Raw genomic sequence first — 115343 nt, forward strand, 5'->3', positions numbered from 1 at the left:
GACACACTCGCCGTCTACGGACGCCTGGTCTCCTTCGGCAACGCCGGCGGAGCCGAGCCCTGGCACGTCGGACAACCCGAGCTCTACGCACAGGGCCGCACCGTCGCCGGCTTCTCCATCCTCGCCCTCGCCCAGTCCGCCCCCCAGGCCCTGCGCTCACTCACCGAACGCGCCTTCCGCACCGTCACCGACGGCACCGTCACCCTCCCCGTCACCGCCGAGTTCCCCCTGACCGACGCCGCCGAAGCCCACCGCCTCATGGGCAGCCGCACGTCCACCGGCAAACTGCTGCTGCGGATCGCCGACTGAACCCGACGACTCCGGAAACAGTCCGGCCCAGGATGCAGTGCAGGACGCCGATGCAGGCGCGTCGGGAGCGCGCTGGGCGCAATGGAACAGGCCTCCGAACCCGTCCGTCGCGCCGTGCGCTTCTGAGGCGAGAGCCGTAGGTCGCGGTCCGGAGCCGCATGGCCTGACCTGCCAGGCAAGGACAGCCACAGCCGGCCGTGGACCCAGTGGTCGGCAGACGACAAGCGCGAGGGCCGGGCGGCTGAAGCCGTCGCGTTGTCCCGCAGCCGAGACGACAGGAATTCGGAGAAAGAGATGCACCACAGCAGCGTGGCCCGGCGCTATGCAGGGGCCGTGGGGAAAATACCCGCTCCTGGGCTTGTGCTGGGTGGCGTCTGTGGAATCCAGTTCGGCGCGGCCTTCGCACCCCAGGTGTACCCGCAGGTGGGTGCTGCGGGCGTCGTGTTCCTCCGGTTGCTGATCGCGGGAGTGCTTCTCTGTCTGCTGTGGCGGCCGCGGCGGCGGGCGTTGAACTCGGTGAAGGGTGCCTGGGCGACGGTGATCGGCGCCGGGGCCCTGTTGGCGGGGCACCACCTCGCTTTCTACGAGGCGGTGAAGCACATCCCGCTGGGGGCCGTGGCCACGATCGAATTCCTCGGACCGTTCGCCATCGCCCTCGCCGGATCACGACGGGCGGTCGACCTGCTGCCGGCCTGTCTGGCGGCCGGCGGTGTCCTCCTGCTCGGTGGCGGCGGCGTCCCCCTGGCCCCGGGCGGCCTCGCCCTGGCCGCGGTGGCGGCGTGCTGCTGGGCCGGCTACATCCTCGTCTCCTCCCGGATGGCGCGGCACCTCAGCGGCGGCGAGGGCCTGGCGCTCGCGGTGCTGTGGGCCGCACTGCTGAGCGCCCCGTACGGCGTCGCCCACGCTGGGGGCGCACTCCTGGACCCCCACGTGCTGTGGGTGGCCGCAGTGGTGGCGGTCGCGTCCAGCGTGCTGCCGTACTCGCTGAACCTGGAGGCACTGCGCCGGATTCCCCCTCGTGTGTTCGGCGTGCTGACGAGCCTGGAGCCCGCCGCCGGCGCGCTGTTCGGCCTCCTCATCCTCGGGCAGCGGCTTGCCTGGCCGCAGTGGCTCGGCATCGCCTCGGTCGCCTTCGCCTCCGTCGCTGCCACGTTCCTGGGAGCTGGGGAGCGACGGAGCTCGCGAGTGAGCACGCAGGGCAAGCCGTCGCGGGGTGGGCATCCTTCCCGGACCGAAAGCGACAACTTCGCAGTGCGGGTCGAGTGACCCGGCGGGCGGCGCCGGGCTTCCGTGCCGGGACGGCGGTGACCATGGCGGCCGGTGAGTCGTGGGCGGCGATGGTTCCCACGGCCGCGGTCGCCGCGTACACCGTCGCCACGCGGAGCACCCGGTGAGCAGCCTGGCTGTCGGGAGGTTCGGCGGCGCTGCTGCTGTACGGTGCGAGCGCGCTCTGGCCGAGTCCGCAGTGGTCGTGTACCGCCTGGTGGCAGCGGGGCAAGTTCGGTGTGCTGACGGCGGTGGGAATCGGGCTGGTCCGACCTGGTGACGCCCTCCCGACGCAGTCCGCCTGAGCGGCTTCCCGGAAGCTGCTCAGGCGGTCGGTGTCAGGGGCGGTGCGCAGCCGCGGCCGGCGTCAGGCGGTCAGCAGGGGCATCGCCTCGAAGACGTGGTTCTGCCACAGGCGGCGCGAGGTCTCCTGCGGGTACGCCGTGACCGACGGCGTCGTGTCGAAGATCCTGGTCAGGCGCTGCTGGGAGTCGTAGGCGGGCCAGCCCGGGTCGCCCGAGGCGGCGAAGGACGTCCAGGCCGTACGGATCTGGGACGTCAGCTCGCGGGCCTCAGTGATGTTCTCGGGGCCGATGGCGACCGGGCCCAGGTGGGCGTCGTAGGTGCCGAACAGCAGGGGGCCGTCCAGGCCGTGGCAGGCGCGCAGCAGTCCGCCCTGGCCCGGGGACTGCCAGGCCAGCTCGTACAGGTACGCCTTCCCGCCGCCGGCGACCTGCGCCTCGGCCAGGTGCAGCGCCGGCATGCGGAAGAGCCAGTCGGTCTGCACGAGCTCGAACAGGTCCTCGGCGGACGCGTCCGAAAACGCCTCGCGGTAGGCCCGCTCGCCTTCCTCGCCCGGACCGAAGTGGCGCAGCGCCTCCGTCGCCTGCTCCTCGGTGACCTTGCCGAACAGGTTGCCGAAGAGGAAGAACGTGCGCCATTCGTCGCGGTTGTGACCGATGATCAGCTCCACGTCGCGTCCCGCGCCGCCCGCCAGCCCCTGCCAGGGCGTGACCGGCAGCACTTCGCCGTCGACGACGGGCGAGAAGAGCGACAGGGTGTGCGCGAACGAGCCCCAGCGGTCCTCGTGCTGCCGCATCTTCTCCTGCAGCGCGTGCCCGACCGCCGGGAGCTGTCGCGGGTCCACGCCGGAAAGATCCCTGGCTGTCGGGCGCAGGCCCGCCTCGGCGGCGATCGCGGTCGCGACGTCCCGGGCCAGGGCGTCGGAGAAGAACGTGCCCGGCAGGCTCTGTCCGACGGCCCGCCGGAAGAGCCCCGCCGCGCTCGGCATGACCATCAGCGAGGCGATGGACCCGGCGCCGGCCGAGTCGCCGAGGACGGTCACCTGGTCGGGGTCGCCGCCGAACTCCGTGATGTTCTCGCGCACCCATTGCAGGGCGGCGACCTGGTCGAGCAGGCCCCGGTTGGCGGGTGCGCCCTCGATGCGGGCGAAGCCCTCGATGCCGAGGCGGTAGTTGAGCGACACGAACACCACGTCGCCGTGGCGGGCGATGTGCCGGGCGTCGTAGCCGGGGCTGCCGGAGAACCCGTGCTTGTAGGCGCCGCCGTGGATCCACACCATCACCGGGCGACGGGCGGCCGGGTCCGGTGCGGGCGTCCAGACGTTGACCGTCAGCCAGTCGTCGCCCGTGCCCATGAGGAAGTCCCCGCCGCTTCGGCCGCCCATGTTCGCGTCCTGCGGGGCCGGCGGACCGAACTCGTAGGCCTCCCGCACGCCGTCCCAGCCGCGCACGGGCCGTGGCGCCTGGAAGCGGGCCTCGCCGAGCGGGGGCTCGGCGTACGGAATGCCCCGGAAGACGGCCAGGCCGTCCTCCGTACGACCGCGCACCACACCGGCGGTGGTACGGACCTCGGGCTCAGGGGATTCGACTGCGGACATGGATGCTCCTTCGGCAACTTCAGTAAATCGATTGATTTAACAGTTGCCCATCTTTTGACATCTGTCTAGCCTCGTCGGCATGCAGGACCGACAAGCCCGCCGAGTGCTCCGCTCCCGCGCCGCCCTCATGGCCGCCGCCGTCCGCCTGGTCTCCGAGCGCGGCACCACCGCCATCCCCGTCATCGACTTCTCCGAGGCCGCGGACGTCAGCCGGCAGCTGGTGTACATCCAGTTCGGAGACCGTGACGCGCTCCTCGTGGCGGCCGCGACCGACCTCGTCGAACGGGAGCTCATCCCTGAGGTCGGGGACGACAGCGCACCGCATCGCGCGCGCCTGCTGGCGATGGCCCGGCACTTCGTCCGGCACCGGCCCTTCTACCGCGCGATGCTCACCGGATCCTGCGCCTTCCCGATGACCCGGGCGCTGAACAGGCTGTTCGGCTCGCTCATCACCATGACGGGCCTGCGCGAGACGTTCGGCGACCTGGACGAGGCCACGGCCGAGGACCTGAAGGCGCTGATCACGGGCGGGACAGGCGCGATCGTCAACGACTGGCTGATCGACGCGGACGACCCCCTCGACCCCGAAGAACTGGCGGACCGCCTGCTGCGCCTCTCGACGGTGCTCGTCAGCAGCCGTCCCGCCCTCGCTCCCGCCCCCGGAGGCAGCCCCCGATGAACCTGAGCAGCCACCTCGTCCAGCGCATGCTGCGCCTACCCCCACCCCTCACCAGGGACCTGACCATCGAACGCGATTTGCGCGTCCCGATGCGCGACGGCGCCGTCCTGCTGGCCGACCGCTGGACTCCGAAGGCAGGCGGCGACGGCCTGCCGACCGCGCTCATCCGAGTCCCCTACGGCAGGGCGGGCCTGATCGGCGGGCAGATGGCCCGGCCGCTGGCCGAACGAGGCTTCCAGGTGCTCGTCCAGAGCACGCGCGGCACCTTCGGCTCCGACGGCCCCTTCGACCCGCTGCGCCGCGAACGGGAGGACGGTCTCGACACCATCGACTGGGTGATCAAGCAGCCCTGGTTCGGCGAGTCGATGATCCTGCACGGTCCCAGCTACCTCGGCTTCGTCCAGTGGGCGGTCGCCGACGCCGTACCGCCCCAGGTCAAGGCCATGATCCCGGTGGCCTCCGAATCGGCCCTCACCCTGGACTTCCTCCGCAGTGACGCGTTCTCCCTGGAGACCCCGTTCGTCTGGGCCGTCCAGGTCGCCGGCCAGGAACGCCGGTTCGCGATGCCCCGCCAGATACTGGGGGCGAAGAAGGCCCAACGCGCCCTGCACACGCTGCCGTTGAACCAGGCCGACACCGCCGCCATGGGCCACCGCTACGACTACGTCCAGAACATCCTCGACCACGACGCCGACGCGCCGTTCTGGCAGGGCCTCGACCACCGCCACCGGGTCGCCGGCATCCAGGTGCCGGTGAGCAGTGTCGGCGGCTGGTACGACATCTTCCTGCCCGGCCAACTCCGCGACCACCGCGTCCTCCAGGACGCCGGACGCTCCCCTCTCCGCCTCACCGTCGGCCCCTGGACCCACACCTCCATGGGCATGGGACAGGTGGCCTTCGCCGAGGCCCTAGACTTCGGCCTCCCCCTGGCCCAGGGCGAGGAGCCGGCCGAGCGCGCCCCGGTACGCCTGTTCGTCATGGGCGAGGAGAAGTGGCGCGACTTCCCGTCCTGGCCGCCACCGGGGTACGAGCCCCAGCGCTTCCACCTCCAGCCGGGCGGCGCGCTCTCCACCGAGCCGCCCGCCGACTCACCCCCCGACGGCTACCGCTACGACCCTGCCGACCCCACCCCCGCCGTCGGCGGCGTCCGCATGGCCTTCGGCATCAAGTCCGGCCGCGTCGACAACGCCGAGCTGGAGGCCCGCCCCGACGTCCTCACCTACACAACTCCCGTACTGGACAAGGACGTAGAGGTCATCGGAGACGTCAGCGCAGAGATCTTCTTCCGCTCCGGCCTGCCCTACGCCGACGTCTTCGTCCGCCTCTGCGACGTCGACGCCGACGGCCGCTCCACCAACGTCTGCGACGGCCTGACCAGCCTCACCGACGCCGACGAGACCTCCAAGGCGGACGTGAGGCTGTGGCCGACCGCGTACCGCTTCAAGCGCGGCCACCGCATCCGGGTCCAGATATCCAGCGGCGCCTTCCCCCGCTACAACCGCAACCCCGGCACCGGCGAACCCCGCGCTACTGCCACCACCCTCCGCGCCGCCGACCAGCACGTCTTCCACGACCCCGAACACCCCTCCGCCATCATCCTGCCGACGCGGTAAGCCCGCGAACCAGGATCTGGCGGCTGTGGGGCAGAGCCTGAGCCTCACGGCACAGCCTCACGCATCGCGGCTGCGGGCCGCTCGGTCTTCTCTGACTCGACGTCGCTGAAGACCAGGCAACACCAGCCTTCGCCAGGGCTGCCCGTCGGCCCCGCAGAAACCCACCGAACGGGCCGCCGGTCACGCCTCTCGCGTGACGGGCGCCTGCCACAGGGCGACGACGGCGTCGATCAGGCCGTTCGCGGCATCCCGCCAACTGGCGCGGAAAGTCGGCTCGTTGTCCGCAAGGGCGCGCTCACGTTCGGCGGTCATCTGGGTGATGAGGTGACGCGTCATGGCGCTGCGCTCGGCGTGCACCTCGGCCGGCAGGTCGGGCAGACAGCGATCCAGGCCGTCCTGCAGCTTCTGCATCGACGGTGAGGCGGCCGCGAACTCCTCGGTCGTGACCGCCCGCAGAGCCGGGTCGGCCGTGACCTGGGCGATGAACCGACCGTACCAACTGGGGGCACCCAGTGCCTCCACATGCTCGATGACGGGACGCACCGCGCAGGCCACCCAGTCCCGCAGGTCGGTGGAGTCACCGATGGCGGCCAGCATGCGCAGACGGCCGGCCTCTATCCCCTCGGCATGCCGGCGGGCGATGGCGCGCACCAGGTCGATCTTGGTGCCGAAGTGATAGCTGACCGCGGCATTGTTGCCCTGCCCGGCGGCCTCGCTGATCTGACGGTTGGCGACCGCATGCACCCCGTGTTCGGCGAACAGCCGCTCCGCCGCACTCAGGAGCGCCTCACGCGTCGCACTGACCTGCTCGTCCCGCCTCGTCCTGCCGGCCATCATCCATCACCACTTCGGGACATCACACCATCCGCGAGGGCCCGTCCCCCAGGCCGTCGCAGATCCTCGACCGGGTCGGCGAGGTCGAACGACGAAAGCGTACGCAATGTCACGGCCGGCACATGCCACCCTCCTCCACGACCTCTCCACACGGCGTTCCTGCTGGATTCAGTCAGCCCGACTTGAACCCGGCCAACCCTGGGAGTAGTTTTTAAATCAACCCGTTGATTTAATTCTACCCGGGGCTACCACCCACCTGCCTGCTCAGACGGAGACCAGCCATGCCCGAAACCCCCACCCGGCCCGCAGACACCACGGCGTCCTCACCCCCGAACCCGAACGTGATCGTCGCTGTGCTGGCCTTCGCCGGGATCGTGGTCTCGCTGATGCAGACCCTGGTCATCCCGATCGTGCCGAAACTGCCCGAACTGCTGAACGCCCCGGCCTCGGACACCGCCTGGGCCGTCACCGCCACCCTGCTCGCCGCCGCCGTCGCCACCCCCATCGCCGGACGCCTCGGCGACATGTACGGCAAGCGCCGCATGCTCCTGACCAGCCTCGCCATGCTGACGATCGGCTCGGCCATCGTCGCTCTCAGCGACTCCCTCAACCCGGTGATCATCGGCCGTGTCCTGCAGGGCCTGTCCGCCGGCGTCATCCCGCTCGGGCTCAGCATCATGCGCGACGAGCTGCCCGCCGACCGGCTCGCCGCATCCACCGCGCTGATGAGCGCCTCCCTCGGCATCGGCGCCGCGCTCGGCCTGCCCATCGCCGCCTTCGTCGCGGACAACTTCGACTGGCACACCCTGTTCTGGGCCTCCACCGTCATGGGCGCCGTCGCGCTCGTCACCGTGCTGACGCTGGTACCGGAGTCGAAGGTGCGCACCGGCGGACGCTTCGACCTGATCGGCGGCCTCGCCCTGGCGGGCGGCCTGGTCTGCCTGCTGCTGGCCATCTCCAAGGGCGGCGACTGGGGCTGGGGCAGCGGCGCCACCCTCGGCCTCTTCGCCGCAGCCGTCGTCATCTTCCTCGCCTGGGGCCTGCTCGAACTGCGCACCACCCAGCCGCTGGTCGACCTGCGCACCACCGCACGCCCCCAGGTCCTCTTCACGAATCTCGCCGGCCTGGCCTTCGGCTTCTCCCTCTTCGCGATGCAGCTGATCGTCCCGCAGATCCTCCAGCTGCCCGAACAGACCGGCTACGGCCTGGGCGAGGACCTGCTCACCGTCGGTCTGGTCCTCGCACCCCAGGGCCTGATCGTCATGTTCGCGGCCCCCCTGTCGTCGAAGATCTCCGAGGCCAAGGGACCCAAGCTCACCCTCATGATCGGCGCTCTCATCGTCGCCGCCGGCTACGCCCTGAACATCGTGATGATGAGCGAGATCTGGCAGCTGATCCTCGTCTCCTGCGTCATCGGCGCCGGCATCGGCTTCGCCTACGGCGCCCTGCCCATGCTCATCATGGGCGCGGTCCCGGTCTCCGAAACCGCCGCCGCCAACGCCTTCAACACCCTGATGCGCTCCATCGGCACCTCCATCGCCAGCGCCGCCTCCGGCGTCATCCTCGCCCAGATGACCACCGACTTCGCCGGCCACGCCCTGCCCTCCGAGAACTCGTTCAAGGTGATCATGGCCATCGGCTGCGGCGCCGCCCTCGTCGCCCTGCTCCTGGCCTCCTTCCTCCCCCGGCATCGCGCGGGCGCCACGGAGCACGGGATCCCCGCCGCAGTGGCCGCCCCCACCCAGAAGGCGTAAGCGTCCCGCGTCCCTCGCAGCTACGGCGGCACGGTCGGTCGGCGGCGTCGCCGAACTCCGCCCGCGTGTACCGACCGCCTGACCCACCGCACCACCTTCCCGGGCCGGACACTCTCCGCTCCCGGGAAGCCCACAAGAACCGGAGCAGAAGATGACAGTCGAAGAGCGCGTGGCGAACTCGCCGTACCCGTCGGGCGGTTTGCTCGAGGGCAAGGTGGCCGTGATCACCGGCGCCGGTGTGGCCGAGGGGATCGGCGCCACCTGCGCGGCGGTGTTCGTGAAGGAGGGCGCGCAGGTCCTCACGGCCGACATCAGCGGCGGACAGGTGGAAACGGCCGTCGCGCTCGGCCCCTCGGTGAGCCCGTTCCGGGCCGACGTGACGCGCGAGGAGGACGTCGAGGCGATGTTCGCGCACGCCCTGGAGGTGTTCGGGCGCGTGGACATCCTGGTGAACGTGGCCGGCAACCCGGGTGGGCGCCGCGGTGCGGAGGTCACGGTCGAGGAGTTCGAGTCCCTGACCTCGGTCCACCTGCTCGGCACGGTCCTCACCAACAAACACGCCGTACGGACGATGCTGCCCACCGGCGGCGGCGCCATCGTCAACTTCTCCTCCGCAGCCGCCTTCAACGTGGACGGAAGGATCTCACCGGCCTACTCCGCGGCGAAGGCCGGCGTCAACGCTGTCACCAAGGCCGTCGCGGTCCAGTACGGCGCCCAGGGCATCCGGGCCAACGCGGTCGCCCCGGGCTTCACCCTCAGCAGGAAGAACCACGCGGTGCCGCCCGAGATCATGGCGGACCTGGAGAGCCGGGCGGCTCTCGGCCGGGCCGGGCAGCCGGAGGAGCAGGCGCACGTCGCCGCGTTCCTGGCCTCGGACCGGGCCTCGTTCGTGACCGGCGTGATCGTTCCCGTCGACGGTGGCTGGTCCGTCAAGCTCGCCTGAGGACGTAGCCGGACGCGCGTGGCAACACTGCCGCCTGCCGGTCATCCGTCGGCAGGCGGCAGTGTTCTCGCAGCGGGCGACCATCGGGCCGTCCTGCACATGGTGCTTCGGTCGGTGTTGGTCGGGTGTTCAAGGTTGCGTGCGGTGATCCTGTAGGCGTTTGGTATGGCGAAGGGCAGCCGTGCTTGCTGCTCCACCGTCGTCGCATGATCAGATGGCGGCAGCATCGCGTGCCGGTGACGGACTGCGTCAGGCATGGAGGTGCGGAATCGAAGGGGCCGCCATCCGTGGCTTTCCGTGACGGCGACCGTGTAGTCGCCTCGAGCCGGCAGCTCGCTCAAGCGCATCAAGAACTGCGTCGCCAGGGCTGCTGCTTCGTGCGGGCGGCTGAGGCTTGCCGAGTGTCCGCGCCGGAGCTGACGTGCCGCTGGGTCTCCTGAGGGCCGTGCCAGTCCAGGCACATAACGGTGGCATCGTCTTCGAGCCAGCCGTCGGCGGCGTCCCGGACTGCGGACGTCAGCGCCAGCGCGGTCTCCCGCGGGTGCAGGTCCCTGGTGCGCTCCAGCAGGGCGGGCAGGTCGACCTTCTCCCCATGACGTTCGAGCATGCCGTCGGTGAACATGAGCAGACGGTCACCGGGGCGCAGATCGAGGTCCTGAACGCGGTAGTGGTGGGGCGCGAACACGGACAGCCCGAAGGGATGGTCCACCTCGCAGGTGATCACCTCCACAGCCCCCTCGCGCATGCGCAGTGGCCAGGGGTGACCGGCGTTGACGAGCTGGGCCTGCCCGGTGTGGAGATTGATGCGCAGCAGCTGCCCAGTGGCGTGACCCTGGCCGTGGTCGGCCAGCGCCTGGTCGGCCCGGTGGGCCTGCTCGGGCAGGCCGGCTCCTGCGCGGCGGGCGCCGCGCAGGGCGCTCACGAGGACCGTGGCGGCCAGGGCGGAGTCGATGTCGTGGCCCATGGGGTCGGTCACCGACACATGCAGGGTGTCGCTGTCCAGGGTGTAGTCGAACGTGTCGCCGCTGAGGTCTTCGGAGGGCTCCAGGTTCCCGCACAGGGTGAACTGGGCAGCCTCGCACGACAGTGACGGGGGCAGGAGCTGGTACTGGATTTCTGCCGCCAAGGTGGGGGGCCTGGAGCGTTTGCCCCAGGTGTAGAGGTCGGTGAAGCGCCCGTTGGCGATCACTATGTAGGCCAGCGCGTGGGCGGCTTCCCCGACCGCATCAAGGACGTCCTCGCCGGGGTCGGCAGGCAGGAGCAGTTCCAGCAGCCCGATCGCATCCCCCCGGTTGGTGACCGGCATGATCACCCGCTGTCCCTGGCCGGTCGCCTCCTGATACAGCCGCTGGGTACGGATCACCTCCTCGTAGGCGCTGCCGAACATGGGGATCCGCTCCGCCTCCCGCCCACCCTCCGCAGGGGCGGTGGACAGCCGCGCTACCGCTCTCCCTGTCAGGTCCACGATGAGGAAAGAGACCTTCGTGGCCTGGAAACGCCGCCGCAGGTCCTCCGCGACCACGTCGACGGCGTCCACCGGCGCCGCCGTCTCCGCTGCCGTCAGCAACCGGGGAAGTCCACTCTGCACACCACTCACGACCGCAATCCCTTCCACCACCCCCGCCTACCAGCTTGAGAATTGCCGCGCTGAGCGTCAATACATGAAAAGTCACGGTAAGCGAAGACAGTCATGTCATGGGTTCGCGGAAATGAGCAAGCCCCGACGCCCGCCTGCGCGCGCGGCCGTCACGACTGCTCTCGTCGCGAAACTCGACGAGGGTCTGGCCGCGTCCGCCCCGCTGCTGAGCCAAGCCGCGGGGCCTGTCCACCGATCTCGCCGCCGGCCACGTCCACGACCCGATCGCCGGCATAGCGCTGTGCGGCGTCGATGGCCTCCTCGACGCTGTCGACGAACGTGAACGGCGCCGTGCCGGCATGCTCCCAGTTCGCCCGCGGTTCGTGTGCGAGGGCGCCCGCGGCCGGCAAACTGCGCACGGGCGCTCCCACCGCAGGCTCTGCGGACACGAGATCGGCACCAGCTCGAAGCACGCCACCCGCTCAGCTTGAACACGCAGGCGCCCGGCGTCCCGGTTATTCGACCTCGACCCAGTCGAGGGTGCGTTCCACGGCCTTCTTCCAGCCCGCGTAGCCCTTCTCCCGCTGCTCGTCGCTCCACTGTGGCTGCCACCGCTTCGACTCGTGCCAGTGCAGGCGGAGCTCGTCGGTGCTCTCCCAGAAACCGGTGGCGAGCCCCGCCGCATAGGCGGCGCCGAGCGCGGTGGTCTCGGCGACGACCGGGCGGCTGACCGGTACGCCGAGGATGTCGGCCTGCATCTGCATGCACAGGTCGTTGGCGGTGACGCCGCCGTCGACCCGCAGCACGTCGAGTGCCACCCCGGAGTCCTGTTCCATCGCCTCGGCCACATCGCGGCTCTGGTAACAGATGGCCTCCAGGGTCGCCCTGGCGAGGTGTGCGTTGGTGTGGAACCTGGCGAGACCGACGATCGCCCCCCGGGCGTCGGAGCGCCAGTAGGGCGCGAACAGGCCGGAGAAGGCCGGAACGAAGTAGATGCCGCCGCTGTCCTCCACCTGCCCGGCCAGTGCCTCGACCTCGGCGGAGGAGGAGATGATCCGCATCTGGTCGCGGAGCCACTGCACGGCGGACCCGGTGACCGCCATGGACCCCTCCAGCGCGTACACCGCCGGCGCGTCCCCGAACTGGTACGCCAGCGTGGTCAGCAGACCACTCCTGGACCGGACGATCTCCGTGCCGGTGTTGAGGACCAGGAAGTTGCCGGTGCCGTAGGTGTTCTTCGCCTCGCCCGGGCGGAAGCAGACCTGGCCGACGGTGGCCGCCTGCTGGTCCCCGAGGACGCCGGTGATGGGTACGGCGGTGCGCAGCGGACGGGTGGTGCGGGTGGTCCCGAACGCCTCCGGGTGGGAGGACGGGTTGATGGCCGGGAGCATGGCGCGCGGGATGCCGAAGATGTCGAGCAGTTCGTCGTCCCAGTCGAGGGTCTCGAGGTTCATCAGCATGGTGCGGCTGGCGTTGGTGACGTCCGTGGCGTGGATGCCGCCGTTCGGACCGCCGGTGAGGTTCCACAGGACCCAGGCGTCCGTGTTCCCGAAGAGTGCCCGCCCGCTCTCCGCGGCCTCCCGGACACCGTCGACGTTCTCCAGGATCCACTTGATCTTGCCGCCGGAGAAGTACGTCGCCGGTGGCAGCCCCGTCCTGCGCCGGATGAGGTCGCCGTGCTCCCGCTCCAGCGCCGCGGCGATCGAGTCGGTGCGGGTGTCCTGCCAGACGATCGCGTTGTAGTACGGCTGGCCGGTGCTGGGATCCCAGATGACGGTGGTCTCCCGCTGGTTGGTGATCCCGATGGCCGCCAGGTCGTCGGCGGACAGGTCGCCCAGGCGGAGAGCGTTCTGCATCGTGGAGTTCGTACGTTCCCAGATCTCCACGGGGTCGTGCTCGACCCAGCCGGAGCGCGGGAAGATCTGCTGGTGTTCGAGCTGGTGGCGTGCGACCTCGTTGCCGTCGTGGTCGAAGATCATGAAGCGAGTGCTGGTGGTGCCTTGGTCCACCGCACCGACGAACTCGGGCATGGCTGTCCCTTTCACTTCTCCGGCGCGGGCACCCGGCCGGGCTCCTGCTCGGTGACCGGCAGGTAGCGGCCGATCAGCAGGCGGTAGAGCAACGCGCCGACCAGGCCACCGACAAGGGGACCGACGATCGGTACCCAGAAGTAGAGGTCGCCGTACTGATCACGCCAAGCGCCTCCGTAGCCCGTCAGGAACGCTGCCAGGCGGGGCCCGAGGTCACGGGCTGGATTGATCGCGTAGCCGGCGTCGGTTCCCCAGGCCATGCCGATGGCGACGACGATCAGGCCGATGATGAACGGGGCCAGGTTCGCGCCCGGCGGCGTGTTCAGCAGGTCGGTCACCGCGAAGATCAGCAGCACCAGAATGGCAGTACCGATGATCTGGTCACGGAAGGCACCCAGCTGGCTGATCGGAAGGCCGCCGTTGCCCGGCAGGGTGGAGAAGACGATCTCCGTCTTGTCGGTGTGGCCGGGGTCGGCTGCTGCCAGTACCTCGCTGTAGTTCCAGCGCACCAGCAGGGCGGCGACGAAGGCGCCCGCCGTCTGGGCCAGCGCATACGGCAGGACCTTGGCCCACGGGAAGCCCTTGAAGGCCGCGAGCGCAAGGGTGACCGCGGGGTTGAGGTGGGCGCCGCTGACGCGCGCTGCCACGTAGACGCCGAAGACGACGCCGAGGCCCCAGGCCCATGCGATGCTGTCGTGGTCGCCCAATGCGCCGTCGGTCAACGCGCCACCGGCGACGACCTGCGCGACGACACCGCATCCGAAGAGAATGAGGATCATGGTTCCGGCGAACTCGGCTGAGAGTTCGCCGACGAGACGTGCCTTGGATGTAGGTTCCGGCATGTTCAGAGCGTCCGCGGCGCGGGCGCGATCGGCATCCGCAGGGGGGCCGATCGGGTGAACCGCCTCCGGGAGGCCGTTCCGCCCGGAGGCGGAACGGCCGGTCAGGCTTCGGCGGCGTCCTCGGTACGGCCCTCGGTGAACTCCCACCAGGCAAGGGGCAGCCAGTCCCCGTCGACGAAACCGTCCACTGCCGCCCCCCGGCCGCTGATCGACACGGTGGTTCCGGGCGGATAAGTGGTGCCGGACAGGCCGGACACAGGGACGAGCAGGGTCCCGAGGCGTCGTATCACTGTGCGCTTTCTTTCGCTTCCACAGAGGCAGATATGTGTCGACAGTAGCCAACTTGTCCTATGGCACACAACGGGCGGAGCATGAGATAGAGCACAAAAACACGAGGACGCGAAAGAAGCACGACCGGGCGGAGGTGCGTAGGCATGAAGGCCGTCGTCTACAAGGGACCGTTCGAAGTCGCGGTCGAGCAGGTGGAAAACCCTGGACTCCAGCACCCGAACGACGTGATCGTCCGCGTGACGTCCACGGCGATCTGCGGCTCCGACCTGCACATGTATGAGGGCCGCACCGCGGCCGAGCCGGGCATCGTGTTCGGCCACGAGAACCTCGGAATCATCGAGGAGACCGGGGACGGAGTCTCGACGCTCAAGCGGGGCGACCGGGTGGTCATGCCCTTCAACGTAGCCTGCGGGTTCTGCAAGAACTGCACGGCCGGCTTCACGGGGTTCTGCGTGACCGTGAACCCCGGGTTCGCGGGCGGTGCGTACGGCTACGTCGCGATGGGACCGTTCATCGGAGGACAGGCCGAGTACGTACGGGTGCCGTACGCCGACTTCAACTGTCTGAAGCTCCCGGAAGGCGATGCCAACGAGAGCGACTTCGTCCTGCTCGCCGACATCTTCCCGACGGGCTACCACGGCAACGAGCTGGCCGACGTCCGTCCTGGCGAGAGCGTCGCCGTCTACGGTGGCGGGCCGGTCGGCCTGATGGCCGCCTACTCCGCCCTGCTGCGCGGCGCCAAGAAGGTGTTCGTCGTCGACCGGGTGGCCGAGCGGCTGCAGAAGGCCGAGGAGATCGGCGCGATCCCGGTCAACTTCGCCGAAGGCAATCCGGTGGAGCAGATCAAGGACCAGACGGAGGGAGAAGGCACCGACAAGGGCATCGACGCGGTCGGCTACCAGGCCCAGGCACGGGGCGAGGACCGCGAGGAGCCGGCGACCGTCCTGAACTCGCTCGTCGAGACGGTGCGGCCGACCGGAGCGCTGGGCATTCCGGGCCTGTACGTTCCGTCCGACCCCGGCGGGCCGGACGAGCAGGCCAAACAGGGCAAGCTGGTGGTGGCCATCGGCAGGCTCTTCGAAAAGGGACTGCGCCTGGGCACCGGTCAGTGCAACGTGAAGCGCTACAACCGGCAGCTGCGCGACATGATCATCGAGGGTCGCGCACGGCCCAGCTTCGTCGTCTCGCACGAGCTGTCGCTCGACGAGGCGCCGCAGGCGTACGAGAAGTTCGACAAGCGCGTCGAGGGCTACACCAAGGTGGTCCTGCACCCGAACCGGTGACCTGACGCGCCACGTCTCATGGCAAGTGGGCGATGTCTGGCCCGTCACTTCCCCCGTGGTGACGGGCCAGAACCGCGTTCAGCGGGCGAGGGCGACGGTGATGGGCTGGTCGGGGCAGGCAGCGAGGCGCTGGGCGAGCGTGGCCTGCTCGGCTGAGTCGATGGTGAGGCGATAGCGGGTTCTGCCGGCGACCCAGTCGGTGACGTAGCCGAATGTTGGCTTCCTCCCTGAGGAGGCCGGCGTCCGAGTTCCGGCCTGGGGTCGTTCAGTTCCGGCAGCGGCGCCTCGGAGCAGCGCGGCCGATCCGCGAAAACCACTTGAGGCGTCCTGCATGCGCTGGCACGGTGGCCCCTTGTGCCTGCATCAGATGCACCAGAGGGTCGAGATCCTCAACCACCTGAAAGGGACGCCTTACCGGCATCCCCTGCGGGCCTCGCGTCCGGGCGGCCGCTCCGCTCCGCTGCCTTCCGGTGGTTTCTGGGTGGCCAGTCGATCTCCATGGCGGGCAGTGCCATGTCGCCTGTCGCCCTGGCCTTTGGCGTCCTGGAGGTCACGGATAGCGCGGCCTGGCTGTCCGCGGTTACCACTGCGGCCTTGGTCCCGATGGTCGCGACACTCCTTCTCGGCGGCGGTATCGCCGATCGCTACCGACGCGACACCGTGCTGTGCCTCACCAGCCTGGGCGCCGGCCTCACCCAGGTCGGCGTCGCGTTCCTCCTCCTGACCCACCAGCAGCCGGCGTTCCTGCTGCCGCTGTCCGCCCTCAACGGCATCAGTCAGGGACTGACCAAGCCCGCGCTGCGCGGTATCGTCCCGAATCTGGCGGCGGCAGCAGGCCAGCTCCCTGCTGGCGTCCGTCAGGAACGCCACTCGGATCCTTGGCCCGACCGCCGCAGGGCTGCTGACCGCGTCCGTCGGAGGCGGCTGGGCGATTGCTGCGGACGCCGTGTCCTTCCTCCTGGCGGCCGCGTGCTTCGCCCGTATGTCGCTGCCCGACCTGCCGCCGCGTACCGAGGACGGCTCGACGATGCTCGTCGAACTGCGGGAGGGCTGGAGCTACTTCAGCTCCAAGCCGTGGATCTGGGCGGTGACGTCGGCCTTTGCTGTCTTCAACGCCCTGAACATGGGTGCCGGCGCTGTCCCTGATGTCACTGGCCGCCGTCCCGTTGATCCTGCTCGGCGTCGGCGCGAACACCTTCTGGCTTGCCGCGGCGGCCTTTGCAGCGGGTGTGGCATCCGAGTTCTTCACCGTCGTGTGGGAAACCGTTTGTAGCACCCGCGTCCCGGAGCGGCTGCTCTCCCGAGTCGGCGCCCAAGACGAATTCTGGTCTTCCGTCCCCGTCCCCATCGGCCAACTGTCCGCGCCCTTCCTGACCGCGGCGTTCGGGACAGCGGCGGTCGCCGTCACCGGCGGCGGGGTAGCAGCGGTGGCGATGCTGGTGCCGTTACTGGTGCCCTCGCTTCGGCGGATCGAGATCAACCGGAACGGCGATTGAACCCCCATCGGCGGAAGGGCGGCAGCTCAGCGTGCGGGCCGAGTCCTCGAAAGGGGCGCTCAACGAAGTAGCCGGACACACTGAGCGCCGCCCATGTGAGAACGGGCGACGCCAGGTTCTCCGGCCTCGCCGGCCAGCGCGGCCCTGGCCGGACGAGCCCCAGGGGGCTTCCCTGTGCACGGGTGGTGACGGCCCCCGCCGGCTCCTGTGGTGTGATCAGACCGTGTACGAGCGAGCCCCGGTCCCGGCAAGCCTGCCGCCCTCCACGATGAGGTACTCCTGACGGATCGGGCGGTCGTCGAACCAGCACTCCAGGATTTCCCGGACGCCTGCCGCGTACCTGGCCTGCGCGGAGAGCGTCGAACCGGACACGTGCGGTGTCATGCCCTCGTGCGGCATGCTGCGCCAGGGGTGGTCCTCTTCCGGCGGCTCGGGGTACCAGACGTCACCGGCGTAGCCCGCCAGATGGCCTCGTTCCAGAGCGCGTACCACGGCGTCCCGGTCGACGATCAGCGCGCGGGCTGTGTTGACGAGGTACGACCCGCGTTTCATGGTCGCGAGCATCTCGTCGTCGAAGAGGTTCACCGTCTTGGCGTGAAGCGGCGCGTGGATGGAGAGCACGTCGACGGCGGCCGCCAGGGAGCGGGCATCCTCATGCCAGGTCAGCCCCAGCTCCCGCTCGAGATCCGGTGGCAGCCTGTGCACGTCGTTGTAGTGCAGCTTCACGTCGAACGGCTGCAGTCGGCGGAGCACTGCCAGGCCGATCCGTCCGGCGCCGAAGACGCCGACGTCCATGCCTTCCAGGTCGTAGTTCCGCGAGACGCTGTCGGCCACGTGCCAGCCTCGTCGGGCGGTGACCCACTCGTGGGCAGGCAGATAGTTGTGGGCGAGAGCGAGGATCTGCATGACCGCGTGCTCAGCCACGCTGATGCTGTTGCTGTAGGTGACCTCGGCGACGGTGATGTCGTGCTCGATGGCGCTCGGAAGGTCCACGTGGTCCGAACCGATCCCGGCTGTGATCGACAGCTTCAGGCGCGGTGCGCGCCGGATCCGATCAGGGGTGAGATAGGCGGGCCAGAACGGTTGGGAGATCACCACGTCGGCGTCGGGGAGCTCGCGGTCCAGCACGGATTCGGGCCCCTCCTTGTCGGAGGTGACGACCAGGGTGTGGCCCCGTTCCTCCAGGAAAGTACGCAGACCGAGTTCGCCGGAGACGCAGCCGACCAGCTCACCCGGCTTGAAGCCGATGCTCCGGGGGGTGGGCGCCGTCTGCCCTCCGGGGTAGCCGCTGATGACCGGGATCTCATCCCGGGCATACCTGGGCGGATAGCCGTCAACGGGGTCTGGATAGAGCACCGTGAGGATCTTTGCCATGGCCGTACTCCCACGAAAGCCGACGCACAGGCGTGGCCCGGTAACCGCACATTTGCTCCGGCCGGCCTTTCTGTCAGGTGCCGAGTGCCCGTGCCCGCCGCACAACAAACGGGCACACACACGCTGGTCACCGCGCTGATCGCCCGGCCAGGTCCACGCGCGGATGCGGTCCAGGCGCACGGTGTGCCGGGAGGCGTCCTGCAGCTGGTGGAGCAAAGTTCCTCCTCGGGGGATGAGTCATTCGACCGTCGCGCCTCCGGCCAGGCGGACCTCCTCACTGTCGAGGGCGGCCTGCAGGCGGCGCAGGACGTGTCGTCGATCTGGCGCTCGTCGCGGAGCCGGACGACGGTGGCGCGTTTGTTGGCGATGAGGGCCAGGCGCAGCGCGAGGTAGTCCTGGTGCTGGAGCACAGCAGGGTCGTCGTGGGCACCCGCTCTCCGGGCCCGGACGGACGCCAGGTGCGCCTCGTACTCCTGCCGCAGCCACTCGACGATCTTCGGATCGCTCCGCAGGTCGGCGGCGAGCTGGGGCATCGCCTTGATCGCCTCTTCAATGGCGGCGGTCTCGGCCAGGTCGTGCTCCTCGTCGACCGACGTGTCGGGCGGCAGCTTTGCCCAGCGCACCGCCACCGGCAGCAGCAGTCCTTGCACCACCAGCGTCACGAGGATGACGCCGGAGGTGACGAAGACGATGAAGCTGCGGTCGGGGAACGGCTCGCCTGAGTCGAGCGTCTGCGGCACCGAGAGCACCATCGCGAGCGAGACCGCGCCCCGGAACCCGGCCAGCCCGCTGACCACACGGGTCCGGTGACCGACCCGGAGCATGCGTTGCTGGGGACGGCGGTCGAGTGCGCGGACCAGGTAGGTGGAGGCGTACAGGAACGCGAAGCGCACAGCGACGAGCGCCACGCAGATGACACCGACCGCGATCAACGCGTCCCGGAGATCGGCGTGGTTGAGGTGGCGGACGGCGTACTGCAGTTCCACCCCCACCAGGACGAACAGCGCCCCATTGATGATGAAGGTGGCCAGCGGCCAGAACGCCAGTGCCTGCGTGCGGTGTTCGGCCGGGATGATGCGCGGGGCGACCTGGGACATGATCAGGCCGCTGACGACCACCGCGAGGACGCCGGAGGCCTCGACCAGTTCGGCGAGCAGATACGCGGTGAAGGGCGCCAGGATCATGACCAGGTTGCCCAGCAGGGGATCGGTCAGGCGGCGCCGCAGGTTCATGTTGACCCACGCGACCGCCACCCCGACCAGGGCCCCGCCGCCGTAGGCGAGCAGGAACAGCCCGCCGACGTGCGGGATGCTCAGGTGTTCCTCGCCGACCGTGATGCCGACGGCGAGACCGTAGACGACCAGGGCCGTGCCGTCGTTGACCAAACTCTCCGCACGCAGGATGGTGACCTGGCGGCGCGGCAGTGCGCGGGCGAGGACGCCGACCGCCGTCGCGTCCGTGGGCGCCATGGCCGCGCCGAGCACCCACGCCGGTCCCCACGGCAGGCCGAGGGCATGCCCGGCAGCCGCGACGGCCCAGGCCGTGAGGATGACCAGCACGGTGCTCAGCTGCAGGATGCCGCGCAGGTTGGTGCGGATCTCCCGCAGGGAGGTGGTCAGGCTCTCCCAGTACAGCAGCACCGGAAGGAAGAGCAACAGCACGACCTCCGGGGGCAGTTGGGCCTCCCGCACCGCCGGGACGAACCCCAGGAGCACACCCGTCACGAGCAGGACGATGGGCGGTGCGATGCCGAGGCGCTGTCCCACGGCGTTGCCCACCAGCACGGCCACGCCCAGGACCACGACGAGTTCGAGACCGAGCAAGGTGCTTCTCCTGGAGGGGTGAAAGAGCTGCTGTTTCAGTGCGGTACGAGCTTCAGGGTCGTGTCCCGCGAGGCCACCATGGGATTGACGTAACTCGCGCCGTACCGGCCGTACTTGGTGCGGTAGGCGGCGTCGATCCGGTCGTTGACGCCGGCGTCGGTGACCTCGACGAGGGTGACGTCCTTGTCGACGCCGCCCGAGCGGACACGGCCCTCGTGGCTGGCCCGGGCCGCGCGGTACCAGGCGCCGGCGCTGCCGCGGAAGGAGCGGACGTAGAGGTCGTCGCCGTCGCGGACGACCCAGATCGGCACGGGTGTGCGCGGCGTTCCGTCGCTGCGCGAGGGGGCCATCTGAAGTTCCTCGGCGTGCTCGATCCGGGTCAGCTCGTCGTTCGTCCAGGTCGTCATGGGCTTGCCTCCTTACGACTGCGGAGCGGGGTGTGCCCTCGTGGACGTGAGCGCGGCTGGGGCAACTCACGCTCACGAGGCGACCGGGTCAGGGCATCAGGAGGGTCTTGATGGCGCGGCGTTCGTCCATCGCCTTGTACCCCTCGGCGACCTGGTCCAGGGGCAGGGTGAGGTCGAAGACCTTGCCCGGGTTGATGTGGCCCGACAGCACGCGGTCGATCAGGTCGGGCAGGTAGCGGCGTACGGGAGCCGGGCCGCCACGCAGACCGACTTGGGAGAAGAACAGCTCCTGGCCGTCGACCGCCACCTCGTGAGGGACGCCGACGAAGCCGACGTTGCCGCCCGGCCGCGCGGAGTGCAGGGCCTGCCGCATGGACTCGGCGGTGCCCACGCACTCCAGCACGCTGTCGGCGCCGATGCCGCCGGTCAGGTCCTTGACGCGGGCGACGCCGTCCTCGCCGCGCTCGGTCACGATGTCCGTGGCGCCGAACTCCAGGGCGAGCTTCTGACGGGACTCGTGCCGGGACATGGCGATGATCCGCTCCGCGCCGAGCTCCTTCGCGGCGATCACCCCGCACAGGCCGACCGCCCCGTCCCCGACCACCACGGCCGTCGAGCCCGGCTTGACCTCGGCGGCCAGAGCCGCGTACCAGCCGGTGCCCATCACGTCGGAGACGGCCAGCAGGCTGGGCACGACATGCTCGCCCGGGTCGCCGTCGGTGGCCACCAGCGTGCCGTGGGCGTTGGGGATGCGCACGTACTCGGCCTGGCACGTGCTCATGAACTCGCGGTTCAGACAGGAGGACTGCCAGCCCTTCTGGCAGTTGGCGCAGGTGTTGTCGGAGGTGGCGAAGGAGCCGACCACGAACTGGCCCGGCTTGACGTGGGTGACCTCGCTGCCGGTCTCCTCGACGATGCCGACGTACTCGTGCCCCATCGGGTGCGGGTCACCGACAGGCTCCAGGCCGCGATACGGCCACAGGTCCGAGCCGCACACACAGGTGGCGACTGTACGGATGATCGCGTCCGTCGGCTTGACGATCTTGGGCTCGGGGACGTCTTCCACCCGGATGTCACCGGGGGCGTGGATCACAGTTGCTCGCATGTCTTTTCTCCTGACGCGTTTCTCGGGTAGGGGTGGCTCGGGCTCGGGTGTGCTCTTCGCGCCGGTGGGTGGCCCTTGCCGGTCGGCGGCCGCTTCAGGAGTTCCATCGTGATTTTCTTCGTGCGGTGCTGTGATGCTGATACTGGGGCAGCGGTGGCACCCGGACGTGCCGGATTCCTCGACGATGGCCAATGGGGTATACAGAAGCGTCGACGGCCTGTGAAAAAAATGCCGGTCTCTGACTCCGTCACCGCCCGCAGGGCCCGTACGGAGGAGAATTCCACCCCAGGGAAGACCTATCCAGGGACAAAACCGTCCTACCCAGCCGAGTGGCGCACGGCGCATACTCGCCAGTATGAATAGCAGTGCGCACCGTAAGGAGCTGGGCCAATTCCTGAAGGCCCGCCGGGCCGAGCTCAGCCCCCGTACGGTCGGTCTGCCCGAAACCGACCGGCGGCGGCGCGTGGCCGGCCTGCGCCGGGACGAGGTGGCCGTGCTGGCCGCCATCAGCACCGACTACTACACCCGCCTGGAGCAGGGTCGCATGACCCCCTCCGCGTCCGTGCTGTCCGAGCTTGTTCGGGTCCTGCACCTGAGTGACGACCAGCGGGACCGTCTGTTCGAGCTGGCCGGAAGGGAGGCCGGTGGGGCGCGGCGGCGGGCTCCGCAGAAGGCGCACCCCCGGTTGCGCACCGTGCTGAACGAGCTCAGCGTGGCCCCCGGCGTGGTCCTGGGCCGGTACTTGGACATCCTGGCGTGGAACCCGATGGCCGCCGCCTTGTTCAGCACCGATTTCGCGAAGGTCGCCAAGCAGCAGCGCAACTACGTCCGGCAGCTGTTCACCGACCCTGCCATGAGAACGCTGTACGTCGACTGGGAGGACTCCGCTCGTAACGCCGTGGCCGTGTTGCGGCAGCAGGCCGCGTCCTGTCCCGATGACCGGAGACCGACCGCCCTCGTCGGTGAGCTGTCGGTGCGGGACGACCAGTTCCGCCGGTGGTGGGGAGGCCGCCATGTGGCACCCCGGACCGGAGGCACCAAGGTGTTCGACCACCCGGTCGCCGGTCGACTCACCCTCGCCTGGGACGCCCTCACCTGCGTGGCCGACCCCGACCAGCAGCTGATCGTCTGGAGCGCCGAACCCGACTCGCGCACCTACGAGGGGCTGCGCTTCCTCTCCTCGTGGGCAGCGGCCCAGCAGGACGACTCCTTGTCCGACACCGTCAACTGACGGTTGTCCGACACCGTCAACTGACGGGCGCGGTCTCCTTTCATGCCAGTACCGAGAAATGGCAGGAGAGCCCAGCACAAATGGGCTACTGCGATTTCCGGCATGCCCCCTGTGCTTTCCTCCCAGCCAGGAACGAATCCTGACCAGGGACAAATCCTTCCTACCTTCGCTGTTGAATTCCGTGCCATGCTTCCAGAGCACGATTCACGCAATCCTTTTCGAGGAGCAATACCCCCATGTCCTCCACCTCCCGCCCCACGGTCGCCGTCGCTTTCCACTCCGGCTACGGCCACACCGCTGTCATAGCCGAGGCCGTGGCGCGCGGTGCCGCTGAAGCCGGCGCCGAGGTGATCTCCGTACCCGTGGACACGATCACCGACGAGCAGTGGGCGCAACTGGACGCCGCCGACGCCATCATCTTCGGTGCCCCCACCTACATGGGCACCGCCTCCGCCGCCTTCCACACCTTCGCCGAGGCCAGCAGCAAGCGCTGGTACACCCAGACCTGGGCCGACAAGATCGCGGCCGGCTTCACCAACTCCGGCGCCAAGAACGGCGACAAGTCCTCGACCCTGGGCTACTTCTTCACCATGGCCGCCCAGCACGGCATGCACTGGGTCAACCTCGGCATCCAGCCGGGCTGGGCCTCCACCGAGGGCAGCGAGGACGACATCAACCGTCTGGGCTACTTCGTCGGTGCAGGCGCCCAGACCCCGGTCGATGCCGGCCCGGAGGCCGTCCACAAGTCGGACATCGCCACCGCCGAGAGCCTCGGCGCCCGCGTCGCGCGGCAGACCGCGTTCTTCCTCGCCGGCCGCGCCGCCCTCGCTGCCTGATACAGACCCCATCCCGCACCGTCAGATCACCGAGGAGCACCCCCATGTCCGATTCCCCGAACGTCGCCCTCGTCCGTCGGTTCTATGACTCCGGCATGGCTCCGGACGTGGTCGCCGAGGTCATCGACCCCGACATCGTCTGGGACATCACCCCCGGCTTCCCCTACGGCGGCGTCTACAAGACCTGGGCCAGCGCCGGCGCCGACTTCTTCGGCCGGCTCGCGCCCGACTTCACCTCCTTCGGCGCGGTGGCCGAGGAGTTCTACGACGCGGGCCCGCACGTCTTCGTCCGCGGCCACTACCACGCCGTGTCCAAGTCCGGCCAGGAGTCGGACGCGCGCTTCATCCACCTGTGGACGGTCGGCGACGGCAAGCTCACCCACCTCGTCCAGGCCGCCGACAGCCACATCGTCCAGCAGGCCGCGAACGGCTGACCCCACTCGCTCTCAGGGAGAAACCCATGACGAGGATCCTCTTCCTCATCACCGCCGCTGACCGCTGGACCCTGGCCGACGGATTCCAGCAGCCGGCCGGGTTCTGGGCTGAGGAGGCCCTAGGCCCGTACGCCGTCTTCAAGGAGGCCGGTTACGAGATCGCCGCGGCCACCCCGGGCGGCGTCCCGCCGACCGCAGACGAGCTCAGCCTGACGCCGGAGTTCAACGGCGGGGAGGAGGGCGCCGAGCGGATGAAGACCGCCCTGCGCGAGGCCACCGAGCTGGCGAACCCGATCCGCATCGAGGACGTCCGGATCGACGACTACGACGCCGTCTTCGTCCCCGGTGGCTGGGGCCCGATGGAGGATCTGTCCGACGACCCCGCGGCCGGCAAGCTGCTGAGCGACTGGCTGGCCTCCGGCAAGATCGTGTCGCTGGTCTGCCACGGCCCGGCCGCGCTGCTGTCCACCGTGGACGCCGACGGCAAGTCCCCGTTCGCCGGCTACCGCCTGACCGGGCTGTCCAACTCCGAGGAGATCCAGAACGGCCTCGCCGACCGGGCGAAGTGGCTGCTTCAGGACCGCCTCATCTCGGACGTGGGCGCGGAGTACCACAAGGGCGAGGAGAATTTCGCCCCCCACCTCGAGGTGGATCGCACCCTCATCACCGGCCAGAACCCCGCCTCGGCCGTCCCGCTCGCCCAGGAAGTCGTCAAGGCCCTGAGCTGACGCCCAGCACCGTCACAGAAGATCGTCACAGAAAGCAGAAAGAGGCAGCACTGATGGACGGCAACGCGACCCTCCCCAGCGTGGGGCAGACCTGGCTGGCGGACCTCGGCCCGGACACGCCGCTCGGCCACTTCACGGTGGAGATCACCTTCGACTCGGCGACCCAGGTCAGCTTCGAGGTGACGGGCGGTGCCATCAAGGGCCGGAAGCAGACGATGGAGTACACCACCACCCGGCTCCGCGACGGCCTGTACGTCGTGCGCTGGACCGAACCCGACGCCGGCGACCATGTCACCCACATCGAGGACTACACCGAGGGGACCTGCATGGCCAGCTCCGTCATCGGAGGCGAGTTCGTCCAGCTTCACGGGAAGTGGACCCGCGTCCGCTGAACCCGCGGGTGACGACCGTCGGCCCCGCGTCATCTTGACGGTGAGGACTTCCAGGGACAAATCTCTCCCCCTGACAACGCCGCTCTCCGATGCCAAGGTGATGGCATGAACCGCGATCCTCACCGCCACGACCTGGGGGAATTCCTCAAGGCGCGCCGCGCCGAGCTCGACCCGGCCGCCGTCGGCCTGCCCGACGGCGGCTCGCGGCGCGTCGCGGGCCTGCGCCGGGAGGAGGTCGCCGTGCTGGCGGCCATCAGTACCGATTACTACGCCCGCCTCGAACAGGGCCGTATCCAGCCGTCGCCGTCCGTGCTGGAGTCCCTGGCCCGGGTGCTGCGCCTGGACGACGATCAGCGTGCCTACCTGTACGAGCTTGCGGCCAAGGACGATTTCCGCCCTCCCCGCCGGCAGCCGCGCCTCAAGGCACAGCCGCAGTTGCAGCGGATGCTCGACGACATGGCGCACACTCCCGCCTTCGTGATCGGGCCGCGTACCGAGATCGTCGCCTGGAACGCCATGGGCGCGGCCTTGATCACCGATTTCGGGAAGATCCCCGAGAAGCAGCGCTACTACATCAGGCTGCTCATCACCGATCCCGCGATGCGCGAGTTGTACGCGGACTGGGAGGGTGTCACCCGGCTGGCCATCGCCCAGATGCGGATGCACAACGCGAACAACCCCGGGGACAAGCAGCTCGCCGCTCTGGTGGGTGAACTCTCGGTCCAGGACGACCAGTTCCGCAAGTGGTGGGGCGCCCACAACGTCGCCGTCCGGGACACCGGGACCAAGCACCTGCGCCACCCCGTGGTCGGGGATCTGCATCTCGACTGGAACGCGGTCACCTGGGCCGCCGACCCCGACCTCCAGATCATCGTCTGGACCGCCGAATCCGGCACCCCGACCCACGACAGCCTGCGCATGCTGGCGTCCTGGGCGGCGGACCCCAGCCGCTCCACCAGCGGCAGCTCCGCCTGACCGTCCCCGATATTCCCCATTCCCTTCAAAGGGGGAGGCTTTTCTCCTACGCGGCCCACGCCCAGGAAGAGGCTCTCCCTTCTTCGTGTACGGCATCTCCTGGCACGCTCGTCACGAGGCCGACCGCGCCGCGCGCTCCCGCCCCGGTCCGGCCCTCTTCCGACGGTTCCTCAGCGCCGAGGCGTCCGACCGGCCTGCTCATCTGCCAGGAAAGAGATCCACCTCCCCATGTCCCTGACACAGTCCCGCCCTGGGACCTTGCCGCCCGCTGCCCCACCGCGCTGGACCGCCCGCCTCTGGTGCGTCCTCGCCGTGCTGTGCCTGGTGCTGTTCCTCGACGGCCTCGACGTCTCCATGGTCGGCATCGCCCTGCCCTCCATCGGCCATGACCTCGGCCTGGCCACCAGCTCACTGCAGTGGATCGTCAACGGCTACGTCCTCGGCTACGGCGGACTGATGCTGCTGGGCGGCCGTACCGCCGACCTGCTCGGACGCCGCCGGGTCTTCCTGATCGCGCTGGCCGTCTTCGCCGCCGCCTCGCTGCTCGGCGGCCTGGTCGACAACGGCTTGCTGCTGATCGCCACCCGCTTCGTCAAGGGCCTGGCCGCCGCGTTCACCGCGCCGGCCGGCCTGTCCATCCTCACCACGACCTTCCCGGAGGGCCCGCAGCGCAACCGGGCCCTGTCGGTCTTCAGCCTCTTCGGCGCCCTCGGCTACTCCTCCGGCCTGATCCTCGGGGGCCTCCTCACCGGGATCGGATGGCGCTGGACCTTCCTCATGCCGGTCCCGCTCGCGCTGCTCGCGCTGATCGTCGGCCTGCTTCTGATCCCTCACGACCGGCGCACCGAGAGCGGCGGCCAGGACCCGGCCGGCGCGGTCACCCTCACCGCCGGGATGCTGCTCGCCGTGTACGCCGTGGTCACCGCTCCCACCACGGGATGGACCTCGGCGGCGACGCTCGGCTCCTTCGGCCTCGCCGGTGTACTGCTGCTCGCCTTCGTCCTGATCGAACAGCGGGTGGGCAACCCGCTGGTCCGCTTCGGCATCCTGCGCCAGGCCGGCACGGTCCGGGCCAATCTCAGCATGATCGCGCTCATGGGCTCCTACATCAGCTTCCAGTTCATGATGACCCTGTTCCTGCAGGACGGGCGCGGCTGGTCGCCGCTGCGCATGGCCTTCGCGCTGCTGCCCGTCGGCCTGATCGTCGCCGTGGGCTCGCCGCTCACCGGCAGACTCGTCGATCGCTTCGGCACAGCACCGCTGATCATCGCCTCGATGACCTCGTCGACCCTCGGCTACGTCTGGTTCCTGGTCACGGCCGGCTCCTCACCCGACTACCTGCTCGCCATGTTCCCGTCCCTGATCCTCCTCGGCGGCGGCTTCGCGTTCGGCTACAGCGCGATCACGGCCCAGGCCACGGAAGGCATCGACGACTCCGAACAGGGCCTCGCCTCCGGCCTCGTGCAGACCTCCGGCCAGGTCGGCGCCGCCCTCGTCCTCGCCGTACTCACCGCCATGCTCGCCCAAGCGGGCGACAGCGGCGGCGACTTCACCGCCTACCGGCCCGGCCTGAACCTGGTCACCGGCGTCGCGGCCACCGGGCTGCTCCTGAACCTGATCCCCGCGCTCCGCCTCCGGCGGCGCCCCGCAGAACGATGAGCAAGATCTTCTTCCCCAGCGCCGAGAAGCACCCATGACAACATCCACGCTGGACCGGCCCGTTCCCACACTCGTCCCACAGCGGCAGCCGGTCGTTCCGGAGGAACAGCCGCCCGCCGCGCGGCCAGGCCACTCCAGGATCCGCAGGGTGTTGTGGTGGGCCGCGTGCCTGATCTGCGGCGGCCTTGTGGGCCTCGTCCTCGCCGCCGTCGGCACGCTGCGCGGGCGGGTGCCGTCCCGGTTCCGCCTGGGGGTGGTCGCCGTCGGGGCGGCGGCGCAACTGGCGGGTGCCGGTTCCTTCGCCGTGGTCGGCGCCGTCGCCGACTTCCGCCCCTGCGCGGTGCGGACCGTCCAGCCTCCCGGCGATGCCTACGGCACTGCGGCAGTCAGCGGCGGCGGTCTGTGGGAGGCCACTCGCACAGTCGTCGCCGCGCCGGTGTCCGGAGCGGCCCTGCTCTACGGCGTCGGCAAGGGCGGCGAGTTGTACCGCTGCGACAACGGGACGACCGCCATGGTTCTGGACGACGGGGTCGTTCGCGCCGGCACCATGTTCGGCACCGTCTTCCTCACCGACCAGCGAATGGAGGCGGACACTCCACGCATGCGAAGCCTGGCGGAGCACGAGGCCCGGCACACCGACCAGTGGGCGGCCTTCTCGCTCGCTGCGGGGCCTGCTGCCTTCCCCGCGCTGTACGCCCTCGACGAGGCGCTCTTCCCCGGGGCGTTCAACCACTTCGAGCGTCAGGCGGGCCTCGAGGCCGGTGGCTACGACCCGCCGTCGGACTGCCCGTCCATCGCCGGCCGGCTGACGCTTCTCTCCCTCGGACTGCTTGCCGGCTCCGTCCTGGTCGTCCGGCACCGGCTCCGCCGCCCGTCGGCTTCCAAACGCTCCGGCAAAGCGGTGCCACAGAGGTGACCTGCGCAGGCCCCGACAACTCCTGCTTCGCCACGGAGGTGACGATCATGCGCAACAGGATCCGGGCGGGTCGATGGCATCGCGGCTGGTGCAGATCGCAGGTGCTTCGGCCTTCCGACCGGGCCGGCTTGACGATTGACGCTCTCCACCGATCTGCCGATGGGCGCAACGACCCCGTCCCTGGCGATGCGTCATCCCCCGCTGATCCAGTCCCGCGAGCTGACGGCCACCGCCTCCTGCCCCAGGCACTTGCGCTTCCCATCGGCGAGCAGACGGGCAGAGGCGGGAAGCGGGCCGATCAGCAGGGCGACGACGCGGTCGTCGCCGCAGTTGCTACCAGGCCGGTGGTGTGGTCCAGGGCGGCGAGCAGGTGGATCTTCCGGCCTTCGGCCTTGGCCGCTCCACGCAGGCTCTTGCCGTCCACTGCCACCGCGCGCAGACCGCGCGCGATGCGGGTACAGCGGTCGGCGAGCCAGCGGCCCACGGCTCGATCCAGAGCGTCGCCGTCGATCCTCGCCAGCAGTCGGCGAACCGTCGATTCCGCAGGCAGCAGCGGATCGGGATGCGCGCCGACAGCTTGCAGCACCTGCGGCGGGGCGTCGGCGATCCACTCGCCGACCGCCAACAATGACCTCGCCCCGGCCAGTACTGCGCACGCGGTGAGCGCGAGCACGGCGGTCAGGGCGTGTCGCACCCCGCGCGGATCACGCGGGTCGGGCACCTCGGCCAGCCGTTCCAACAGGCCCGGCACGTCTGCGGGTTCGACCTGTGGATGGCCGCGGAGTTGGTCAAGAGCGGGTTGGATTGGCGATGATGCGTCGGCAGGCACGGGCTTCCACTTGAAATCACGAGGCGTCGAGGAATCCATGATCTTGGGAGCCCGTGCCTGTCTCGTTCTCGGGCGACCGCTCAGCTGGCAGGTCATTGCGATAGCAGCCCGGGGCGTCTCGGCCACGCTGCCGCATACCACGGCCTGGCCACGGCTTCGGCAAAGAAGAAGGCGCCATCCCCAGTTCGAAGAGGCCAACGCCCGGTGGCTGATTCGGCGTCAATGCGTCACTTGAATATGCCGGGACGCCTGTCCCCGTTGCCGGGTAGCGTGGTCACATGCAGCTGTTTTTGACGCCTCCGCCGCCCGCCGCTTAAGGCGGGCAGTCGTCCACAGCCATCCCGAGGTGCCGGGATGGCTGTGTGGGTTGCCCACGGAAGAGATCGTGCTGGCAATCATTCGAGGAGATCTCAGTTGCAGTCCTCTTCTGCCCTGGCTGTTCGGCAGGGTGTTCTCTACGTCGCGATCGCGGCCACAGCGTGGGGTACTGGCGGTGCTGTGGCCGCCGAACTGTACGACGTCGGCGGGATCGGCCCCATCTCCGTTTCCTTCTGGCGATTCCTGACCGGACTCGGGCTGCTCCTGACCGCTCATCTGGTCCGGCGGACCCGGCGGCCGGAGACGGCGCTCTCGCTGCGCGCAACGTACGCGGCGGATCCACGGCGAGCCCTGGTCACAGGATTCGGGCTGGCCGTGTATCAAACGGCCTACTTCGCCTCCGTGCAAGAGGCCGGACTGACCGTGGCCACGGTGGTGACCCTGGGCTCGGGTCCCGTACTGGTCGCCGTCGGAGCCCGGCTCACCCTGGGCGAGCGTACCGGCGCCGCCGGAACCGCCGCCGTAGTGAGCGGCGTCATCGGCCTGGTGCTACTGATGGGCGGCGCGGACGGGAGTACCGGCCCTGCACCCTTCCTGGGCATCGGGTATGCGCTGCTCTCCGCAGCCGGCTACGCGGGCGTGACTCTGCTGGGCCGCTTCTCCGGCCGGAAGAACGCCGGTGGCGCGTTCGAGGCGACGGTGACCGGCTTCGCGGTGGGCACGGTCTGCCTTCTGCCGATGGCTCTGCTGGAGGGCATCCTGCCCGACATGGAGCGTGCGGCCTGGACCCTGGGCCTGATCCTCTACTTGGGGGCGGTGCCGACGGCGCTGGCGTACACGTTGTTCTTCGTCGGCCTCGGAGCCGTACGGGCGACCACAGCCTCCGTGGTCGCCCTGGTCGAGCCGCTCACCGCGGCGGTCATTGGCGTCCTGGTCTTGGGCGAGCGGCTCAACGGGGTCGTCCTCACCGGCACGGCCCTGCTGCTGTTCGCCGTGCTCTTCCTCACGGCGGGCGAAGGGGCCGGCCGAGCGGCGGCCCGACGGACCCCCGACCCCAGTGCTGGCCATGGCCGGAACACGTCGCATCCGGCCACACAGACCAAGGACTGACGCCGACGCACCATGCGTACGCGGGCAGTGGGCCGCCGGGGCCCACTGCCCGCCGTGACTGACAAAAGCGGACGATGCGCATCACGCCATCTGAGCTGGCAGATCATCACGAACCGGATGTCTCCCAACTACGCCGAAGCCTTGCTTCCCGGACCGATTCTTCCTGGACGGAAATCATCCCCTTTTCCCGGCCGAGCGACGGTACAGGGCTCGACGAGGCAGCCGGTGGCGATCAACGCAAGAAAGTGTCGCCCCGACTTTTCTGGATTTTCGCACTCTCTCAGCGGACCTCCATGAGCACGCAGCCCGCCGAGCGTCCCGCCGCCGCCTCGGGCACCTTCGACCTGGGTGGCGACCTGACGGTCAACCGTCTCGATTACGGCGCCATGCAGCTGACGGACCCCGCTGTCTGAGGCGAGCCACGCGACCCGGACGAGGCCGTCCGGTTCCTGCGCGGTGCCGTGGAGCTGGGCTTCAACTTCGAGGGGCGGGTGACTTGTCATGCTCTCGAAAGGCCGCTCGCTTACCACGCACTCGCGGTCGAGAAATCCAAGGGAATGTCAAGGGAAAGCAAGGGGGGATAAAACTCTCCCTGTCATGGATGGTGTCGGTGGTGCAAGACTTCCCGCGTGATCAGCCGCCTTTTCGAGGCGAGCGGTCACCCTGTTTCCCGCGGTGGCGTTGATCCCGTGCCTTGTCTCCCGCTGGTGTACACGACTGATCCGTCCGTGATGCAAAGGCGTATGCATGTCCTCTGAACTCCCTGAATCTGCTGTCCCTCCCCCCACCGGAGCCAGTGAGTCCACCTCCGGGCCCAGCCGGCGCACCTTCATCGCCACCAGCACCGCGGTGGGCGGTGTCGTGGTGGCTGGAGGAACGTTCCTCGCCGGCTCCGAGGAGGCGACCGCCGCTGGGGCCGCACCCTCCACCCGTGTCTCCCTGACGGTCAACGGCACCCGTCGGACCGTGACGGTGGACAACCGGACCTCGCTGCTGGACCTGCTGCGTGAGCACCTTGACCTGACCGGCTCCAAGAAGGGCTGCAACGCCGGGGCCTGCGGGGCGTGCACGGTGCTGGTCGACGGGCAGCGGGTCAACTCCTGCCTGACGCTTGCCGTGCGGCTGGAGGGCGCCGAGGTCACCACGATCGAGGGCCTGGCCAAGGGCGACGAACTGCATCCGCTGCAGCAGGCATTCATCGACGAGGACGCCTTCCAGTGCGGGTACTGCACTCCGGGCCAGATCATGTCCGGCGTCGGATGCATCCAGGAGGGCCACACCAACTCGCCGGAGGAGATCCGGGAGTACATGAGCGGCAACGTCTGTCGCTGTGGCTGCTACGTCAAGATCGTGCGCGCGGTCGAGCAGACCGCCGCCCGGAAGTAAGGAGCGGCCCGTGTATCCCTTCGCCTACACCCGCGTGAACAGTGTCCGGGAAGCCCTGGACGCCGGCAGGCGCGGCGGCCGTTACATCGCCGGCGGCACCACCCTCGTCGACCTGATGCGCGAGACCGTCGAAACCCCCGAGACGGTGGTCGACATCAGCGCGCTGCCCCTGCGTGACATCACCGCCACCGCGGGCGGGGGCATCCGCATCGGCGCCCTGGTCCCGATGTCCGTGGCCACCGCCGACCCCAAGCTGAACTCCCTCTACCCGGTGGCCGCCCAGGCGCTGCGGGGCGCCTCGGCCCAGCTGCGGAACATGGCCACCATCGGCGGCAACATCATGCAGCGCACCCGCTGCACGTACTTCCGTGACGTGACCGCCGACTGCAACAAGCGCGACCCCGGCTCCGGTTGTGCCGCGCTGCACGGCTACAACCGCGGCCACGCGATCCTCGGCGGCTCCGATCACTGCGTGGCCGTTCACGCCTCCGACTTCGCCGTCGCCCTCACCGCCCTGGAGGCGACCGTCCACCTGCAGGCCCCGGACGGCAAGGAGCGCAGCCTCCCCTTCGCCGACTTCCTGCTCCGCCCCGGCAGCACCCCGCAGCGCGAACAGAACATCCGGCAGGGCGAGTTGATCACGGCGGTCGAGATCCCGGCGCTCCCGCGTCCGCTCAAGTCGGCCTACCTGAAGATCCGCGACCGGCAGTCCTACTCGTTCGGGCTTGCTTCGGCGGCCGTCGCGCTGCATGTACGCGGCGGCGTGATCCGCGAGGCGAAGGTCGCCGCCGGCGGTGTGGCCACCGTGCCGTGGAAGCTGTCCGCCGTCGAGCGAGCCCTGATCGGCGAGCGCCCCTCGGACCGGCTGTGGGCCGAGGCTGCCAGTCACGCGGTCGACGGCGCTCGCCCCCTCCAGCACAACCGATTCAAGGTCGAGCTCCTGAAGCGAACCGTCGAACGCCAGCTGCGCACCGTAGGAGAGATGGAATGAGCCCCCAGCCGCAGGCAGCCGTAGGTGCGCCGCTGTCCCGCGTGGACGGCCGGCTCAAGGTCACCGGCAAGGCGGAGTACGCCGCCGAGCACGACATCAAGGGTGCCGTGCACGCCGTCATGGTCGACGCGAGCATCGGCCGCGGCCGGATCACCTCCATCGACACACGCTCCGCCGAGAAACACGCGGGCGTGCTGCGGGTGATCCACCACGGCAACGCGCCGAAGCTGCCGTACCGCGACAACGCCGGCTCCAACAACCCGCCCGGGCGCAGGCTGCGGGTCTTCCAGGACGACCGGGTGCTTTTCCACGGTCAGCCGGTCGCCGTGGTGGTGGCCACCACGCTGGAGGCCGCCCAGCACGGGGCGAGCCTGGTCAAGGTCCGCTACGACGCCGAAAAGCCTTCGACCGACCTCACCAAGGCCGAACCGGGCGAGCCGACGCCCTATGCGCGCGGGGACGCGGAGGCCGGTCTGGCTGCCTCGGCGGTGCGGCTGGACCTGAAGTACGAACTGGCCCGCAACCACCACAACCCGATGGAGCCGCACGCCACCGTCGCCCGCTGGGAGGGCAACCGGCTCACGGTGTGGGACAAGACGCAGTGGGTGATGGGCACGCACGACGAGATCGCGGCGGTCTTCGACCTCCCGGCGGACGCGGTGCGCGTCATCAACCCGTTCGTCGGCGGCGGCTTCGGCAGCGGCCTGCGCTGCTGGCCGCACACGATCGTCGCCGCGCTGGCCGCGCGGGTGACGCGCCGCCCGGTGAAGCTGGTGCTGTCGCGCAAGCAGATGTACTTCGGCACCGGATTCCGGCCGGCCTACGAGTACCGGCTGCGCCTCGGCAGCGACCGGCGCGGCCGGCTGAACGCCGCGATCCACGACATCGACCACGAGACCTCGTCGTACGAGACGTTCTTCGAGGCCGCCCTGGGCACGGGCCAGATGATGTACAGCATGCCCAACGTCCGACAGGCGTACCGGCAGGTGCCGTTGGACGTGAACACCCCGATCTGGATGCGCGGGCCCGGCTTCGCCACCGGAGCGTTCGTGATCGAGTCGGCCATGGACGAGCTCGCGCACGAGCTCGGCATCGATCCGATCGAGCTGCGCCGGCGCAACGAACCGGCCGAGGACGAGTCGACGAACGAGCCGTTCTCCACCCGGCGACTGAGCGAGTGCTACACGGTCGGCGCCCGCGAGTTCGGCTGGAACCGCCGCAACCCCGAGCCGCGCTCCACACGGGAGGGGAACCTGCTGATCGGCCTGGGCATGGCCGCCGGGGCCTACGACTGCGGGCGCTTTCCCGCGCAGGCCAGGGCGCGCCTGGATGCCGACGGCACGGCGGTCGTGGAGGCGGCCACCACCGACATGGGGCCGGGCACGTACACGTCCCAGACGCAGGTGGCCGCGGACGCCCTTGGGTTGACCATGCGCACGGTCACGTTCCGGCTGGGTGACTCGGAGTATCCGTTCACCTCGCCGCACGGCGGTTCGGCGACCATGGCCAGTGTCGGCTCGGCTGTCGTCGACGCCTGCAACAAGGTGCGGCAGCAGGCGATCAAGCTGGCCGTGGAGGACCGGGAGTCGCCACTGTACGGCGTGAACGCGGACGACGTGGTCGTGCGCAACGGCCGACTGCACGTGCGGAACGACACGGTGCGCGGTGAGACGTACAAGAGCCTGCTGGCCCGCAACGACCGCTCCCACCTGGAGGCGAACGGTTCTTACCAGGGGCCTGGGTCCGAGCGGTCCGCCTACTTCGCCTACAGCGCGACCTTCGCCGAGGTCTCGGTGGACGCGGACCTGGGGCTGGTGCGGGTGCGGAGGATGCTCGGCGTGTACGACGCGGGGCGGATCATCAGCCCCAAGCTCGCCGAGAGCCAGGCCTTCGGCGGGATTGTCGGCGGCATCGGCCAGGCGCTGTTGGAGCACACGGTCACCGACCACCGCGACGGGCGGATCGTGAACGCCAGCCTCGCCGACTATCTCGTGCCCGTGAACGCCGACGTCCCCGAGATCAAGGCGATCTACCTCGATGGCGAGGACAACGCCGGCAACCTGCTGGGCGTCAAGGGGCTCGGCGAGGTCGTCCAGGTGGGCGTGGCGGCCGCGATCGGCAACGCCGTCTTCAACGCCACTGGCCGACGGATCCGCCAACTGCCCATCACCGCTGAGGCGTTGCTCTGACGACACCGCCTCCATGGACGGGTCCGGCAGCCGAACCCCCGTACGGCTGCCGGACCTCCCCGGGCCGCCGCCGCGCCTGCGCCCCAGTCGACGCGGCGGCGGCCCGACCCACCTTCTGCGACAGCGACCGTCCGTTCTGGAGACCCCATGCTGAACATCGCGGACACACTGCACCGCTGGTGCCGCGAGGAACGCCCCTTCGCCCTGGCCACCATCGTCGACGTCACTGGCAGCGCACCCCTGCCCATCGGTACGTCGGTGGCGGTGGACGAGGGCGGCAACGCCGTCGGCAGTATCTCCGGCGGCTGCGTCGAGGGCGCGGTGTACGAGCTGTGCCGGCAGGTGCTGCACGACCAAGGGCCCGCTCAGCGGGCCTGGTTCGGCTACTCCGACGACGACGCCTTCGCCGTCGGCCTGACCTGCGGCGGTGAACTCGACGTCCTCGTCCAGCGCATCGACCCCGCCGCCCAGCCGCATCTCGGCGCGGCGCTCGCCGAGGCGGTCGAGGGCCGGCCCGCCGCCGTCGCCCAGGTCGTCGACGGCTCCCTTGTCGGCGCCACTTTGAGCGTGCTCGGCGACAGTTGGATCGCCGACCGCACGCTCGGCGACGGGCCGACCGGCCGGGCGGTGGCGGACCGGGCCACCGCCCAACTGCGCACCGGACGGACCGCACTCCTCTCCCTCGGCGGGGACGCCGACACCTGCCCCGAGAAGCTCTCCGTCCTCGTCCATGCGGCCGCCCCCCGCCCCCGCATGCTGATCTTCGGCGCCGTCGACTTCGCCGCCGCGCTCAGCCAGGCCGGTCGCTTCCTGGGCTATCACGTCACCGTGTGCGACGCCCGCCCCGTCTTCGCCACCGAAGCCCGCTTCCCGCACGCCGACGAGGTGGTCGTCGACTGGCCCCACCGCTACCTGTCGAAGACGGCCGTGGACGCCCGTACCGCCGTCTGCGTCCTCACCCACGACGCCAAGTTCGACATCCCCCTGCTCCAGCTCGCCCTCGACCTGCCCGTCGGCTACGTCGGAGCCATGGGCTCCCGGCGCACCCACAGCGAACGCCTCCGCCGCCTGCGCGAAGTCGGCGTCACCGAGGAGCAGTTGGCCAGGCTGCGCTCCCCGATCGGCCTCGACCTCGGTGCCCACACCCCCGAGGAGACGGCCGTCTCCATCACCGCCGAGATCATCGCCCACGCCAACCGGAGCACCGGCCTGCCCCTGACCCGGGTCACCGGCCCGATTCACCGCCTTTCCGGTGCTGCTTCGGACATTCATACGGTGTGCGATCTTCTGTGACATTCCTTTGAAGGCGTGAGCGGAACAGGAAACACATGCTCATCGACACCTACGGCCGAGTGGCCACCGACCTGAGGGTCTCGCTGACCGACCGGTGCAATCTGCGGTGCACGTACTGCATGCCCGAGGAGGGTTTGCAGTGGCTGGCCAAGCCCGACCTGCTCACGGACGACGAGATCGTCCGCCTGATCGACATCGCCGTCACCTCTCTGGGTATCGAGGAGGTCCGCTTCACGGGCGGTGAGCCGCTGCTGCGCCCCGGTCTGGTCGGCATCGTGGAGCGGGTGGCGGCCCTGGAGCCCCGCCCCCGGATGTCCCTGACGACCAACGGGATCGGCCTGAGGCGCACCGCGCCCGCGTTGAAGGCGGCGGGCCTGGACCGGGTCAACGTCTCCCTGGACACCTTGCGCCCTGACGTCTTCAAGACGCTCACCCGCCGGGACCGCCACAAGGATGTCCTGGAGGGCCTGTACGCCGCCCGCGAGGCGGGCCTGACCCCGATGAAGGTGAACTCGGTCCTGATGCCGGGCCTGAACGACGACGAGGCCCCCGACCTTCTGGCCTGGGCGGTGGAGCACGACTACGAACTGCGCTTCATCGAGCAGATGCCCCTGGACGCCCAGCACGGCTGGAAGCGCGACGGCATGATCACCGCCGGCGACATCCTGGCCTCCCTGCGCACGCGGTTCGAGCTGACCCCGGAGGGCGCGGACAAGCGCGGCTCGGCTCCTGCGGAGCGCTGGCTCGTCGACGGAGGCCCGCACCGGGTCGGCGTCATCGCCTCGGTCACCCGCCCGTTCTGCGCGGCCTGCGACCGCACCCGCCTCACGGCCGACGGCCAGATACGCACCTGCCTGTTCGCCCGTGGGGAGACCGACCTGCGCGCGGCCCTGCGCTCGGGCGCCCCGGACGAGGAGATCGCGCGCATCTGGCGGCTGGCGATGTGGGGCAAGAAGGCGGGAGCGGGCCTGGACGACCCGTCCTTCGTCCAGCCGGACCGACCGATGTCCGCGATCGGAGGCTAAACGATTCGGTCCCAGGAGGAGTGGCTGCCCGCGACCGCCGTCCCAGGTGTCACCTTCGGGGACGGACGCGGCGCCGGCATGGTGCGAAGGGGCCTCGAACGCGGTGCGGTGAGCGGGCGGCAGCGTCGGCCGGGTTGCGGCACGGTGAGGACGTGCCCCCCCCTGGCTGACGCATCCGTGGCCCATCACGGCCGGGTCGCTGCTGCTGGTCCACGCCGCCGTCGCGGGTAGGGTGCGGCCTTACCTCAGCAAGTGTCTTGATCCTTCCCTTCCGGGCGAAGTCTTCTCTCAGGAGTCAGCGGCTGCGGGGGCCGTATCACTGGCGGTGGTGGGGAACAGGCGCTGGACGGCGGCGACGATGGCCGCCCGGCGGGCCGCCAGGAAGGCGTCGCGTTCCTCGCCGACGGGAGTGAGGCCGGTCCGGCCGACCCACGACAAGGCCAGCTGGCTGACGAACACCAGGATGTCCTCGGGCTCCCACGCGGGATCGAGGTGGCCGGCGTCCTGCGCGTTGCGCAGCTGCTCGATCTTGCGGCGTAGGGACTCCTGCAGCGGGTCATCGGGGGGAGTTTCCCCGGCCGGCAGCTCCAGTTGGCCCCACATCATCAGCCGGTGGCGTTCGGGATGGTGGATGGCGTGGTCATGTATGCGGCCGGCGTAGCCCGGAAGGTCGGTGGGATCCAGCTGGACGGCTTCGGCCATGGCCGCGAGTTCCCGTCCGGCGACGAACCGGTAGAGCTCCTCCTTGCTGCGGAAGTACGCGTACACGCGTTCTTTGCCGGTTCGGGCCGCCTTGGCTATCCGCTCGACCCGTGCTCCCGCGATGCCGTAGCGGGCGAACTCGGCGGTGGCCGCGGCAATGATGCGATCGCTGGTGGGGTCGCTGCTGCTACGGGGGGACATGCGATCAGCTTACCTAACCGAACCGTTCGGTTTTGCTTAGGCCACCGACTCGCTGTACGTTCGAACCGAACCGTTCGGTCTGACATAAGGGAGCACCTCATGCAGCAGCGCATTCTGGGCCGACAGGGCCTGACCGTCTCCGAGATCGGCTACGGCGCGATGGGCACCGCCTTCGGCTACGGCCCCTCGGAGGACACCGCGTCGATCACCGCGATCCGCCGCGCCCACGAGCTCGGCGTGACCCACTTCGACACCGCGGAGATGTACGGCTGGGGAGAGGGCGAGAAGCTGCTCGGCCACGCCCTCGCACCGATCCGCGACGAGGTGACCATCGCGACCAAGTTCGGTCTCACCCCGACCTTCGCTCCGAACTCGCGGCCGGAGCACATCCGGGAGGTCGTCGAGAACAGCCTCCGCAACCTGAACGTCGACGTGATCGACGTGCTCTACCAGCACGGCCCCGACCCCAGCGTCCCGATCGAGGACGTGGTGGGCGTGATGAAGGAGTTCGTCGACGCCGGCAAGGTCAGGTACCTCGGCCTGTCCAACACCGACGCCGAGTCCATCCGCCGCGCCCACGCGGTGCACCCGATCTCGGTCCTGCAACACGAGTACTCGATCTTCGCCCACGACTCCGAGCAGTTCTTCCCGGTGCTGGAGGAACTCGGCATCGGGCTCGTCGCCTACTCCCCGCTCGCCCGCGGCTTCCTGAGCGGCGCCGTCAAGCCCCGCGACCACTACGACGCCGGCGACATCCGCCAGATGATTCCCTGGTGGGCCCCGGAGAACTTCGACCAGAACCTCTCCATCGTCAACCAGCTCACCAAGCTCGCCGAGAGCAAGGGCGTCACCCTGTCGCAGCTCGCCCTGGCCTGGCTGCTGGCGAAGAAGGACTACATCGTCCCGATCCCGGGCTCGCGCAGCCCCGAGCGTGTCGCGCAGAACATCGCCGCCGCCGACCTTGAGCTGACCGCCGACGACCTCGCCCGCATCGCCGAGATCGCACCCGACGGCGGCATCGGCGGACGAGGTATGTGACACCCACACCCGCTCACCGGAGCCCGCCGACCGGTACGGGCAGGCAACCCGCACACGGTGGCTCAGGGGGGCTTCGCTGTGCTGGGGGGCGCGTCGATCACGACGGCCTCGTCTCCTGGCAGGGCACATCGCGCCGTCCGTCTGCCGTTCGACAGGTGTGGTTCCCGTGGTCAGGTGAGAGGGGAAGAGGCCGGCAGATTCTGGTCGGCGGCCCAGGAGGCGAGGATGCGCAGCCGTTCGTGGGTGGGGGTGCCGGGTTCGGCGGTCCAGACGGTGAGGTGCTGGTCGGGGTCGGTGTTGGCGGTGAGGGTGTCCCAGTCCAGGACGAGTTCGCCGACGACCGGGTGGTTGAGGGTTTTGGTGCCCACGGTGCGGGCCGCGACGCGGTGGTCGCCCCACCATTGGGCGAACTGCTTGTCACGCAGGGACAGTTCACCGACCAGCTCGATGAGGCGGGGGTCCTCGGGATACTTCGCGGCTTCCATCCGCAACTGCGCCACAGCGAGCCGCGCGGAGGTCTCCCAGTCGGCGTACAGGGTGCGCATGGCCGGATCCGTGAAGCTGATCCGAGGGTAGTTGCGGTGCTTCTCCGGGATCCGGGAGAAGTCGGTGACCAGCGCGGCCGCCAGCGCGTTCCAGGCCAGGATGTCCCCGCGCCTACCCTGCACGATGGCCGGGGTGGCGGTGAGGTCGTCCAGGACCCGCTGCAGCTGCGCCTGGACCTTCTGCCGTCCGCGGCTGCGGGCGCGGGGGGTGGTCTTGCCGGCGAGCTGGAAGAGATAGCCGCGTTCGTCGTCGTCGAGATGGAGCACCCGGGCGAGGACGTCCAGCACGGGCGCGGACGCCTGCATGCGGCCCTGTTCGAGACGCGTGTAGTAGTCGGTGCTGATGCTGGCGAGCTGGGCGACCTCTTCGCGGCGCAGCCCGGCGACCCGGCGGGGTCTGCCGGTGTCGGGCAGTCCGACGGTGAGCGGGCTCAGCTCGGCGCGGCGCTTCTTGAGGAATTCTCCCAGCTCGTTGAGGGGAACATTGCCGGTCATGCCGCTCAGCATGACACCGAACGCACCTGAGGAAGGAGGGAGAGTTTCTACCCAGGATGTCTCCCTCCCCGGATGTCTTTCTCCGCTTTTCGCTCTTGCCTCGGCGTGTGAGGCTCGACATGGAGCAGCTGTTGCGTGACCCCCGGCTGCGGCACGTGACCCCCCTCGCACCGAAGGAAGCCCACCCATGCGCGGAGCATTTTGTCCACGCTTCTCTCACGTCGGCCTGCGCGGCGGTTCCGAGCGCCGCGCCATCAAGGTCCTCCTCAAGCCCTGAGCGGAGCCCCTCCGCCCATAAGGACACACCATGACCACCTTCGCCCTCGTCGGCGCCGGCCCCGGCCTCGGGCTCGCCATCGCCCGCCGCTTCGGAACCGCCGGCCACGCCGTTGCCCTCATCTCCCGCAGCGCCGAGAACTTGGACGGGCTGACCGCCGAGCTGGCCCGCGACGGCATCCAGGCGCGGGGCTTCACCGCCGACGTCCTCGACATCGAGTCACTGGACGCAGCCCTGTACTCGGCCACGAAGGCCCTGGGGCCGATCGAGATCCTCCAGTACAGCCCCGTGCCCCGCGCCGACTTCATGAAGCCGGTCCTCGACACCAGTGCCGACGACCTCGACGCACCGCTCGCCTTCTCCGTGAAGGGCCCGGTCACGGCGGTGAACGCCGTCCTGCCCGGCATGCGCGAACTCGGCCGCGGCACCCTGCTGTTCGTCAACGGAGGCAGCGCCGTACGCCCCCACCCCGACCGGGCCGGCACCTCGATCGCCTTCGCCGCCGAGAGCGCCTACGCCCGCATGCTCCACGACGCCCTCGCCCCGGAGAACATCCACGCCGCCCAGCTGATCATCCCCGGAGCCATCCACCCCGACGCCGAGCACAGCAGCCCCGAGATCCTGGCCCGGCGCCTGTACGACATCCACCACAAGCGCGACGGCTTCCGCCACTACGCCGAACCCCTGCCCGACTGAATCCCCAGGACGATGCCGTGACCTCGACCACCCGTTCCCGCCTTGCCCGCGCCGTCCCGGCCGCCTTACTGGTTGCAGTGACCGCCTGTACCGACGAGGCGCCCCCGTCCCCGTCTTCCCCGTCCTCGTCCTCCGCTTCCGCGTCACAGCGAACGCCGACTGCCCCGATCCCAGTCTCACCGTCTGCTGACAAGGACACCGCCGTGAACCTCCGGCTCACCATCGACGGCCACCCTGTCGACGCCACCCTGAACGACAGCGCCACCGCTCGCGACTTCGCCGCCCTGCTCCCGCTCACGCTGAACCTGAGCGACTTCCACCAGACGGAGAAGATCGCTGATCTACCCCGTCGGCTGTCCACCTCCGGCGCCCCGGACGCCGCCGAAGCCAAACCCGGTGACCTGGCGTATTACGCGCCCTGGGGCAACCTGGCCCTCTTCTACCGAGGCAGCGGCTCCAGCGACACCGGCCTGATCATCCTCGGCCGCGTGAACGGCGACACCGAGCATCTCGCCACGGCCACCAAGGTCACCATCGAAGCCGCCTCCTGACCCGGCCCACTCTCCAAGGGAGGAAAACACCCGGCGGGCCCGACCCCTTCCTGAGCGTCGGCCGGTGCCGCGAGGATGCTGGGCAGCGCGAAGGCTGCCGCGGCTGCGAGGAGGACGTGTGCGAGACGTTGGAGCACCGGGACTTCCTTCCTGTACGAGGGTGAGACCGCGGTCAGGCCGACCAGAGGGCGCGGACCTGGCGCAGGGGGTCGTCCTCGGCGTGGGGGTCGGCGGACCAGACCATCGCCGTGCGCTCGTCCGCCGAGTAGCGCGGCCACTCCTTGCCCGGGTCCTGGTCCCGTACGAAGGCGACCCAGGCCCGGTGCACGGCGTGTGCGAGGGCCTGCGGGGGCGTGGTCCCGGTCGCTGCGGTGACGCCCTCGGCATCAAGCAGGTCGAAGGCGAACGGCAGGTCCAGGCAGTGGAAGGCCGCCCCGTTCACCGGCGAGGTCCACCTGAACTCGTAGAGCCAGGTGGGGCGTTCGAGCTGGGCGCGGGCGTCGGCGACGGCCAGGGCCGGGGCGCGGAAGGTGGCGTCGGTCAGGGCCTGGCCGAAGTACGCGTCCGGTGTCAGGTGCTCGTAGTCCTCCGTCCGCGCGGGGTCCAGGCCGAGAAAGGCGAGGAGCGCGGGCAGCGGCGGCACTTCCGGCAGGTCCGGCAGCACGTTGAACTCGTGCGCGGTACAGCCCAGCAGAAGCGGTACGTCGGCCCCGGCGTCGCCTTCGGTGAGAGCCGTGAAGGCGGGTTCCGGAATCAACGCGCCGTCGGCGAACGGCGCGAGGGTCTGCATCGGCGGCAGTCCCTCGCGGTCCGGCCCCGGCTCGAGAAGCCGGTTCCGCAGGTCGAACAGGTCGTCGGCGTCGAGGCCGCGCAGCGCGTCGGCCGTGGCCGGTACTCCAGTGCGGGCGGTGAGCAGGCGCGCGGCGGCCCGAGCGACGTCGGGTCCGTCCGGGCGCATCAGGATGCCGGACGCGGAGATCGCGCCGCGGAACAGCCCGCGTGCGGCGGGGACGGCGAGCAGGGTCTGCACGGCACCGCCACCCGCGGACTGACCGGCGATCGTGACCTTGGCCGGGTCGCCGCCGAACCCGGCGATGTTGTCGCGGACCCACTCCAGGGCGGCGATCCAGTCCCGCACGCCCCGGTTGTCCGGGGCGTCGTCGAGATGCAGGAAGCCCTCGATGCCGAGCCGGTAGCCGACGGAGACCAGGACCACGCCATCCCGGTTGAAGGCGGACCCGTCGTACCAGGGGCTGGCCGCGGACCCGGCGACGTACCCGCCGCCGTGGATCCAGACGAGGACCGGCAGGAGTGCCTCGGGGGCGGTGTCCGGGGTGAAGACGTTGAGGTTGAGAACCCCGTCGCCGAGGACGGTGGGTTCCGGGACGGTGGTGACCTCGGTGACAGGGCGGCGCTGGGCCGTCGGCCCGTACGTGGTCGCGTCGAGTGGCTCGGTCCACGGCTCGGGCGGGACGGGCGCGGCGAACCGCAGCTCGCCGACGGGCGGCCGGGCGTACGGGATACCGAGGAAGCGAAGGCTGCCGTCCGCTCGGCGCTCGCCGCGGACCGGTCCGTGAGCAGTGGTGACCTGGGGATACGTCGTGTGCATGGAGTTGCTCATGTCAGACGGCGACCCAGCCGTCGTCGACGGGGAGGACGGCGCCGTTGACGAAGGAGGCGGCGTCAGAGGCCAGGAACACAATGGCGGCGGCCAGTTCCTCCGCCGACCCTCGTCGGCCGATGTTGGCGCCGATCAACTGGCCTATGACGGTGGGTCCGTGAGCCTCCTGACGGGCGTCCACCCGGACGTTGGTCGCGGTGGGACCAGGGGCGACGGCGTTGGCGCGGATACCCTGCCCCCGGTACATGACGGCCAGGTTCTTCACCAGGCCGACGATGCCGTGCTTGGAGGCGGTGTAGGCGGCGCCTGCCGCGCTGCCGCGCAGGCCGGCCTCGGAGGCGGTGAAGACGATCGAACCGCGTCCCGCGGCCAGCATGTGGGGCAGGACCGCACGGGTCAGCAGGAACGGTGCCGTCAGATTAATCCGGATGACGCGCTCCCACTCGGCGTCGTCGGTCTCGCCGAGCGCGGACATACGGTCCATGATGCCGGCGTTGTTCACCAGGACGTCCAGGCGGCCGAAGGCTCCGACGGCCCGCTCGACGACTTCGTCCGCCACCTGCTGAGCGCTCAGATCACCGACGACCGCGAGGGCGACTCCCCCGGCCGCCTCGATCTCCTTGACGGTCTCCTCGGCGCCCGCCCGGTCGAGATCCGCGACCAGGACCTTCGCGCCTTCCTGTGCGAACTTCAGGGCCGTGGCCCTGCCGATCCCTGACGCGGCCCCGGTGACGACGACGCCCTGGCCTTCAAGACCCGTACTGATCATGTGGTGCACCTTCTCTGTGTGAACTGTCTGCGGTCCCGCCGTGACCCTGTCTGCGGCGCCGGTCAGGTCTTCAACCGCCAGACGCTCCCTTCGCCGTTGGCCGACAGGAGGAGGGAGCCGTCCGGGGCGGTGGCGAGGCCGGCGAACGGGCGGGGTGAGCCCGTCATGCCGTGGGTGAACAGCGCGGGTTCGGTTCGGGGAGCGGTGCCCGGGGGCTGTCCGACCGGCAGGTCCTCGGCACATCCTCGGCCTGCGCCTGAACGACTGGACCGCCCTGCTGGCCTTCGCAGCTGCCGTCACCTACCTCGTGTCTGCGACACGACGCGCGGCCGACAGGCGTGGCGACGTCGCCGCCGGCCATGTCCTTCTGCGCGTGAATGCCAGCAGCGGTCCCAAGAGCTGACCGAGTTCCCCTTCACCATCTGGAGTTGCCATGTCCCCAGTCTCTGAGACGCTTTCTTCACCTCGGGGTCCGCTCGTGGTGGCGGGAGGTGTGTTCGTCGCCTTCGTGCTGTCCTCTTCGGTGAACGCGTTGATCGCTGTGCTGGCGCACATGCTGGGTGCGCCCGAGGACTTCGACCCGTTGAAGCCCTCGTCGTATGCCTTCCTGACGGCGCTGGGAGTGCTGGCGGGATCGGTCGGATGGGCTCTCGTCCGCAGGTTCTCCCGCGATCCCGAACGGTTGCTCCGCCGACTCGTCCCGTCGGTGGTCGTGTTGTCCTTCGTTCCGGACTTCTTCCTGTTCGAGGAGGGCGAGGTGACCGGTGTGGTGGCGCTGCTCGCGATGCATGTCGTGGTCGCGGTGATCGCGGTGCAGGCGTACCGCAGGGTCATGCCACTGAGCTCCGCACGGTGACCCCGAGCCCAGGACACGCCCGGTCGTTGGCGGGGACCACAACCAGTTCCTGCCTGGGTCGGGATCGCTCACAGCGTGGCGATCCTCGGTTCCTCGGTCTTCGGGGCGTCTTTACCCGAGCCAGGCCTTGACCTTGTCAGGGTTCGCCTCGACCCACTTCTTCGCCGCCTTTTCCGGTGTCATCTTGTCGACCGCGATGTACTTGGCGACGGTGTTCTGGTCGTCGTTGGTCCACGTGAAGTTCTTCACCAGGTCGTAGGCCGGGCTGCCGGATTTCGCGAACCGGGTGCTGACGATCTTGTCGAGGTCGAACACGGGGTAGTCGCAGGCGACCTTCGCCGGGTCAGCGTCGCAGCCCGCCGTGTGCTTGGGCAGCTCGACGTGGACCAGCGGCACCTCCGAGAAGAACCACTGTGGCTCGTAGAAGTAGCCGATCACCCACTTCTTGTTCTGCTCGGCGTCCCGGAAGGCCTGGATCAGCGCGGTCTCGCTGCCCGCGTACACCACCTTGAAGTTCAGTTTCAGGTTCTTGACCAGGGACTCGTCGTTGGTCTGGTACGACGGGTCGCCGTCGAGGAGCTGGCCCTTGCTGCCCGACTCGGAGGTCTTGAAGTTCGAGGCGTACTTGTCGAGGTTCTTCCAGTTGGTGATGTCCGGGTACTTCTTCGCGATCCACGGGGGGATGTACCAGCCGATGATTCCCTTGTTGCCGGTCGGGCCGAGGTCGACGGCGGTCTTCTGCTCGGTGATGTACTTCTTCTTCAGGTCGTCGTGGCCCCAGTTCTCCAGGATGACGTCGACCTCGCCCGTCTCGAACCCCTGCCAGCCGATCTCCGCCTTCAGGTCCTTCTCGACCACCTTGCAGCCGAGTTCCTTCTCCGCGACGTAGGCGACGACCGCCGCATTGGCCTCGTAGCCCACCCAAGGGCTGACCGCGAGGTTGAAGGTGCCGCACTTGCCCGAACTGCCGCCCGCCGCGGCGGAGTCGCCGCCGACCTTCGCCCCACCGCAGGCGGTCAGGGTGAGACCGAGTACGGCCATCCCCGCCGCGCCGGGACGCCACCTTCTTGCTCGTTTCGCCATGGTCCTGCTCCTTGTGCGCCGGGCGCGTCGCGCCGTTGTCCGGGTGATGGGGTCGAAAGGGGTCACGTCATGTCCGAGGCGCACCGGAATCCCACGTTGCCGGTTGCCGAGTCCGGGAACAGGCCCTGCCGCGCGGCGACCCGGTAGCGGCGGCAGTAGGACGCGTGGCACAGGTAGGAGCCGCCCTTGGTGACGCGCTGCTGTCCGCCGAGGGCAGGGGAGAACGGGTCCTCGCACCATTCCCAGACGTTGCCGGTGGCGTTGTACAGGCCGAAGCCGCCCGGCTCGAAGGCGTCGACCGGACAGGTGCCGTACCAGCCATCGGCTGTCGGGTGCCGGTTCGGGAAGTCGCCCTGCCACACGTTCATCCGGGGGCGGCCTCCCGGCTCGAACTCGTCGCCCCAGGGGAACACCTTCGCGTGCAGTCCTCCTCGGGCGGCGCGTTCCCATTCCGCCTCGGTGGGCAGGCGTTTGCCGGCCCAGGCGCAGTAGGCGCGGGCGTCGTCCCAGTCGACATGGACGACCGGATGATCCGCCCGGTCCTCCCAGGTGGAGTGGGGTCCGTCGGGACGGCGCCAGTCGGCGCCCTCCACCTGTCGCCACCAGGGTGCGCCCACCACGCTCCGGGTCGGCGGGAAGTCGTCCGGGAGCAGACCGGCGAAGACGAACGACCAGCCGATCCGCTCGGCGGAGGTGCGGTACCCGGTGTCGGCGGCGAAGCGCGCGAACTGTGCGTTGGACACCGTGCAGGCGTCGATCCAGAACGCGTCGACGTACACCGTGCGCACCGGGCCTTCCCCGTCGGCCGGACAGGCGAGCGCGTCCTCGCTGCCCATGAGGAACTGGCCGGCGGGGACGGCCACCATGCCCTCGGCCGTTGCCCGGTGGACGGCGGACGGCTGAGGCGCCGCTCGGTCCGCGGCCCGGCCGCCGGACGGCGTGCAGCAGCTCACTGTGCCCCCATGACGCGCCGGTGCAGTCCGCCGTCGAACTCGGACGATTCGGGGCTTTCGGCGTCCAGGTCGATGCGCACCGTGTGAAGGGTCCCGGTGAACTCGTTGTCGACCACGGGGTAGTCGTCGGTCACCGGTGTGCCCAGGTCCACCCCGACGTCGAGCGTCTCGTCGAAGGAGAAGTAGTACGGAATGGTCTGCCCGACCCGTCCAGTTGCGTGCTTCTCACCGTCCACCAGGAGCACGGCGGTCCCGCCTTTGCCGAGTCCTCCGCCGTCGTAGTCGAACTCGAGCCGTATCTCGTGCCGTCCCGGTGCCAGGGGCTCGTTGCCGCGCACGGTGTACAGGTTCATGCCGAAGTAGTTGTAGGCGTAGGCCGGCCTGCCCTCGGTGAAGTACAGGGTCCAGCCGCCGAACCGGCCGCCCTGCGCGATGATCACGCCCTCGGCCGCCGTTCCCGGCAGGTCGACGTCCGCGGTGATGCTGTGCGAGCGGTTCTTGACGTTGAGTGTGGTCTCCTCGGTGAACCGCCGCATTCCCGCGCGGTAGGTGATGGACGTCCGGTCGCCGAGCAGATCGATGCGGCCGGCCACGGCGGGGTTCTCCCGCTCGGTGACCCGGTCGTCGAGGGGGAAGACCTGGTACTTCGCCGCCTCGATCAGGAACAGGTCCTGCAACCGGCGCAGCTTCTCGGGGTGTTCGGCGGCGAGGTCGTGGGCCTGGCTCCAGTCGTGGTTCACGTCGTAGAGCTCCCAGACGTCGTCGGCGAACCTCCGGTCCTTGTCCGGCACCATCTCCCAGGGGATGCCGTGCCGGGTGACCGCCATCCAGCCGTCGTGGTAGATGCCCCGGTTGCCGCACATCTCGAAGTATTGGGTACGGCGGTGCTCGGGCGCCTGGGGGTCGGCGAGCGTCCGCTGCATACTCGTCCCCTCGATGGGCTGCTGCGGCACCCCGTCCACGCTGAACGGCGCCGGGACGCCCACGCAGTCCAGGATCGTCGGCAGGACGTCGATCACGTGCGAGAACTGGTGACGCAGCCCGCCGCGCTCGGGGACTCCACGCGGCCAGTGCAGGATCATGCCGTCCCGGGTGCCGCCGAAGTGCGAGGCCACCTGCTTGGTCCACTGGTAAGGAGTGTTCAGCGCCAGCGCCCATCCCGCCGGGGCGATCGGGTAGCTGAGCGGGCCGCCGATCTCGTCGAGGTGGTCGATCATCTCGTCCGGGTCGTCCACCACGCCGTGCCCCAGCCGGTGCTCGACGATCGTCCCTTCGATGCCGCCCTCACCCGAGGCACCGTTGTCACCCAGGATGTAGAGGAAGAGGGTGTCGTCCAGTACGCCGAGTTCCTCCAGCGCGTCGACGAACCTGCCGACCTGGACGTCGGCGTGTTCGGTGAACCCGGCGAACGTCTCCATGAACCTGGCCGCCAGCCGGCGCTGGTTGTCGGTGAGTTCGTCCCAGTGGGGAACGCCCTCGGCCCAAGGCGCGAGTTCCGCCTCCGGGGGCACGACGCCGAGGTCCTTCTGCCGCCGCAGGGTCACTTCGCGCTGCCGGTCCCAGCCGTCGTCGAACCGTCCACGGTACTTCTCCTGCCACTCGCGGCCGACGTGCAGCGGAGCGTGCGCGGCACCCAGCGCCAGGTAGGTGAAGAACGGCCGGTCCGGAGTCAGCGTGCGCTGGGTGCGCACCCAGTCGATGGCGTGGTCGACGAGGTCCTCGGACAGGTGGTAGCCGTCCTCGGGCCGGCGATCCGGCTCGACCGGGGTGGTGCCCTGGTACAGCAGCGGGTACCAGTGGTTCATCTCGGCACCCATGAACCCGTAGAAGGTGTCGAACCCCTCCCCCGTCGGCCATCGGTCGAACGGCCCCACCGCGCTGATCTCCCGCGGGGGCGTCTGATGCCACTTACCGAAGGCGGCCGTGCTGTAGCCGTTGCCCTGCAGGATCTGCGCCATGGTCGCCGCGCTGCGCGGCCGGAACCCGTTGTATCCGGGGGCCGCGGTGGTCATCTCGGTGGTACCGCCCATGCCGACCGAGTGGTGGTTGCGCCCGGTCAGCAGGGCCTGCCGGGTCGGCGAGCACAGGGCCGTCACGTGAAAGCGGGTGTAGCGCAGCCCCTTGTCCGCGAGTCGTTCTGCGGCCGGCATCTCGCACGGTCCGCCGAACGCGCTGGAGGTGCCGAAGCCGAGGTCGTCGACGAGCACGATGACCACGTTCGGTGCGCCGTCGGGCGGAGGGACCGGGCCGACGGGGGTGAAGGCGGTGTCCTGGTCGTGGACGTCCATCGCGGTCGTCAGCGGCCGGCGGGTATCCGGCCGCGGAAGTATGTGCCGTCCCGCGTCGAACTCAGTCATGTATTTCTCCGATTCGGTGCCCGGCGGGGAAATATCACACCTTCTTAGCGCGGCCGAATTACCGGCGTAATACAGCTGCTCTTCAGCAGCTCCGGAAACGCCCCTGCCTGCGATGCAGTCAAAGTGTCAGTCGTCGCCCACGCCGGTCAACAAGGCGCCTTGAGTTCTCGTGAACCGGTTTTGAATGAAGCCGATAGAAATCTTCTATACCTGCAGGGGGCGTCAGTCCGGGGTCAGTCCTGGGCGGGTGAGGACGCCAGGTCCACGAACGCCTGGGCGGCGGGGGACAGCGGGCCCGACCTCCAGACCAGCCGGCCGTGGCGCAGCAGCCGCGGACGATGGGAGAGCATCCGGGCCCCGCGCAGCGCGGCGTCCCGGGCCATGGAGGCGGGCAGCAGGGCGGCGCCGACGCCCGAGAGGACCAGCGGCACGATCATCGCGCGGTGCGCGGTCTCGACCGCGATCCGCGGTGCTACGCCCAGCGCGGTGCAGACGTCGTCCACCGCCGCCCGGGTTTCGGTGCCCGGCGGTGTCACGATCAGGTCCAGCGCGGCGAGTTCACGCGAGGTGATGGTGTCGCCTGCCGGATGCGGGTGGTCCGCGGGCAGCACGACGTGCATCTCCTGCTGCGGCAGGTCGATCCCGCGGAGGTCCGCCGTGGTCACCGAGGCGTCCACCAGACCGAGTTCGCACTGCCCGGCCGCGACCATCTGCGGCACGGCAGGTCCCTGCTCCGGGTCGACCACGCGCACGGAGACCTTCGGATGCGCGCGGTGGAAGCGCCCCAGCATGTGAGCCAGCGGGTCGACCGAGAGGGTTGTCTGCGAAACGATGTCGAGTCGGCCGCCGCTGAGCCCGAGGACTTCCCGGACCAGGGAACTGGCCGTGGACAGGTCGCGCAGGACCTGCTGGGCCGGCCGGACCAGCGCCTCGCCTGCTGCGGTGAGGGCGACGCCGTGCGGGAGACGGTGAAAGAGTTTTCCGCCGAATTCGCGTTCCAGGGACCGGATCGCATGCGACAGCGAGGGCTGTGCCACATGGAGCGCAATGGCCGCGGCTGTGAATCCGCCGTGCTCGACCACGGCGATGAAATATTCCAGCTGGCGTCGTTCCATCGTGTCTCCGTCGGGTCTCCGCGCATCCCGGGGCCACCGCACGGCCCGGTCACGCGAGTGAGGGGAACAGTGTCACCCGGCCCAACCGCGTCGGTGAGCCTTGCCCCGCAGTCGGCACTCCGGGAGGCTGCGCCGCGACGGACATCTGCACGCGCTGCGCGCCCACGGCGTGCCCTGCTCCGGGGAACTGGATGTCCCCGGCCCGTTCACCCGCGTCTCGGGCTACCAGCGCACCCGGGAGGCACTGGACGCCGGCCTGGCCTTCACGGCGGTGTTCGCGGGCACCGACATGGTGGCGGCCGGCGCGCCGGCCGCCCTGCGCGAGGCCGGTCTCGACGTCCCCGGCGACATCTCGCTCGTGGGCTTCGACGACCTCCCCTTCGCCGCCGACCTCAGCCCCGCGCTCACCACGGTCCGCGTGCCCTACGCGGGACGTCACCGGTCACGGCCGGACGCCGTCTCGGCGGGGCCGGGCGCTGCGGACGGTGTTCAAGGGTGTCCCAGGAGTGCTGGAACTTGTGGATGCCCTCCGTCTCCAGGGCTTGTACGACACCGGCGTACGAGATGCCCAGCTTCTCCACGGCGTCGAGGTCGGCGCGGGCCTGTTCGTAGGTGCCGGCTATGGAGTTGCCGATGATCTCCCCGTGGTCGGCGACGGCTTCCAGGGTGGCCTCCGGCATGGTGTTCACGGTGTTCGGCGCCACGAGGTCGTCGACGTACAGGGTGTCCTTGTACGCCGCGTCCTTCACACCGGTCGACGCCCACAGCGGACGCTGCTTGCCGGCACCCACGCTCTCCAGTGCGCTCCAGCGGTCGGAGGGCGGCGTCGACCCGTCGGCGGAGCCGAACACCTCCTCGTACGCCTGGTAGGCGAGGCGGGCGTTGGCGACGGCGGCCCTGCCGCGCAGTGCCTTGGCCTCCGGGGTGCCCAGGGCGTCCAGCCGCTTGTCGATCTCGGTGTCGACACGGGAGACGAAGAAGGACGCCACCGAGTGGATCCGGGAGAGATCGAGGCCCTTGTCGCGTGCCTTCTCGAGGCCGGAGAGGTACGCGTTCATGACCTCGCGGTAGCGTTCCAGCGAGAAGATGAGCGTGACGTTGACGCTGATCCCGAGAGCGACGACCTCGGTGATGGCCGGCAGGCCTGCCCTCGTGGCCGGAATCTTGATCAGGATGTTGGGGCGGTCGATCAACCAGGCAAGGTGTTTGGCCTCGGCGATCGTCGCGTCCGTGCCGTGGGCGAGACGGGGGTCGACCTCGATGGAGACCCAGCCGTCCCGGCCACTGGTGGCGTCGTGGACCGGGCGCAGGATGTCGGCGGCGTCGCGTACGTCCGCCGCGGTGATCGTTCGGACGGCCTCGGCGACCGTCACCCCACGCAGAGCCATGTCGTGGAGTTGGTCGGCGTAGTCGCCACCGTCACCGATCGCCTGCTGGAAGATCGTGGGGTTGGTGGTGACGCCCACCACGTGGTGCCGTGCCACGAGTTCGGTGAGGTTGCCCGACGTGATCCGCTTGCGGGAGAGGTCGTCCAGCCAGATCACGACAACTTCGTCGGCAAGGCGCTTGAGCGAGTTGTCCTTCATAGGAGGTGCCTCTTCTGCCTCAGGTTACTTTCCCCAGAGCTTCCGGTACGCCTCGCGGTATCCCTTGGGGTCCCAGGAGGACTTGCCGCCGCTGTTGTCGGCCGTGGTGATGTGGACCGGAGCGACGTAGCCGCTGGCGGGCGTGCCGGCGAAGGCGCGGTTGAATTCGTCGACGATCTGCCAGCCCTGCTCGGACAGCGGCTCGGGAACCGTCGCCGCCTGGAACTGCTTGCTGTTGATGCGCTGGAAGGCGGACGGGTCGCCGTCACCCGCGCCGATGTTGAACGGGGCTCCGTTGCCCTGCTTGCCCGCCGCGCGCAGCGATGGGGCGGCGTCGGCGAAGTAGAGGTCGTTGATGGCCACGGAGTTGGTCCACTTCGTGCCGTGGCGGGACAGCAGGGCGGACACCTCTTGCGGGGTGCGGTTGCTGGCGTCGGCGATGGGGATGTTGGACGTCGTCAGGACCTTGACGTCGGAGCAGGTGGCGAGTTCCTTCTCGATCAGGTCGGACTTGCCCTTGGCGAACGGGATGGAGGCGTCGGTGAAGACCACCACGCCCGCCCGGCCGTTGGACTGGCTGATGACCCAGTCGGCGCTGATCTTCGCGACGTCCTGCACCCTCGTGGTGACGTTGCTGAACAGTTTCGGGTCCGTGCTGGGGCCGGGGGCGTCCACGGCGTGCCAGCCGATGAGCGGGATGCCGGCGGCGTTGGCCTGAGCTACCTGCTGGGCGGTCGACTTGGGGTCGAAGCCGGACAGGACGATGCCGTCGGGCTTGATGGCGACGGCCTGGCTGAGCGCGGCCTGGATGCCGGCCGGAGTGCCCTGGCCGTCGATGATCCGCACCTTCCAGCCGATGGCCTCGGCGGCCTCCTTGACCCCCTCGGCAGCGCCGGCGACTCCCGGGTTGGTCATGCTCTGGGCGACGTAGACGATGGTCTTGGCGGGGACTGCCCTGGGGCCTGTGGTCGGGCCGTTCCAGGGGGCGTTGACGTCCTCGGCCGCCTTGACCGCCTTCTTGGCCTCGGCGAGGACGGCGGGGCAGCCGGCCTTCGCGTTGCTGACGGTGGTGGCGCTGTCGGCCTCCGAGCCGCGGGTGCAGCCTGCGGCGAGGGCGGTGACCAGGGCGACGGCTGCCGTGGTTCTCATGGGTGCCTTGCGGGTGAGGTGGTACGACACGAGCGGGCTCCTTGCTGGCGTACGGGAAGTCGGCGAGGGGTGGCGGATGCGCGGCCGGAGGGGCGTGGGTGTCGGGACCGGCGGCGGGGCGGGGGTTCGTCGCCGGGTGAACGGGGGCCGGTGGTCGGCGGCTCTCAGACCTGGTCCGCTGTCGCGGACGGCGGCCGGGGTTCGGAATCACCGTCGGAGGCGGAAGCGGAGGCGGGGGCCGGGGTGGGAGACGCCGGCGACCTGCGGGTGGCGGTGGCCCCGGCGCGCAGCCTGCGGCGGGCGGAGTAGCCGGCCAGGCCGACCGCGAGGAGGAGGGTGCCGCCGTTGAACAGGGACATGGCCCAGAACTCGGCCCCGAGCTGCTGGATGCCGGCGAGGCCGATGGCGAGGACGGCGACGGCGACGACCGTGCCGGCGGCGTTGGCACGGCCCGGCTTGATCGCGGTGGAGCCGAGCAGCGCGCCGACGAAGGCGGGCAGCAGGTAGTCCATGCCGACGCTGGGGTTGCCGATCTGCTGCTGGGCGGCGAGCAGGACCCCGGCGCAGCCGACCACGATCCCGGAGCCGGCGAAGGCGTAGATGCCGTAGCGGCGGGTGGGGATGCCGACCAGGTCGGCGGCTCGGGCGTTGGAGCCGATGACGTACAGGTAGCGGCCGAGCGGCAGCCGTTCCAGCAGCAGCCACAGCACGACGGCGAGGCCAAGGACGTAGAAGGCGGGTACGGGCAGGCCGAGGAACTTCGAGTCGTACAGGTCCGTGAAGGCCGGGGGCAGTCCCTGCGGGCCGGGGACGATGCGGGCGCCGTCGGTGATCCAGCCGGTGAAGGCGTACAGCACGCTGCCGGTGCCGAGGGTGGCGATGAAGGAGTCGATCTTGGCGAACTCGACCAGCAGGCCGTTGAAGACGCCGATGAGGCCGCCGCCGGCGATGACGACGAGGCAGGCCGCCGGCCAGGGCCAGCCGTTGTTCACGATGAGTTGCATCGCCAGCACGTGGGCGAAGCCGAGGCCGTAGCCGACGGACAGGTCGAACTTGCCGGTGACGATGGGGATCATCGCGCCGAGCGCGAGCATCGCCGGGATCGACTGGTTGGAGAGGATCGAGGAGGCGTTGTCCAGGGTGGGGAAGGTGTCCGGCAGGGCGAGGGAGAAGACCAGGAACAGCAGGACGGCGAGCGTGAGCAGGCCGTAGGTGCCGATCAGGTGGCCACGCAGCCGGCTGCCGGTGCCCGTGCCGCGGGAGGGGCCTTCGGGGGTGGTGCCGGTCGGGCGGGGCGTCGTGGTCGTGCTTGTGCCGCCGCCGGTCGCGGACCGCTGTGCGCGGCGGGAGGATTCGGTCTCGGTGGCCATCAGTGGGTGCCCGTTCCGGTCAGCGCCGGCATGGCCGACGCGGCATGGGTGAGTTCGGTGACGGTGAGGGCTTCGCCGGACAGTTCCGCCGTCACGCCGCCCCGGACGAAGACCAGGGCGCGGTGGCAGACGTCGGCGACCTCTTCGAAGTCGGTGGAGATGAGCAGGACGGCGAGTCCTGCGGCGAGGGCGTCGTCGAGGAGCCGGTAGATCTCGGCCTTGGCGCCGACGTCGACTCCGGCGGTCGGTTCCTCGAGGATCACCACGCGGCGGCTCAGGCGGAGCCAGCGGCCGATCATGACCTTCTGCTGGTTGCCGCCGGACAGGGTGGCGATCGGTGCCTCGGGGTCGGCGGGGCGTACTCCGAAGCGCTCGACGAGTGACGTCGCCTGGGCGCGTTCGCGCGCCGGGCTGATCCAGCGCCATGGGGAGCGGGCGTCGGCGCGGGGGTTGGCCAGCAAGTTCTCGCGCACGGTGAGGTCGGGGGCGCAGCCCTCCTCCTGGCGGTTGCTGGTGACGAAACCGACGCCCGCGTCGACCGCGGCGGCCACCGAGGCGGGGCGGTACGGGCCGCCGTCGAGCAGCACCTCGCCGCCGGTGAGGGGCCGGGCCCCGGCGAGGGCACGGCCGAGGTCCATGTGGCCGGCTCCGGTGAGGCCGACCATGCCGAGGACCTCCCCGGCGCGCAGTTCCAGGTCGACGGGGCCGGCGCCCTCGGTGGTGACGCCGGTCAGGCGCAGCACGGTGGGGGCGGGGGCGCCCGTGGCCCGGGGCGCGGGCGGCCGGTGGCTCTCCGGCTCGTGGCCGACGATGTCGTGCACGATCCGGTCGGGGCCGTGGTCGGCGAGGAGGCCCTGGCTGATGAGGTGGCCGTCGCGCAGGACGGCGAAGCGGTCGGCGACCTGGTAGACCTCGTCGAGGCGGTGGCTGACGTAGACGATGGCGTGGCCGCGGTCGCGCAGGGTGTGCAGGACGTCGAAGAGCCGGGCGCAGTCCGCGGCGGGCAGGCTGGCGGTCGGTTCGTCGAGGACGATGAGGCGGGCGCGGGTGGACAGCGCGCGGGCGATGGCGACGAGGGAGCGTTCGGCGCGGGTGAGGTCGGCCACGGCCGCGTCGGGGTCGAGGTGACCGGCGACGATGTCCAGGGCCTCGGTGCAGCGTCGGCGTACCTGCCGCCAGGAGACGAGGCCGCCACGGCGGGGGTAGCCGGTGCCCAGGGCGATGTTCTCGGCCACCGTCATCCACTCGACCAGGCCCAGGTCCTGGTGGATGAAGGACATCCCGGCGGAGGCGCCGTCGCTGCCGAGGGGGTGGCCGGCCACGGTGACCTGGCCTTCGTCGGCGCGGTGGACACCCGCGAGGATCTTGATGAGGGTGGACTTGCCGGCGCCGTTGTGTCCCAGCAGGGCGAGGACGCTGCCGCCGTGGATGTCGAGGTCGACGTCGGCGAGGGCGAGGGTGCCGCCGAATCGCTTGCGCAGTTCGCGGATCGTCACCAGCGGGCGGGAGGAGGCTGCCTGGCCGTCAGGCGGCGGTGGGCTGGGAGTTGTGTCGTCGGGAGCGTCGTTCACGGACTTCTCCGGGGATCTGCAGGCCGGGGACCACTCCCCCGGCTCGACCAGAATCCTGAACTCATCCCAGGATTCTGGTCAATACTCCCGTCGACATTTATTGCCCCAAAGTTACGGCGGCCGTACGGAAGGACTCCGTACGGCCGCCGTCGACCGCGATCACCAGGCGGGGTGCCCGTCCCTGCGGACCAGCCCCGCCCGGACTCATCCGCCGCCCCTGGACACCCCCTGCGGGAGCATGGGGTTCTCCAGCCCGGCCGCGATGGCGCGCAGGTCCTTCAGCAGCGCCTCGCGGAACTCGTCGTCGAGCCGCGCCTTGAGCACGGTGACGCTGATCGCGAAGGGCGACGAGTCGGTACGGAACCCCCTGACCGGTACGGCCAGGCACACGATGCCCGCCCCGGCCTCCTCGTCGTCGACCGCGTAGCCCCGCTCCCGGGTCGCCGCCAGGTCCCCCAGCAGTGCGGGCACGGAGGTGATGGACCGCTCACTGAGCGCGGGCAGGCTGCGGCCGCGCAGCCGGTCCTCGGCCACCGCAGGGTCCAGCGTCGACAGGATGGCCTTCCCGGTCGCCGTGCAGTTGGCGGGGAAGCGGTCGCCGATGTTGGCGGTGAGCCGCAGCGGCTGGGTGCCGTCGTACCGGGCCAGGTAGAGCACGTCCAGGCCGTCGAGGACGGCGACCCGGGCGGTCTCCCGGGAGATGTGCGCGCTGCGCCGGCACAGCTCGTAGAAGTCGCGCAACTGGTCCACCGTGGACAGGTAACGACCACCCAGCTCGACCAGCTTGCGCCCCAGACCGAAGCCCGTTCCGTTGCGGGTGATCATGCCCGCCGCCTCCAGGGAGGCACAGAGGTTCCCCGTCGAGGACTTCGGCAGGCCCAGGGCCCGCGCGATCTCACTCACCGACAGCGGGCGGCCCTCCGCCTCACCGAGCGTGTCCAGGATCGCCACGGCCCGCGTCACCGCCGGGACGAGACTTCCCGGGTCACTTGCGCTCACCGTCAACTCCACCCATCATTCTGTTCATCGTTCAGCATGTTGTTATTGTCCCTCGTGACTCCCCGAACGACAATGCCGTCGGCGCACGCTTTGCCGTCGAGTCTCCCCCGAGATCCCCGACCGTAGCGCGCCTTCCGGGCCGGCCGACGACTCCCTCCGAGCCTTGGAGCGCTGAGCAGCACATGACCAGCACCCCGTCCGATTCCCCGCCTCCCCCTTCCGGTCCCGAGAACGGACCTCATCTGTCACGCGAGGAGTTCGACTCCCTCTTCGACACCGTACGGACCTGGGGCCGTTGGACGCCCGCCGACCGCGGGGCGTGGAACCGGGTCACCCCGGCACACGTCCAGCGTGCCACCGCCCTGGTCCGCAGCGGCACCACCGTCCCGATGGCCCTGCCCTGGAACACGGTGCCCGGGCCGGACAACGGCAAGCCCGCCCTGCACTACATGTCCGACCTCGGTGACGTGGAGGCCCCCGAGCCCTCCTGCCACAAGGACTTCATCGCCGTCGACTACCACGGCAAGGGCGTCAGTCACCTCGACGCGCTCTCCCACATCGCCTACCGCGGGCAGCTCTACGACGGCCGCACCGCCCGCGAGGTCGTCGACGCGGCCGGCGCCCACTTCGGCGCCGTCTCCGCCCTGGGCCCCCTCGTCACCAAGGGCGTCCTGATCGACCTGCCCGCCGTCCTCGGCACCGACTGGCTGGAGCCCGGCACCGCCGTGCACGCCGAGGACGTCCTCACCGCCGAGAAGGCGCTCGGCGTGACCATCGGCGAGGGTGACGCGGTCCTGCTGCGCTCCGGCCACTTCAGACGCCGCGCCGAACTCGGCGCCTGGAACCCCGACAACGCCAGCGCAGGCTTCCACGTGGACGCCGTGCCCCTGCTGGCCGAGCGCGGGATCGCCCTGCTCGGCGGCGACGGAGACAGCGACGTACGGCCCTCCCCGGTCGAGGGGCTGCACTCCCCCGTGCACGCTCTCGCCATCACCGCGATGGGCGTACCGCTGCTGGACAACCTCGACCTGGAGGCGCTGTCCACGGCCTGCGCGGCGGAGGGCCGCTACGAGTTCCTGCTCGTCGTGGCGCCGCTGAACGTCCCCGGCGGCACGGGCTCGCCCGTCAACCCGGTAGCGGTGCTGTGATGGCGGGCCCCCCGCCGGCCCCTGGCCGGTTCACCGTCGGTGTCAGCCGTGACTTCCTCGACGCGGAGGGCCACAACGTATGGGGTGACATCCGGCTGGGCGAGCTGGACGCCGCCGGAGTCGACTGGCAGTACCTGCCGCGTGACTGCGGTGAGCTCCTTGCCGAGGACATCGACGGCCTGGACGCGGTCCTGTTCGCCGCCCCCACCGTCACCGCCCGCACCTTCGAGGGCGTCAGCAGACCCCCGCTCCTGCTCGCCCGCTTCGGAGTCGGCTACGACACCGTCGACCTCGACGCCTGCACGCGGCACGGCGTCCTGGTGACCATCACCCCGGACGGCGCACGGCGCCCTGTCGCCACCGCCGCCCTCACCCTGCTGCTGGCCGTCCTGCACAACGTCACCGCCAAGGACCGCCTGGTGCGTGAGGGACGCTGGTCCGAGAAGGAGCGGTGGATGGGACTCGGGCTCACCGGCCGCCGTGTCGGCCTGCTCGGCCTGGGCAACACCGCACGCGATCTGGTGGGGCTGCTGCGGCCGTTCGAAGTCGAGGTCCTCGCCTACGACCCGTACTGCCCGCCGCAGACCGCTCGGGAATTCGGCGTACGTCTCGCCGACACCGACGCCGTGATGGCCGAGGCCGACGCCGTCATCGTGATGTGCACGCTGACGGAGGAGACCCGCCATCTCGTCGACGCCCGGCGGCTGTCCCTGATGAAGCCCTCGGCCGTGCTGCTCAACGTCGCCCGCGGCCCGATCGTCGACGAGACGGCGCTGATCGACGCGCTGCGCGCCGGACGCATCCGCGGCGCCGGACTGGACGTGTTCGAGGCCGAGCCGCCCGGCCTCGACAACCCGTTGCTGAGCATGGACAACGTCGTCCTCAGTCCGCACAGCCTGGCCTGGACCGACGAGATGTCCGCCGGAAACGGGGGCAGCGCGGTGCGGGCAGTCCTGGACGTGGCGACGGGCCGGCTGCCGCGCTTCGTCGTCAACCGGGACGTGCTCGGCCATCCGGGCCTCGCCGAGCGGCTGGGCGAGCCGGCCGCAGCCGAAGGGCAGTACGGACGTGCGCAGGTCCGCACGTGACCGCCCCGCCCACCCCGCCCGGCACGGTCGGCTTCATCGGGCTCGGCGCGATGGGACTGCCGATGGCGGCCAATCTCGCCGGGGCAGGCTTCGACGTCCTGGCCTGGAACCGCCGCCGCCCGCCCCTCGATGCCGCCGTCGCCGCCGGCTGCCGTGCCGCCGAGCGTCCCGCACAGGTGGCGGCAGGCGCCCGAATCGTCCTGACCATGCTCCCCGACCTGCCCCAGGTCCGGGACGTCCTGGACGGCCCGGACGGACTGCTGACAGGAGACGCTCCACCTCCGGTGGACACCCTGGTCGTGATGGGCACCGTCTCCCCCGTCGCCGTCCGGGCCCTGGCCGAGGAGCTGCGCCCCCGCGGCATCACGGTCGTCGACGCCCCGGTCAGCGGCGGGGTGACCGGCGCCCGCGACGCCTCCCTGTCGATCATGGCGGGCGGGCCGGAGGAGACGGTCGCACGCATCCACCCGTACCTGGCCGCGATGGGCTCGACCGTACGCCGCATGGGCGACACCGGAGCCGGCTCGCTCGCCAAGGCATGCAACCAGCTCGTGGTCGCCGGCACCCTGGTCGCCCTCGCCGAGGCCGTCGTGCTCGGCGAGCGCGGCGGACTCGAACCGGCAGCCCTGCTGGAGGTGCTGGCAGGCGGTCTCGCCTCCTCCGAGGTGCTCGCGCAGAAGCGCCACCACCTCGCCGACGGCGACTTCACGCCCTCCGGGCCCGCGCGCTACCTCCACAAGGACCTGGGCTTCGTCCTGCACAGCGCCGCCGACACACGCATCACGCTGCCGCTGTCCGCCACCGTCGCCCGGCTCTACGCCGCGATCGACGCCCGGGGGCTCGGCGACCTGGACAACAGCGTCGTCCTCCAACTCCTCCGCGACGGCCACGGACTCGACGGCCACCGCCATCACCCGCACCCCACCACCACGAAGGACTGAAGCAATGCAGGTAGGAATCGTCGGTCTCGGACGCATGGGCGGCAACATGGCGGCCCGCTGGCGCGACCACGGCCACGAGGTGGTCGGCCACAGCCGCACCTCCCCCGACCGTGACGCCGGCTCCCTGGAGGAACTGGTCGGCAAGCTCGCCGCCCCGCGCGTGGTGTGGCTGATGGTGCCGGCGGGGGACCCCACCCGGGAGGCGCTGCGGAAGCTGGCCGGACTTCTCTCCCCCGGCGATGTGATCGTCGAGGGCGGCAACTCACGCTTCAGCGACGACACCGAGCACGCCCGCATGCTCGCCGAGCGCGGCATCGGATACGTCGACTGCGGTGTCAGCGGCGGCATCTGGGGCCGGGAGAACGGCTACGCCGTGATGTGCGGCGGCACGGACGAACACGTCCGGCGTGTGTGGCCGCTGCTGGAGTCGCTCGCCCCGGAGCAGGACGGGATCTGCCACGCCGGCCCGGTGGGCGCCGGCCACTACGCCAAGATGGTCCACAACGGCATCGAGTACGGCATGATGCAGGCCCTCGCCGAGGGCTACGAGCTGCTGGAGGCCAGCGAGTACGTTCCCGACGTACCGAAGGTGCTCGCCTCCTGGCGGCACGGCACAGTCGTACGGTCCTGGCTGCTCGACCTCCTGGTACGCGCACTGGAGCAGGACTCCGGGCTGGCCGGTCTGTCCGGCCGGGTCGACGATTCCGGCGAAGGGCGCTGGACCGTCGAGGAGGCCGTACGCCTGGCTGTCTCCGCCCCCGCCATGACCGCCGCGCTCTTCGCCCGCTTCGCCTCCCGCAAGCCGGACGCCGCCCAGCTGAAGGCACTCGCCGCGATGCGCCGGCAGTTCGGCGGGCACGCCGTGCACGCCGCCGCACCGGCTGCGTCCGGCGGCAACGGCTGAGCACGGCCCGGCCGGGGTGGCCGGACCACGACGCGGGTCAGGCCGCCCCGGCCGGATGCCCCTCAGGGCAATGCGGCTGGTGTCCCCGCCCGGAGCCCGGGCGTGCGCCCGGGCTCCGGGCGGGGACCGCGTCGGGACACGGCCCCGCGGCCCGGCCACCATCACGTCCACGGGCGGGACGACACCGCGGCCGGTCGGAGTACTTCCCGCGCTCCGGAGGCCGAACTGCGGGCGCGGCTGCCCCGCCGCGCTGCTCGATGCACGGCGAGGGACATGACTGACGAGACGCACGACACCCCGGCGGACAGCGAAACGTACGCGGAGGCACACGGGTGAACGGGCGCGGTGGCCGGGGCGCGGCGCTGTTGGTGGCCGGGGCCTTCTTCATGGAGAACCTGGACGCCACGATCATCTCGACGGCCGCCCCCGAGATGGCCGCGTCCTTCGGGGCGCGGCCGGAGGCCGTCGGCGTCACCGTGACGGCGTACGTGGTGGCGCTGGCCGTGTTCATCCCCTTGAGCGGCTGGGCCGCCGGCCGCTGGGGCACCCGCCGGGTCTTCGCCGCGGCCATCGCGGTGTTCACCGTCGCCTCGGCGCTGTGCGCGGCGGCCGACGGCCTGACCGAGCTGGTGCTGACGCGAGTGCTGCAGGGCATCGGCGGAGCCATGATGGTGCCCGTCGGGCGGCTGGCCGTCCTGCGCACCACCCGCAGACGGGACCTGTTGCGGGCGATCGCCTGGCTCACCTGGCCGGGGCTGCTGGCGCCGGTGCTCGCGCCCGCGCTCGGTGGCCTCTTCACCACGTACGCCTCGTGGCGCTGGATCTTCCTGGTGAACGTGCCGCTGGGCGTGGTGGCGCTGCCCGCCGCCCTGTGGCTGATCCCGGATCTGCGGCGGGAGGACGGGGAGGAGCGGCGGGGGCTCGACCGGGTGGGGTTCGTCCTCGTGGGGTCGGGACTGGCCGCGCTGGTCCTCGGCCTGGAGCTGCTGGGCGGTTCGCCGGCCCGCTGGTGCACGGCGGCGCTGTGGCTCGGCGCCGGGCTGCTGACGTGTGGCCTGGCGGTCCGTCACCTGCGGCTCTCGCCCCGGCCGCTGCTGGACCTGGCCACGTTCCGGGTGACCACCTTCCGGGTGTCGAACGCGGGTGGCGCCTTGTTCCGTGCCGCGGTCAGCGTCCCTCCCTTCCTGCTGCCGCTGATGTTCCAGCAGGCTCTCGGCTGGAGCGCGGCGCGGGCCGGGCTCGTGCTGACCGCGGTGTTCGCGGGCAACATCGCCGTCAAGCCGTTCACGACACCGCTGTTGCGCCGCTTCGGCTTCCGCACGGTGCTGGTGGTCAACGGCGCGGCGACGGCCGTGACGTTCGCGCTGTGCGGGATGCTCGGCCCGCGCTCGCCCCTGCCCGTGGTGGTGGCCGTCCTGTTCGTCAGCGGCGTGTGCCGGTCCGTCTCGCTCAGCGCGTACGCCACGATCGGCTTCGCGGACATCGAGCCGGAGCGGACCGCGGACGCCAACTCTTTGTCGAGCGCCGTGCAGCAGCTGGCCACCGGGCTGGGCGTCGCCCTGGCCACGCTGAGCCTGGGCGCGGCAGGGCCCCTCGCCTCGCTGCTCGGCCTGGACGGTCCGACGGCGGCCTACGCGGTGGCGTTCGGGCTTCTCACCGTGCTGCCGCTGATGTGCGTGGCGGAGGCGTCGCGGCTGCGCCGGGACGCGGGGGCGATGGTGACCGGGGCGGTCCCCGCCCGGGCGGGGCGCCCTCCTGCTCCGTCGTCCGGGTCCGCCCGGCCGGCCCGCTGACCCGGCAGGCGTCCAGAGCCGCGCCGAATGCCGGGCCGGCGAGCGCAGGTCCGCCCCGGACCGAAGGAACCGTTCCTTCCACGCCGAACCTGCGCAGACTGCGGCGGCACATGACCATCGCACCGACCCCGCACGAACCAGGGGCAGCAGGTTCCCCGATCCGACCGGTCGGCCCCGTGAATCCGCGAACGTCCAAGGCCGCCGCGGCCGGGCCGGCGAACGCGGGTCCGCCCCGAACCGGAGGAACCGGTCGTTCCGCGGCGAGCCTGCGTGGACCGCAGCGGCAGGTGACCGGTGCGCCCCCGCCCACCGGTGAAGGGGGCAGGTGCCCCGGTCCGTCCGCGGGCGTCCAGGGCCGCGGCGGCAGGACCGGTGATCGGCATCCGTTCCGGGCAGCAAGCCGCGCTCGACCCGCTGCGACGACGACCGGCTGCTGTGGACCGCGGCTAGACGCGCCGGCGCGCGGCCTGGACCGCTGCCCGAACCGGTGGAGCAGACGGCGTACAGGAGTGGCGACCCCAGAGGCACGGGCGCTACGCGGAGAACTCCCGCAGCACCGCGTACAGCCGCTCGAGCCGCGGCCGGACCTCCGCCAGCCGCCGGACGGCCACCGGGTCCGGCAGGACGGTGCGGTGGGGCCGGGACCAGACGTCGGCGGGCAGGGCGGCCAGGTCGGGGACGGCGCCGAGCGCGCGCCAGCCGAGGAGTGCGGCGCCGAATCCGGAGCCGGCCGTGTCGTCCGTGATCTCCAGCGGTGTGTCGAGTGCCGCGGCGGCGATCTCGGCCCACAGCGACGAGCGCAGCGCCCCGCCCGTGGCCCGCACCGAGGCGACCGGCGCCCCGGCCGCGACCACCGAGTCCCGGACCAGTGCCAGTTGCTGCCCGACGCCCTCGATCAGGGCCCGGGTCATGTGGGCTCTGCCGTGCCCGCGCCGCAGCCCGATCAGAGCGCCCCGGGCGTCGGGGTCCCACCAGGGGGCGCGCTCGCCGAGGAGGTGGGGCAGCGCGGTCAGTCCCTCGGAGCCGGGTTCGACCTCGGCCGCCTCCTTCAGCAGGTCGGCCACGTCGACGCCGCCGAAGGACTCGGCGGCCCACTGGGCGACGACGCCGGCGTTGCTGACCGCTCCGCCGAGCACCCACAGCCCGTCGGCGATGTGGTAGCAGAAGACCCGGCACGCGTCGTCCACGCCCGGCCGGTCGCGTACGACGCGGAGTGCTCCGCTGGTGCCCAGCGACAGCGCGGCCGTACCGGGGGCGGTGGCTCCGACCGCGAGGTTGGCGAGCGGTCCGTCTCCGGCGCCCGCGGCAACGGGCAGCCCGGCGGGCAGACCGAGTGCGGCGGCCGGCTCGGGCAGCAGCGGGAACACCGCCGTCGGCGGGACGAGTTGCGGCAGACGATCCCCGCAGACTCCGGCGGCGTCCAGGGCGGGCCCGTGCCAGTCGGTGGTGTGGAGGTCCATCAGCCCGGTGGCGGACGCGCAGGAGAGGTCGGTGACCCGTCGGCCGGTGAACCGGGACAGGACGTAGTCCTTCGTCCCGCACCATGTGGCCGTACGCCGGACGAGGTCCGGTTCACGGGCGGCGAACCAGGCGAGCTTGGTCAGCGGCGCCATGGGGTGCACGGGCGTGCCGGTCGCCCGGTGGAGGGCGTGCCCGCCCTCGGCCCGCAGCCGTCGGGCGATGTCGGCCGAGCGGGTGTCGGCCCAGCTCAGAGCGGGTGTCAGTGGTTCGCCGGAGGCGTCGAGGGCGAGCAGGGTGTGCAGGGCCGCGCTGAAGGACAGGCCTCGGACGGCCAGCCCCAGGTGTGCGCACGCGTCGGCGCTTTCTCGTACCGCGTCGACAGCCCCGGCCAGCACGGTCGCGGGATCGTGGACGGCTTCGCCGTCCCGTCCGGTGCGCAGGGGAGCGGGGCGTTCGACGGTCGACACCGGGCGGTACGCGGCGTCCACCGCGACCACCTTGGTGGCGGTGGTGCCGAGGTCGATGCCGAGCACCACCTCGCCGATGGCGTTCATCACGGTCTCCGTTTCGGCTTGACTCCGGGCACACGCCTCGGCGGGGTGGCACGGCAGGGGGTTCGCTCGGGTGCCCGCCCGGCGCCCGGCAGCGGGGACATGGGACATGGGGCGGGCGGCTGAGGGCCGGAGGGCCGGGGCCTGGCGGTTCGGCAGCGTCCCGAAGGGCGCAGGCCGTGTCGGTATGCGGCTCCGCCGCGTGGGCGCGACCAGCCAGGCCCGCAGACGATCGACGGCCTGTCGCGGCGCTTCCCGCGGAGCGCTCAGCGGGCGTCAGCGGGGTCGGTCAGGTCCCGGCCGCGCGTCTCCGGTGTGGCGAAGGTAGTGAGGAAGGTGATGAGGGACAGCACGATCACATAGCCGGCGAGGGGCCACCACGAGTCGTCGAAGGCGAGCAGCAGCGTCGCGCCCAGCAGCGGGGCGACACCGCCCGCGACGATCGCGCTGAACTCCCGGCCGATGGCCACGCCCGTGTACCGGTGCCGCGCGCCGAACAGCTCTGCGAGCAGCGCGCACTGGGAGCCCAGCATGCCGTTCACGCCGATGCCGATACCGATGGTGATCACGGCGCAGATCAGCACCGTGTTGCCGGTGCTCATCAGCGCGAAGGCGGGGATGGCGAACAGGGCCTGGAAGAGCGCGGCCCAGCGGTACAGCGGGACGCGGCCGATCCGGTCGGACAGCATGCCGAACAGCGGGATGGTGAGGACGCCGGCGAGCGAGGCGCAGGCGACCGCGAGGGGCCCGACCGACGAGGAGACGCCGACCACGGCGGTGACGTAGCTGATGCTGAACGTGGAGTACAGGTAGGAAGTGCCGTTCTCGGCCATCCGCAGGCCGAAGGTGACGAACAGGTTGCGGCGGCTGTTGACCATGAGGTCACGCAGCGGGCGCTTGCTGACCTCTCCGGCTTCTTCCAGCTGTGTGAAGGCGGGACTCTCCTCCAGCCGCAGCCGGATGTACACCGCGACCAGGATCAGCACCGCGCTCAGCAGGAACGGCACCCGCCACACCCAGCCGAACAGGACGTCCTCGTCCAGCTGCGCCAGAGGGACGAACAGGGCCGTGGCGAGCAGCATGCCGACCTGGATGCCGACGAACGGGAGGGCGGCGTAGTAACCGCGCCTGCGGGGCGGGGCGTACTCGGCCATCAGGGTGGAGGCGCCCGCCTGTTCGGCTCCGGCGCCGAAGCCCTGCAACAACCGCAGCAGCATCAGCAGGACGGGGCTCCACACTCCTGCGGTGTGGTAGGTGGGCAGCACCCCGATGGCGAAGGACGACCCGCCCATCAGCGCGACGGTCACGAGCAGCACCGTCTTGCGTCCGTGCCGGTCGCCGAGCGAGCCGAAGAACAGACCGCCGAGGGGACGGGCGAAGAATCCGACGGCATAGGTGGCGAAGACGGCCACGAGCGCCACGGCGTCACCGAGTCCCGGGAAGAACAGGTGCTTGAACACCAGCGCCGAGGCGGTGCCGTAGATGGCGAAGTCGTAGTACTCGAGGGCGCTGCCCACCGAACTGGTCACGAGCGCGCGGCGCAGCCCCGGGTTCTTGTCGGTGCTGTCGACTTCGGCGGACCCGGAGGATTTTGTCACTGGCACCGTCATGGGATGCCGCCCTTCCGTCGTACGGACGTGTCATACGCCGTTCATCTGGGGACGACGGGGACCGTAACAGCATGTAGCACTGATGCCAATATGCTGAACAGAACTGACGCCCTCTCGACAACTAGGCCCATCCAGTTCAATATGCTGTTCTTAGTACAGCATATGGTTCAGGAGGTCAGGTGTCAGCACATACAGAGGTGGGCATCGCCGGGCTCGGAGTCATGGGCTCCGCCATCGCCCGCCGGCTGCTCGGACGGGAACGCGCGGTGCGCGTCTACGACATCCGGCCGGAGGCCGTCGCCGAACTCACCCGGGACGGGGCCTCCATGGCGGAATCTCCCGCCCTGCTCGCCGCGTCGCGCGTGGTGATCCTCTCCCTCAACACGGCCCGGATCGTGGAGCAGGTGGTCTTCGGTCCGGACGGGGTGCTGAGCGAGGCACCGGACGACGTGCTGGTCGTCGACATGTCGAGCATCGACCCCGGACGCACCCGCGAGTTCGCCGAACGCGCCGCGAAGCTGGGCGCCGGCTGGGTCGACGCCCCGCTGTCAGGCGGCGCGCCGGGTGCCGAGCGCGGCGAGCTGACCCTGATGCTCGGCGGCGAGGAGGAGCACGTCGAACGCGCGCTGCCCGTTCTCGGCGCCCTGGCCTCCCGGCTGACGCATCTCGGCCCGGCCGGCTCCGGTCAGCTGGTGAAGTCCGTCAACCAGGTGCTGGTGGGCTGCGGGTTCGGCGCGCTCGCCGAGGCGGCCGCCCTGGTCCGGTCGGCCGGACTGCCACCCCGGCAGGTGCTCACCGCGCTCAGTGGCGGCAGGGCCGACTCGGCACTGCTGCAGGAGTTCTTCGTCAAGTTCGCCGAGGCCGACCTCTCCCCCACCGGGCGGGTCAGCAACATGGTCAAGGACCTGGACTCCGCCCGCGACTACGCGCGCTCGGCCGGCGTGCCACTGCCGGTCACCACCGCCGTCGCCGAACTGCACCGCTGGCTCACCACGGCCGGACACGGCGACGCCGACAACGCCGCACTGATGCACTACTACGCCCCCCTGGAGGTACGGCCGTGAAGGCTCCCGCCCTGTTCGACCTCGCGGGTCGCCGGGCCCTGGTGACCGGGTCCAGCAAAGGCATCGGGGCCGCCCTGGCCGCCGGACTGGCCGAGGCGGGCGCCGAACTCGTCCTCAACGGGCGCGACGCCCGGGCGCTGGAGCGCGCCCGGGAGGAACTGGCAGAGCGCACCGGGGCGAAGGTCCACGCGGTGGCCTTCGACGTCACCGACGAGAGCGCCGTACGACGTGCGGTCCGGGAGACAGAAGACGGCATCGGACCGCTGGACATCCTCGTCAACAACACCGGTGTGCAGCACCGCGAGCCGCTGCTGGAGGTGTCGGCGGAGACCTTCGAGCGGGTGCTGCACACCAACCTCACCAGCGCCTTCCTCGTCGGCCGCGCGGTCGCCGCCGGGATGGTCGAACGCGGCCACGGAAAGATCGTCAACATCTGCTCCGTACAGACCTGGCTGGCCCGGCCCGGCATCGCCGCCTACGCGGCCTCCAAGGGCGGCCTGGCGATGCTGACGCGCAGCATGTGCGCGGAGTGGGCCGGATCGGGGCTCACCGTCAACGCCCTCGCCCCCGGCTACGTGGTCACCGAGCTGACCCGCCCGCTGGTGGAGGACCCCGCCTTCGACTCGTGGATCCGGGGCCGTACCCCGGCCGGCCGCTGGGCCTCGGTCGAGGACCTCGTCGGCACGCTGGTGTGGCTCGCGGCGCCGGCGTCGGACTTCGTCAACGGCCAGGTGATCGCCGTCGACGGCGGACTGACCGCGGTCGTCTGAGGCGCCGTCACCCTTTGCACGCAACCAACCGAAGCAGCCGAAGCCGTTCGGCGGAGAGCGGAAGCAGGACAGGAGCGACATGAACTCAGCAACCATGCGGGCCGTGGTGGCACACGGCGCAGGCGACCTGCGCCTGGAAGAACGCCCGGTGCCGACGCCTGGTCCGGGCGAGGTCGCGGTCGACATCCGCTACGGCGGCATCTGCGGCTCCGACCTGCACTACTGGCGCCACGGGGCGGTCGGGGAGTTCCGGCTGCGCGAACCGCTCGTCCTGGGCCACGAGATCGTGGGCCGGGTGCGCGAGGCGGGTCCCGGCACCCAGGCACCCCCGCCGGGGACGCCGGTGGCGGTGCATCCGCTGGCGTCCTGCGGCCGGTGCCGGCAGTGCCGCGCCGGGCGGCGCAACACGTGCCTCGACACCGGCTACCTGGGCAGCGCCGCGCGCCATCCCCATGTACAGGGTGGCTTCGCCGACGTCCTCGTCGTTCCCGCCGAGCGGGTGCTCGCGCTGCCCGAGGGCCTCGACCTGCGGCTGGCCGCGGTGGCCGAGCCCGCCGCCGTCGCCTGGCACGCCGTACGGCAGGCCGGAGACGTACGCGACAGGCGGGTCCTTGTCACCGGCGCGGGACCCATCGGCTGCCTGGTGGTCGCGGCGCTACGGGCCGCCGGCGCCGCCGAGATCACCGTGACCGACGTGCACGAGGCCCCGCTGGCCGTCGCCAAACAGGTGGGTGCCACGTCGGCCGTCCGGGTCGACACCGGCGCCGCCGACGGGCTGGACGACCTCGCCGCGGACATCGCCGTCGAGTCCTCGGGCAACCCGGCGGGACTGCGCACCTGCGTGTACGGAGTCGACCGGGGCGGCCTCGTGGTCGGTCTCGGGCTGCTGCCTCCCGGGGACACTCCGGTGGCCGCCAACACCCTGATCACACGGGAACTGCGGCTCGTCGGCTCCTTCCGTTTCGACGTCGAGCTGAGCGAGGTTCTCCGGGCGCTGGCCGACGGCCGCCTCCCGGTCGAGCCGGTCATCACGTCCGTCCTGCCGGTGACGCAGCCGCAGGAGGCCTTCGAGCTCGCGGCCGACCCCGCTCGCTCGTGCAAGGTGCTCCTCGACTTCGGCGAACCCGGCGCGGCCTCATCCGGACGCCCGCCCGGGCCCCCAACGGCCCACACCCGGCACCTCGGGCCTGCGGGGCGCGGGGCGGGACCGGGACAGCCGGCCCTCAGCCGCCTCACCCAGAGACCTGAGGCGGCGGCGAACCGGTCGTCAGCGTCCCACCCACGGCTTCCGGGGCGTACGCCTTTCCCGCCTCCGCCGGGGAGCCGGGGCCCGGCAGCGGCGCTGCCCGGGGCCGCGGCGCCCGGCGCGGACGGCCCACGGAGCTCCGCAGACCACTTCCGCAACGCCTTCCCGCTGAGCGGCTTGCCGGCCGCCTCCTCCCCCACCGGCCGCGTTCGCCGCCCGGGCCCCGGCCCGAACGCCCGGGACACCACCACCGAACGGAGTTCAGCATGTCCGGCACCTCCGCCCGCCGCCCCCGCGTAGCGGTCAGCCGCACCGGCCTGCCGGGAGACGCCGTCAAGCGCCTCGCCGCCCGCTTCGACGTCACCGACTGGACGGGCACACGGCCGCCGACAGGCGCCGAGTTGGCCGGACTGGTCCAGGGCTGCGAGGGCCTGCTCGTCCTCGGCAGTGACCGCGTCGACGCCGCGCTGCTCGACGCGGCCGGACCCGGCCTGCGCGTCGTGGCTCTCGCGTCGATGGGTTACGACGGCGTCGACGTCGTGGCCGCCACCGAGCGCGGCGTCGTCGTCACCCACACGCCCGACGTGCTTGCGGACACCACCGCCGACGTGGCGATGGCACTCATCCTGATGGCCCGGCGACGCCTGGGCGCCAGCATGGACGCGCTGCGCCGCGGCGCATGGGGCGCCTTCCGCATGGACGCCTTCCTCGGCCTCGACGTGCACGGGGCCACCCTCGGTCTGATCGGCTACGGCCGGATCGCCCGCGCCCTCGCCCGCAGGGCCGCCGGATTCGGCATGCGCGTACAGCACCACCACCCACGGCGCCGGGAGGACGACCAGCTGTCCCACTGGGTGCCGTTCGACGACCTGCTGCGGACCAGCGACGTGGTGTCCGTGCACACGCCGCTGACCGAGGAGACCGAAGGCCTGATCGGCACCACTGAACTCGCCCTGATGAAACCGACCGCCACCCTCGTCAACACCGGCCGGGGCGGAGTCGTCGACGAGAAGGCCCTGCTGGCCGCGCTGCGTCGGGGCGAACTGCACTCGGCAGGACTGGACGTGATGACCGGCGAGCCACGGATGAGTCCGTCCGATCCTCTGTTCAGCGAACCGCACCTGGTCGTACTGCCACATGTGGGCTCGGCGACCGAGGCGACCCGCGCGGCCATGGTGGAACTCGCCGCCCGCAATCTCGAGGCGGTCCTGGACGGACATCCCGCCCTAACCCCGCTCCCGGGCACCACGGGCCTGCCCGGCCGGCGCTTCCCTTGAACTGTGCGACGCGTTCGATCAGCACGCCGACACCCACAGCCACACCGCGCGACTCCGCCAAACGCCGCGAGGCGCTCACCGGCAAGAGTGGCGTGGAGTGGGCCACGGCACGCGGGACCAGGGGGCGGCTCGCACGACATGGCAGCGCGGGGCAGGTGCACAGGACCGGGAGAGACGGGCCTTCCGATTCCGAGGGGGCCGTCCTCAGGTGGCGTCTGCGGTACGCGCGTTGCGCCGTCGGGAGGAAACCGTCCCGGGGTGCGGCGCGCCTCACCCCGGAAAAGACTGTGGGCGTGCTTTTCCGCTTCCGGCTGCCGCTTGTGCGATTGAGGTCCCCGATGAATCCGAATCATGCTGCCTGTGAGCCCCACGGGATGGGGCACGCGTCCGTCCCGACCGAGGCGAGCGGACATGGCAAGGCCTGCGCGCGTCGGAAGCGAATACGACTGGCCCTGGCATGCTCAGCAGCGGGCATGCTGCTCACGGGCTGCTTCGCTGCCGATCACCACGCCACCGGTGACCGGGTCGGGCGTCCCCGGGCACAGAACCAGGCACCCTTGACGTCGGCACGCAGCAAGCCCGCCCAAGCGCCACCAGGCAGACACGGCACGCGGGCGTCGGCCCCAACGGACGCCAACAGCATGCTCGCTCGTTTCCTCGAACCGATCCGAACACAGAGCGACACTCAGATGTCGGTGGCCGTTCTGGAGCCGAGGACCGGCCGACGGGCGGTGTACGGCTCACAAACACACATCACCGCGAGCCTGGCGAAGGTGAACATCCTGGCGGCCCTGCTGCTGGACGCGCAGCGCGAGAGACGGTCACTCACCCCGTGGGAGACATCCACCGCCGCTTCGATGATCCAGAGCAGCGACAACGACTCCGCGGATGCCCTGTGGCGGCGTATCGGCGGCGGCCCGGGACTCAGTGACGCCAACGAGACCCTGGGGCTGACCTCCACCCAAGCAGGAACAGGTCCCTACTGGGGCCTCACCCGCACCACCGCGACAGACCAACTGACCCTGCTGACCGCCGTGTTCGCCGACAACTCGCCGCTCAGTGAAGAGTCACGCCACCTGATCCAGACCTTCATGGGCCGGATCGACCCCGAACAGGCCTGGGGAGTGTCCGCGGAAGGCAGCCGCTGGCAACTCAAGAACGGCTGGCTGCAGCGCTCCCACTCGCAACGCTGGGCCATCAACAGCATGGGGCGGGTCAAAGCACACGGGAGCACGTTCTACCTCGTCATCCTCTCTCACGGCAGCCGGAGCATGTCTCACGGCATCTCCGCCGTGGAACGAGCAGCGCAGTCAGCCGTGCACGCCCTTTGCAGCACTCCCCCTCCTGCGTCCCCGATCATCGGCTGACCCCTTTCCTGCCGATCCGAGGCCGCATCCACCGCCCATGGAGAAGGAAGGCCTGACGGTGCCATGGGTCACCGCAGCGTCGGAAAGGCACCGCCCTCGACGTGCGCCACGTCGACCCCCGGCAGGCCCGTGACCCACCGCCCGGCGACATCCGCGAGCCGCTCCGCGCCGAGTGGCGTGCGCCCGAGCCCGATCGCGTACCGTGCGCATGCCGGCCTTTCGGCGGACGTCGGCGCGGGCGTGGGGAGCAGCGGCTGCGGCCAGGGGTGCGCGTCCTTCACCCCTGCGTCCTCCAACGCGCTGAGCAGCGCGCGCATACGCCCGCGCACGCGCCCGTTCAGCTCGTCGAAGTCCTCCGCCCGCCGGGGCAGGACGGTCACCACGGCCCATGCCGCGTGCCGCCGGTGCAGGGGCGGCGGGGACAGCAGCTCGGGCCACGGATCCGTCCCGGACTCGGCTGCGGCCTCCACGGTCTCCCAGGCCCGGTACAGCTCCTGGCTCAGCAGGTCCCGCGCGTGCGGGCCGACCTGTTCGGTGCAGGACCGCACGGGTGCACTGGGCGTCATGACGGTCAGGGCCCCATGGGTCTCGTGGCCGTTTCCGGTGAGCGCGACGGGCTCCCGCCAGTCCCAGGCGGCCCATGTGCCGAAGAACCGCCGCAGCAGCTCACCGGCGTCCGCGACGTCCGGGGCGTCCCGGACCGTACGGGCCGCGAGCACCGCCCACGCCACCCCGGGAAGCCCGCCGAACGGCGCCGCGTCCAGCCCGCGCGCCCTCGCCCACGCCTTCACGCCTCGTGCCAGAGCCGCGAATCTCGATACCCCGTGCGCACCCACCGCTTGCGGGCTCACGGCCGCCAGGACCGCGTCCGCGTCGGACACCGCGCTCAGCGCGACGGCCGCGGCCTCGCCCAGCTCGGCCCGCCGGGTCACTGCCTCCTTCGGGGGCAACGGCCCCGTGGCCACGACCACCAGGTCCACGTCGAGTCCTTCGAGGTGGAACCGCAGCCCCGGCACGCGCGCGCCGACGACCTCCCGCATCCGCTCGGCACCCGGCAGCGCGGCCGAGACCCGCTCCCGTACGGCCGCGAGGTCCACCGTGCCGGGCAGCACCGCGACGACGTCCAGGTCGGCCCCGTCGAGTGCGCAGCCCATGCGCCGCGACCCGACGAGGTGGACGGCACCCTCGCCGAGCGCGTCCGTCAGGCGTCGCACGACCCGCTCGGCCGCCGCGTCGTCGGCAGCGGGCAGGACGCGCGCGGCGGGGGCGGGCGCGGCCCAGTCCTCCCATCCCCCATCGGGCCGGCCGAGGGCGGGCTCGGGAAGCCACCGCACCTCGCCGGTGCCCAGGGCGATCGTGGCCCGCGGGCGCATCGGTTCGTCGCCCCGCCGGGACAACAGGACCAGCCGGCCGACCCGCGCGGTCATGGGAGAGAGGCGGGCCGCGCAGTCGACGGCGACGGCGTGCGGGTCGCTGGTCCGGCCGAGGCTCAGGTGCGGGGTGAATCCGTCATGGCGTCCACGGCAGCGCGGGAAGCGCCGCACGAGCGCCTGCCACAGCTCCGCCCACGGCGTCTCGTCGTCTGCCGCGGGGTCCAGCCACACGGTGGCGCCGTGCCGGTGGCCGAAGGTGTGCACTCCCTCCAGCCGTGCCGTGAACGGCGCGATCTGCGCGGCCGCCGTGGCGAGCAGCGGCGCCGCCTGCTCGAAGTCCGACTCGGGGACGAACCCGAACAGCACGTTGACGTGCGGCGGCCAGCGCCGGATCTGCACGTCGTGGTCCCGGCGCACGTCCTGGAGCGCCGGCCACAGCTCGCCCGGCGGAACCCACGCCAGCGCCGTACGGGCTGTCGGCGCGACCTCGAGCACGTCGACGGGGGTGCCGGTGCCGCAGTACAGGTCGGCGGCGACCCCGTAGTGGTCGGAGACGTACAGCCCTTGCGGGGCGGGTGTGTCGCCGAGCAGGGCGACGCCGGTCACGCTCGGCCCGTCGACGGGGCGGACGAAGACGCGGTCGAGGCGGGAGGCGCGGCCGGTCAGGGACGAGACGGCGGCCAGCGGGTTGACGCGGGGGTCGAAGGTGGGGGAATCGTCGTGCGGCCCGTGCGTCTCGGTCCAGGCGTCGAGCATGCCGAGCGTGCGCGCCGGGCCGGGCCCGCCGTCGTTGAAGTCGCCGACCAGGACCAGGCCGCCCTCCACGCCTGCCAGCCCTTCGGCGAGCCGGGTCAGTTCGGCGCCGCGCCGGGCCGGGCCGTCCTCGGAGTGGTCGCTCGTCAGATGGGTGGCGGCCACGGTCAGCGGTCCGGACGCGGTGTCCACGACGACGGCGGTGACAGCCTTGTGGGGGCCGAGGACGTGCAGGGCCGCCTCCCGGACGGGGAGCCGGCTGAGCAGGAGCTGCCCGCAGTCGTCGACCTCCTTGCCGTAGGGGTCGGTGCCGACGGTGTAGGCGGCTCGTACCCACGCCGTGTCCAGCAGCATGGCCAGCAGCCCCGCCTCGACCTCCTGCAGGGCGATGACGTCCGCGTCGGCGCGCTCCAGTGCCTGAAGCAGCAGCGGGCGGCGCAGGGCGGTGTCGATGCGGTGGCTGTCGTAGCGGTCCCACAACGTGTTCCAGGTCAGCACCCGCACCCGATCGCGCCCCGCCTCCCGCACGGTGGACGCGGCGGGCGCGGCCGGGATCCACCGCCCGGCGGCCGCGTCCCACGCGTGCGGCGTGCGCGCCGTGAAGAAGGGCGCCCGCAGCCGCCGCGCCTCGCGCACCCGTCCGGCGGCGCAGGCGTCGATGCGGTCCACGCCCGTGGCGCGGTCCCAGACGACCTCGCCGTCGGCCTCCACGAACAGCACCCGGTGCCACGGGATCTCGCCGCCCGGCACGAACGTCGGCAGCGGCACCCGCTTGGGCGCGGCGCCGCGCTGGTGGATGCCGAGCACGAACCGCGCGGGGTCGAAACGCGCGTCCCAGCGCACCCGGTGGTAGATCTCCTCGCTGGTACGCATCAGGCGTCCTCCCCCTCCAGTGTGCCGTCGCGGTCCTGCACGGTCCCGTCCGCGCCCACGTACCAGGTGCGGTGCGCCTGGCCGGGGTACGGCGGCACGAACCGGCGCAGCTGCCCCGTCAGCACGTCTGCCGGCACCGGATGCGCACGCGTGGCGTTGCGCCGTACGAGCTCGTCCTCGTCCGTGAGCAGCACGGCGTGCGTGACCAGCGCGTCGCGCCGGTGAGCCACTGCGTGCACCAGGGAGCGCTGGTGCGGGTTGAGCGAGGTGGCGTCCCACACCACCGTGCCACCGGCCGCGAGCGCCTCGTCCAGCCGTTGCAGGCCCTCCCGCAGCACCTCCCCGTTGGCCTTCTGGTTCGCCCGCGCGCCGCGCGCCTCGCGCAGGCCGTCCAGCGCGACGCACGCCGCGATGCCCTCCAGCCGCGCCGCGAAGGCGCTCTTGCCGCTGCCGGACGGCCCCACGAGGTGCACCAGCCGGGGGAAGTCCCCGCCACGCCACCGCCACGTCGCCGCGACGGCCTCCTCCACCGTCAGGACCCGCCCTTGGGCGCATGTCTCCCGCGCCTGTGCCCAGCAGCGGTCCCCCGCCTCGCCGCCGACCCCGTCCCGCCCAAGCGCCTGGCGCAGCCCGTCCCGCAGCGGGCCGAGCGGCGCCTCGCCGTACACCCCGGCCTCCTGCGCATGCAGAGCGGACCACTCCACCTGTTCCCGCGCCTGATCGTCCCCGGCGACCGCCTCCGCGACGGCGTGCAGCACCCCCAGATCGGCCGCGAACGACATCCGTACGAGCCCGGCCCGCCGCTCCGCGTCCGGGTACGGCCGGTGCAGTGCGGTGTGCAGCCCCACCAGATCGGCGACCCGCCGCGCGAGCGGCACACCCAGGGGCCCGGCGGTCCTGCTCATCAGCCGCGCCCGTGGCGTGCGGTGGAGCAGCGCGGCGAGCACCCCCGCGAGCCGCGCCTCCCCGCTGCGCCCCAGTGCGTCCAGCCGCGCGCCGGCCTCGGCGGCCGCGCCCGTGTCCCCGTCCGCCACGCCCAGGTGCCCGGCCAGCGCTTCCCCGTCCGGCGCCGCCCCGGACCGTACGGCCCACAGTGCGGCCGCCGGGCCGAGCCCGTTCTCCACGACGGCCGCGTGCATCCAGTGCGTCCCCGTCGTCACATGCCCGGGCCGCACCCACTTGGCGACCCGCCCGGCGAAGTCCTCGAGCGCGAAGCCCTCGACGGTCCGTACGACGTATCCCTCCTGCCGTCCGGTCTGCACCTGCAACCGCCGCAGGGCCCGCTCGTCGAACACCCCCCGCCACAACACCGGCGGCACCGGCACCCCCAGACCCCGCAGGAACCGCACGGTCGCGTCCCAGCCCAGACACCGGTCGTGCTCGTCCCACACCGAGAATCCGTAGAAGTAGCCCTCCAAGGCGTCGTACGGGATCGAGTGCCGCGCGTACATGTTCTCCCCGCACACCCGCCACCCCGCCGGTATCCGCGCCCCCACACGCCCCTGCAACGCCTTCACCCACGCCCGCGACGGATGGTGCGCGGAATCCACGGACCTCGCGTGCAGCCCGTCCGCGTACAGCGTCGTGTTCTCCCCGTCGAGCTTCTCGGTGACGACGATCTCCCGCCCGACGAACCCGCTGAGACTTCCGGCCCGCACATCGTCGGCGGAAGCGCCCGGTGACCAGGGCAAATGGGGAGTTCGGGGGTAGGGAGTGCGCATGCCGGGCACTATAAGGCGGCGGGAAACGGCCCCTCCAGCGGATTAACGGCCGGGCGAGAGCGTCAGCGCAGTGCACCCTCACCCGCGTGGACGGCACGCAGGGCGCGCTCGACAGTCTCCTGGTTTTCGCCGACCGGCGCCACGTAGTCGATGACGTCGCGCGCGGCGTCCGCCCCGAGCATGCGGGTGATCACCCACGTGGCGAGATACTGGGACGCCAGGCAACCGCCCGCCGTGGCGATGTTCCCCTCGGCGTGGAACGGCTCGTCCAGCACGGTGACATCGAAGGCTTCGACAAAGGGCCGGCTCTTCATGTCCGTGCACGCCGGCATGCCGTCCAGCAACCCGAGCCGGGCGAGCACCAGCGCGCCGGAGCACTGCGCACCGATGAGCTGTCGCGCAGGGTCGAGCTGCAGCCTGGAGATCAGCCGGTCGTCGGCGACCACGTCTCGCGCCTTCACTCCGCTACCGATCAGCACGACGTCGGCTTCGGTCACGAACTCCATCGGGCGCTGCCCGGTCACCTCGACGCCGTTCATCGACGTGACCACCGGCGTCGGCGTCGTGATGAAGGCTTCCAGGCCGTCGTTGCGGCACCGGTTGATCAGCGCGGAAGCGATGAAGCTGTCGAGCTCGTTGAACCCGTCGAAGGTGACCACGGCTGCCTGCATCACAACTCCCTCGAGTACGGCGTCAGATCTCCAGTCTCCCGGGCGCGCCGTTCCGGATCGAGAGCCAATCAGCGGCTGGTGGCATGCCTGCCGCGGTTCGTCGTCAACGGCGGTGTCAGTGGGTGCCTTTAGGTTGGCTCTCATGAGTTCTTCGCTGAGTGTCTACCTGCTCGACGTGGCTGCCACCCGGGCCTTGGTCGGTTCCCGTGACGACCAGTTGCTCGAGGTGATCCGCGACAACTTCGGGGACGACCTGGCCCGCGACGACGACTACTTCAGCCACCAGATCGACAACGGCGCGCCCACGGCGTATGAGGCGCTGCGCGCGGTCGTCCACGGCGGGCCCTTCAGTGACAGTGAGGCCCACGCGTTCCAGTACGGATACGCCTACAAGAGGCTGTGTGCGCTCACCGGTTCGTTCCTGGACAACGACTGCTTCACACCCCACCGGGGCGACTGGCTGTCGGTCGTCGACCAGGGCCTCAAAGCCCTGGGGATCACCGCCGTGTCCGTGGAGGCCTTCAGCCACAGCGATCTGCCCGCTCCTCTGCCGTACACGTTCACGCCGGGTTGCGGTGAGTGGACACCCCGTCAGATCGCTCAGGCACTGGAGCAGTTCGAGCACACCAAGCGGGCTGTCGACGAGTCCGGGCAGGCTCCGCCGCTGGAGCCGGAAGTCGTGGAAGCCGTCATGCAGTGCCTCGGCTGGATGCGGCACGCGCAGGAGCGGCCCAACTTCGGCCTGATCGGCTTTCGCTCCTGAGACGGTGCGTGCGGACGCGCGCTGCCCGGTCAGTCGGGTGGGCAACAGCTCGGGCAGATTACGCGCGACGACATGTAGTCCGCCCCGTCCCCGAAAACCTTCGCCGCTTGCGTGGAGGCTGGGCGGCGCAGGGTGGACGTCCCTATCCCGCAGCGGCAGGTTCGGGGGTCGGGGCGGTGGTCGGCGAGTGGGTGAGGTCGTAGGCGCTCTCCGCGTGCAGGTGGACGTCGACGCCCTCCTGCTCCACCTCGGGGCGGACCCGCAGGCCCATCGTCTTGTCGAGCACCTTGGCGATCAGCCACGTCATACCGAAGGAGTACGCCAGTACGGCGAAGGCGCCGACTGCCTGCTTTCCGAGGAGGGAGAGGCCGCCGCCGTAGAGGAGGCCGTCGACGCCGTTCGGGGCGTCCGCCGTGCCGAGGATGCCGACCAGCAGGGTGCCGGTGACGCCTCCGACGAGGTGGATGCCGACGACGTCGAGGGAGTCGTCGTAGCCGAACTTGTACTTGAGGCCGACGGCGAGGGCGCAGACCGCTCCGCCGATCGCGCCGAGGGCGAGCGCACCGAGCGGGGAGACGGCGCCACAGGAGGGGGTGATGGCGACCAGGCCGGCGATCGCGCCGGACGCGGCGCCGAGGCTGGTGGGGTGGCCGTCGCGGAGCTTCTCGACGACGAGCCAGCCGAGCATCGCGGAGCAGGTGGCGGTGAAGGTGTTGAGCACGACGACCGAGGCGGCATTCGAAGACGTCAGCGCGGAGCCGCCGTTGAAGCCGAACCAGCCGAACCAGAGCAGGCCGGCGCCGAGCATCACCAGGGGCAAGTTGTGCGGCCGTTCGCCGTTCTTGGCACCCTTCTGCCAGCCGATGCGCTTGCCGAGGACGAGGATCACGGCCAGGGCCGCCGCGCCGGAGTTGATGTGGACGGCCGTACCGCCGGCGAAGTCGATGGCGCCGAGCTTGTTGACGATCCAGCCGCCGACGACGTTCTCGCCGTCGAAGGCGAACACCCAGTGGGCGACCGGCAGATAGACCAGCGTCACCCAGATGCCGGTGAAAGCCATCCAGGCGCCAAACTTGATGCGGTCCGAGATCGCACCACAGATCAGGGCGGCGGTGAGGGCCGCGAACAGGGCCTGGAAGGCGGCGAAGACCGAGAGCGGGATGACGGCCTTCGGGTCGTCCTTCATGACGCCGCTCAGGCCGAAGTACTCGGTGACGTCACCGAGGATTCCGGCGCCTCCGATCGAGTCGCCGAAGGAGGCCGAGTAGCCGTAGACGACCCAGATGCAGCCGACCAGGGCGACGGACCCGAAGGTCATCATGATCATGTTCAGAACGCTCTTGGCGGCGACCATGCCGCCGTAGAAGAGCGCGAGGCCCGGCACCATCAGACAGACGAGTGCCGTGCTCGCGAGCATCCAAGCGGTACTTCCGGTGTCCATGCGCACACTCCACAGAGAAGTCCAGCAGGAAGAAACTTCGTGCCACTGCAGTAGACCGGAGGTGCGTTACACGACCCTTCCATGGCCGATTAACGCCGGGTTTCAGTGCTGCGGGCTGTCCCCGAAGGCCGTGACCGTCAGAAAGCGAATCGGCAACTCGACCAGCCGCTCGGGACCGTGCGGGGCCTCGCCGTCGAACTGCAGGGCGTCGCCGGGGCGCAGGGTGTAGCTGGACTTGCCGTGGCCATACACCATGACGCCTTCCAGCATGTAGAGGAGCTCGGTGCCGGCGTGCTGGAAGAGCGGGAAGACCTCGCTCTGTTCGGTCAGCGTGACCAGCAGGGCGTCCATCCGTTTGTGGGCGCCCCGCAGCGAGCCGAGCTGGGCGTACTCATGACCGACGCGGGTGCCGCGCCGCACGATCCGGGCGCCGTGCCCCGCGGGGACGAAGACCGCCTCGCGTTCGTCGTCCATGCCGCGGAACAGGGCGGTGACCGGGACGTCGAGACCGCGCGCGAGCCGGGAGAGCGTGGTGAGGCTGCACGCGGTCTGGGCGTTCTCGATCTTCGAGAGCATGGCCTTGGAGATGCCGACCCGCTGCGCCATCTCCCCGACCGACAGCCCGGCCGCCTGCCGGTACTCGCGGGCCCGGACCGCGATGATGCGCTCCAGGGCCTTGTCGTCGGAGTCCTGGGACTCCGCTGCGGGGTCGGGGTGCTCGGTCACCCGCGCATCCTACGCCGTACGGTGCAGGCGGAACCGAGGGTGGGGCTCGGTGCGGCCGGTGGCGAGGTCGGCGGCCATCGCGCCGATGAGCGGGGCGAACTTGGCGCCGTGTCCGGAGCACGGAGAGGCGATGACGAAGGGGCCGTGGCGGTCGAGGACGAAGTCCTCGTCGGGTGTGGTGGTGTAGAGGCAGGTCGCTTCGGCCACCGGGGCGGGCTCGAGGCCCGGAAGGCGGTCCCGTACGAAGCCGCTCACCCGCGTGCGCGACGACGGGTCGACGATCCCGTCGCGGGTGCGGGCGGTGGTGGGGGTGCCGCGGTCGTGCTCGGCGACCTTGACCGCGGGGAGCGAGCCGCCGTCGCTTCCCGACGGCAGGCCGTAGAGGTGCAGCGCACCGTCCCAGACCAGGGTCGGCCACTTCACGGACGGATCGCGCTGCCGGAAGTGGAAGACCTGCTGCTGGGTCACCTGCAACGGCGGCAGAGCGACGGGCAGTTCGAGCTCGGGCAGCCAGGCGCCGGCGGCGATCACCACAGTGTCCGCGACGACCTCACGGCCGTCGTCGGTGTGCAGCAGAACCCTCTCGCCGCCCCGGACGTCGATGCCCGTGACGCGGGCGCCGATGATCGCTTCCGCGCCGTGTTCGATCGCCCGCCGTACGCAGGCCCCGACGGTCTCGTCGGCGTCGACCACGCCCGCGTCCGGGTGGTGCAGCACCGGGCCCGTGACGCGGATGTACGGCCAGCGCTCCAGGGCTGCTTCGGGGCCGAGGAGTTCGTGCGGCACTCCGGCCGCATCGAGGACGGCGGCCAGCGCCTTCGGGTCACGGTCCTCGCCCATGTCGAGGCCACCGGTCGTGCGCAGCAGGGGGGTCGAGGCGTCGTCCTCCAGCTCCCGCCACTGCTCGTGCGCCTGCCCGGTCAGCCGTACGTAGAAGGGGTCGGCGTACGCCCGCCGGAAGATCCGCGAGCTGCCGTGCGAACTGCCGTGCTTGTGGGCGATGTCGTACGCCTCGATGAGTGCGACCTCGTGGCCACGCCGGGCCAGTTGCCAGGCGGTGGCCGCGCCCATCAGCCCGGCGCCTACGACGGCGATCACAGACCCTCCCCGGGGATCCAGTTCGTACCCGCGAGCGGGACGCGGGCCATGGCAGCGGACTCGATGGTAAGTGCCACCAGGTCCTCAGGCTCGAGGTGAAGGAGATGGGCCTTGCCACAGGCGCGGGCGAGGGTCTGGGCCTCCATGGTCATCACCCGCAGGAAGTTGGCCAGCCGGCGGCCGGCCTCGGCGGGGTCGAGGCGGGCGGACAGTTCCGCGTCCTGGGTGGAGATGCCGGCCGGGTCGCGGCCGTCCTGGTAGTCGTCGAAGTAGCCTGCGGCCGATCCGAGTTCGCGGTACTCGGCGTCGTACTTCGGGTGGTTGTCGCCGAGTGCGATCAGCGCGGCCGTGCCGATGGCGACCGCGTCCGCGCCCAGGGCGAGCGCCTTGGCCATGTCGGCGCCGCTGCGGATGCCGCCCGAGACGATCAGCTGCACCTCGCGGTGGACGCCCAGCTCCTGCAGCGCCCGGACGGCCTGGGGCAGGGCGGCCAGGGTGGGGATGCCGACGTGCTCGATGAACACGTCCTGAGTGGCGGCCGTACCGCCCTGCATGCCGTCGACGACCACGACATCGGCGCCGGCATGGACGGCGAGCTTGACGTCGTAGTACGTCCGGGTCGCGCCGACCTTCACATAGATCGGCTTCTCCCAGTCGGTGATCTCGCGCAGTTCGAGGATCTTGATCGCGAGGTCGTCGGGGCCGGTCCAGTCGGGGTGGCGGCAGGCGCTGCGCTGATCGATGCCGACGGGCAGCGTCCGCATGCCGGCGACCCGCTCGGTGATCTTCTGGCCGAGCAGCATGCCTCCGCCGCCGGGCTTGGCGCCCTGGCCGAGCACGACCTCGATGGCGTCGGCGGCGCGCAGGTCGTCGGGGTTCATGCCGTAGCGGGACGGCAGGTACTGGTGGACGAGGTGCTTGGAGTGGCCGCGCTCCTCGGGGGTCATGCCGCCGTCGCCGGTGGTCGTCGAGGTGCCGACCTCCGACGCGCCGCGGCCGAGGGCCTCCTTGGCCTGGGCGGAGAGGGCGCCGAAGCTCATGCCGGCGATGGTGACGGGGGTGGCGAGCCGCAGGGGGTGCTTGGCGTGCCGGGTGCCGAGGACGACGTCCGTGTCGCAGCGTTCGCGGTAGCCCTCCAACGGATAGCGGGACATGGAGGCGCCGAGCAGCAGCAGGTCGTCGAAGTGCGGGAGCTTCCGCTTGGCGCCCCAGCCGCGGATGTCGTAGATGCCGGTCTCGGCGGCGCGCTGGATGGCGTGGATGGTGGCGCGGTCGAAGGTCGCCGACTCGCGCAGGCCGTGGGATGCGGGTTCCATGGCTGAACTCCTCTAGTACGCGGTCGTGTTGTCGACCTTGAAGTGGTACAGCTGCCGGGCCGAGCCGTAGCGGCGGAAGTCGGCGGGGTCCTCGTCCCGCTCGGCCGCCTTGAGCAGCTCGGCGAGTTCGGCGAGGTGTTCGTCCCGCATCTCCTTCTCGACGCAGTCGGCGCCGAGGGACTTGACCGTGCCCCTGACGTAGATGCGGGCCTCGTACAGCGAGTCCCCCAGCGCGTCGCCCGCGTCGCCGCACACCACCAGGCGCCCGGCCTGCCCCATGAAGGCGCTCATGTGGCCGACGCTGCCGCCGACGACGATGTCCACGCCCTTCATGGAGATCCCGCAGCGCGCGGAGGCGTCCCCGTCGATGACGAGCAGGCCGCCGTGGGCGGTGGCACCGGCGGACTGGGAGGCGTTGCCGCGCACCCGGACCGTGCCGGACATCATGTTCTCGGCCACCCCGGTGCCCGCGTTGCCGTGCACCGTGACCGTGGCGTGCTGGTTCATGCCGGCGCAGTAATAGCCGACGTGGCCCTCGACGTCGACGGTGTGGTCCTCGCGGATCCCGCAGGCCACGGCGTGTGCGCCGCGCGGGTTGCGGACCCGCCACGAGGTGGCGGCCGTGGAGTGCAGGGCCTGGTTGAGCGCGCGGACCGGGCTCTCGGCCAGGTCGATCAGCGTCGCCATACGTACACCTCTTCCGGCTCGGGTTCGAAGATGCGGGCGTGCTCGATGCCCGGCAGGACGTCCAGTGCCCGGTACTCGGAGGCCATCGCCACCCATGCGGCCGTCTCTGCGACCAGGGCGGGCTTGCAGGCGATCGCGTCGCGGACGACCGCGAAGGAGTCGCCGGTGGACACGAGGAGCGTGTAGAAGCCGTCGAACCGCTCGCACAGCAGCCGCAGCGCCTTCTCCAGGTCGGCGCCCTGCTCCAGTTGGTGCGCGATGAAGCGGGCGCCGACCTCGGAGTCGTTCTCGCTGTCGAACTCGACGCCCCGGGCGCGCAGTTCACGGCGGATGGTGGCGTGGTTGGCGAAGGAGCCGTTGTGCACCAGGCACTGGCCGGGGCCGACGGAGAAGGGGTGCGCGCCCTCGGGGGTGACGGCGGACTCGGTGGCCATCCGGGTGTGGCCGACGCCCTGCCAGCCGGTGACACCGGCGAGCCCGAAGGACTCGGCCAACCGCACTGGATTTCCGGTGCCTTTGAGTACGGCCATGTCCGTGCCGGAGCCGATGACGGTGGCGTGGGGCAGCGCGGCCGGGACGGCTGCGAGCAGATCGGCGATGGAAAGATCCGCGTGCACGACTGTGGTGGCGTCGGCCGCGACGGCCACGGCGCCGGGCAGCGCGACCTCCGCCTCGGCCGGCGTGACCCCGAGCAGCGAGACGACGGCACGTCCCGGCGGGGACAGGCGCGGGTCGCCGTAGACCGCGACCCCCGCCGAGTCCGGGCCGCGTTCGACGACCTGCCCCAGCATCGCGGTCAGCAGCGCGCCGAGCCGGGGTTCGAGGGAGGGCTCGCGCAGGTGGAGCCCCACGATTCCGCACATCTCAAGTCCCTTCGGAAGGCGGTCAGAAGGCGGTCAGATAGCGGTCGAGCTCCCAGGGGCCGACTGTGGCGTGCCAGTCGAAGAACTCCTCGCGCTTGAGGTCGGCGAAGTACCGGCTCACCCCGGTCCCGGCCGCGTCCAGCGCGCCGCTGATCACGTCGTCCGCCTGGAGGGCCTCGACGGCGTGCAGCAGGGTGGGCGGGAGTTCCGGGCCCTTGCCGGCCGCGCCGGGCTCGCCCGGGTCGAGGCCGCGTTCGATGCCGTCCAGGCCCGCGGCGAGGGCGGCGGCAGCGGCGAGGTAGGGGTTGGCGGCGCCGTCGCCGCCCCGCAGCTCGATGCGGTGGCCGTCGGGAACGCGGACGAAGTGGGTGCGGTCGTTGCCGCCGTAGCCCGCCATGCGCGGCGACCAGGTGGCACCCGAGCGGGTCGAAACGGCGCCGGTGCGCTTGTAGGAGTTGACCGTGGGCGCGATGACGGCCTGGAGCGCACGCGCGTGTTCGACGATCCCGGCGACGAAGGAGTAGGCGAGCGAGGACAGACCGAGTCCGCGCCCGTCGGTGGCGTCGGGGAAGGCGGGTTCGTCGCCCCGCCACAGCGACATGTGCAGGTGCATGCCGGTGCCGGTGCGGTCGGTGAACGGCTTCGGCATGAACGTGGCCGTCATGCCGCGCTGTTCGGCCAGCACCGACACCAGGTACCGCATGGTGATGACCCGGTCGGCGGTGGTGAGGGCGTCGGCGTGCTGGAAGTTCTGCTCGAACTGGCCGTTGCCGTCCTCGTGGTCGTTGGCGTAGTTGCCCCAGCCGAGGGAGTTCATGGCGCTGGAGACGGCGGTGAGGTGGTCGTACATCCGGGTCAGGCCGCGCGCGTCGTAACAAGGCTGCGGCGCGGTGTCCTTGGCGTCGGCGACGCTGAGCACGCCGTGCTCGTCCCGGTTGACCAGGAAGTACTCGACCTCCGCGCCCACGGCCAGGGAGAGTCCCTGGGCCGCGGCCCGCTCCAGCAGCCTGCGCAGGATGACGCGGGGCGCGTAGGGCCAGGGTTCGCCCTCCACGTACGGGTCGCAGTGGACGAGGGCGAGACCGGGCTTGATGAAGGGGAGGGGTGTGTACGAGGAGGCGTCCGGCCGTGCGATGACGTCGGGGTCGCTGGGCTGCTGGCCGAGCGCGCCGGCCGCGTATCCGGCGAACCCGACGCCCTCGTTACGGAGTTCCTCGACGGCCTGGGCCGGGACGAGCTTGGCGCACGGCTTGCCGGTCAGGTCGACGAAGACGGCCAGCACGAACTCGATGCCGTCGGCCCGGACCAGCTCGGCGAGATCGGGGGCGTCCGCTGCTTGGTCGGTCGTCATGGGGCCTCCCTGGTCGGGATAGATGTCTACTGTGATGAATCGTCGTTGCATATGAGTAGACACACTTGGGGTTACGGAGGGATTTCAGCGGTGGAAGGTCCCCGTAAGCCGAAGGGCCGGGCACCGCCTCCCGAAGAGGCGGAACCCGGCCCGGTTCTGATCCCCCATCAGGAGATGACGGAGGAGGACGGCTCGTCGGCAGCCGGTCGGATCGGATATCAGGAACCTGCCGTGCCGAACCTCTCGTTCGAACCGCCGATGGGCAGCCCCGCCATCAGCGCACGTCGGCTGGCCCTGACGTGCTCACGCATCACGTGCTCGGCACTGTCGCCGTCCTTCTCCAGGATCAGCTCCAGGACGAGGTGGTGCTTACGGTCCGACTGCAGGGCAGTTCCCGACTGCCGTGCGGAGGTCATCCCCCAGGCACGTCACATGCTGCCCGTCGAGCGCCCCGAGGCGTTCGTCGACTCCCTCACCACCTTCATCGGAGAGTGCGCACATGTCTGACCTCACCACGTTGCAGCACTTCATCGGCGGGACGTGGGTCGAGCCCGCGTCGGGCGAGTACTTCGAGAGCACCAACCCGGCCACGCGCGAGGTCCTCTATCAGGCCGCGCGCGGGAACGCCGCCGACATCGAGAAAGCCGTGGCCGCCGCGAGGAAGGCGTTCGAGGACCCGCGCTGGCGCGACCTCAGCCAGACGCGGCGCGGACACCTGCTGCGGCGCCTGGGTGACCTGATCGCCGCGAACGCCGAAGACCTGGCCCGCATGGAGACGCAGGACAACGGCAAACTGCTGCGCGAGATGCGCGGGCAGCTGGCCACCTTGCCGGAGTATTACTACTACGCCGGGCTGGCCGACAAGATCCACGGAGACTTCATCCCCACCTCCGACCGACAAGTACTCAACTACACGGCCCGGGAGCCCCTCGGCGTGGTCGGAGCGATCACGCCCTGGAACTCTCCACTGACGCTGACCAGCAGCAAACTGGCGCCCGCGCTCTGCGCCGGCAACACCGTCGTGATCAAGCCCTCGGAATACACCTCGGCCACGGTGCTCAGGCTCGCCGAGCTGGCGCTCGAGGCGGGCTTCCCGCCGGGTGCGGTGAACGTGGTCACCGGGTTCGGCGCCGAGGCCGGTCAGGCCCTGGTCGACCACCGCGACCTCGCGAAGATCTCCTTCACCGGCAGCACCGCCACCGGGGCGCGCATCGCGGCCGCGACGGCGAGCCGTTTCATCGGCTCCACGCTCGAACTCGGCGGCAAGTCGCCCAACATCGTGTTCGAGGACGCGAACATCCCGAACGCAGCGATGGGCGTCGTCGCCGGCATCTTCGCCGCCGCCGGACAGACCTGCATCGCCGGCAGCCGGGTGTTCGCGCACAGATCCGTCTACGACGAGCTTCTCGAGCGAGTCACGGAACGCGCCCGGACCATCGTCATCGGCGACCCCCTGGACGAGAAGACCGAGCTCGGCCCGCTGGCCTTCGAAGGCCAGCGCGACAAGGTGGCCGGGTACGTCGACCTCGGACGTGACGAAGGCGCCCGGGTACTGATCGGTGGGCGGGCCACCGACGGCGGCCTCGGCGGCTGGTTCTACGAGCCGACCGTCCTCGTGGACGTCGACAACAGCATGCGCGTCGTACGCGAGGAGATCTTCGGCCCCGTCGTGGCGATCATGCCGTTCGACACCGAGGACGAGGTCGTACGTCTGGCGAACGACACCGACTACGGACTCGCGGCCGGCGTGTGGACGACGAACCTCGCACGGGCGCACCGGATGGCGGCGCGCCTGGATGCCGGGACCGTGTGGGTCAACACGTACCGGGCCATGTCCCCGATGTCACCGCGCCAGGGCTTCAAGACCAGCGGCGTGGGCGTCGAGCACGGCACGGAGACGATCAAGGAGTACACGCGGCTCAAGAGTGTCTGGATCAACACGAGCGAGGAGCCCGTGGCCGACCCGTTCACGATGCGGAGCTGACATGCCACAGGTCGCCATCACCCTCGCCGAGGGCCGCACCCCGGAGCAGATCCGGGACTTGATGCACGAAGTGCACGCCGCGGTCCTGCGCACCGTGAACACACGGCCCGAGTACATCCGGGTCGTCGTCCACGAGGTCCCCAGGACGCACTGGGCCACCGGTGACGTCACCCTCACCGAGATGGACGCCGCAGCAGACGAGGAGCAGCCATGAGGTTTTCGTTGTTCGTGCACATGGAGCGCTGGGACGAAGAGGTCAGCCACCGGCAGCTCTTCGAGAACCTCTCCGAGCTGGCCCTGATGGCCGAGTCCGGCGGGTTCGGCACCGTGTGGATCGGGGAGCACCACGCGATGGAGTACACGATCTCCCCCAGCCCGATGCCGCTGCTCGCCCACCTGGCCGCGAAGACCTCGACCATCCGCCTGGGCGCGGGGACCGTCATCGCCCCGTTCTGGCACCCGCTCAGGGTCGCCGGTGAATGCGCGCTGCTCGACGTCATCAGCAACGGCCGCATGGAGGTCGGACTCGCCCGGGGTGCCTACCAGTTCGAGTTCGACCGGCTGGCCGGCGGACTGCCGGCCGCCGACGGCGGAAAGCACCTGCGGGAGCTCGTGCCGGCCGTCCGGGCGCTCTGGCAGGGCGACTACGCCCACGACGGCGAGATCTGGCAGTTCCCGACATCGACCAGTGTGCCCAAGCCGGTGCAGCAGCCCACCCCGCCCATGTGGATCGCGGCTCGCGACCCCGCCTCCCACGACTTCGCGGTGGCACAGGGCTGCAACGTCATGGTCACCCCGTTGATGAAGGGCGACGAGGAAGTCGTCGACCTCAAGCGGAAGTTCGACACCGCGGTGGCGAACCATCCGGAGGTGCCGCGTCCCGACCTGATGGTGCTGCGGCACACGCATGTCCACTCCCCTGACGAGCCCGACGGCTGGCGCCCGGCCGCGGAGGCGATCAACCGCTTCTACCGAACCTTCGACGCCTGGTTCGGCAACAAGACCACCCCGCAGAACGGGTTCCTCCCGCCCAGCCCCGAGTCGAAGTTCGAAGGCCGGCCGGAGTTCCAGCCCGAGTCGCTGCGCAAGACCGCGATGATCGGCACCCCGGCTGAGGTCGTCGAGCGGCTGCGCTCCTACGAGGAACTCGGCGTCGACGAGTACAGCTTCTGGATCGACAACAGCATGTCGCACGAGGAGAAGCGCAAGTCCCTGGAGCTGTTCATCAAGGAAGTCATGCCGGCCTTCCAGTGAGCCGAGGCTGTCCGGCGAAGCCGACTTCGACCGCGAGATCCACCTCGTGGTGAACCAGCCTCTCGGCCCGCCGGTCCCGCACAGTCCGCGACTGGCCGGCCCATCACGCCGGCCGGGTCGAACTGCACCTCCTGCCGTCGTACTCGCCCCACTGAACCCCATTCCGAGTGCGTGGCGCACACAGTCACCGGCTCGCTGCCGATCACAACGCGGTGGTGCGCGGTCCCGTCGGTGGGAGAGATGGACAGCCGGATCAAGGGCAGGGGCAAGCAGACCTCGAGGACGGCGGCGCCCAGTCTCAACGCGGCCAGGGCGAGGAAGCCGACGCGGTAGGCGGAGGAACCCGCCGCACCGGCCGAATCGCCGAGGCCGGCCGACAGGGGTGCCGGCCAGGGCGACGCGAAGGCGCCGGCCGTCTGCCGCTGCATGCCAGGGGCTGGTGGACCATGATCACGAGGTCGGAGGCAGTGCCATCGGGCTCGACGATCGCGTTCCTCGGCGTCGCAGTTCGATGCCCTCACTGCCGCTCAGGCCCGCGAGCACGGCGAACCCCACGAGGGTTTCGCCGTCCACGGCGACGACCCGCTCCTGATCGGGATCGGCCAAGGCGCGGGCGTGCCAGGCGGGCCCGGTCTCGCCCAGCCACGTCGAGGTATCCGGTTCGCTCCCGAACCGGGGGGAGTCTCCGCACTGCGGCCGACCACGCAGCGCATTCGAACGCTGCCTCAACGTAGCAGCGACGGGCTTCCGCGTGGTACGTTTTGGGCGATCGACCAGGGCGATCGTCCAAATTGATGTTCCGGCGATGCCCGAGACGGGGACGCATGCCCAGGAGCAGCCATGGCCACCACTGATTCCACGACACGGGGCGAGCAGACCCGGGCGCGCCTGTTCGACGCCGCGGTGCAGCTCATCGCCGAAGAGGGGTGGGGGGCGGTCACCACGCGGAAGATCGCCGACCGCGCGGGCGTGCGGGCCGGAGTGGTGCACTACCACTTCGCCACCGTCACCGACCTGCTCGTCGACGCCGCCCTCGACGCCACACGGCGGGAGCTGGGCAGAGGGCTGGAACTGCTGCGCGAGGCGGAGGACGTCTCCACGGGCCTGCGGCATGTCCTGCGGGCGGTCGCGGAGTACGCCGCTGACGAGCCGATGACGGCGCTGCTCAGCGAGACGCTGCTGGCCGCTCGCCGCATCGGGCGGCTGCGGGAGGAGCTGTCCGCGCTGCTGCGGGAGCTGCGCGCGGTCACGGCTCAGTGGCTGCGCTCCCAGGGCTGTGCCGAGGAACCGGAGGCCACGGCGATCGTGCTGCTCGCCGCACTCGACGGTCTGATGCTGCACCTCCTGCTCGACCCGGACCTGCCCGCCGCGTCGCTGGCCGGGCCGCTCGCGCGACTGGCAGGTCAGGCCGAACCGCAGGCGCCGTCCACCGGCACCGTCGGCACCGCCGACGCGTGATCCGCTCTCCCGACGGCACCCCACCGGCGGGACGGCACGCGGCCCGCCCTCCGATCCGCTCGTTCTTTGAGCCCTTCGAGCCCTTCGAGGAGAATCCATGACACAGACGGGGGCACCGCGCGGCGGCCTACGGCTGCGTGGCGTGACGAAGACCTACGGCACGGGCGAGGCGGCGCTGACCGCGCTCCGGGACGTCGACCTCGACGTCGAGCCCGGTGAGATGGTGGTCGTCCTCGGCCCCAGCGGCTCGGGCAAGACCACGCTGCTCAATGTGATCGGTGGCATCGAGACCGCCGACCGCGGCGAGATCCGCGTCGCCGGGGAGGAGCTCACCGGCCGCCCGCCGCGCGAGCTCGTGGGCTTCCGCCGGGACCGGATCGGTTTCGTGTTCCAGTTCTTCAACCTCGTCCCTACGCTCACCGCGCGGGAGAACGTCGAGGCACTGGTCGAACTCACCGGGCGCGGCGACCGCCGCCGGGTGCCCGAGCTGCTGGAGGCAGTCGGGCTCGGCGACCGCATGCACCACTTCCCCGCCCAGCTCTCCGGAGGCCAGCAGCAACGGGTGTCCATCGCGCGCGCCCTGGCCACCGACCCGGACCTGCTGCTGGCCGACGAGCCCACCGGCGCCCTCGACCAGGCCACCGGACGGCAGGTACTGCAGCTGCTGCAGGAGACCAACCGGCGGGGCCGCGGGGTGCTCATGGTGACCCACAACGCCTCGGTCGCCGCCATCGCCCACCGCGTGGTCACCATGCGGGACGGCGGCATCCACTCCATGGAGCACAACGCGGCGCCCGCCGACGCCGTCTCCGTGGGCTGGTGAGCGGCGTGCCCGGCATCCTGTTCACGAAGACCCTGCGCGACCTGCGCCGCAGGCTTGCGCAGTTCGCCGCGATCGCGGTCACCGTGCTGGTCGGCGTCCTGCTGTTCGTCTCCAGCTACGAGGCCTACCGCAACCTCGCCACGTCCTACGACCGCACCTACGACCGCCTGCACTTCGCCGACCTGACGGCGACCGGCGGCGCCCCGGAACAGACAGCGGCCGCAGCCCGCGGCACCGACGGCGTCACGACGGTCACCACGCGCACGCAGCAGGACCTCCCCCTGCGCATCGGCGCCGACAAGCTGCTCGGCCGCGTGACGGGGATGCCGGTCGGCTCGCAACCCGCTGTCAACCGCGTCGACGTCATTCGAGGGCGTGGTCTGTCCGCGAGCGCACCGGACGGCGTCCTGGTCGAGAAGCACGCCGCGGACACCTTCGGCCTCGCGCCCGGCGACCGCCTGCGGGCCTTCGACGGCACCCGCTGGCACACCCTGATCGTGCGGGGGGTCGCGGTGTCCCCCGAGTACCTGTGGCCCGCCCGCAACCGGCAGGAGGTGCTCGCCGACCCGCACTCGTTCGCGGTCGTTTTCGCCCCCGAGCGAACGGCGCGCACCCTGGCGGGCTCTGACGCCGCCCCGCAGACGCTGGTGCGCCTGTCCGAGGAGGCCCGGGACTCCGGGGGCGCGGGCGCCGTCGCCGCGCGGCTGCGCGCGGCCGGGGCGTTCGACGTGGTCGAGCGGGCCGACCAGGCGTCCAACGCCACACTGCGCGAGGACCTCAAGGGCTTCGAGCAGCTCGCCCTGGGCTTCCCCGTGCTGTTCCTGGCAGCCGCGGCGATCGCTGCGTACGTCCTGATCACCCGGATGGTGCTCGCCGAACGGAAGGTGATCGCCACCTTCCTCGCCGCGGGCGCGCCACGGGGCGCCGTCGTGCGCCACTACCTCGGGCACGGCCTCGTCGCGGGGACGGCCGGAGCCGTCCTGGGTGTGGTCCTGGGGCTGTTCGCCACCTCCGCGGTGAGCCACGCCTACACCGATGCCCTCGGCATCCCCGACACCGTGGTGGAGCGCCGCCCGCTGGTCATGGTCGTGGGTCTGGTCTTCGGCCTCGTCGTGGGCGTCGCCGGCGGTCTGGCACCGGCCCTGTCGGCCTCGCGTACCGCGCCTGCCGAGGCCATGCGCGGGGACGGCGGCACCCTGAAGCCGCCGGGTCCGTGGAGCCGCGCGGTGGCGCGGGCCCGCGGGCTGCCCGTGGTGGGGCGCCTCGCTCTGCGGGAGCTCACCCGCAGTCGGCGGCGGACTCTGGCCACGATGACCGGCACGGTGCTGGCCCTTGTCCTCGTCCTCGCCTCGACCGGCATGATCACCAGCATGCGGTCGCTGATGAACACCCACTTCGGCGAGGTACAGCGGCAGGACGCCACCGTCACCGCGAGTCCGCGGGCGCCCGACCTGACGGCGAAGCTGCGCGACCTCCCGCGCGTGGCGGCGGTCGAACGGGTGACGACGGTCCCGGTCACCGCGTCGGCGGGAGAGCACTCCTACGCCACCTCGCTCAGCGGCTACCGGCCCGACACCCGGATGCACGGGTTCCGCACCGACGGCGGCGGAACCAGGGAGCTCCCCGCCGCCGGTGTCCTGGCGGGCAAGGCGCTCGCCGAGAAGCTGGAGGTGCGCGTCGGCGACACGCTGCGCATCCACACACCGGCCGGCCCGCCACGCAGCGTCCGTCTGGCGGGCCTGGTGGACGAGCCGATCGGCACCGCCCTGTACGGCACGCGGGACACCGTGGAGGCGCTCACCGGCGCGCCCGCCCAGATCTACCAGCTGGTCGTCGACGACGGCACCGGCACCGCCGGGCGGGACGAGGTGCGGTCGGCGGTCTCCCGCATCGACGGCGTGGTCGCCTATGCCGACAGCCAGGCGCTGCGGCACCAGGTCGACACCTATCTCAGCCTGTTCTGGATCTTCGTGGGGGTGATGCTCGTCTTCGGCGGCGTGCTGGCCCTGACCGTCATTTCCGTCACCATGACCGTCAACGTCGCCGAGCGGGCCTCGGAACTGGCCACGCTGCGGGCCGCCGGGGTGTCACTGCGCCGCATCGCAGGGATGCTGGCCACGGAGAACCTCACGGCCACCGTGCTGGCGGTGCCGCTCGGGCTGCTCGTCGGCGCGGCCGCGGCCTTTGAGTCGTTGCGGGCCTTCAACAGCGACATGTTCTCGCTGGAGCTGGACCTCGGCTGGCCCACGCTGCTGGCCGCCGCGCTGGCCATGCCGGCGGCCTCGCTGCTCTCCCAGATCCCGGCGGTGCGCATGGTGCGCAACCTGGATGTCGCCAAGGTCGTGCGGGAGCGGTCGCAGTAGGCAGGGCCGGTCCTGCGGTCCCGCCGGGCGGAACACACGGAGAGCCCCCGCCGCACGGCGGGGGCTCTCCGGTGCCGCGCCCCTTCCCGGGGCGGGGCCTCAGCCCTCGGCCACCTCGACGGTGCCGGCCGCGCCGTCGACCACCACCAGGTCGCCGGTGTTGACGACCTGGGTGGCGTGCCTGGTGTTCACCACCGACGGCACGTTGAACTCGCGGGCCACGATCGAGCTGTGCGAGAGCATCGATCCGACGTCGGTGACGACGCCGCCCGCGATGGCGAACAGCGGCGTCCACGACGCGTCCGTGTACCGGGTGACAAGGATCTCCCCCGGCTGGAACTCATCGGCCTGCCACACCAGGTCCTCGACCACGCGGGCCCGGCCGACGACACGCCCCGGGCTGGCGCCCAGGCCCGTCAGGCGGGCCCCGGCGGCCACGGGAGGGACGGCCGCGGTGACGTCGTACTCCCCGATGAACGCCAGCGGCGGCTCAGGCAGTCGCCTGTGGTGGTCGTGCAGCCGCCGCGCCGTGTCGATCCGGCCCCGGTCGAACACCTCCGTCTCGCCGCCGGCCGAGGCCAGGTAACGCCGTACGTCCTCGAAGTCCAGGTAGGCGACCTCGTCCAGGGAGTGCAGCACGCCTGCCTGCACCAGGCGCCGGCCCACCTCGTAGACCACGTTCCTGATCAGCCAGATGGTGGTGATCATCGACATGCGGGTGGTCTCGCGGAGCTCGCTGCAGAGCCGGTACAGCCCGATGACCGTCTCCAGCGCCTTCCGCTTCGGCAACGGAAGCCGCTGGAGCACCTGGCCGGAGGTGTCGTGGTAGCCGCTGCTGCGCCGCAGGATGTCCTCGATGGAGAAGCCGTCGGCGCTGTACCGCCGGATCATCTGGAAGACGTACGACGGGTCGTCGATCCACCGCGGGTGGGTGAGCTCCATCTCCTGGTGGCCGCGCGTGCCGTTGGCCCGCAGGAACGGCTCCATGTGCCGGTCCCAGAACTCGCGGCCCTCGGCGTCGTCGCGCAGCGCTCGCTCGATCCGCTCCAGCGGTTCGTCGTTGATGATCCGCAGCACGTGGGGAGCGTCCTTGGCGGCCTGGGCCACGGCCCAGATCTCCTTGGCCGACTCCACGGTACGCAGCGAGGACATGTCCGTCTTGATGCGGTTCTGCAGGTTGTGGCCCTCGTCACCGAGCCACTTCGCGCACAGTTCGGTCAGCACCCCGTAGAAGCCGAAGGCGTTGATGTAGTACGGCATGTAGCCCACGTGCGCGTCGTGGAAACAGCCCAGGTAGCGGTCGAGTTCGGCCCGCAGTTCGCGCCTGCTCATGCGGGTCGGGTCCAGTCGCCTCGCGCGGTCGAACTCGTACAGGCGCGAGCGGACCATCCGCTGCGCCCGCGCCTTCAGATCGGCGACCTCGCGCGCCGTGTGCCGCAGCCAGAAGACCGTCGACCGGGTGCCTTCGAGACCGGCGGGGAAGGTGCCGAACGGGTTGCGGTAGCGGGTGAGGTCCACCTCCTCGCTGACGAAGCGGCCGGTGAAGCGACGCTGGTCGCGGGTGGGCGGGCACTGACCCAGCAGGTGGGCACCGTAGGAGATGTTGAGGTACACGTGCCCCTGCAGGTACCCCATGTGCCGGTCCGCGTCGCCGGTGTCGCGGACACCGAGCGCGGCGGCGCAGTCCCGGTGGACGTGCTGCTGGTAGTGGCGGGCGAAGCTGAGCCCCAGTGGTGTCATCAGCCCGACGAAGATCTCGCCGATGTCCATGCGCGACCAGAGGGTGCCCGTGCGGATCTCCTCCGGCTGCTCGGTGACGTAGGGGCTGCCCGCGGTCCCGGCGGCTCCGTCCGCGGCGGGCCGTGCGGTCGTGATGGGGCGGGTCTGCAGGAGGTGGAAGGCGCCGTCCCGCAGGGCCCACTCGACGTCCTGCTCGCAGCCGTAGTGGTCGCGGACCCGTACGGCGATGCCCGCGAGCTCGCCCAGCTGTCCCCGGCTCAGGCAGGGCACGTCGCGGGCGGCCGCGTCCACCTTGGTCAGGCCGATCCTCCCCGGCTCCAGCGGCGCGCACTTGGTGACCTTGTAACGGACGCGCTCCTCGGTCACCTCCAGGGAACGGTCGTCCACGACGAAGAAGTCGCTGGACACACGGCCCGAGACCAGCCCCTCCCCCAGGCCCTGGCAGGCCTCCACGACGATCCGGTGCGCCCGGCCACCGACCGGGTCGACGGTGAACAGGACGCCGCTGACGTCGGCGTGGACCATCTCCTGTACGACGACGGCGATGGATCCGGGTGTGCCGTCACCGGCGCGGTAGGCGGCGGCACGGTCGGACCACAGGGAGGCCCAGCAGTGCCGTACCGCGTCGAGCAGGCCGTCGTCCCCGCAGACGTCGAGGACGGTGTCGTGCTGCCCGGCGAAGGACTGCGTGCCGGAGTCCTCCCGCACGGCGGACGAGCGGACCGCCACACGCGGACGGCCCATCTCCGCGTACGCCGCGACGACCGCGTCGGCGACGGGCTGCGGGATCTCGGTCGCCAGCACCGCCTCCCGGGCCGTACGGGCGTCGGCGTCCCGGACCTTCTCCGCGAGCCCGGTGTCACGCAGGAAGCCGTCGAACATCTCGGTGGTGAGGCAGAAGGCGGGCGGAACCGGCAGCCCCGCCCGGAGCATCTCGTCCAGCCGCGCGGCCTTGCCGCCCAGGGCGGAGGGGGCCGCCCGGTGCGGTGCGCCGAGGACGACGACGTGCTCCGGGTGGCGAGCCGGCGCCGTCGGATCGGTGGTGTTCATGGTCGCTGTCTCCTCGGCGGTCAGGCCGGCACGCCGGCACGGGTTCCGGTGAAGGCGTGAAACGGTGCGCCCGGCAGGAGCCGGTCCGCGCGGACGTCGCGGAATCCGGCGGTCTCCAACTGCCGGGCGAGTTCGTCAGGGTGGGGCAGCGGACCGCCGAAGTCGGCGTACTCGAACCAGAGGTTGAGGGCCTCCAGTCCGCTGTTCCCGCTCCGGCACGAGGTGGTCAGCAGCAGCATCCCGCCCGGCGCCAGCAGCGCGCGGGCGCGGCGCAGCGCCGACACCCGCTCGTCGTGGGGGAAGTAGTAGATGTTGTTGTGCAGGGTCACGAGGTCGAACTGTGGCTGCACGTCGAGCGTGCGCAGGTCGCCCTGGCGGACCTCGACCCGGTCGGTCAGGCCCCACTCGGCCACGTTCCGGGCGGCCTGGTCGGCGACGTCCGGCTGGAGGTCGACGGCGAGCGCCGACAGACGCGGGTTGAGCCGCGCCGCGTACCGCACGTGGACGCCGCTGCCGCAGCCGACCTCCAGCAGGCGGACGGCCCGGGAGGTGTCGAGGGTCCGGGCGACGGCCCGCTCGACGAGCGGCCGCACCACGCGGCTGGAGCGGGCGATGACCGTGCCGTCCTGGTCGGCGAGGGAGAGACGCCTGCCCTCGCGCAGCATCCGGGGACCGTCGAGGAGCACCGGCACATGGAAACGCAGGACCTCTTCGAGGGCTGCGGCGACGGTGTCGTAGCGCGTCTGTGCGAGCGCCTTGGCCGCCCGGCTCCTGAGCCGGTAGCGGCCGTCGCTTCGGCCGAGGTCGCCCAGGGTGACGCCCATCTCCAGCCAGGTGCGCAGCCGGGGCGTGTCCCGCTCGCCGATCTGGAGGGCCTCCGCGAGGCTGCCGGGGTCGCAGGGGCGCTCGGCGAGCCGGCGCAGGATGCCGGAGCCCGCCGCCGAGGACAGGAAGGCCGCGCGGTAGACCGGTTCCACGAAGCCCTTGGACAGGGCCAGCAGCAGCGGCATGCGCGGGGTGCCGAGGATCCTGGTCGCGGTGAGCAGGTCGGTGACGGGTTTCCCGGTGCGCCGGGTGACGTTCTTGGCCAGACTCAGCAGGTCCATGATCGGTTCCTTGGGGAGGGAGAGGCGGGCGCAGCGGTGTCCGTCGCGCCGCGCACGCGGCCGAGTTCGCGGCGCAGCTCGCGCAGCAGCCGGGAGCGCGGGGCGCCACCGTTGAGGAAGAAGTGGCCGCCCGTCAGGTGACGGTGGAGGAAGGAGCTCGTGGTGTACGCCCGCCACGCCTCGACCTGGCCGAACGACGCGATGGGGTCGTCGGCGGCGGAGAAGGCCGTCATCGGGCATCCCAGCGGCCGGCGGGGCCGCCACCGGTAGGTGTCGCAGGCGTGCAGGTCGGCCCGCAGCACCGGGAGCCGGCGGGCCAGGTAGGCGACGCCCACCTCGTGGCCGGCGCCCAGGCCGCCGAGGTCGCTGACGAGCCGGTGCAGTTCGGCGTCGGGCAGGGTGTGGTCGGAGCGGTCGCCGTACAGGTGAGGTGCCCGGCTGCCGGAGACGAAGAGGTGCAGTGGCTCGGTCCGGCCGAGGTCGCGCAACTCGCAGGCCACCTCGTAGGCGAGGAGCGCGCCCATGCTGTGGCCGAACAGGACGTAGTCGCGGGCCAGTCGGTGCTCGAGGAGGGCGGCGGCGAGGTCGCGGGCCAGCGGGGCGAGGTCGGTGTAGGGCTCCTCGCGGAGCCTGAGACCGCGGCCCGGCAGCAGGACGGGCACCACGCCGACGCCGTCGCCGAGTTCCTCCTGCCAGCCGCGGTAGACCGACGGGGTGCCGCCGGCGTGGGGCAGGCACACCAGGCGCAGTGCGGCGTCCGCGCCTGGTGTGGCGTCTCCTGCCACCCGGGGGAACCAGAGGGACTGCTCCGCCCGCCGGCGCGCGAGGTCAGCAGGTGACATGGCGGCGCCCCTCTGGAGAGTTCAGCCAGGCGACGGTGCGGCGCACGCCCTCCTCGAAGTCCACCTCGCTCTTGAAGCCGAAGTCCTGCTGGGCACGGTCGATCGGGTAGGACTGGTCGCGGTCGAAGAGGTGCACGGCGTGCCGGGTGAGGACGGGCCGGGACCGGATGTTCAGTGCGCTGTAGAGCTTCTCGGAGACGGTCGCGACGGCGGTGGCCACCGGCGTGGGCAGGTTCAGGCGCGGCGGCTCGGCGCCCAGGCCGTCGGCGAGCGCGGCCACGTACCGGCGCCAGGTGGTGGGGTCGGGATCGCGCAGGTTGTAGGCCCGGCCGGCCGTCCGTTCCGAAGTCGCCGCGCAGATCATGGCGTCGACGGCGTTGCCGACGTAGAGCAGCCCGGCGGGGACCTCTCCGCCGCGGATGTGGACCATCTGCTTCCGCAGCAGCAGGTGGGCGATCTCGATCACGAAGTCCTTGCTGCCGGGTCCGTACACCGACGCCGGGCGTACGACGGTGACCGGCACGCCGGTGCGGCGGGCCGCTTCGCCGACAGCGCGCTCGCCGAGCACCTTGCTGCGGTTGTACGGCAGGCCGATGTCCTTGGGCGGCGTGGTCTCGTCGCAGGGCCGCTTCGGGTAGCCGTAGACGTCGGTGGTGCTGACGTGCAGCACCCGCTCGACGGTGCCGGCGTGGTGGGCCGCCTCCACGAGGGTGCGCGGCCCGTCGATGTTGGCCGCGCGGAAGTCCTCCCACGGGCCCCAGTCGGCGGACCTGCCCGCGCAGTTGTACACGTGCCGGACGCCGGCCGTGGCGCGGCGCAGGCTCTCGGCGTCGTCCAGGGAGCCGACGGCGACGTCGGCCGCCGCGCCCTCGAACGCGGCCCGGTCGCTGCCGGGCCGGACCAGGACGCGCACGCGGTGGCCGCGTTCGGCGAGGCGGCGGGTCAGGTGTCCGCCGATGAAGCCGCCGGCGCCGGTGACCAGGACGTCGCAGGTGTCCTGGGACGGGCCGGTGGCGTGGGACGGGCGGGTGTCGTGGGACGGGCCGGTGTCGTGGGACGGGCCGGTGTCGGGGACCGAGTGGGGGGTGGGGTGGTCGGTGGTCTCAGCCATGGGTCACACCAGAAGGTCGAGGGAGCGTTCGAGGTCGGCTTCGCTGTGGTCGACGTTGATGAAGAACCGCAGGCGGCTCCGGTCGCGCGGCACTGCGGGATAGCCGATCGGCATGACGTTGACGCCCTGCTCCAGCAGGGAGTTGGACAGCGCCATGGTCTGCTGCCAGTCGCCGGTGATGACCGGGACGACCGCGGAGGCACGCGACACGCCGATGTCGAGCCCTCGTGACCTGGCCTGCGTGCGGAAGAACTCGGACAGTTCCCGGAGCCTGGCCACCCGCTCGGGTTCGTCCCTGATGACCCGGAGGGCCTCCAGGGCCGCCGCCGTGTTCGCCGGTGAGATGCCGGTGCTGAAGATGTGCAGCGGAGCGGTGTACTTGAGGTACTCGATGACGGGCCCGCGCGCGGCGATGTAGCCGCCGAGGCTGCCGATCGCCTTGCTGAGTGTGCCCATCCACAGGTCCACGTCGTCGGGCGCGGTGCCGAAGTGCTCCCCGATGCCGCGGCCGGTGCCGCCGAGGACGCCGACGGAGTGTGCCTCGTCGATCATCAGCATCGCTCCGTGACGCCGCTTGACCTCGACGAAGCGGGGCAGGTCGGGGATGTCGCCGTCCTGGCTGTAGGCGCCCTCGATGACGACGAGCGCGCGGCGGTGCCGGGCGCGGACCGAGCCGAGGATCCGGTCCAGGGCCTCCCAGTCGTTGTGCGGGAAGGGCCGGCGCCGGGCGCCGGCGAGGATGCAGCCGCGCACCGTGCTGTCGTGGATCCACTCGTCGTGCACGATGAGGTCCTCGGGCCCGAAGAGATGGCCCACCGTGGCCACGTTGGTGGCGTGGCCGCCGGCGAACACGATCGCCGCGGCGGTGCCGAGGAACGACGCGATCTCGGCCTCCAGCTCATGATGCAGCGGGGTCTCGCCGAACAGCAGCGGCGTCGCCGAACTCGACGTTCCGTAGCGGTCGATGGCCTCCTTCGCCGCCTGCCGTACCCGCGGATGGCAGGAGAGTCCGAGGTAGTTGAAGGCGGCGAAGTTGACGACACTGCGGCCGTTCACCGTGGCGTGACCCGTGTTGAAGCCCTCGTGGACGCGGCCGTAGGGGTTGTCGCCGGTGGTGCCGACCTGCCGCAGCCGCGCCCGGTGTTCCGCGTACTCCTCCCACTCCTCGATCGCGTACTGCGGGGTCACGGACGGGGTGTGCGGCGCCGGGAGGGCGGCGTACGGGTCGGGCGGGGTGGGCCAGGGGATACGCACACGCCCGTCGGCTCCCGTGCCGACGAGTCCGTCGATCACGTCCTGCACCGTGGGGTCCTCCGGCAGTCCGTTCAGCAGCCGCTCCGCCTGCAGCGGGAAGCGGGCCGCGATGCGCCGTTGGAGGTCGGTCCGCATCAGCGAGTCGAGTCCCAGGTCGGTGCTGAGCCGGGCGTGCGGCGGGATCTGCTCGACGGAGAAGCCACACACTCGGGCGACGTCCTCCACCACGGCCCGGTGCGCCTCGGAGAGCGGGACGGCTCCCGGCCGCGGCACGCCATGGACACTGCCCGGCATGGGGGCGGGCACGAAGTACGGCGGGATGGGCAGGGGGTGCCCGGGCCGCACTCCGCCGGGCGGGGCGTAAGGCACTGTGGCAGGTTCGTGCGCGGTGAGATGCCCGTACGCGACCGGGGGCGCGCCGTTCTTCGTCGGCGCCGAGGGCGGGGGTGGCGCGGCGCCGTTCCCGGACGGCACGGCCTGCGGCGCGTACGCTCCGGCGGACTGTGGCCCACTGGGAGCCGGCGTCGCGCCCGAGCCGGTGGCTGCCCGCGTCGCGCCGGTGTCGGCCGCTGACCCGGTCGCCGTCGTCGCGGTTCCCGCCTTGTCCGGTGCGCACCAGTACCGTTCACGTTCGAAGACGGCGTGGGGCACGGACACGCGCTCGATCGACCGGTGCCGGTCGAGGGCGGCCCAGTCCACCTCGCCGCCCGCGCAGTGCAGTTGGGCCAGAGCCCGTTGCAGCGTCTCCCACGCGCCGCTCCCGCGGCGGAGCGAGGGCAACCACAAAGGAGCGCGGCCCGTACCGCCTGAGTCGCCTGCGCCGTCGGCCGCCATGCCACGGCCCAGGCCGAGCAGGGTGGGATGCGGACCGACCTCGACGAAGGCGTCGCAGCCCATCCGTCGCAGGGCGGCGAACCCGTCGGCGAACCTCACGGTGCCGAGCATGTGCTCGACCCAGTAGTCGGGGCCGACACGGTCGACCGGCGCCCCGGTGGCATCGGAGATCCAGGGGATTCGCGGGGCATGGAACGGGATGCCGCGGGCCGCCTCCAGCAGCGGTGCCGCCGCCCCGGCCATCAGTTTGGAGTGGAAGGCGTGGGAGACGGCCAGGGGCCGCACGGTGATGTCCCGTTCCGCCAGGATGCCGCGCAGCGACTGGATCTCCTCGGCGGCGCCGGACAGGACCAGGTGGTGCGGGGTGTTGACCGCGGCCACCGCCACCGAGGCGAACCCGGCGGCCGTGGAGCGGATGACGTCCGCGTCCCCGACGCACGCGATCATCGCGCCGTCGCCCGGCTGCTCGTCCATGTGCCGGCCGCGTTCGGCGGCCAGCGTCAGCGCGTCCTCCAGGGACAGCACGCCCGCCACGCAGGCCGCGCCGAGCGCGCCCACACTGTGCCCGAGCAGCGCGGCGGGGCGCACGCCGAGCGACATCCAGAGCTCGGCGAGGGCGACGTCCAGTGCGACCAGGGCCGGCTGGCAGTACCGGGTGCGCCGGAGCCGCCCGCCTCCCCCCTCGTCGAACATGAGGTCGAGGACAGACGTGCCGAGCAGCGGGCGCAGCGCGGCGTCGGCGCGGTCGAGGGTGGCGGCGAACCCGGGGTTCCCCTCGTACAGCTCCCGGCCCATCCCCGCGTACTGGGTCCCCTGGCCGCTGAACAGGAACGCCGTCGTGGGCGCCCGTCCGCCGACGACGTGCCCGCGCACGACGGCCGTGGACGGCTCGGCACCGATCAACGCCTCGAGTGCGGCGTCGAGTTCGTCGGCCGTGCCGACGGTGAGCGCTGCCCGGTGGGGCAGGTGAGCCCGGCCGGTGTTGGCCGCGTGGCACAGGCTCGCCAGCGGCGTGTCCCGGTGCGCGGCGACGTGGACGCGGTACTGCCGGGCCAGTGTGGTGAGGGCCGTCGGGGTGTGCGCGGAGAGGCACAGGGTGTGGGCCGGGCGTGCGGTGGTCACGGCCTGTCCCTCGCGTACGGCGGGTGGGGGCGCAGCTTCGAGGACCAGGTGGGCGTTGGCACCGCCGAAGCCGAAGGAACTGACGCCGGCACGCGCGGTGGTGCCGACGGGCAGGTCGCTGCACCGGGTGGGAACGGCCAGCCCCGCGCCGTCCCAGTCCAGACGCCGGTTGGGTGTCGTCAGGTGCAGCAGCGGCGGCACCCGGCGGTGCCGCACGACGAGCGCGGCCTTGATCAGACCGGCGATGCCCGCGGCCGCCTCGAGGTGGCCGATGTTGGTCTTCACCGAGCCCACGAGGCACGGTTCGCCCTCGGCGCGGCCCCGGCCGTAGGTCTCCGCGAGCGCCTCCCACTCGACGGGGTCGCCGAGGGCGGTTCCCGTGCCGTGGGCCTCCACGTAGCCGATGTCGCCCGCGGCGAGTCCCGCCCGGTCCAGGGCGGTGGACATGACGGAGCGCTGGGCCGCCCCCCTCGGCGCGGTCAGGCCGTTGCCGCGCCCGCCATGGCCGACGGCGGATCCCCTGATCACGGCGTACACGCGATCGCCGTCGGCCAGTGCGGCGGAGAGTGGCTTCAGGAACACCAGGCCCGCGCCCTCGCCGCGAACATAGCCGTCCGCGGCGTCGTCGAAGGTGCGGCAGCGGCCGCCCGCTCCGAGCATTCGGCCGTCGGCGAAGGCCACCGTGAGACCGGGCGCGAGCATCAGGTTCACCCCGCCGGCGAGCGCCGTACGGCACTCGCCGGAGCGCAGGCTCCGGCAGGCCATGTGGACGGCGACGAGCGACGAGGAGCAGGCCGTGTCCACGGCGAGGCTGGGCCCGCGCAGGTCGAGGACGTACGACAGCCGGTTGGCGGCGACCGCCTGGGCGTTGCCGGTCGCCGTGTAGAGGTCGACCGCCTCCAGGTGCGGCAGTTGCAGCTGGGCGTAGTCGTGGCTGCTGACACCGACGAAGACGCCGGTGTCGGTGCCGGCCAGCGCGGTGGGCGCGATGCCGACGTCCTCGAGGGTCTGCCACGCGGTTTCCAGCAGCAGCCGCTGCTGCGGATCCATCCGTTCCGCCTCGCGGGCCGTGATGCCGAAGAAGCGGGCGTCGAACTCGTCCACACGGTCGAGGAATCCACCGTACGGCGGCGCGTCCACCGCCTCCGGGTCCCAGCGGTCGCGGGGCACCTCCCCGACGGCGTCGCGGCCGTCGAGCAGGAGCCGCCAGAAGCTGTCGACGTCCGGTGCGCCGGGGAAGCGGCAGCCCATGCCGACGATCGCGATCGGCTCCTCGGCCGACGGGCGGGCCCTGTCCGCCGCGCCGGGGTACGGTGCCGCGGCCTGGGACGCCCGCGCGGCCGAGGGCGCCTGTCCGGCCGAGGACGCCGGTGCGGCCGAGGACGCCGGTGCGGCCGGGGACGCCGGTGCGGCGTCGGCACCGAGCCGGGCGGCGAGTTCCCTGACCGAGGGGTGGTCGAAGACCAGGCCCGCACCGAGCGGGGTGCCGAGCCAGTCGCCTAGTTCGCCGACGACCGCCACCGCCTGCTTGGAGTCGAGCCCCAGGGACGCGAACGGCTGGGTGGGGTCGACGGCCACGGCGGGCAGACCGAGCCGGGCGGCGATCCGCTCGGTCAGCCAGGTCTCGATCTCGGCTCCGCCGGGTGCCGTCCGGCCCTGCCCGGTGCCGCAGCCGTCACCGAGGTGGGAGTCGATGAGGGTGACGAGGGTGTCGCTGTGCGGGCGGACCAACAGCTCACCGACGGGGACCTGAACGCCGAGCCGCCGCTCCAGATGGTCAACGACGTCCAGGAGACGGGGGTAGTCGAGCCCGAGTCCGGCGAAACCCCCTTCGGCGAGGGACGGTTCCGGGCCTGGGCACCGGTCCGTCGCGGACTCGGCCAGGGCCCGGCGGACCATGTCCGTCACCCGTGCCCGGCGTTCGGTGGGCGGGAGGTGGCCAAGTGCCGCCCGGTCGGGGAGGGCTCCGTGGTCCGCCGTCGGCGGACCCGCGTCCTGGACGACGCTGGCCGCCACGACCGTCATCTCCAGGTCGAGGAAGGCCTGGCGCGCCGCCTGGCGCTGGATCTTGCCGCTGGTGGTCTTCGGCACGGTGGACCGCTTGACCAGCGCGATGGTGTGCGGCGCGACCTGGTGCTCCTCGGCGACGGCGGTGCGCAGCCGGGCCAGGACGGCCACCGGGTCGTCGGCGCCGGGGCCGCCGAGTTCGCAGACGAGCGCGAGCTGCTCGCCGTCCGCCGTCGGCACGCCGAACGCGGCCCCGGTGCCTGGGCGTACGGCCTCGGTGGCCCGTTCCGCGGTGAGCTCGATGTCGTGCGGGTGGACATTGCGGCCCTGCACGATGACGACGTCCTTGGCCCGGCCGGCGACATACAGTTCGCCGTCCCTCTGGAAACCCAGGTCGCCGCTGCGCAGCCAGGCGGTGCCGGGCTCGCCGTCGATGCGGGCGCCGAACGTCTCGGCGTCGGCTTCGGGGCGGCCCCAGTAGCCGCGTGCCACGCCCGGGCCGCTGATCCAGATCTCGCCGAGGGAGTCGCCGGTGACGCGCCGCCGGGTGGCGGTGTCGACGACGGCCACCTCGACGGCGGGCACAGCGGTGCCACAGCCGACGATCCGCGTCGTGCGGGCGGTGCCCGGACCCGCGTCCCGGGCGGCACCCGACTCCAGGGCCGCGGCGTCCAGCATCCTGACGACGGGCTCCCGGTGCGGGTCGGCCCCGGTGACCATCAGTGTCGCCTCGGCCAGCCCGTAGCACGGCAGCAGGGCCGCGCGGTCGAATCCCGCCGGTGCGAAGTAGTCGGCGAAGCGCTCCAGGGTGTCGGCGCGCACCGGCTCCGCACCGTTCAGGGCCAGCCGCCAGTGCCGCAGGTCCAGGGTGTCGCGCTGCTCGGGGGTGATCCGGCGCAGGCACAGTTCGAAACCGAAGTTCGGCGCCACGCTCGTCGAGGCCCCGGTGCGCGACAGTGTCTCGAGCCACGTCAGGGGGCGCCGCACGAACGTCGCGGGCGCCATGAGGTGCGCGGTGAAGCCGCCGTAGAGCGGGGTCAGGATGCCGCCGATCAGCCCCATGTCGTGGTAGGGCGGCAGCCAGGACACCATCTGCGCGTGCCCGTCGTGCCCGAGCCGCAGATGGATGGAGCGGAGGTTGGCGACGAGGTTGTCGTTGCCGATCACGACGCCCTTGGGCGTCGCGGTCGAGCCGGAGGTGTACTGGAGGAACGCCGGTGTGTCGCCGGTGGCGCCGGGCTCCTCCCACGCCTCCGCCTCGGCGGTGTCCACCTCCTCCGTGACGACCCATCGCAGCCGGTCGAGGCCGGCCGCGGCCAGTTCGTCCGCCCTGCCGAGCGCGGCCTCGTGGACGGCGCGGGTGGTCAGGGCATGGGTGGCGCCCGAGTCCCGGGCGATGGCAGCCAGCCGCGGCATGGTCTGGCCGAACCGCGCGCTGTCCGGCGGGTACGCGGGAACGGCCACGGCCCCCACGTACAGGCAGCCGAAGAAGGCGGCGAGGTAGTCGAGCCCCGGCGGGTGGAGCAGCAGCACCGGCTTGCCGCCGAGGTTCTCGCGCAGCAGGCGTACGGCCACGGCGCGCGCCCGCTGGTCCAGTTCGCGGTAGGTCCATGCCTCGCCCGTGCCGTCCGCGCCGGTCAGGAAGCGGTAGGCGTCCGCCTGCGGGGTGAGGTCGAGGCGCCGCCGCAGCAGGCCGGCGACGGTCCGCGGTTCTTCTCCTTGCCAGTGCGTTGCGATGTGCCGGTGCGTCTCGAGGTTCCGGTGCGTCTCGAGGTGCCGGTGCGTCTCGTCGATCGGGCCTGGGCTCACCATCGTCTCCCGTCGCTCACCGCGCAGCGCCCGCGGGCTCTGCGGTGGTCCGGGCCGCCTCCTGGCCGAGACGGCGGTAGTCGGTCTTGCCGTTGGCGTTGCGCGGCAGCCGGTCCAGGCGGGTCGCCGCGTGCGGCACCATGTAGGCGGGAAGTCGCCGTGCGCAGTGCTCCTTGAGCTGCAGCAGGCTCGGCCTGGGCGCGCCCTCGCGCAGCGTGTAGTACAGCGCGAGGCGTGCCTGAGCGCCCTCGCCGGCGAGGAGCACCGCGGCGTCGGCGAGGGCGGGGTGCTGCAGGACGGCCGCCTCGATCTCCCCCAGTTCCACCCGGTAGCCGTTCAGCTTCACCATGCGGTCCTTGCGCCCGTGGTAGACGAGCAGGCCGTCTTCCTCGAAGGACACCAGGTCGCCCGTGGGGTGCTCACCCCGGCAGTGGAAGGCGGCCGCGGGGTCGTCGGGGCGCCGCCAGTAACCGGGGGTCACGCAGTCGCCGGCCACGACGAGTTCGCCGATCGCTCCGGGCCGGACGGCGGGCCTGCCGTCGTCGCCGACGACGGTGAGCCGGGCACCGCTGATCGGGCGGCCGATCGGCACCGGCACCGTGCGCCGCAGGTCCTGCGGCCGGACCCGGTGGTAGGCGCAGACGTTGGTCTCCGTGGGGCCGTAGAGGTTGTACAGCGCGGCGCCCGGGGGCAGCAGCCCGGCGAGCGAGCGCAACTGCGCGACGGGGAACACCTCGCCGGCGAAGAGCACATGGCGCAGGCTCCCCGCGCCTTCCCGGGTGAGCGCGCCGGACGCCGTCAGCAGATTCAGGACCGACGGCACCGAGTACCACACGGTGACGCCGTGCTCGCGGATGCCGTCGGCCAGTGCCGAGACGTCGCGCGCCTGCGTGTCCGCGACGATCCACACCGCCGCTCCGGTCGTCAGCGCGGTGAACAGGTCGAAGGTGGACAGGTCGAAGTTGAACGAGGCGTGGTTGGCGAAGACGTCGTCGGGACCGACGTCGAGTTCCTCGCGGGCCCAGCACACGAAGTTGGCGAGGTTGCGGTGCGAGATCCGCACGCCTTTCGGGGTGCCGGTCGACCCGGAGGTGTAGAGGATCGCGGCCAGGTCCGACGGCCCGACCGGCGGCGCGAGGGCCACCCGTCCGGCCGCCACCCGCGTGAAGTCGGCCCACGTCAGGACGGGAACGCCGGCCACCGTCTCCTGCCCCGGCCCGTCCCCGGTGGTGACCACGGCCTTCAGGGAGGACGGCAGCGGCCCTTCGGCGAGCTGGTCGAGGCGCCCCCGGTCGGTGACGAGTACGGCGGGTTCGGCGTCGGCGAGGATCGTCCGCACCCGGTCCGCGGGCTGGCCGCCGTCGAGGGGTACGTAAGCGCAGCCCGCCTGAAGAGCGGCGAGGATGACCTCGGCGTAGCGGGGTTGCTTGGCCATCCAGATCGCGATCCGGTCGCCGGCCACGACCTCGAGGTCGAGCAGCCGGGAGGCGACCACGTCGACGCGTGCGACGAGTTGGCCGTACGTCACCGTCTCGGGGCCGACGATCGCCGGCCGCACGGCGTGCCGACGGGCGACCTCCCTCGGCAGGCGGATCACGGAGGGGGTGAGGACGGAGGAGTCGGTCACGGGAGACTCGGTCAGGGAAGGACTGGCCAGAGAAGGGCTGGTCAGGGAGGGGTTGGTCAGAGAGGAGTTCCGGGCAGCCATGTGGTGCGCCTCCTGCCTCATGCCGTGGTCGGCCGGACACCGGTCTCGCGGGCCGCGTCGACGAAGATCTCCGCGGCGAGGTCCAGGTCCTCGGGCGTGTGTTCGCTGGTCACGCTGATCCGCAGCCGGGCGTCCCCGAGCGGTACGCCCGGGTAGACCACGGTCTGGCAGAAGAGCCCTCGGGCGCGGACCGCCCGGCCCATCTCCATCGCCCTGCGCTCGTCGCCGATGACGAGGGGCAGGATGGCGCTCTCGGAGTTCTCCAGGTCGAACCCGGCGTCCAGCAGCCGCCCGCGCAGTGTGCCGATGTTGGTCCACAGCTGCTTGATGCGCTCGGGTTCCGACTCGATGACGTCGAGGGAGGCGATGAGTCCGGCGGCCACGCCGGCGGGGATGTTCGCGGCGAAGACGTAGGAGTGGGAGTAGTAGCGGAGGTACTCGATGACAGACTCGTCGCCGACGACGAAGCCGCCCATGCCGGCCAGCGCCTTGCTCATGGTGCCGAGTTCCAGGTCGACCTCGCCCTTGAGGCCGAAGTGCTCGGCCGTGCCGGAGCCGCGTGCGCCCAGTACGCCGGTGGCGTGGGCGTCGTCCACCATCACGCGGGCCCCGTGAGCCCTGGCCAGCCGGACGATCTCGGGCAGGTCGCACAGGTCGCCGTGCATGCTGAACACGCCGTCGGCGACGACGAGCAGGCCTCCCTCGGCGTCCTCCGCGCCTCGTTGCAGAATCCGCTCCAGATCCGCCATGTCGTTGTGCTGGTAGATCCTGCGGACGGCACCGGAGAGCCTGGCTCCGTCCAGGATGCTCATGTGGTTGAGCTTGTCGACCACGAGCGTGTCGTAGCTCCTGACCAGCGCGGAGATGGCACCCAGGTTCGCGGCGTAGCCGCCGGGAAAGACGATGCAGGCCGGGCGCTGCTTGAAGGCGGCGAGCCGCCGTTCGAGCTCCTTGTGGAGCGTGTTGGTGCCACCGATGAACCGCGAGCCGGTGTGCGTGGCCCCGTAGGTGCGGGTGGCGTCGCAGATCGCCTCGATGACCTTCGGATGGTTGGCGAGTCCCAGGTAGTTGTTGGACGCGAACATGAGGAACTCGCGCTCGCGGGCGGCCAGTTCGTCGTAGATGACGGCACGGTTGCGGCACTGCGAGCGCAACGGCATCCCGTACCAGTAGTGCCGCTCCTCCTCGCGCCTGCGCAGGTACGGGCCGAAGCTGCGGGCCTTGGCGAACAGGTCGCGGTCGCGTTCCTCCACGAAGTCCTTCATCGAACGGCGGTCCCAGTCGTCCTCCGGTCCCGCCGTGGGCGCCGGCGTCCGGCTCTCGGGGTGCCGATGCGCGGTCCGGGCGCGGAGGTGCCCGGCCAGTGCGCGCAGCGTGGTGGCGTCCACCGCCGCGGACGCGGTGCGCGGCAGGCCGAGGGCCTCGGCGGCCTCGGTGACGATGGAGGTGAGGATGACGGAGTCGATGCCGAGTTCGCTCTCGACGTCGGCGTCGGGGTCGAGTTGGTGGCGCTCGTACTGGGTCTGGCGCGAAGCGGCGGTGACGACGGCCTCCAGTACGGCGTCTCCCGGCCCTGCGGTGCCCCCGGGGCCTGCGGTGACCGCGGGCCCCGCGTGCGCGGCCTCCAGTTCGCCGCGCACCGCGTCGGCCAGTTCCCTGATCGTGGTGATCCCGCCGTGCAGCGCGCCGGCGCCGAGGCCGAAGTGCTCCCTGACGGCGGCCAGTACGGACTGCAGGAGGACGGAGTCGATGCCCAGCTCCGCCTCGAAGTGGCTGTCCGGCCGCAGGTGGGACTCGTCGTAGAGGGTCCGGGACGCGACGATGTCCACCACCTCCGCGAGGGTCCGGGTCGGGTCGGGCCGTTCGTCCGTGGGAGATGCGAGATCTGCGCGGTGCGTCATGCGGCGCTGCCCCCTTCGTCCTGCGGCAGGTCGGGCTTCGGCAGGTCGTCCTTGCGCGGAAGGTTCTTGCGCGGACCGTCCTTCCGCGGGTCGTCGTTGCGCAGTCGGGCGACGAGAGCGGCGATCGCGCTGACGGACCGGAAGTTTTCCAGCGACACCTCGTGCAGCGGAACGGTGATCCGGAACTCGGTCTGCAGGAAGTGGACGAGGTCGAAGACCCCCGCGGAGTCGATGATGTTCAGCTCGGCGATCGGCGTCTGTGGCCCCAGCCCCTCGGCGTCGCCGTCCATCCAGACGTCGGCGATGTAGTCGGTGATCAGCTTCTGCGGAGTCATGGTCGTCCTTGGTCGAGTCCTCACGGTTGAGTCGTCCGCACGTGCGCGACGGCGTGACCGTCGGTCGAAGCCACGGCGCGCCGCCCTCGGAGGGTGGCGGCAGGCCCTCAGACGGGGTCGATGGCAGGCCAGGTGAGCATCGACGCGCCCCAGGTGAGGCCACCGCCGAACGCCGTGAGAAGCACCCGGTCTCCCGGCCTGAGCACCCGCTCGGTGTGCGCGTGGTCGAGCGCCAGCGGTATGGAGGCCGCCGCCGTGTTGCCCACTCGGGCGATGTTGCTGACCGTGCGCTCGTACGGGATGCCGATCTCGTCGGCCAGGCGCTCGATGATGCGTTGGTTCGCCTGGTGGCTCACGAGGCGGTCGACGTCCCCCGGCCGCCGTCCCGCACGGTCCAGAACCGCCCGGGCGCACTCCCCCATGCGCTGCACGGCCAGCCGGAACACCTTCTTGCCCTGCATGGTGAAGTAGTAGTCGGCGGCACCGGGCCCCGCGGCCGGGTCGGCCGGCGGCGGGCCACCGGCCGGCACCGTGATGAGATCCCTGCCCTCGCCGTCGCTGCGCAGCTCGAACGGGCCGAGGGCGCCCGGCTCGTCCGGGCTTCCGGCGCGCAGCACCACGGCCCCCGCGCCGTCGCCGAAGATGACCGACGTGGACCGGTCGTCCGGGTTGAGGATCCGGGAGAAGGTCTCGGCGCCGATCACCAGTGCGCGGGCGGAGACACCCAGGGCGATGAGACCCGACGCGGTGGCGAGCGCGTACAGGAACCCGGTGCAGACCGCCGCGACGTCGTAGGCCGCCGCATGTCCGAGGCCCAGCCTGGCGGCGACCGCCGGGGCCGTGGCGGGACAGGGCCGGTCGGGGGTCGTGGTGGCCACGACGACGGTGTCGGCATGGGGATCGCCGGAGGACTTCAGCGCCCGGGAGCCGGCGCCGACAGCCAGGTCGGAGGTCCCCGTGCCGTCCGTGACGACGTAGCGCTGCCGTATCCCGGTCCGTGACCGGATCCATGCGTCGGAGGTGTCCAGCCTGGCCGCGAGCTCGTCGTTGGTGACCAGCCGGGGCGGCAGGCAGCTCCCGATGCCGTCCAGTACGGCCACGCGGGTCACCGGCCACCGCCGTGGAGCCGGTGGCGGTGCAGGGTCTCCCGGCGAAGTCTGTGCCGACGGCAGGAATTCACGCCTGTGCTCCTCGGATGCGGTACGGCCGAATGGTTCGGGTCGTGCCGAGTCTGTCGGCCGGGGCTGACCGCCCGCTGACCGCCGACTGACCCGGCGCAGGTCAGCGGCCGGTCAGCGGGCGGTCAGCCCGCCTGCCCAGACTGCGGCATGACGCCGTGCACCGGCCGCGCCGGGCCGTCGACGGACCGTCTCCCGGAAAACGGACCATCTCCTGGAAAGGCGAATCACCTTCATGAGCGCCACTTACGACAAACTCGTCGATCTGCTGGTCGGCCGCTTCGCGGTGGAGCGTACGGAGATCGGGCCCGACGTCACTTTCCGGGAGCTCGAGATGGACTCGCTGTTCCTGGTGGAGCTGGTGCTGGTGATCCAGTCCGAGTTCGGGGTGGGCCTGGACGAGGACGCGGCATCGCCGGACGACACCGTCGCCCAGGCGGCGGAGCTGATCGAGAGCCGGACCGCGGCTGCGGCCTCGTGATGCCCGCGCCCGCCCTCGCCGTCACCGGGCTGGGCCTCGTCACCGCGGCCGGCATCGGCGCCGACACGACGTGGGAGCGGGTCTGCGCGGGGGTGCCGACGGCGGCGCGGAATCCGGATCTGGACGGGCTGCCGGTGGACATCTCGTGCACCGTGCCCGGGCTGGACCCGGTCCGCGACGTCGGCCGGCGCAGTCCCCTGACACACGACCGCTTCATCCAGCTGGGGATCGTGGCGGCCCGTGAAGCGGTCGCCTCCTCCGGGCTCGACCCCGTCACCTGGGACGGGGCGCGGGTCGGCGTGGTCGTGGGGTGCGGCCTCGGTGGCGTCGGGACCTGGGAGGCGCAGCACCGCAGAATGCTCGGCCAGGGGCCGGACACGGTCTCCGCCCTGCTGGTCCCGATGCTCGTGCCGAACATGGTCGCCGGCCATCTGGCCATGGAGTTACGGGCCACCGGCCCGAACTTCGTCACCGCCACCGCCTGCGCGTCCGGTGCCACGGCGATCGGCGCGGCCGCCCGGCTCCTGCACGACGGCACCTGTGACGTCGTGGTCACCGGCGGAGCCGAGGCAGGGGTGAGCCCGCTGATGGTGACGGGCTTCGCCCGGATGGGCGCCCTGTCCCGGCGGCTCGACGAGCCCGCGGCGGCGTCCCGTCCCTTCGACGCCGACCGCGACGGCTTCGTCATCGGCGAGGGCAGCGGCATGCTCGTGCTGGAGCGGGAGGAGGACGCCAGGGCCCGCGGCGCCACGGTCCGGGCGCGGCTCGCCGGCTACGGCGCGTCGGCCGACGCCCATCACATCACCGCTCCCGACCCCGAGGGCGGCGGCGTCCGGCAGGCGGTGCGGGCCGCGCTGCGGCAGGCCGCGGTGGTGCCGGCGGAGGTCGACCATGTGAACGCGCACGGCACCTCCACCCCGCTCAACGATGCGGTGGAGGCGCGTACGCTCCGCAAGCTGCTCGGCGACCGGGCGTCCGTCACCTCGGTCAAGGGCGTGCTCGGACACGCTCTGGGTGCCGCGGGGGCGATCGAGGCCGTGCTGACCGTCCTGACCGTCGAACGCTCGACCGTGCCGCCCACGGCGAATCTGGAACGCCAGGACCCGGGCGTGGAGTTGGACGTGGTCCACGGTGCTCCGCGCCGGCAGAGGGTTCGGGTCGCGATGAGCAACTCGTTCGGCTTCGGCGGCCAGAACGCGGTGCTGGTCTTCACGTCCGCCTGAGCCCGAGCCGCCCGGCACACCGGCCCCCGCATCACGTCCCGCAGCTGACGAGCGCTGCACTTCCCCCAGCTACGAGAACCGGAAGCAGGTGACGGCACCATGACCTTCACGGTCCCCGACCGCGAGCTCCGGACGCTCGAAGACCGGGTGCGGACCGCGCTGAAGAACGCCGACGGCACGGGCTTGGGCGTGCTCGGCTACGGCGAGGTCACCCTCGTCCTGAGTCTGGAGACCGAACACGGCGCCTTCGCCTGCAAGCGGCTGCCGGTCTTCCCGACGCGGGACCGCTTCGAGCGCTACGAACGCACCCTCGCCGCGTACCTCGAGCGGCTGGAGAACGGCGGGGTACGGGTTGCCGAGACGCGCCTGTGGCACACACCCCTGCCCTCGGGGCGGATCGTGGGCTACTGCGTCCAACGGGCCCTGCCCGCCCCGCGTCTGTGCTCCCGTCTCCTGCACACCGAGGGCGAGCTGTGGGCGGAGGACTTCTTCGCCCGTTTCCTCGACCAGGTCGACGGCGTCGTCAGTCCGTCGCTCGGGCTGGACGCGCAGGCGTCGAACTGGGCCGACGTCGGCGGTGCGCTGGTCTACCTGGACGTGACGACGCCGCTCATGCGCGACACCCGCGGCCGTGAACTGCTGGACGTGCGCCTGTTCTGCACATCCCTGCCCTGGGTCCTGCGCGACGCGGTCCGCATCTGCACGGCGACGTCGATCTTCGACAAGTTCTACACCACGCGTGGCGTGGTCCTGGACTTCCTCGGCAACCTGCACAAGGAACGGCTGGAGAAGCTGATCCCCGGATTCCTGGAACAGGCCAACGCGCGCCTCGCCAGGCCCCTCACCGCGGAGGAGGTGGCGGCGTACTACCGGGGCGACGCGCGGATGTGGGAGGTCATCCAGCGGCTGCGCAAGGCCGACCGCTTCTGGCACCGCACGGTCCGCCGACGCACCTACCCGTTCCTGCTGCCGCCCGATGTCGACCGCTGACGCATGGCCGCCGCGACCCGCGCCGCTCCCCCGTGCGCCCGGCCCGCTCCGGCCGAGGGCGGCGTCCGCGGCGCACGCGGCATTCGCGGAAGAGCGCCTCGTGCTGGACCGGGCCCGGCCGCTGCACGTGGCGCACCTGGCCG

Annotated in this window: 93 protein-coding genes and 6 pseudogenes (1 of these 99 running past the window's edge); 51 read left to right on the plus strand and 48 right to left on the minus strand. The window is 71.2% G+C overall.

What is annotated here, in order from left to right:
- Both IE263_RS33275 and IE263_RS33280 read left to right on the plus strand, forming a co-directional pair.
- The coding region (locus IE263_RS33275) for a zinc-binding dehydrogenase (RefSeq protein WP_189941598.1) at nucleotides 1-309 on the plus strand (309 nt) is incomplete at its 5' end.
- 333 nt (nucleotides 310-642) lie between these two features.
- Entirely contained in the window at nucleotides 643-1575 is a 933-nt protein-coding gene (locus IE263_RS33280; protein ID WP_229911302.1) for an EamA family transporter, read from the plus strand.
- 367 nt (nucleotides 1576-1942) lie between these two features.
- Here IE263_RS33280 and IE263_RS33285 read toward each other — a convergent pair whose 3' ends face one another.
- Entirely contained in the window at nucleotides 1943-3475 is a 1533-nt protein-coding gene (locus tag IE263_RS33285) for a carboxylesterase/lipase family protein (protein ID WP_189941599.1), read from the minus strand.
- A 79-nt stretch (nucleotides 3476-3554) separates the two neighbouring features.
- Here IE263_RS33285 and IE263_RS33290 point away from each other — a divergent pair, with 79 nt between their 5' ends.
- A complete protein-coding gene (locus tag IE263_RS33290; protein ID WP_229911303.1) occupies nucleotides 3555-4154 on the plus strand; it encodes a TetR/AcrR family transcriptional regulator in 600 nt (199 codons plus the stop codon).
- A complete protein-coding gene (locus tag IE263_RS33295; protein WP_189941601.1) occupies nucleotides 4151-5767 on the plus strand; it encodes a CocE/NonD family hydrolase in 1617 nt (538 codons plus the stop codon). The genes IE263_RS33290 and IE263_RS33295 overlap by 4 nt, the downstream gene beginning before the upstream one ends.
- A 180-nt stretch (nucleotides 5768-5947) precedes the next feature.
- Here the strand turns inward: IE263_RS33295 and IE263_RS33300 are convergent, their stop codons facing one another.
- Nucleotides 5948-6601: a TetR/AcrR family transcriptional regulator gene (locus tag IE263_RS33300; protein WP_189941885.1), complete on the minus strand. Its 654-nt coding sequence runs from the start codon at nucleotides 6599-6601 to the stop codon at nucleotides 5948-5950.
- 281 nt (nucleotides 6602-6882) lie between these two features.
- On the opposite strand from IE263_RS33300, the gene IE263_RS33305 reads away from it, so the two are divergent.
- On the plus strand, nucleotides 6883-8355 hold the full coding sequence (locus tag IE263_RS33305; protein ID WP_189941603.1) for an MFS transporter: 1473 nt from the start codon (nucleotides 6883-6885) through the stop codon (nucleotides 8353-8355).
- A gap of 151 nt (nucleotides 8356-8506) precedes the next feature.
- Entirely contained in the window at nucleotides 8507-9298 is a 792-nt protein-coding gene (locus IE263_RS33310; RefSeq protein WP_189941605.1) for an SDR family NAD(P)-dependent oxidoreductase, read from the plus strand.
- A 346-nt stretch (nucleotides 9299-9644) separates the two neighbouring features.
- On the opposite strand, the gene IE263_RS33315 is transcribed toward IE263_RS33310, so the two are convergent.
- The 4 genes from IE263_RS33315 to IE263_RS33330 all read right to left on the minus strand — a co-directional run bounded on the left by IE263_RS33315 (nucleotide 9645) and on the right by IE263_RS33330 (nucleotide 14036).
- Nucleotides 9645-10835 carry a PP2C family protein-serine/threonine phosphatase gene (locus IE263_RS33315; protein WP_189941887.1) on the minus strand — a complete coding sequence of 397 codons (1191 nt, stop codon included), beginning with the start codon at nucleotides 10833-10835 and terminating at the stop codon, nucleotides 9645-9647.
- A gap of 554 nt (nucleotides 10836-11389) precedes the next feature.
- Nucleotides 11390-12904, minus strand: a complete 1515-nt coding sequence (gene glpK / locus IE263_RS33320) for a glycerol kinase GlpK (RefSeq protein WP_189941607.1) — start codon at nucleotides 12902-12904, stop codon at nucleotides 11390-11392.
- Nucleotides 12905-12915: 11 nt separating this feature from the next.
- The gene (locus IE263_RS33325) at nucleotides 12916-13746 is read right to left on the minus strand and encodes an MIP/aquaporin family protein (protein WP_189941609.1); all 831 of its coding nucleotides are present in this window, start codon (nucleotides 13744-13746) and stop codon (nucleotides 12916-12918) included.
- 101 nt (nucleotides 13747-13847) lie between these two features.
- On the minus strand, nucleotides 13848-14036 hold the full coding sequence (locus IE263_RS33330) for a hypothetical protein (RefSeq protein ID WP_189941611.1): 189 nt from the start codon (nucleotides 14034-14036) through the stop codon (nucleotides 13848-13850).
- Nucleotides 14037-14180: 144 nt separating this feature from the next.
- Between IE263_RS33330 and IE263_RS33335 the strand changes: the two genes are divergently transcribed.
- From IE263_RS33335 to IE263_RS33345, 4 genes and pseudogenes are all read left to right on the plus strand, one after another.
- Complete coding sequence (locus IE263_RS33335) at nucleotides 14181-15320, plus strand: glutathione-independent formaldehyde dehydrogenase (protein ID WP_189941613.1); 1140 nt, start codon at nucleotides 14181-14183, stop codon at nucleotides 15318-15320.
- A gap of 354 nt (nucleotides 15321-15674) precedes the next feature.
- A pseudogene (locus tag IE263_RS50125) lies at nucleotides 15675-16145 on the plus strand (MFS transporter); the annotation flags it as partial.
- A gap of 49 nt (nucleotides 16146-16194) precedes the next feature.
- Nucleotides 16195-16386, plus strand: a pseudogene (locus IE263_RS50130) (MFS transporter); the annotation flags it as partial.
- Nucleotides 16387-16465: 79 nt separating this feature from the next.
- On the plus strand, nucleotides 16466-16816 hold the full coding sequence (locus IE263_RS33345) for an MFS transporter (protein ID WP_189941617.1): 351 nt from the start codon (nucleotides 16466-16468) through the stop codon (nucleotides 16814-16816).
- A gap of 216 nt (nucleotides 16817-17032) precedes the next feature.
- On the opposite strand, the gene IE263_RS33350 is transcribed toward IE263_RS33345, so the two are convergent.
- The 4 genes and pseudogenes from IE263_RS33350 to IE263_RS33365 all read right to left on the minus strand — a co-directional run bounded on the left by IE263_RS33350 (nucleotide 17033) and on the right by IE263_RS33365 (nucleotide 21525).
- Nucleotides 17033-18190, minus strand: coding sequence for an NAD-dependent formate dehydrogenase (locus tag IE263_RS33350; RefSeq protein WP_189941619.1), 1158 nt, complete (start codon nucleotides 18188-18190; stop codon nucleotides 17033-17035).
- 368 nt (nucleotides 18191-18558) lie between these two features.
- Nucleotides 18559-19992: pseudogene (locus IE263_RS33355) on the minus strand (Na+/H+ antiporter); the annotation flags it as partial.
- A gap of 56 nt (nucleotides 19993-20048) precedes the next feature.
- Nucleotides 20049-20420, minus strand: a complete 372-nt coding sequence (locus IE263_RS33360) for a DUF2255 family protein (protein ID WP_189941621.1) — start codon at nucleotides 20418-20420, stop codon at nucleotides 20049-20051.
- Nucleotides 20421-20508: 88 nt separating this feature from the next.
- The gene (locus IE263_RS33365) at nucleotides 20509-21525 is read right to left on the minus strand and encodes a zinc-dependent alcohol dehydrogenase family protein (protein ID WP_189941622.1); all 1017 of its coding nucleotides are present in this window, start codon (nucleotides 21523-21525) and stop codon (nucleotides 20509-20511) included.
- A gap of 355 nt (nucleotides 21526-21880) precedes the next feature.
- On the opposite strand from IE263_RS33365, the gene IE263_RS33370 reads away from it, so the two are divergent.
- The 8 genes from IE263_RS33370 (at nucleotide 21881) to IE263_RS33405 (ending at nucleotide 28696) form a co-directional block, all read left to right on the plus strand.
- Complete coding sequence (locus IE263_RS33370) at nucleotides 21881-22756, plus strand: helix-turn-helix domain-containing protein (RefSeq protein ID WP_189941624.1); 876 nt, start codon at nucleotides 21881-21883, stop codon at nucleotides 22754-22756.
- A gap of 236 nt (nucleotides 22757-22992) precedes the next feature.
- On the plus strand, nucleotides 22993-23592 hold the full coding sequence (locus IE263_RS33375; protein WP_189941626.1) for a flavodoxin family protein: 600 nt from the start codon (nucleotides 22993-22995) through the stop codon (nucleotides 23590-23592).
- A 44-nt stretch (nucleotides 23593-23636) separates the two neighbouring features.
- Nucleotides 23637-24026 (plus strand): nuclear transport factor 2 family protein, encoded by a 390-nt coding sequence (locus tag IE263_RS33380; RefSeq protein ID WP_189941627.1) that lies wholly within the window; start codon nucleotides 23637-23639, stop codon nucleotides 24024-24026.
- Nucleotides 24027-24052: 26 nt separating this feature from the next.
- Nucleotides 24053-24754 (plus strand): type 1 glutamine amidotransferase domain-containing protein, encoded by a 702-nt coding sequence (locus IE263_RS33385; protein ID WP_189941628.1) that lies wholly within the window; start codon nucleotides 24053-24055, stop codon nucleotides 24752-24754.
- Between the two features lie 53 nt (nucleotides 24755-24807).
- Complete coding sequence (locus IE263_RS33390) at nucleotides 24808-25146, plus strand: MoaF-related domain-containing protein (protein ID WP_189941629.1); 339 nt, start codon at nucleotides 24808-24810, stop codon at nucleotides 25144-25146.
- A gap of 105 nt (nucleotides 25147-25251) precedes the next feature.
- Entirely contained in the window at nucleotides 25252-26121 is an 870-nt protein-coding gene (locus IE263_RS33395; RefSeq protein WP_189941630.1) for a helix-turn-helix transcriptional regulator, read from the plus strand.
- Nucleotides 26122-26349: 228 nt separating this feature from the next.
- The gene (locus IE263_RS33400; RefSeq protein ID WP_189941631.1) at nucleotides 26350-27780 is read left to right on the plus strand and encodes an MFS transporter; all 1431 of its coding nucleotides are present in this window, start codon (nucleotides 26350-26352) and stop codon (nucleotides 27778-27780) included.
- Between the two features lie 34 nt (nucleotides 27781-27814).
- Nucleotides 27815-28696, plus strand: coding sequence for a hypothetical protein (locus IE263_RS33405; protein ID WP_189941632.1), 882 nt, complete (start codon nucleotides 27815-27817; stop codon nucleotides 28694-28696).
- 298 nt (nucleotides 28697-28994) lie between these two features.
- Here IE263_RS33405 and IE263_RS33410 read toward each other — a convergent pair whose 3' ends face one another.
- The gene (locus tag IE263_RS33410; RefSeq protein ID WP_229911305.1) at nucleotides 28995-29447 is read right to left on the minus strand and encodes a transposase family protein; all 453 of its coding nucleotides are present in this window, start codon (nucleotides 29445-29447) and stop codon (nucleotides 28995-28997) included.
- Nucleotides 29448-30023: 576 nt separating this feature from the next.
- On the opposite strand from IE263_RS33410, the gene IE263_RS33415 reads away from it, so the two are divergent.
- The 7 genes from IE263_RS33415 (at nucleotide 30024) to moaA (ending at nucleotide 37837) form a co-directional block, all read left to right on the plus strand.
- Nucleotides 30024-30953, plus strand: a complete 930-nt coding sequence (locus IE263_RS33415) for a DMT family transporter (RefSeq protein ID WP_229911306.1) — start codon at nucleotides 30024-30026, stop codon at nucleotides 30951-30953.
- A gap of 74 nt (nucleotides 30954-31027) precedes the next feature.
- Nucleotides 31028-31366 (plus strand): hypothetical protein, encoded by a 339-nt coding sequence (locus IE263_RS50135; protein WP_373312164.1) that lies wholly within the window; start codon nucleotides 31028-31030, stop codon nucleotides 31364-31366.
- Between the two features lie 334 nt (nucleotides 31367-31700).
- Nucleotides 31701-32339 carry a (2Fe-2S)-binding protein gene (locus tag IE263_RS33425; protein ID WP_189941635.1) on the plus strand — a complete coding sequence of 213 codons (639 nt, stop codon included), beginning with the start codon at nucleotides 31701-31703 and terminating at the stop codon, nucleotides 32337-32339.
- A 10-nt stretch (nucleotides 32340-32349) separates the two neighbouring features.
- Entirely contained in the window at nucleotides 32350-33330 is a 981-nt protein-coding gene (locus tag IE263_RS33430) for an FAD binding domain-containing protein (RefSeq protein ID WP_189941637.1), read from the plus strand.
- Complete coding sequence (locus IE263_RS33435; protein WP_189941638.1) at nucleotides 33327-35519, plus strand: xanthine dehydrogenase family protein molybdopterin-binding subunit; 2193 nt, start codon at nucleotides 33327-33329, stop codon at nucleotides 35517-35519. The genes IE263_RS33430 and IE263_RS33435 overlap by 4 nt, the downstream gene beginning before the upstream one ends.
- 147 nt (nucleotides 35520-35666) lie before the next feature.
- Complete coding sequence (locus IE263_RS33440) at nucleotides 35667-36812, plus strand: XdhC family protein (protein WP_189941640.1); 1146 nt, start codon at nucleotides 35667-35669, stop codon at nucleotides 36810-36812.
- A 35-nt stretch (nucleotides 36813-36847) separates the two neighbouring features.
- Nucleotides 36848-37837, plus strand: coding sequence for a GTP 3',8-cyclase MoaA (gene moaA, locus IE263_RS33445; RefSeq protein ID WP_189941642.1), 990 nt, complete (start codon nucleotides 36848-36850; stop codon nucleotides 37835-37837).
- A gap of 288 nt (nucleotides 37838-38125) precedes the next feature.
- On the opposite strand, the gene IE263_RS33450 is transcribed toward moaA, so the two are convergent.
- Nucleotides 38126-38740 carry a TetR/AcrR family transcriptional regulator gene (locus IE263_RS33450; RefSeq protein ID WP_189941644.1) on the minus strand — a complete coding sequence of 205 codons (615 nt, stop codon included), beginning with the start codon at nucleotides 38738-38740 and terminating at the stop codon, nucleotides 38126-38128.
- 99 nt (nucleotides 38741-38839) lie between these two features.
- Between IE263_RS33450 and IE263_RS33455 the strand changes: the two genes are divergently transcribed.
- Complete coding sequence (locus tag IE263_RS33455) at nucleotides 38840-39778, plus strand: aldo/keto reductase (RefSeq protein WP_189941646.1); 939 nt, start codon at nucleotides 38840-38842, stop codon at nucleotides 39776-39778.
- A 170-nt stretch (nucleotides 39779-39948) separates the two neighbouring features.
- Here IE263_RS33455 and IE263_RS33460 read toward each other — a convergent pair whose 3' ends face one another.
- Nucleotides 39949-40830, minus strand: a complete 882-nt coding sequence (locus IE263_RS33460; RefSeq protein WP_189941648.1) for a helix-turn-helix domain-containing protein — start codon at nucleotides 40828-40830, stop codon at nucleotides 39949-39951.
- 295 nt (nucleotides 40831-41125) lie between these two features.
- Between IE263_RS33460 and IE263_RS33465 the strand changes: the two genes are divergently transcribed.
- Together IE263_RS33465 and IE263_RS33470 are read left to right on the plus strand one after the other, a co-directional pair.
- The gene (locus IE263_RS33465; protein ID WP_189941650.1) at nucleotides 41126-41791 is read left to right on the plus strand and encodes an SDR family NAD(P)-dependent oxidoreductase; all 666 of its coding nucleotides are present in this window, start codon (nucleotides 41126-41128) and stop codon (nucleotides 41789-41791) included.
- Nucleotides 41792-41994: 203 nt separating this feature from the next.
- Nucleotides 41995-42342, plus strand: coding sequence for a cyclophilin-like fold protein (locus IE263_RS33470; RefSeq protein WP_229911307.1), 348 nt, complete (start codon nucleotides 41995-41997; stop codon nucleotides 42340-42342).
- A gap of 172 nt (nucleotides 42343-42514) precedes the next feature.
- Here IE263_RS33470 and IE263_RS33475 read toward each other — a convergent pair whose 3' ends face one another.
- The 3 genes and pseudogenes from IE263_RS33475 to IE263_RS50140 all read right to left on the minus strand — a co-directional run.
- Nucleotides 42515-43951, minus strand: a complete 1437-nt coding sequence (locus tag IE263_RS33475; protein ID WP_189941654.1) for a carboxylesterase/lipase family protein — start codon at nucleotides 43949-43951, stop codon at nucleotides 42515-42517.
- Between the two features lie 13 nt (nucleotides 43952-43964).
- A complete protein-coding gene (locus IE263_RS33480) occupies nucleotides 43965-44732 on the minus strand; it encodes an SDR family NAD(P)-dependent oxidoreductase (protein WP_189941656.1) in 768 nt (255 codons plus the stop codon).
- A 62-nt stretch (nucleotides 44733-44794) separates the two neighbouring features.
- Nucleotides 44795-44980: pseudogene (locus IE263_RS50140) on the minus strand (hypothetical protein); the annotation flags it as partial.
- 185 nt (nucleotides 44981-45165) lie between these two features.
- Between IE263_RS50140 and IE263_RS33485 the strand changes: the two are divergent.
- The gene (locus tag IE263_RS33485) at nucleotides 45166-45588 is read left to right on the plus strand and encodes a DUF6069 family protein (RefSeq protein WP_189941658.1); all 423 of its coding nucleotides are present in this window, start codon (nucleotides 45166-45168) and stop codon (nucleotides 45586-45588) included.
- A gap of 111 nt (nucleotides 45589-45699) precedes the next feature.
- On the opposite strand, the gene IE263_RS33490 is transcribed toward IE263_RS33485, so the two are convergent.
- From IE263_RS33490 to IE263_RS33505, 4 genes are all read right to left on the minus strand, one after another.
- The gene (locus tag IE263_RS33490) at nucleotides 45700-46671 is read right to left on the minus strand and encodes an ABC transporter substrate-binding protein (protein ID WP_189941659.1); all 972 of its coding nucleotides are present in this window, start codon (nucleotides 46669-46671) and stop codon (nucleotides 45700-45702) included.
- A 62-nt stretch (nucleotides 46672-46733) separates the two neighbouring features.
- Entirely contained in the window at nucleotides 46734-47672 is a 939-nt protein-coding gene (locus IE263_RS33495; protein WP_506005110.1) for a formylglycine-generating enzyme family protein, read from the minus strand.
- A complete protein-coding gene (locus IE263_RS33500; RefSeq protein ID WP_189941663.1) occupies nucleotides 47621-49981 on the minus strand; it encodes an arylsulfatase in 2361 nt (786 codons plus the stop codon). Before IE263_RS33500 ends, IE263_RS33495 begins: the two co-directional genes overlap by 52 nt.
- 233 nt (nucleotides 49982-50214) lie before the next feature.
- Nucleotides 50215-51096 carry a LysR family transcriptional regulator gene (locus IE263_RS33505; RefSeq protein WP_189941665.1) on the minus strand — a complete coding sequence of 294 codons (882 nt, stop codon included), beginning with the start codon at nucleotides 51094-51096 and terminating at the stop codon, nucleotides 50215-50217.
- Nucleotides 51097-51214: 118 nt separating this feature from the next.
- Here IE263_RS33505 and IE263_RS33510 point away from each other — a divergent pair.
- Nucleotides 51215-51523: pseudogene (locus IE263_RS33510) on the plus strand (substrate-binding domain-containing protein); the annotation flags it as partial.
- On the opposite strand, the gene tal reads toward IE263_RS33510, so the two are convergent.
- The 5 genes from tal to IE263_RS33535 form a co-directional block, all read right to left on the minus strand.
- Entirely contained in the window at nucleotides 51501-52682 is a 1182-nt protein-coding gene (gene tal, locus IE263_RS33515; RefSeq protein ID WP_189941667.1) for a transaldolase, read from the minus strand. The pseudogene IE263_RS33510 and the gene tal overlap by 23 nt on opposite strands.
- Before the next feature lie 24 nt (nucleotides 52683-52706).
- Nucleotides 52707-53831 carry a substrate-binding domain-containing protein gene (locus tag IE263_RS33520; protein ID WP_189941889.1) on the minus strand — a complete coding sequence of 375 codons (1125 nt, stop codon included), beginning with the start codon at nucleotides 53829-53831 and terminating at the stop codon, nucleotides 52707-52709.
- A gap of 164 nt (nucleotides 53832-53995) precedes the next feature.
- Nucleotides 53996-55201 carry an ABC transporter permease gene (locus IE263_RS33525; RefSeq protein ID WP_189941669.1) on the minus strand — a complete coding sequence of 402 codons (1206 nt, stop codon included), beginning with the start codon at nucleotides 55199-55201 and terminating at the stop codon, nucleotides 53996-53998.
- Nucleotides 55201-56772, minus strand: coding sequence for a sugar ABC transporter ATP-binding protein (locus IE263_RS33530; RefSeq protein ID WP_189941670.1), 1572 nt, complete (start codon nucleotides 56770-56772; stop codon nucleotides 55201-55203). Before IE263_RS33530 ends, IE263_RS33525 begins: the two co-directional genes overlap by 1 nt.
- 204 nt (nucleotides 56773-56976) lie before the next feature.
- Nucleotides 56977-57771: an IclR family transcriptional regulator gene (locus IE263_RS33535; protein WP_229911308.1), complete on the minus strand. Its 795-nt coding sequence runs from the start codon at nucleotides 57769-57771 to the stop codon at nucleotides 56977-56979.
- Between the two features lie 182 nt (nucleotides 57772-57953).
- Here IE263_RS33535 and IE263_RS33540 point away from each other — a divergent pair, with 182 nt between their 5' ends.
- The 5 genes from IE263_RS33540 to IE263_RS33560 all read left to right on the plus strand — a co-directional run bounded on the left by IE263_RS33540 (nucleotide 57954) and on the right by IE263_RS33560 (nucleotide 63645).
- Nucleotides 57954-58919, plus strand: a complete 966-nt coding sequence (locus IE263_RS33540) for a cyclase family protein (RefSeq protein ID WP_189941672.1) — start codon at nucleotides 57954-57956, stop codon at nucleotides 58917-58919.
- Nucleotides 58919-60007, plus strand: a complete 1089-nt coding sequence (locus IE263_RS33545) for an NAD(P)-dependent oxidoreductase (RefSeq protein ID WP_189941674.1) — start codon at nucleotides 58919-58921, stop codon at nucleotides 60005-60007. Before IE263_RS33540 ends, IE263_RS33545 begins: the two co-directional genes overlap by 1 nt.
- Nucleotides 60004-60948 (plus strand): NAD(P)-dependent oxidoreductase, encoded by a 945-nt coding sequence (locus IE263_RS33550; RefSeq protein ID WP_189941676.1) that lies wholly within the window; start codon nucleotides 60004-60006, stop codon nucleotides 60946-60948. The genes IE263_RS33545 and IE263_RS33550 overlap by 4 nt, the downstream gene beginning before the upstream one ends.
- Nucleotides 60949-60952: 4 nt before the next feature.
- On the plus strand, nucleotides 60953-61852 hold the full coding sequence (gene gnd / locus IE263_RS33555) for a phosphogluconate dehydrogenase (NAD(+)-dependent, decarboxylating) (RefSeq protein ID WP_189941678.1): 900 nt from the start codon (nucleotides 60953-60955) through the stop codon (nucleotides 61850-61852).
- 332 nt (nucleotides 61853-62184) lie between these two features.
- A complete protein-coding gene (locus IE263_RS33560) occupies nucleotides 62185-63645 on the plus strand; it encodes an MFS transporter (RefSeq protein ID WP_229911309.1) in 1461 nt (486 codons plus the stop codon).
- A 533-nt stretch (nucleotides 63646-64178) separates the two neighbouring features.
- Here the strand turns inward: IE263_RS33560 and IE263_RS33565 are convergent.
- Together IE263_RS33565 and IE263_RS33570 are read right to left on the minus strand one after the other, a co-directional pair.
- Entirely contained in the window at nucleotides 64179-65660 is a 1482-nt protein-coding gene (locus tag IE263_RS33565; RefSeq protein WP_189941680.1) for a gluconokinase, read from the minus strand.
- A 263-nt stretch (nucleotides 65661-65923) separates the two neighbouring features.
- Nucleotides 65924-67267, minus strand: a complete 1344-nt coding sequence (locus IE263_RS33570; RefSeq protein WP_189941681.1) for an MFS transporter — start codon at nucleotides 67265-67267, stop codon at nucleotides 65924-65926.
- Nucleotides 67268-67446: 179 nt separating this feature from the next.
- Between IE263_RS33570 and IE263_RS33575 the strand changes: the two genes are divergently transcribed.
- The 5 genes and pseudogenes from IE263_RS33575 to IE263_RS33595 all read left to right on the plus strand — a co-directional run bounded on the left by IE263_RS33575 (nucleotide 67447) and on the right by IE263_RS33595 (nucleotide 72991).
- On the plus strand, nucleotides 67447-68331 hold the full coding sequence (locus tag IE263_RS33575) for an NAD(P)-dependent oxidoreductase (RefSeq protein WP_229911310.1): 885 nt from the start codon (nucleotides 67447-67449) through the stop codon (nucleotides 68329-68331).
- The gene (locus IE263_RS33580; protein WP_189941683.1) at nucleotides 68328-69101 is read left to right on the plus strand and encodes an SDR family oxidoreductase; all 774 of its coding nucleotides are present in this window, start codon (nucleotides 68328-68330) and stop codon (nucleotides 69099-69101) included. The genes IE263_RS33575 and IE263_RS33580 overlap by 4 nt, the downstream gene beginning before the upstream one ends.
- Nucleotides 69102-69180: 79 nt before the next feature.
- Nucleotides 69181-70221, plus strand: a pseudogene (locus tag IE263_RS33585) (L-idonate 5-dehydrogenase); the annotation flags it as partial.
- A 392-nt stretch (nucleotides 70222-70613) separates the two neighbouring features.
- Nucleotides 70614-71624 carry a 2-hydroxyacid dehydrogenase gene (locus tag IE263_RS33590; protein ID WP_189941685.1) on the plus strand — a complete coding sequence of 337 codons (1011 nt, stop codon included), beginning with the start codon at nucleotides 70614-70616 and terminating at the stop codon, nucleotides 71622-71624.
- Nucleotides 71625-72313: 689 nt separating this feature from the next.
- Nucleotides 72314-72991, plus strand: a complete 678-nt coding sequence (locus tag IE263_RS33595; protein ID WP_229911311.1) for a serine hydrolase — start codon at nucleotides 72314-72316, stop codon at nucleotides 72989-72991.
- A 68-nt stretch (nucleotides 72992-73059) separates the two neighbouring features.
- Here the strand turns inward: IE263_RS33595 and IE263_RS33600 are convergent, their stop codons facing one another.
- The 3 genes from IE263_RS33600 to IE263_RS33610 form a co-directional block, all read right to left on the minus strand.
- Nucleotides 73060-75990, minus strand: coding sequence for a poly(A) polymerase (locus IE263_RS33600; protein WP_189941687.1), 2931 nt, complete (start codon nucleotides 75988-75990; stop codon nucleotides 73060-73062).
- Nucleotides 75990-77711, minus strand: coding sequence for an RNA ligase family protein (locus tag IE263_RS33605; RefSeq protein ID WP_189941689.1), 1722 nt, complete (start codon nucleotides 77709-77711; stop codon nucleotides 75990-75992). Before IE263_RS33605 ends, IE263_RS33600 begins: the two co-directional genes overlap by 1 nt.
- A gap of 62 nt (nucleotides 77712-77773) precedes the next feature.
- Complete coding sequence (locus IE263_RS33610) at nucleotides 77774-78382, minus strand: DJ-1/PfpI family protein (RefSeq protein WP_189941691.1); 609 nt, start codon at nucleotides 78380-78382, stop codon at nucleotides 77774-77776.
- Nucleotides 78383-78524: 142 nt separating this feature from the next.
- Between IE263_RS33610 and IE263_RS33615 the strand changes: the two genes are divergently transcribed.
- The gene (locus IE263_RS33615; protein WP_189941692.1) at nucleotides 78525-79145 is read left to right on the plus strand and encodes a DUF7691 family protein; all 621 of its coding nucleotides are present in this window, start codon (nucleotides 78525-78527) and stop codon (nucleotides 79143-79145) included.
- Between the two features lie 142 nt (nucleotides 79146-79287).
- On the opposite strand, the gene IE263_RS33620 is transcribed toward IE263_RS33615, so the two are convergent.
- The 8 genes from IE263_RS33620 to IE263_RS33655 form a co-directional block, all read right to left on the minus strand.
- The gene (locus tag IE263_RS33620; protein ID WP_189941694.1) at nucleotides 79288-80586 is read right to left on the minus strand and encodes an ammonium transporter; all 1299 of its coding nucleotides are present in this window, start codon (nucleotides 80584-80586) and stop codon (nucleotides 79288-79290) included.
- A 102-nt stretch (nucleotides 80587-80688) separates the two neighbouring features.
- Nucleotides 80689-81312 carry a helix-turn-helix domain-containing protein gene (locus tag IE263_RS33625; protein WP_189941696.1) on the minus strand — a complete coding sequence of 208 codons (624 nt, stop codon included), beginning with the start codon at nucleotides 81310-81312 and terminating at the stop codon, nucleotides 80689-80691.
- Nucleotides 81313-81321: 9 nt separating this feature from the next.
- On the minus strand, nucleotides 81322-82410 hold the full coding sequence (locus IE263_RS33630) for an FAD-dependent oxidoreductase (RefSeq protein ID WP_189941698.1): 1089 nt from the start codon (nucleotides 82408-82410) through the stop codon (nucleotides 81322-81324).
- Nucleotides 82407-83726, minus strand: coding sequence for an FMN-binding glutamate synthase family protein (locus IE263_RS33635; RefSeq protein ID WP_189941699.1), 1320 nt, complete (start codon nucleotides 83724-83726; stop codon nucleotides 82407-82409). The genes IE263_RS33630 and IE263_RS33635 overlap by 4 nt, the downstream gene beginning before the upstream one ends.
- Nucleotides 83727-83738: 12 nt before the next feature.
- Nucleotides 83739-84413 (minus strand): GltB/FmdC/FwdC-like GXGXG domain-containing protein, encoded by a 675-nt coding sequence (locus IE263_RS33640; RefSeq protein ID WP_189941701.1) that lies wholly within the window; start codon nucleotides 84411-84413, stop codon nucleotides 83739-83741.
- Nucleotides 84401-85276, minus strand: a complete 876-nt coding sequence (locus IE263_RS33645; protein WP_189941703.1) for a class II glutamine amidotransferase domain-containing protein — start codon at nucleotides 85274-85276, stop codon at nucleotides 84401-84403. The genes IE263_RS33640 and IE263_RS33645 overlap by 13 nt, the downstream gene beginning before the upstream one ends.
- A gap of 22 nt (nucleotides 85277-85298) precedes the next feature.
- A complete protein-coding gene (gene glnT, locus IE263_RS33650) occupies nucleotides 85299-86627 on the minus strand; it encodes a type III glutamate--ammonia ligase (RefSeq protein ID WP_189941704.1) in 1329 nt (442 codons plus the stop codon).
- 218 nt (nucleotides 86628-86845) lie between these two features.
- Nucleotides 86846-87043, minus strand: a complete 198-nt coding sequence (locus IE263_RS33655; RefSeq protein ID WP_229911312.1) for a GntR family transcriptional regulator — start codon at nucleotides 87041-87043, stop codon at nucleotides 86846-86848.
- A gap of 83 nt (nucleotides 87044-87126) precedes the next feature.
- Between IE263_RS33655 and IE263_RS33660 the strand changes: the two genes are divergently transcribed.
- Genes IE263_RS33660 through IE263_RS33670 form a run of 3 tightly spaced genes read left to right on the plus strand, consistent with a single transcriptional unit; the run spans nucleotide 87127 to nucleotide 89865 of the window.
- Entirely contained in the window at nucleotides 87127-88611 is a 1485-nt protein-coding gene (locus tag IE263_RS33660) for an aldehyde dehydrogenase (protein WP_189941705.1), read from the plus strand.
- A gap of 1 nt (nucleotide 88612) precedes the next feature.
- A complete protein-coding gene (locus IE263_RS33665; protein WP_189941706.1) occupies nucleotides 88613-88825 on the plus strand; it encodes a tautomerase family protein in 213 nt (70 codons plus the stop codon).
- Entirely contained in the window at nucleotides 88822-89865 is a 1044-nt protein-coding gene (locus tag IE263_RS33670; protein WP_189941707.1) for an LLM class flavin-dependent oxidoreductase, read from the plus strand. Before IE263_RS33665 ends, IE263_RS33670 begins: the two co-directional genes overlap by 4 nt.
- Nucleotides 89866-90315: 450 nt before the next feature.
- Here the strand turns inward: IE263_RS33670 and IE263_RS33675 are convergent, their stop codons facing one another.
- Nucleotides 90316-90471, minus strand: a complete 156-nt coding sequence (locus tag IE263_RS33675) for a hypothetical protein (RefSeq protein WP_189941708.1) — start codon at nucleotides 90469-90471, stop codon at nucleotides 90316-90318.
- A gap of 234 nt (nucleotides 90472-90705) precedes the next feature.
- On the opposite strand from IE263_RS33675, the gene IE263_RS33680 reads away from it, so the two are divergent.
- The 3 genes from IE263_RS33680 (at nucleotide 90706) to IE263_RS33690 (ending at nucleotide 94509) form a co-directional block, all read left to right on the plus strand.
- Nucleotides 90706-91323, plus strand: a complete 618-nt coding sequence (locus IE263_RS33680) for a TetR/AcrR family transcriptional regulator (protein WP_189941709.1) — start codon at nucleotides 90706-90708, stop codon at nucleotides 91321-91323.
- 97 nt (nucleotides 91324-91420) lie between these two features.
- On the plus strand, nucleotides 91421-92146 hold the full coding sequence (locus IE263_RS33685) for an ABC transporter ATP-binding protein (RefSeq protein ID WP_189941711.1): 726 nt from the start codon (nucleotides 91421-91423) through the stop codon (nucleotides 92144-92146).
- Complete coding sequence (locus IE263_RS33690) at nucleotides 92143-94509, plus strand: ABC transporter permease (RefSeq protein WP_229911313.1); 2367 nt, start codon at nucleotides 92143-92145, stop codon at nucleotides 94507-94509. The genes IE263_RS33685 and IE263_RS33690 overlap by 4 nt, the downstream gene beginning before the upstream one ends.
- Nucleotides 94510-94608: 99 nt before the next feature.
- On the opposite strand, the gene redH is transcribed toward IE263_RS33690, so the two are convergent.
- The 9 genes from redH to IE263_RS33740 all read right to left on the minus strand — a co-directional run bounded on the left by redH (nucleotide 94609) and on the right by IE263_RS33740 (nucleotide 112437).
- Nucleotides 94609-97299, minus strand: a complete 2691-nt coding sequence (gene redH, locus IE263_RS33695; protein WP_189941713.1) for an undecylprodigiosin ligase RedH — start codon at nucleotides 97297-97299, stop codon at nucleotides 94609-94611.
- Between the two features lie 20 nt (nucleotides 97300-97319).
- Complete coding sequence (locus tag IE263_RS33700) at nucleotides 97320-98405, minus strand: SAM-dependent methyltransferase (RefSeq protein WP_189941715.1); 1086 nt, start codon at nucleotides 98403-98405, stop codon at nucleotides 97320-97322.
- Complete coding sequence (locus tag IE263_RS33705) at nucleotides 98393-99247, minus strand: thioesterase II family protein (protein ID WP_189941717.1); 855 nt, start codon at nucleotides 99245-99247, stop codon at nucleotides 98393-98395. Before IE263_RS33705 ends, IE263_RS33700 begins: the two co-directional genes overlap by 13 nt.
- Nucleotides 99234-100358 (minus strand): NAD-dependent epimerase/dehydratase family protein, encoded by a 1125-nt coding sequence (locus IE263_RS33710; protein ID WP_189941719.1) that lies wholly within the window; start codon nucleotides 100356-100358, stop codon nucleotides 99234-99236. Before IE263_RS33710 ends, IE263_RS33705 begins: the two co-directional genes overlap by 14 nt.
- Before the next feature lie 3 nt (nucleotides 100359-100361).
- Nucleotides 100362-107387, minus strand: coding sequence for a type I polyketide synthase (locus IE263_RS33720; protein WP_229911314.1), 7026 nt, complete (start codon nucleotides 107385-107387; stop codon nucleotides 100362-100364).
- Nucleotides 107388-107400: 13 nt separating this feature from the next.
- Entirely contained in the window at nucleotides 107401-109092 is a 1692-nt protein-coding gene (locus tag IE263_RS33725) for a D-alanine--poly(phosphoribitol) ligase (RefSeq protein ID WP_189941721.1), read from the minus strand.
- Between the two features lie 17 nt (nucleotides 109093-109109).
- The gene (locus IE263_RS33730; protein WP_189941723.1) at nucleotides 109110-110993 is read right to left on the minus strand and encodes an aminotransferase class I/II-fold pyridoxal phosphate-dependent enzyme; all 1884 of its coding nucleotides are present in this window, start codon (nucleotides 110991-110993) and stop codon (nucleotides 109110-109112) included.
- Nucleotides 110990-111328 carry an acyl carrier protein gene (locus tag IE263_RS33735; RefSeq protein ID WP_229911315.1) on the minus strand — a complete coding sequence of 113 codons (339 nt, stop codon included), beginning with the start codon at nucleotides 111326-111328 and terminating at the stop codon, nucleotides 110990-110992. Before IE263_RS33735 ends, IE263_RS33730 begins: the two co-directional genes overlap by 4 nt.
- Nucleotides 111329-111435: 107 nt before the next feature.
- Nucleotides 111436-112437 carry a beta-ketoacyl-ACP synthase III gene (locus tag IE263_RS33740; protein WP_189941726.1) on the minus strand — a complete coding sequence of 334 codons (1002 nt, stop codon included), beginning with the start codon at nucleotides 112435-112437 and terminating at the stop codon, nucleotides 111436-111438.
- A gap of 304 nt (nucleotides 112438-112741) precedes the next feature.
- On the opposite strand from IE263_RS33740, the gene IE263_RS33745 reads away from it, so the two are divergent.
- The 4 genes from IE263_RS33745 to IE263_RS33760 form a co-directional block, all read left to right on the plus strand.
- Entirely contained in the window at nucleotides 112742-112987 is a 246-nt protein-coding gene (locus IE263_RS33745; protein ID WP_189941728.1) for an acyl carrier protein, read from the plus strand.
- Nucleotides 112987-114210 (plus strand): beta-ketoacyl-[acyl-carrier-protein] synthase family protein, encoded by a 1224-nt coding sequence (locus tag IE263_RS33750; RefSeq protein ID WP_189941730.1) that lies wholly within the window; start codon nucleotides 112987-112989, stop codon nucleotides 114208-114210. The genes IE263_RS33745 and IE263_RS33750 overlap by 1 nt, the downstream gene beginning before the upstream one ends.
- Before the next feature lie 99 nt (nucleotides 114211-114309).
- Nucleotides 114310-115200 carry a DUF6206 family protein gene (locus tag IE263_RS33755; RefSeq protein WP_189941732.1) on the plus strand — a complete coding sequence of 297 codons (891 nt, stop codon included), beginning with the start codon at nucleotides 114310-114312 and terminating at the stop codon, nucleotides 115198-115200.
- A 100-nt stretch (nucleotides 115201-115300) separates the two neighbouring features.
- On the plus strand, nucleotides 115301-115343 hold the start of the coding sequence (locus IE263_RS33760; protein WP_189941734.1) for a 4'-phosphopantetheinyl transferase family protein. 689 nt of this gene lie beyond the right edge of the window; only the first 43 of its 732 coding nucleotides appear in the window; its start codon is at nucleotides 115301-115303; the stop codon falls past the right edge of the window.

Origin of the sequence: Streptomyces aurantiogriseus, from assembly GCF_014649375.1 — a bacterium.
In the GTDB taxonomy this organism is placed as follows: Bacteria; Actinomycetota; Actinomycetes; order Streptomycetales; family Streptomycetaceae; genus Streptomyces; species Streptomyces aurantiogriseus.

Bases quoted from the DNA above. Each gene is read 5' to 3' on its own strand.
- IE263_RS33435 (WP_189941638.1), top strand. From the start codon at position 33,327: ATGAGCCCCCAGCCGCAGGCAGCCGTAGGTGCGCCGCTGTCCCGCGTG.
- IE263_RS33485 (WP_189941658.1), top strand. From the start codon at position 45,166: ATGTCCCCAGTCTCTGAGACGCTTTCTTCACCTCGGGGTCCGCTCGTG.
- IE263_RS33665 (WP_189941706.1), top strand. From the start codon at position 88,613: ATGCCACAGGTCGCCATCACCCTCGCCGAGGGCCGCACCCCGGAGCAG.
- IE263_RS33360 (WP_189941621.1), bottom strand. From the start codon at position 20,420: ATGACGACCTGGACGAACGACGAGCTGACCCGGATCGAGCACGCCGAG.
- IE263_RS33545 (WP_189941674.1), top strand. From the start codon at position 58,919: ATGGCGGGCCCCCCGCCGGCCCCTGGCCGGTTCACCGTCGGTGTCAGC.
- IE263_RS33525 (WP_189941669.1), bottom strand. From the start codon at position 55,201: ATGGCCACCGAGACCGAATCCTCCCGCCGCGCACAGCGGTCCGCGACC.
- IE263_RS33750 (WP_189941730.1), top strand. From the start codon at position 112,987: ATGCCCGCGCCCGCCCTCGCCGTCACCGGGCTGGGCCTCGTCACCGCG.
- IE263_RS33300 (WP_189941885.1), bottom strand. From the start codon at position 6,601: ATGGCCGGCAGGACGAGGCGGGACGAGCAGGTCAGTGCGACGCGTGAG.
- IE263_RS33490 (WP_189941659.1), bottom strand. From the start codon at position 46,671: ATGGCGAAACGAGCAAGAAGGTGGCGTCCCGGCGCGGCGGGGATGGCC.
- IE263_RS33505 (WP_189941665.1), bottom strand. From the start codon at position 51,096: ATGGAACGACGCCAGCTGGAATATTTCATCGCCGTGGTCGAGCACGGC.
- redH (WP_189941713.1), bottom strand. From the start codon at position 97,299: ATGAACACCACCGATCCGACGGCGCCGGCTCGCCACCCGGAGCACGTC.
- moaA (WP_189941642.1), top strand. From the start codon at position 36,848: ATGCTCATCGACACCTACGGCCGAGTGGCCACCGACCTGAGGGTCTCG.
- IE263_RS33725 (WP_189941721.1), bottom strand. From the start codon at position 109,092: ATGGCTGCCCGGAACTCCTCTCTGACCAACCCCTCCCTGACCAGCCCT.
- IE263_RS33425 (WP_189941635.1), top strand. From the start codon at position 31,701: ATGTCCTCTGAACTCCCTGAATCTGCTGTCCCTCCCCCCACCGGAGCC.
- IE263_RS33390 (WP_189941629.1), top strand. From the start codon at position 24,808: ATGGACGGCAACGCGACCCTCCCCAGCGTGGGGCAGACCTGGCTGGCG.
- gnd (WP_189941678.1), top strand. From the start codon at position 60,953: ATGCAGGTAGGAATCGTCGGTCTCGGACGCATGGGCGGCAACATGGCG.
- IE263_RS33400 (WP_189941631.1), top strand. From the start codon at position 26,350: ATGTCCCTGACACAGTCCCGCCCTGGGACCTTGCCGCCCGCTGCCCCA.
- IE263_RS33285 (WP_189941599.1), bottom strand. From the start codon at position 3,475: ATGTCCGCAGTCGAATCCCCTGAGCCCGAGGTCCGTACCACCGCCGGT.
- IE263_RS33680 (WP_189941709.1), top strand. From the start codon at position 90,706: ATGGCCACCACTGATTCCACGACACGGGGCGAGCAGACCCGGGCGCGC.
- IE263_RS33700 (WP_189941715.1), bottom strand. From the start codon at position 98,405: ATGGACCTGCTGAGTCTGGCCAAGAACGTCACCCGGCGCACCGGGAAA.
- IE263_RS33310 (WP_189941605.1), top strand. From the start codon at position 8,507: ATGACAGTCGAAGAGCGCGTGGCGAACTCGCCGTACCCGTCGGGCGGT.
- IE263_RS33670 (WP_189941707.1), top strand. From the start codon at position 88,822: ATGAGGTTTTCGTTGTTCGTGCACATGGAGCGCTGGGACGAAGAGGTC.
- IE263_RS33710 (WP_189941719.1), bottom strand. From the start codon at position 100,358: ATGGCTGAGACCACCGACCACCCCACCCCCCACTCGGTCCCCGACACC.
- IE263_RS33405 (WP_189941632.1), top strand. From the start codon at position 27,815: ATGACAACATCCACGCTGGACCGGCCCGTTCCCACACTCGTCCCACAG.
- IE263_RS33660 (WP_189941705.1), top strand. From the start codon at position 87,127: ATGTCTGACCTCACCACGTTGCAGCACTTCATCGGCGGGACGTGGGTC.
- IE263_RS33720 (WP_229911314.1), bottom strand. From the start codon at position 107,387: ATGGTGAGCCCAGGCCCGATCGACGAGACGCACCGGCACCTCGAGACG.
- IE263_RS33290 (WP_229911303.1), top strand. From the start codon at position 3,555: ATGCAGGACCGACAAGCCCGCCGAGTGCTCCGCTCCCGCGCCGCCCTC.
- IE263_RS33500 (WP_189941663.1), bottom strand. From the start codon at position 49,981: ATGACTGAGTTCGACGCGGGACGGCACATACTTCCGCGGCCGGATACC.
- IE263_RS33475 (WP_189941654.1), bottom strand. From the start codon at position 43,951: ATGCACACGACGTATCCCCAGGTCACCACTGCTCACGGACCGGTCCGC.
- IE263_RS33440 (WP_189941640.1), top strand. From the start codon at position 35,667: ATGCTGAACATCGCGGACACACTGCACCGCTGGTGCCGCGAGGAACGC.
- glnT (WP_189941704.1), bottom strand. From the start codon at position 86,627: ATGACGACCGACCAAGCAGCGGACGCCCCCGATCTCGCCGAGCTGGTC.
- IE263_RS33380 (WP_189941627.1), top strand. From the start codon at position 23,637: ATGTCCGATTCCCCGAACGTCGCCCTCGTCCGTCGGTTCTATGACTCC.
- IE263_RS33335 (WP_189941613.1), top strand. From the start codon at position 14,181: ATGAAGGCCGTCGTCTACAAGGGACCGTTCGAAGTCGCGGTCGAGCAG.
- IE263_RS33540 (WP_189941672.1), top strand. From the start codon at position 57,954: ATGACCAGCACCCCGTCCGATTCCCCGCCTCCCCCTTCCGGTCCCGAG.
- IE263_RS33635 (WP_189941699.1), bottom strand. From the start codon at position 83,726: ATGGAACCCGCATCCCACGGCCTGCGCGAGTCGGCGACCTTCGACCGC.
- IE263_RS33735 (WP_229911315.1), bottom strand. From the start codon at position 111,328: ATGACTCCGCAGAAGCTGATCACCGACTACATCGCCGACGTCTGGATG.
- IE263_RS33730 (WP_189941723.1), bottom strand. From the start codon at position 110,993: ATGACGCACCGCGCAGATCTCGCATCTCCCACGGACGAACGGCCCGAC.
- IE263_RS33565 (WP_189941680.1), bottom strand. From the start codon at position 65,660: ATGAACGCCATCGGCGAGGTGGTGCTCGGCATCGACCTCGGCACCACC.
- IE263_RS33645 (WP_189941703.1), bottom strand. From the start codon at position 85,276: ATGTGCGGAATCGTGGGGCTCCACCTGCGCGAGCCCTCCCTCGAACCC.
- IE263_RS33705 (WP_189941717.1), bottom strand. From the start codon at position 99,247: ATGTCACCTGCTGACCTCGCGCGCCGGCGGGCGGAGCAGTCCCTCTGG.
- IE263_RS33395 (WP_189941630.1), top strand. From the start codon at position 25,252: ATGAACCGCGATCCTCACCGCCACGACCTGGGGGAATTCCTCAAGGCG.
- IE263_RS33655 (WP_229911312.1), bottom strand. From the start codon at position 87,043: ATGACCTCCGCACGGCAGTCGGGAACTGCCCTGCAGTCGGACCGTAAG.
- IE263_RS33465 (WP_189941650.1), top strand. From the start codon at position 41,126: ATGACCACCTTCGCCCTCGTCGGCGCCGGCCCCGGCCTCGGGCTCGCC.
- tal (WP_189941667.1), bottom strand. From the start codon at position 52,682: ATGAAGGACAACTCGCTCAAGCGCCTTGCCGACGAAGTTGTCGTGATC.
- IE263_RS33685 (WP_189941711.1), top strand. From the start codon at position 91,421: ATGACACAGACGGGGGCACCGCGCGGCGGCCTACGGCTGCGTGGCGTG.
- IE263_RS33345 (WP_189941617.1), top strand. From the start codon at position 16,466: ATGTCACTGGCCGCCGTCCCGTTGATCCTGCTCGGCGTCGGCGCGAAC.
- IE263_RS33295 (WP_189941601.1), top strand. From the start codon at position 4,151: ATGAACCTGAGCAGCCACCTCGTCCAGCGCATGCTGCGCCTACCCCCA.
- IE263_RS33755 (WP_189941732.1), top strand. From the start codon at position 114,310: ATGACCTTCACGGTCCCCGACCGCGAGCTCCGGACGCTCGAAGACCGG.
- IE263_RS33570 (WP_189941681.1), bottom strand. From the start codon at position 67,267: ATGACGGTGCCAGTGACAAAATCCTCCGGGTCCGCCGAAGTCGACAGC.
- IE263_RS33620 (WP_189941694.1), bottom strand. From the start codon at position 80,586: ATGGACACCGGAAGTACCGCTTGGATGCTCGCGAGCACGGCACTCGTC.
- IE263_RS33450 (WP_189941644.1), bottom strand. From the start codon at position 38,740: ATGTCCCCCCGTAGCAGCAGCGACCCCACCAGCGATCGCATCATTGCC.
- IE263_RS33595 (WP_229911311.1), top strand. From the start codon at position 72,314: ATGTCGGTGGCCGTTCTGGAGCCGAGGACCGGCCGACGGGCGGTGTAC.
- IE263_RS33325 (WP_189941609.1), bottom strand. From the start codon at position 13,746: ATGCCGGAACCTACATCCAAGGCACGTCTCGTCGGCGAACTCTCAGCC.
- IE263_RS33600 (WP_189941687.1), bottom strand. From the start codon at position 75,990: ATGCGTACCAGCGAGGAGATCTACCACCGGGTGCGCTGGGACGCGCGT.
- IE263_RS33615 (WP_189941692.1), top strand. From the start codon at position 78,525: ATGAGTTCTTCGCTGAGTGTCTACCTGCTCGACGTGGCTGCCACCCGG.
- IE263_RS33305 (WP_189941603.1), top strand. From the start codon at position 6,883: ATGCCCGAAACCCCCACCCGGCCCGCAGACACCACGGCGTCCTCACCC.
- IE263_RS33590 (WP_189941685.1), top strand. From the start codon at position 70,614: ATGTCCGGCACCTCCGCCCGCCGCCCCCGCGTAGCGGTCAGCCGCACC.
- IE263_RS33385 (WP_189941628.1), top strand. From the start codon at position 24,053: ATGACGAGGATCCTCTTCCTCATCACCGCCGCTGACCGCTGGACCCTG.
- glpK (WP_189941607.1), bottom strand. From the start codon at position 12,904: ATGCCCGAGTTCGTCGGTGCGGTGGACCAAGGCACCACCAGCACTCGC.
- IE263_RS50135 (WP_373312164.1), top strand. From the start codon at position 31,028: ATGCGCATCACGCCATCTGAGCTGGCAGATCATCACGAACCGGATGTC.
- IE263_RS33375 (WP_189941626.1), top strand. From the start codon at position 22,993: ATGTCCTCCACCTCCCGCCCCACGGTCGCCGTCGCTTTCCACTCCGGC.
- IE263_RS33455 (WP_189941646.1), top strand. From the start codon at position 38,840: ATGCAGCAGCGCATTCTGGGCCGACAGGGCCTGACCGTCTCCGAGATC.
- IE263_RS33610 (WP_189941691.1), bottom strand. From the start codon at position 78,382: ATGCAGGCAGCCGTGGTCACCTTCGACGGGTTCAACGAGCTCGACAGC.
- IE263_RS33365 (WP_189941622.1), bottom strand. From the start codon at position 21,525: ATGCGAGCAACTGTGATCCACGCCCCCGGTGACATCCGGGTGGAAGAC.
- IE263_RS33350 (WP_189941619.1), bottom strand. From the start codon at position 18,190: ATGGCAAAGATCCTCACGGTGCTCTATCCAGACCCCGTTGACGGCTAT.
- IE263_RS33640 (WP_189941701.1), bottom strand. From the start codon at position 84,413: ATGGCGACGCTGATCGACCTGGCCGAGAGCCCGGTCCGCGCGCTCAAC.
- IE263_RS33520 (WP_189941889.1), bottom strand. From the start codon at position 53,831: ATGAGAACCACGGCAGCCGTCGCCCTGGTCACCGCCCTCGCCGCAGGC.
- IE263_RS33745 (WP_189941728.1), top strand. From the start codon at position 112,742: ATGAGCGCCACTTACGACAAACTCGTCGATCTGCTGGTCGGCCGCTTC.
- IE263_RS33370 (WP_189941624.1), top strand. From the start codon at position 21,881: ATGAATAGCAGTGCGCACCGTAAGGAGCTGGGCCAATTCCTGAAGGCC.
- IE263_RS33460 (WP_189941648.1), bottom strand. From the start codon at position 40,830: ATGCTGAGCGGCATGACCGGCAATGTTCCCCTCAACGAGCTGGGAGAA.
- IE263_RS33605 (WP_189941689.1), bottom strand. From the start codon at position 77,711: ATGCGCACTCCCTACCCCCGAACTCCCCATTTGCCCTGGTCACCGGGC.
- IE263_RS33480 (WP_189941656.1), bottom strand. From the start codon at position 44,732: ATGATCAGTACGGGTCTTGAAGGCCAGGGCGTCGTCGTCACCGGGGCC.